The organism is Marinobacter sp. CH_CUG1437-1 (assembly GCF_037029655.1).
Classification (GTDB): Bacteria; Pseudomonadota; Gammaproteobacteria; order Pseudomonadales; family Oleiphilaceae; genus Marinobacter; species Marinobacter salsuginis.
Genome location: NZ_JAYMEW010000005.1, coordinates 225760 through 321480, shown reverse-complemented (window position 1 = coordinate 321480; position 95721 = coordinate 225760). Strand labels below are relative to the sequence as shown.

The 95721-nt window shown below is 56.8% G+C and carries 86 protein-coding genes, 3 tRNA genes and 2 pseudogenes (1 of these 91 only partly in view); 59 read left to right on the top strand and 32 right to left on the bottom strand.

Annotation, left to right across the window (positions count from 1 at the left end; all coding sequences use genetic code 11):
* Window positions 1–181: 181 nt before the first annotated feature.
* The 10 genes and pseudogenes from WA411_RS15160 (at window position 182) to WA411_RS15115 (ending at window position 11269) form a co-directional block, all read left to right on the top strand.
* Window positions 182–748, top strand: a complete 567-nt coding sequence (locus tag WA411_RS15160) for a TRAP transporter small permease (RefSeq protein WP_291909801.1) — start codon at window positions 182–184, stop codon at window positions 746–748.
* Window positions 749–764: 16 nt separating this feature from the next.
* Window positions 765–2045: a TRAP transporter large permease gene (locus WA411_RS15155; RefSeq protein WP_291909803.1), complete on the top strand. Its 1281-nt coding sequence runs from the start codon at window positions 765–767 to the stop codon at window positions 2043–2045.
* A gap of 15 nt (window positions 2046–2060) precedes the next feature.
* Window positions 2061–3071 (top strand): 3-methyl-2-oxobutanoate hydroxymethyltransferase, encoded by a 1011-nt coding sequence (panB, locus tag WA411_RS15150; protein WP_291909805.1) that lies wholly within the window; start codon window positions 2061–2063, stop codon window positions 3069–3071.
* Between the two features lie 69 nt (window positions 3072–3140).
* Window positions 3141–4010 carry a 3-methyl-2-oxobutanoate hydroxymethyltransferase gene (panB, locus tag WA411_RS15145; protein ID WP_291909807.1) on the top strand — a complete coding sequence of 290 codons (870 nt, stop codon included), beginning with the start codon at window positions 3141–3143 and terminating at the stop codon, window positions 4008–4010.
* 290 nt (window positions 4011–4300) lie between these two features.
* The gene (locus WA411_RS15140; protein ID WP_291909809.1) at window positions 4301–5878 is read left to right on the top strand and encodes a methylenetetrahydrofolate reductase C-terminal domain-containing protein; all 1578 of its coding nucleotides are present in this window, start codon (window positions 4301–4303) and stop codon (window positions 5876–5878) included.
* Between the two features lie 60 nt (window positions 5879–5938).
* Window positions 5939–6805, top strand: a complete 867-nt coding sequence (gene purU, locus WA411_RS15135; RefSeq protein WP_291909811.1) for a formyltetrahydrofolate deformylase — start codon at window positions 5939–5941, stop codon at window positions 6803–6805.
* A gap of 145 nt (window positions 6806–6950) precedes the next feature.
* Entirely contained in the window at window positions 6951–8642 is a 1692-nt protein-coding gene (locus tag WA411_RS15130; RefSeq protein WP_291909813.1) for a SulP family inorganic anion transporter, read from the top strand.
* A gap of 126 nt (window positions 8643–8768) precedes the next feature.
* A pseudogene (locus tag WA411_RS15125) lies at window positions 8769–9910 on the top strand (IS3 family transposase).
* A gap of 541 nt (window positions 9911–10451) precedes the next feature.
* Window positions 10452–10736 (top strand): annotated as a pseudogene (thyA, locus tag WA411_RS15120) (thymidylate synthase); the annotation flags it as partial.
* A gap of 23 nt (window positions 10737–10759) precedes the next feature.
* Window positions 10760–11269: a dihydrofolate reductase gene (locus WA411_RS15115; RefSeq protein WP_069183978.1), complete on the top strand. Its 510-nt coding sequence runs from the start codon at window positions 10760–10762 to the stop codon at window positions 11267–11269.
* On the opposite strand, the gene WA411_RS15110 is transcribed toward WA411_RS15115, so the two are convergent.
* On the bottom strand, window positions 11266–12780 hold the full coding sequence (locus WA411_RS15110; RefSeq protein WP_069183977.1) for a DEAD/DEAH box helicase: 1515 nt from the start codon (window positions 12778–12780) through the stop codon (window positions 11266–11268). The genes WA411_RS15115 and WA411_RS15110 overlap by 4 nt on opposite strands.
* A 197-nt stretch (window positions 12781–12977) precedes the next feature.
* On the opposite strand from WA411_RS15110, the gene WA411_RS15105 reads away from it, so the two are divergent.
* Window positions 12978–13766, top strand: coding sequence for an acyl-CoA thioesterase (locus WA411_RS15105; protein WP_209398869.1), 789 nt, complete (start codon window positions 12978–12980; stop codon window positions 13764–13766).
* A gap of 13 nt (window positions 13767–13779) precedes the next feature.
* Here the strand turns inward: WA411_RS15105 and WA411_RS15100 are convergent, their stop codons facing one another.
* The 3 genes from WA411_RS15100 to WA411_RS15090 form a co-directional block, all read right to left on the bottom strand.
* Window positions 13780–14679, bottom strand: a complete 900-nt coding sequence (locus WA411_RS15100) for a haloalkane dehalogenase (RefSeq protein WP_291909817.1) — start codon at window positions 14677–14679, stop codon at window positions 13780–13782.
* A 147-nt stretch (window positions 14680–14826) separates the two neighbouring features.
* Entirely contained in the window at window positions 14827–15075 is a 249-nt protein-coding gene (locus WA411_RS15095) for a hypothetical protein (protein ID WP_069183974.1), read from the bottom strand.
* A 75-nt stretch (window positions 15076–15150) separates the two neighbouring features.
* The gene (locus tag WA411_RS15090; RefSeq protein WP_069183973.1) at window positions 15151–15501 is read right to left on the bottom strand and encodes a hypothetical protein; all 351 of its coding nucleotides are present in this window, start codon (window positions 15499–15501) and stop codon (window positions 15151–15153) included.
* 127 nt (window positions 15502–15628) lie between these two features.
* Here WA411_RS15090 and WA411_RS15085 point away from each other — a divergent pair, with 127 nt between their 5' ends.
* Entirely contained in the window at window positions 15629–16744 is a 1116-nt protein-coding gene (locus tag WA411_RS15085; protein WP_136629756.1) for an AI-2E family transporter, read from the top strand.
* Between the two features lie 122 nt (window positions 16745–16866).
* On the top strand, window positions 16867–17289 hold the full coding sequence (locus WA411_RS15080; RefSeq protein ID WP_153634590.1) for a peptidoglycan-binding domain-containing protein: 423 nt from the start codon (window positions 16867–16869) through the stop codon (window positions 17287–17289).
* Window positions 17290–17363: 74 nt separating this feature from the next.
* On the opposite strand, the gene ilvD is transcribed toward WA411_RS15080, so the two are convergent.
* A complete protein-coding gene (gene ilvD / locus WA411_RS15075; RefSeq protein ID WP_291909821.1) occupies window positions 17364–19199 on the bottom strand; it encodes a dihydroxy-acid dehydratase in 1836 nt (611 codons plus the stop codon).
* A 160-nt stretch (window positions 19200–19359) separates the two neighbouring features.
* Between ilvD and WA411_RS15070 the strand changes: the two genes are divergently transcribed.
* On the top strand, window positions 19360–20616 hold the full coding sequence (locus tag WA411_RS15070; RefSeq protein ID WP_153634588.1) for an HDOD domain-containing protein: 1257 nt from the start codon (window positions 19360–19362) through the stop codon (window positions 20614–20616).
* Window positions 20617–20665: 49 nt separating this feature from the next.
* A complete protein-coding gene (locus tag WA411_RS15065; protein WP_136629760.1) occupies window positions 20666–21244 on the top strand; it encodes an LON peptidase substrate-binding domain-containing protein in 579 nt (192 codons plus the stop codon).
* Between the two features lie 3 nt (window positions 21245–21247).
* Here the strand turns inward: WA411_RS15065 and WA411_RS15060 are convergent, their stop codons facing one another.
* Genes WA411_RS15060 through WA411_RS15050 form a run of 3 tightly spaced genes read right to left on the bottom strand, consistent with a single transcriptional unit; the run spans window position 21248 to window position 24707 of the window.
* A complete protein-coding gene (locus tag WA411_RS15060) occupies window positions 21248–22699 on the bottom strand; it encodes a bifunctional DedA family/phosphatase PAP2 family protein (protein ID WP_291909824.1) in 1452 nt (483 codons plus the stop codon).
* Entirely contained in the window at window positions 22696–23694 is a 999-nt protein-coding gene (locus WA411_RS15055; protein WP_069183967.1) for a GGDEF domain-containing protein, read from the bottom strand. Before WA411_RS15055 ends, WA411_RS15060 begins: the two co-directional genes overlap by 4 nt.
* Entirely contained in the window at window positions 23691–24707 is a 1017-nt protein-coding gene (locus WA411_RS15050; protein ID WP_069183966.1) for a GGDEF domain-containing protein, read from the bottom strand. Before WA411_RS15050 ends, WA411_RS15055 begins: the two co-directional genes overlap by 4 nt.
* Before the next feature lie 186 nt (window positions 24708–24893).
* Here WA411_RS15050 and WA411_RS15045 point away from each other — a divergent pair, with 186 nt between their 5' ends.
* From WA411_RS15045 to lipB, 10 genes are all read left to right on the top strand, one after another.
* Window positions 24894–26150, top strand: coding sequence for a glutamate-5-semialdehyde dehydrogenase (locus WA411_RS15045; protein ID WP_291909827.1), 1257 nt, complete (start codon window positions 24894–24896; stop codon window positions 26148–26150).
* 5 nt (window positions 26151–26155) lie between these two features.
* Window positions 26156–26806: a nicotinate-nucleotide adenylyltransferase gene (nadD, locus tag WA411_RS15040; protein ID WP_291909829.1), complete on the top strand. Its 651-nt coding sequence runs from the start codon at window positions 26156–26158 to the stop codon at window positions 26804–26806.
* Between the two features lie 70 nt (window positions 26807–26876).
* Window positions 26877–27227, top strand: a complete 351-nt coding sequence (gene rsfS / locus WA411_RS15035) for a ribosome silencing factor (protein WP_064227041.1) — start codon at window positions 26877–26879, stop codon at window positions 27225–27227.
* Window positions 27228–27229: 2 nt separating this feature from the next.
* The gene (gene rlmH / locus WA411_RS15030; protein WP_069183963.1) at window positions 27230–27700 is read left to right on the top strand and encodes a 23S rRNA (pseudouridine(1915)-N(3))-methyltransferase RlmH; all 471 of its coding nucleotides are present in this window, start codon (window positions 27230–27232) and stop codon (window positions 27698–27700) included.
* Window positions 27701–27709: 9 nt separating this feature from the next.
* Window positions 27710–29599, top strand: a complete 1890-nt coding sequence (gene mrdA / locus WA411_RS15025) for a penicillin-binding protein 2 (protein ID WP_291909833.1) — start codon at window positions 27710–27712, stop codon at window positions 29597–29599.
* Entirely contained in the window at window positions 29599–30741 is a 1143-nt protein-coding gene (rodA, locus tag WA411_RS15020; protein WP_291909835.1) for a rod shape-determining protein RodA, read from the top strand. The genes mrdA and rodA overlap by 1 nt, the downstream gene beginning before the upstream one ends.
* 157 nt (window positions 30742–30898) lie before the next feature.
* Window positions 30899–31759: a septal ring lytic transglycosylase RlpA family protein gene (locus WA411_RS15015; RefSeq protein WP_418766812.1), complete on the top strand. Its 861-nt coding sequence runs from the start codon at window positions 30899–30901 to the stop codon at window positions 31757–31759.
* A 57-nt stretch (window positions 31760–31816) separates the two neighbouring features.
* The gene (locus WA411_RS15010; protein WP_291909839.1) at window positions 31817–32983 is read left to right on the top strand and encodes a D-alanyl-D-alanine carboxypeptidase family protein; all 1167 of its coding nucleotides are present in this window, start codon (window positions 31817–31819) and stop codon (window positions 32981–32983) included.
* Window positions 32984–33013: 30 nt separating this feature from the next.
* Window positions 33014–33283: an HP0495 family protein gene (locus tag WA411_RS15005; protein WP_069183958.1), complete on the top strand. Its 270-nt coding sequence runs from the start codon at window positions 33014–33016 to the stop codon at window positions 33281–33283.
* Between the two features lie 5 nt (window positions 33284–33288).
* Complete coding sequence (lipB, locus tag WA411_RS15000; RefSeq protein ID WP_291909842.1) at window positions 33289–33927, top strand: lipoyl(octanoyl) transferase LipB; 639 nt, start codon at window positions 33289–33291, stop codon at window positions 33925–33927.
* A gap of 1 nt (window position 33928) precedes the next feature.
* Here the strand turns inward: lipB and WA411_RS14995 are convergent, their stop codons facing one another.
* On the bottom strand, window positions 33929–35020 hold the full coding sequence (locus tag WA411_RS14995; RefSeq protein ID WP_291909844.1) for a GGDEF domain-containing protein: 1092 nt from the start codon (window positions 35018–35020) through the stop codon (window positions 33929–33931).
* Between the two features lie 252 nt (window positions 35021–35272).
* Here WA411_RS14995 and WA411_RS14990 point away from each other — a divergent pair, with 252 nt between their 5' ends.
* Window positions 35273–36718, top strand: a complete 1446-nt coding sequence (locus WA411_RS14990; protein WP_291909846.1) for an ABC1 kinase family protein — start codon at window positions 35273–35275, stop codon at window positions 36716–36718.
* On the opposite strand, the gene WA411_RS14985 is transcribed toward WA411_RS14990, so the two are convergent.
* Window positions 36658–37101 carry a YqaA family protein gene (locus WA411_RS14985; protein ID WP_064227051.1) on the bottom strand — a complete coding sequence of 148 codons (444 nt, stop codon included), beginning with the start codon at window positions 37099–37101 and terminating at the stop codon, window positions 36658–36660. The genes WA411_RS14990 and WA411_RS14985 overlap by 61 nt on opposite strands.
* A gap of 60 nt (window positions 37102–37161) precedes the next feature.
* Between WA411_RS14985 and WA411_RS14980 the strand changes: the two genes are divergently transcribed.
* A complete protein-coding gene (locus WA411_RS14980) occupies window positions 37162–39288 on the top strand; it encodes a methyl-accepting chemotaxis protein (RefSeq protein ID WP_291909850.1) in 2127 nt (708 codons plus the stop codon).
* A 118-nt stretch (window positions 39289–39406) separates the two neighbouring features.
* Window positions 39407–39661, top strand: a complete 255-nt coding sequence (locus WA411_RS14975; protein WP_064227053.1) for a GrxA family glutaredoxin — start codon at window positions 39407–39409, stop codon at window positions 39659–39661.
* A gap of 85 nt (window positions 39662–39746) precedes the next feature.
* On the opposite strand, the gene WA411_RS14970 is transcribed toward WA411_RS14975, so the two are convergent.
* Complete coding sequence (locus tag WA411_RS14970) at window positions 39747–41009, bottom strand: 6-phosphofructokinase (protein ID WP_069183953.1); 1263 nt, start codon at window positions 41007–41009, stop codon at window positions 39747–39749.
* A 155-nt stretch (window positions 41010–41164) separates the two neighbouring features.
* Here WA411_RS14970 and mpl point away from each other — a divergent pair, with 155 nt between their 5' ends.
* The 5 genes from mpl to WA411_RS14945 all read left to right on the top strand — a co-directional run bounded on the left by mpl (window position 41165) and on the right by WA411_RS14945 (window position 48339).
* A complete protein-coding gene (gene mpl / locus WA411_RS14965; protein ID WP_291909852.1) occupies window positions 41165–42559 on the top strand; it encodes a UDP-N-acetylmuramate:L-alanyl-gamma-D-glutamyl-meso-diaminopimelate ligase in 1395 nt (464 codons plus the stop codon).
* 46 nt (window positions 42560–42605) lie between these two features.
* On the top strand, window positions 42606–43253 hold the full coding sequence (locus tag WA411_RS14960) for a flavin prenyltransferase UbiX (protein WP_291909854.1): 648 nt from the start codon (window positions 42606–42608) through the stop codon (window positions 43251–43253).
* Window positions 43254–43375: 122 nt separating this feature from the next.
* The gene (locus WA411_RS14955) at window positions 43376–44515 is read left to right on the top strand and encodes an acyl-CoA dehydrogenase family protein (RefSeq protein WP_069183950.1); all 1140 of its coding nucleotides are present in this window, start codon (window positions 43376–43378) and stop codon (window positions 44513–44515) included.
* Window positions 44516–44597: 82 nt separating this feature from the next.
* Entirely contained in the window at window positions 44598–46340 is a 1743-nt protein-coding gene (locus WA411_RS14950; RefSeq protein WP_291909857.1) for a protein adenylyltransferase SelO, read from the top strand.
* Between the two features lie 115 nt (window positions 46341–46455).
* Window positions 46456–48339 carry a hypothetical protein gene (locus WA411_RS14945; RefSeq protein WP_291909858.1) on the top strand — a complete coding sequence of 628 codons (1884 nt, stop codon included), beginning with the start codon at window positions 46456–46458 and terminating at the stop codon, window positions 48337–48339.
* A 113-nt stretch (window positions 48340–48452) separates the two neighbouring features.
* Here the strand turns inward: WA411_RS14945 and WA411_RS14940 are convergent.
* Window positions 48453–48539: transfer RNA gene (locus tag WA411_RS14940), tRNA-Leu, on the bottom strand.
* A gap of 252 nt (window positions 48540–48791) precedes the next feature.
* Here WA411_RS14940 and rnr point away from each other — a divergent pair.
* From rnr to alr, 8 genes are all read left to right on the top strand, one after another.
* Window positions 48792–51368 carry a ribonuclease R gene (rnr, locus tag WA411_RS14935; RefSeq protein WP_069184035.1) on the top strand — a complete coding sequence of 859 codons (2577 nt, stop codon included), beginning with the start codon at window positions 48792–48794 and terminating at the stop codon, window positions 51366–51368.
* A gap of 15 nt (window positions 51369–51383) precedes the next feature.
* Entirely contained in the window at window positions 51384–52121 is a 738-nt protein-coding gene (gene rlmB / locus WA411_RS14930) for a 23S rRNA (guanosine(2251)-2'-O)-methyltransferase RlmB (RefSeq protein ID WP_069184036.1), read from the top strand.
* A 246-nt stretch (window positions 52122–52367) separates the two neighbouring features.
* Window positions 52368–52784, top strand: a complete 417-nt coding sequence (gene rpsF, locus WA411_RS14925) for a 30S ribosomal protein S6 (RefSeq protein ID WP_291909861.1) — start codon at window positions 52368–52370, stop codon at window positions 52782–52784.
* A gap of 25 nt (window positions 52785–52809) precedes the next feature.
* Complete coding sequence (gene rpsR, locus WA411_RS14920) at window positions 52810–53040, top strand: 30S ribosomal protein S18 (RefSeq protein WP_007154918.1); 231 nt, start codon at window positions 52810–52812, stop codon at window positions 53038–53040.
* 26 nt (window positions 53041–53066) lie between these two features.
* Window positions 53067–53933, top strand: coding sequence for a hypothetical protein (locus tag WA411_RS14915; RefSeq protein WP_209398848.1), 867 nt, complete (start codon window positions 53067–53069; stop codon window positions 53931–53933).
* Window positions 53934–53953: 20 nt separating this feature from the next.
* Window positions 53954–54400, top strand: a complete 447-nt coding sequence (gene rplI, locus WA411_RS14910) for a 50S ribosomal protein L9 (RefSeq protein ID WP_064227062.1) — start codon at window positions 53954–53956, stop codon at window positions 54398–54400.
* Window positions 54401–54633: 233 nt separating this feature from the next.
* Window positions 54634–56040: a replicative DNA helicase gene (gene dnaB, locus WA411_RS14905; RefSeq protein ID WP_041644976.1), complete on the top strand. Its 1407-nt coding sequence runs from the start codon at window positions 54634–54636 to the stop codon at window positions 56038–56040.
* On the top strand, window positions 56040–57116 hold the full coding sequence (alr, locus tag WA411_RS14900) for an alanine racemase (protein WP_222466228.1): 1077 nt from the start codon (window positions 56040–56042) through the stop codon (window positions 57114–57116). Before dnaB ends, alr begins: the two co-directional genes overlap by 1 nt.
* Window positions 57117–57133: 17 nt before the next feature.
* Here alr and WA411_RS14895 read toward each other — a convergent pair whose 3' ends face one another.
* Complete coding sequence (locus WA411_RS14895; protein ID WP_136629773.1) at window positions 57134–57490, bottom strand: hypothetical protein; 357 nt, start codon at window positions 57488–57490, stop codon at window positions 57134–57136.
* A gap of 149 nt (window positions 57491–57639) precedes the next feature.
* Here WA411_RS14895 and WA411_RS14890 point away from each other — a divergent pair, with 149 nt between their 5' ends.
* Window positions 57640–58521 (top strand): SDR family oxidoreductase, encoded by an 882-nt coding sequence (locus WA411_RS14890; RefSeq protein ID WP_069184040.1) that lies wholly within the window; start codon window positions 57640–57642, stop codon window positions 58519–58521.
* A gap of 24 nt (window positions 58522–58545) precedes the next feature.
* Here the strand turns inward: WA411_RS14890 and fnr are convergent, their stop codons facing one another.
* From fnr to ylqF, 3 genes are all read right to left on the bottom strand, one after another.
* Window positions 58546–59295, bottom strand: coding sequence for a fumarate/nitrate reduction transcriptional regulator Fnr (gene fnr, locus WA411_RS14885; protein WP_153634566.1), 750 nt, complete (start codon window positions 59293–59295; stop codon window positions 58546–58548).
* Window positions 59296–59434: 139 nt separating this feature from the next.
* Window positions 59435–60643 carry a beta-ketoacyl-ACP synthase I gene (gene fabB / locus WA411_RS14880; protein WP_209398845.1) on the bottom strand — a complete coding sequence of 403 codons (1209 nt, stop codon included), beginning with the start codon at window positions 60641–60643 and terminating at the stop codon, window positions 59435–59437.
* A gap of 136 nt (window positions 60644–60779) precedes the next feature.
* A complete protein-coding gene (gene ylqF, locus WA411_RS14875) occupies window positions 60780–61718 on the bottom strand; it encodes a ribosome biogenesis GTPase YlqF (RefSeq protein ID WP_209398844.1) in 939 nt (312 codons plus the stop codon).
* A gap of 242 nt (window positions 61719–61960) precedes the next feature.
* Here ylqF and WA411_RS14870 point away from each other — a divergent pair, with 242 nt between their 5' ends.
* Window positions 61961–62425, top strand: coding sequence for a Spy/CpxP family protein refolding chaperone (locus WA411_RS14870; RefSeq protein ID WP_227514549.1), 465 nt, complete (start codon window positions 61961–61963; stop codon window positions 62423–62425).
* A gap of 416 nt (window positions 62426–62841) precedes the next feature.
* On the opposite strand, the gene WA411_RS14865 is transcribed toward WA411_RS14870, so the two are convergent.
* The 6 genes from WA411_RS14865 to WA411_RS14840 all read right to left on the bottom strand — a co-directional run bounded on the left by WA411_RS14865 (window position 62842) and on the right by WA411_RS14840 (window position 69611).
* A complete protein-coding gene (locus WA411_RS14865; RefSeq protein ID WP_291909872.1) occupies window positions 62842–65346 on the bottom strand; it encodes an efflux RND transporter permease subunit in 2505 nt (834 codons plus the stop codon).
* A 48-nt stretch (window positions 65347–65394) separates the two neighbouring features.
* Window positions 65395–66615 carry a methyl-accepting chemotaxis protein gene (locus WA411_RS14860; protein ID WP_291909873.1) on the bottom strand — a complete coding sequence of 407 codons (1221 nt, stop codon included), beginning with the start codon at window positions 66613–66615 and terminating at the stop codon, window positions 65395–65397.
* Between the two features lie 8 nt (window positions 66616–66623).
* A complete protein-coding gene (gene lipA, locus WA411_RS14855) occupies window positions 66624–67676 on the bottom strand; it encodes a lipoyl synthase (protein WP_291909876.1) in 1053 nt (350 codons plus the stop codon).
* A 129-nt stretch (window positions 67677–67805) separates the two neighbouring features.
* Window positions 67806–69083, bottom strand: coding sequence for an O-acetylhomoserine aminocarboxypropyltransferase/cysteine synthase family protein (locus WA411_RS14850; RefSeq protein ID WP_291909877.1), 1278 nt, complete (start codon window positions 69081–69083; stop codon window positions 67806–67808).
* Window positions 69084–69213: 130 nt separating this feature from the next.
* On the bottom strand, window positions 69214–69402 hold the full coding sequence (locus WA411_RS14845; RefSeq protein ID WP_227514550.1) for a hypothetical protein: 189 nt from the start codon (window positions 69400–69402) through the stop codon (window positions 69214–69216).
* A gap of 80 nt (window positions 69403–69482) precedes the next feature.
* Window positions 69483–69611 (bottom strand): chlorhexidine efflux transporter, encoded by a 129-nt coding sequence (locus tag WA411_RS14840; RefSeq protein ID WP_227549549.1) that lies wholly within the window; start codon window positions 69609–69611, stop codon window positions 69483–69485.
* A gap of 189 nt (window positions 69612–69800) precedes the next feature.
* Between WA411_RS14840 and WA411_RS14835 the strand changes: the two genes are divergently transcribed.
* Together WA411_RS14835 and WA411_RS14830 are read left to right on the top strand one after the other, a co-directional pair.
* Window positions 69801–70544, top strand: a complete 744-nt coding sequence (locus WA411_RS14835) for a substrate-binding periplasmic protein (protein ID WP_291909881.1) — start codon at window positions 69801–69803, stop codon at window positions 70542–70544.
* 149 nt (window positions 70545–70693) lie between these two features.
* Window positions 70694–71437, top strand: a complete 744-nt coding sequence (locus tag WA411_RS14830; protein ID WP_291909883.1) for a substrate-binding periplasmic protein — start codon at window positions 70694–70696, stop codon at window positions 71435–71437.
* Window positions 71438–71515: 78 nt separating this feature from the next.
* On the opposite strand, the gene WA411_RS14825 is transcribed toward WA411_RS14830, so the two are convergent.
* The 9 genes from WA411_RS14825 to WA411_RS14785 form a co-directional block, all read right to left on the bottom strand.
* Window positions 71516–71592 (bottom strand) — tRNA-Met (locus WA411_RS14825).
* 91 nt (window positions 71593–71683) lie between these two features.
* A complete protein-coding gene (gene ychF / locus WA411_RS14820) occupies window positions 71684–72775 on the bottom strand; it encodes a redox-regulated ATPase YchF (RefSeq protein WP_069184051.1) in 1092 nt (363 codons plus the stop codon).
* Window positions 72776–72811: 36 nt separating this feature from the next.
* Window positions 72812–73399, bottom strand: a complete 588-nt coding sequence (gene pth / locus WA411_RS14815; protein ID WP_291909887.1) for an aminoacyl-tRNA hydrolase — start codon at window positions 73397–73399, stop codon at window positions 72812–72814.
* 30 nt (window positions 73400–73429) lie between these two features.
* Entirely contained in the window at window positions 73430–74080 is a 651-nt protein-coding gene (locus tag WA411_RS14810) for a 50S ribosomal protein L25/general stress protein Ctc (protein ID WP_069184053.1), read from the bottom strand.
* Between the two features lie 166 nt (window positions 74081–74246).
* A complete protein-coding gene (locus tag WA411_RS14805) occupies window positions 74247–75197 on the bottom strand; it encodes a ribose-phosphate diphosphokinase (RefSeq protein WP_008176348.1) in 951 nt (316 codons plus the stop codon).
* Window positions 75198–75249: 52 nt separating this feature from the next.
* Window positions 75250–75324, bottom strand: a tRNA-Gln gene (locus tag WA411_RS14800).
* Window positions 75325–75343: 19 nt separating this feature from the next.
* Entirely contained in the window at window positions 75344–76207 is an 864-nt protein-coding gene (gene ispE / locus WA411_RS14795) for a 4-(cytidine 5'-diphospho)-2-C-methyl-D-erythritol kinase (protein ID WP_069184054.1), read from the bottom strand.
* Entirely contained in the window at window positions 76204–76836 is a 633-nt protein-coding gene (lolB, locus tag WA411_RS14790) for a lipoprotein insertase outer membrane protein LolB (protein WP_291909892.1), read from the bottom strand. The genes ispE and lolB overlap by 4 nt, the downstream gene beginning before the upstream one ends.
* Window positions 76833–78581 (bottom strand): tetratricopeptide repeat protein, encoded by a 1749-nt coding sequence (locus WA411_RS14785; RefSeq protein WP_291909894.1) that lies wholly within the window; start codon window positions 78579–78581, stop codon window positions 76833–76835. Before WA411_RS14785 ends, lolB begins: the two co-directional genes overlap by 4 nt.
* A 247-nt stretch (window positions 78582–78828) precedes the next feature.
* Between WA411_RS14785 and hemA the strand changes: the two genes are divergently transcribed.
* From hemA to WA411_RS14765, 4 genes are read left to right on the top strand one after another with little or no spacing between them, the layout of a single operon-like run.
* Window positions 78829–80118 carry a glutamyl-tRNA reductase gene (gene hemA, locus WA411_RS14780; protein ID WP_291909895.1) on the top strand — a complete coding sequence of 430 codons (1290 nt, stop codon included), beginning with the start codon at window positions 78829–78831 and terminating at the stop codon, window positions 80116–80118.
* Window positions 80115–81203, top strand: a complete 1089-nt coding sequence (gene prfA / locus WA411_RS14775) for a peptide chain release factor 1 (protein WP_069184058.1) — start codon at window positions 80115–80117, stop codon at window positions 81201–81203. Before hemA ends, prfA begins: the two co-directional genes overlap by 4 nt.
* On the top strand, window positions 81193–82089 hold the full coding sequence (gene prmC / locus WA411_RS14770; RefSeq protein ID WP_291909898.1) for a peptide chain release factor N(5)-glutamine methyltransferase: 897 nt from the start codon (window positions 81193–81195) through the stop codon (window positions 82087–82089). The genes prfA and prmC overlap by 11 nt, the downstream gene beginning before the upstream one ends.
* Window positions 82079–82825, top strand: a complete 747-nt coding sequence (locus WA411_RS14765) for a molybdopterin-synthase adenylyltransferase MoeB (RefSeq protein WP_291909900.1) — start codon at window positions 82079–82081, stop codon at window positions 82823–82825. The genes prmC and WA411_RS14765 overlap by 11 nt, the downstream gene beginning before the upstream one ends.
* 184 nt (window positions 82826–83009) lie before the next feature.
* Here the strand turns inward: WA411_RS14765 and phrB are convergent, their stop codons facing one another.
* A complete protein-coding gene (phrB, locus tag WA411_RS14760; protein WP_291909902.1) occupies window positions 83010–84413 on the bottom strand; it encodes a deoxyribodipyrimidine photo-lyase in 1404 nt (467 codons plus the stop codon).
* Between the two features lie 165 nt (window positions 84414–84578).
* On the opposite strand from phrB, the gene WA411_RS14755 reads away from it, so the two are divergent.
* The 10 genes from WA411_RS14755 to WA411_RS14710 form a co-directional block, all read left to right on the top strand.
* Entirely contained in the window at window positions 84579–85388 is an 810-nt protein-coding gene (locus tag WA411_RS14755) for a hypothetical protein (protein WP_291909903.1), read from the top strand.
* A gap of 51 nt (window positions 85389–85439) precedes the next feature.
* Window positions 85440–86300 (top strand): mechanosensitive ion channel family protein, encoded by an 861-nt coding sequence (locus WA411_RS14750; protein WP_136630237.1) that lies wholly within the window; start codon window positions 85440–85442, stop codon window positions 86298–86300.
* Window positions 86281–86778, top strand: coding sequence for an ATP-dependent zinc protease family protein (locus WA411_RS14745; RefSeq protein ID WP_069184063.1), 498 nt, complete (start codon window positions 86281–86283; stop codon window positions 86776–86778). The genes WA411_RS14750 and WA411_RS14745 overlap by 20 nt, the downstream gene beginning before the upstream one ends.
* The gene (gene rimK / locus WA411_RS14740; RefSeq protein WP_069184064.1) at window positions 86775–87683 is read left to right on the top strand and encodes a 30S ribosomal protein S6--L-glutamate ligase; all 909 of its coding nucleotides are present in this window, start codon (window positions 86775–86777) and stop codon (window positions 87681–87683) included. The genes WA411_RS14745 and rimK overlap by 4 nt, the downstream gene beginning before the upstream one ends.
* A gap of 3 nt (window positions 87684–87686) precedes the next feature.
* Window positions 87687–88751: a succinylglutamate desuccinylase/aspartoacylase family protein gene (locus tag WA411_RS14735; protein ID WP_069184065.1), complete on the top strand. Its 1065-nt coding sequence runs from the start codon at window positions 87687–87689 to the stop codon at window positions 88749–88751.
* Window positions 88752–88765: 14 nt separating this feature from the next.
* Window positions 88766–89191 (top strand): secondary thiamine-phosphate synthase enzyme YjbQ, encoded by a 426-nt coding sequence (locus WA411_RS14730; protein ID WP_222466242.1) that lies wholly within the window; start codon window positions 88766–88768, stop codon window positions 89189–89191.
* Between the two features lie 234 nt (window positions 89192–89425).
* A complete protein-coding gene (locus WA411_RS14725) occupies window positions 89426–90403 on the top strand; it encodes a TAXI family TRAP transporter solute-binding subunit (protein ID WP_069184067.1) in 978 nt (325 codons plus the stop codon).
* Between the two features lie 90 nt (window positions 90404–90493).
* Complete coding sequence (locus WA411_RS14720) at window positions 90494–92683, top strand: TRAP transporter permease (protein WP_069184068.1); 2190 nt, start codon at window positions 90494–90496, stop codon at window positions 92681–92683.
* 123 nt (window positions 92684–92806) lie between these two features.
* Entirely contained in the window at window positions 92807–94618 is a 1812-nt protein-coding gene (locus tag WA411_RS14715; RefSeq protein ID WP_153634551.1) for a sensor histidine kinase, read from the top strand.
* Window positions 94615–95721, top strand: partial view of a sigma-54-dependent transcriptional regulator gene (locus WA411_RS14710; protein ID WP_209398760.1) — the 5' portion only. The gene runs 246 nt beyond the window's last position; only the first 1107 of its 1353 coding nucleotides appear in the window; the start codon lies at window positions 94615–94617; its stop codon lies beyond the right edge, outside the window. Before WA411_RS14715 ends, WA411_RS14710 begins: the two co-directional genes overlap by 4 nt.

Here is a 95721-nt window from a genome sequence, read left to right as displayed (position 1 = left end):
AGAGATTTATGACTTGGCTCGAGAGATCCCTAAAGACTTGGCGGCAATTGATGTTGTTCCACAACGATGGTGGAAATGATTTTTAAGTACCGTCTGAACCTCGCATGGAGACTCATCATTAAGATTTTAAATAAAAAAAACAACAAGGGCGCACGTATCAGTCCTTGTTAAAGGAGGATTTATGTATTCATTTTTAGAGCGCCGAGTTTCAGAGAGTAAAAAAAAGAAAGCCTGGACTTTAGCTTTGTGGATCAATGAAAACGTTGAACGTTATATCGTCATTTTTCTATATGCAATGCTTGCAATCGTAGTCGTGGGCGATGTGGCTTCTCGGGTGATTACCGGTAACCAGAGTCAGTGGGGTTCTAGTATAAGTATCTACCTATTCATTTGGCTTTCCTGGGTTGGCTGCTCCTACCATGTAAAAAAACGATCTCATCTACGTTTTGGATCATTTCGAAAAAATCTACCTCGTCGGTTTCAAGCGGCGCTTTATATCTTTGATGATTTTCTTTGGATTGGATTGAGTTTTGTTGTTATTTGGGGTGTGAATAGCCTCATATCTATGCAGCTAATGCTCCAAAACTTAATTCAAGGGACTTCATTGCCGCTGGCTCTAGCAACTATATCGATTCCTATTGGGTGGTCTCTGGTAATTATCCGTGCACTATTCGACGTACTACACGTGGTCATGGACTATCACAATGGAACTGAATTTGAAACTGAGATTTCCTTAAACAGCGACTAAAATCGAGGGGGACAAAATGGATACAGGTTCATTGGTGTTATTAATTACCTTACTTATGGCGGTTTTTTTTGCAATAGGTGTTCCAGTCGTATTGTGTATGGGAGTGTGGGCTACTTCGGTTCTGTACTTTACTGAGGCTATGCCGATTATGAATATAGGGCAAGGTGCATTTTTTGGACTAAGTTCTTTTGCCTTACTTGCTATGCCTTTGTTTATTTTGACGGGTGATCTAGTCAGGGAGGGTGGGATTGCAAGACGATTCATTACGCTATCCAAAGCCATGTTGGCGCGTTTACCCGCGCGGTTACCGGTTTCCACCCTTGGTGCTTCCGCTATGTTTTCTGCAATCAGCGGATCTAACGCAGCAACAACGGCTACATTGGGCCGGATGATGATCCCGTCGATGGTTGAAGAACGCGCGCCCACAGCCTTTGCGGCAGCGGTAACCGCTGCGGGAGGAACATTGGGAATTATGATTCCGCCTAGTCTCATAATGATTGTGTATGGCGTACTAATGAATGTTTCTCCATCCGATCTGTTCATTGCGGGCTTGCTCCCAGGCTTATTAATGGTTGTCGGCATGGTTTTAATCACTGTTTTTATCGGTTGGAAGAAGGGCTGGACCGCGCCTGTTGAAAAAGAAGCCCCCGTGTCCGTCTGGAAAGCTGCCTGGGATGCGAAGAGTGGAGCTGGCGCGATGGTAATTGGGCTGGGCGGTATATATGCGGGAATTTTCTCACCCACTGAGGCTGCTGGTATTGCAGCGGCGTATTGCTTAATTATCGGAGTTTTTCTCACCAAAGAGCTAAAAGTAGGAAAAATTGGAAATGTATTATTCTCCAGCGGTGCTGTAGCGGGAATTATTGCCCCGATTGTTGCATTTGCAATGGTTATACAAGAGGTCGTCACAGTACTTAGCCTTCAGGATGCAATATGGGAATTTGTATTGGGATTTGCGTCTTCTCCTTTAGCTATCCTCGGAATAGCAATGATTGCCGTATTAATTTTCGGGTGCGTACTGGAATCAATTCCGAATATTATCATCCTTGCACCTATCTTTGCGCCACTTGCAATCGATGCAGGGGTTGATCCAATTCACTTCGCTATCGTGTTTGTGATGGGGAGTACAATCGGATTTATAACACCCCCTTATGGATTAAATCTGTTTGTCGCAAGCAGTGTGTCTGGGGCGTCTATTTTTTCCATATCTCGAGCAGTGTTGCCTTATCTGGTCATGCTGATCATAGTTTGGATAATTGTTGCATTGGTTCCTTCTATAAGTTTGTTCTTACTTTAAAAAATTGGGAGAAAAATGATGGCTTCTGAAACAAAACTGAAGCGAAAAAAGGTAACCCCACAGGAGATCCGATCTCGAAAGTGTGGAGGTGAAAAAATAACCCTAGTGACTGCGTATGATTACCCATTTTCCAAATGGGCAGACGAATCGGGGATTGACTTTATATTTGTAAGTGATGCTTTGAGTACGGTTGGTTTAGGCCGAGATAATGTTTATACCGTTTCAATTGAGGAAATGGTTTATCACACGAAGGCCGTTAAAAGAGGCATAAACGATAGCCTTCTTCTTGTGGCTATGCCTTTTCTTTCTTACAGTTCAAAAGAAAGCGCTTTAGCTTCTGCAAAAGTCCTAATAAAGGAGGGAGGCGCGGCTGCCTTGGAGATTGAAGGAGGAAAAGAAACGTCTGTAATTATCAAGGCATTAGTGAATGAAGGAATTCCTGTAGTCGGGCATGTAGGTCTGACGAAGAAAACGGCATTCTCTGCGGGAGAGTATCGAATCCAGGGAAAAAATGCGGAGGATATAGAGCGAATAATTAACGATGCGATCGCAGTGGCTGCCGCTGGTGCTTTTGCCATTATTTTAGAGTGTATTCCAGACCGAGTTGCGGGAATTATCTCTGAGGCGATCGATATACCAACTATCAGTTTCGGGGCTGGACCATACTGTGATGGCCAAGCTCTAGTGACACAGGATATGTTGGGAATGTTTGACGAGTTTTGTCCTAAGTTCGTCCGCAGATACGCTGAAGTAGGCTCTTTGGTTAGAGAAAGCTTTACTTTGTATCGTGAGGAAGTCACTGGGTTAGCTTTCCCTGCACAGAAGCATTCAATAAATATCTCGGACAGTGAACTTTCGATCGTAGCAGAAGCTATGGGCGAAAGCATAAAACCCGCAACGAAGGGGAAAAAAGGTGGAAACGGAACCAAACAAAAAGATTGTGATGAAGACGCCTATGTCAAGGTAATCGCGAATGCCATTCGTAGAAGATTAGAGACAGAAAAGGGGGAACATTTATCGATATAGACTTACTAGTGATGATGTAATTTATACACGTATTTAAAGTTTTTATTTAATAATGTCGAGGTGACTAAAATGTCTGAACAAAAGAGAAAAAAAGTAACCGTAAAGTCCCTGCTTGAAAAAAAACAACGAGGAGAAAAAATCGTTGCTCTTGGTGTATATGATGCGCCGATGGCGAAGATTGCGGACGATATTGGATTTGATATGTTAATTAACGGCAATGCTGGGCCAATGTCCCTTCTTGCGCACCCTACCCCAATGACCGTGCGTTTCGAAGAACAGCTAATACTTACTCAAGCTGTGTCAAGGGTCGCGAAATATGGAATGGTTGTAGGTCATATGCCATATATGACCTATCACTTTTCGAAAGAAGACGCTATTCGCAACGCGGCACGTCTTATCGCAGAAGGTGGAGCGGATGCCGTTAAATGTGAGGGAAACAGATATACTGCAAAAATTGTAGCGGAGATCGTGAGGGCTGGAATTCCTGTAATTGGACACATTGGAATGCAAGCTTCTCGGAAGCTGGAACAAAGCGGATATGGATTTAAAGGTAAACATGCCGAGGAGGCCGCGAAAATTGTAGATGATGCGCGAGCGTTTGTTGAGGCGGGCGTTTTTGCATTTATTCTCGAATATGTTCCTGTTGAAATCACAAACTACTTGGCAGAAACACTGCCGGTGCCTGTGATTAGTGTAGGGGCGGGGCCCTCACCGGATGGCACTTATCTAATTAGTGGTGATGCTGTAGGTTATAGTGCATTTCCAAAACCAAAAAATGAAGCAAGTTTTGTTGATGTGAGACCAATAATTCAAAAGGGATTGGAGGAGTATAAAGACCAAGTCCTTTCTGGAGCCTATCCTGGAGAAAAGTACACACACCGAATGGAGCCAGCGGAGGCAAGAAAATTTGAGAGCTTGGTAAATAAGCAAAGTTCTTAAAACTTTAAGTTAGGCTGTTTCTGATGCGAAAAAAAGAGCCATCTGAAAACGGTTAGAGCGCTTTAGGGCATGCGCGTCCTTTTGAACGAGGATCGGGTTATTATTTGTTACCTGATCAACATTCAAGCGGCGCCTATGGTTAGCCATTGGACACGTTCATGCCCCTAAGTTACTGCTTGGATATCGCCTCATTAATAGTGCTGAATGATTTTCATTCGTCAGAGCCCGAATATGGTGACCAAGCCTCTATGTAATTAAGATTACCAAACCAATGTAAGGAAGGCAACAAAATGCAAAGCAATTATAGAAATTTAATTAAGGATGGCCTGGCGAGGAAAGAGTTCATCTACACCCTTGAGCATGTTCCTGAGCTTCTTGCAAATATTGATCAAGGCCTTTCGATTCTGGAATCTGAAGCAGAACTGGTTGCCACTGATGATCGGGTTAGAGGTGTGAATATTGGAGACCGTGTAAAGTCCATGCACTCTGTTAGTACGGTCGAATGTGGGAGCGTAGCAGCAAAGGCAAGTGGCAAAATGCCGTTACTTCATCTTGCGGGTAAGAATCGTGAAGTTGGTGAGGCAAGAGCGGTATTTAAAGAAGCTTCAGAGCTGGGTTTAAAAAACTATCTCATTATTTCAGGAGACAGGGTTACCGAGGAAACTCATGAAGGTCGAACCCGCTACCTTGACTCTGTTATTGGAATTGTTGAAGCGAAAAAGATCGTGCCAGATTCGTTTATTGCCGCAGGCGTAACACCCTTTAAATATAAAGAAGAGGAGCTGCTTAATCAATATCTAAAGATGGCAAAGAAAATTAATGCCGGAGTTGATTATTTTATTACGAACTGCGGTTGGGACATGGATAAATTTCAGGAGCTTATTTGGTACCGAGACGCACGCGGGTTCGATACTCCTATTGTGGCTAATCTACTGATGCCTATGCCTCAGTGGGCGAAAGGAATTCATGCTAAACGGTTGCCGGGAGTTTTTATGTCGGACGACCTATACGCGAAGATTCAAGAGGAAATATCTAAGGACGATGCAAAACGCAGTGGTTTTCAGCGTCTGGTGTTGCAGATAGTTGGGGTGAAGCTTATGGGCTATGCAGGAGTTCAGCTTAGTGGCGTAGATACCTATAGCGAACTGCGGGAAGTCATGGAAGCTGCGGAAGATTTGGAGAAAGAACTCACGAGTATGGATCTTTGGAGAGAAGCCTGGGATCGATTTAATACGCTAGGTAATGGCGAAGTCGTCGAATTCGCCCCAGAACATGCCCTTTATCTTTTTCCAGATGGCGAGCCTCGGAAAAATAGCCTAAGCGGGCCACCTGTTTTGCCGGGCAATAGGCCTAACTCCGCGCAAATGCGGAAATACCATTTTATGCATTACGTACATGAGCACATGTTTAAGAGCGGTTCTTTTGGGGCGGCAATTCTCGCGCCGGTTTTTCGTTTTATGGATAAGACGACTGTTGGCAGATCAATTCTATTGAAGGCTGAGCATAGCTTTAAGGAACCCATGCTAGGGTGTGAGTCTTGTGGATTCTGTCGCATTCAGTACTTGTCCTATGCCTGCCCTGAGACATGTCCAAAAGGACTCGCTAACGGACCTTGTGCTGGAACCGATGAGAATACATGTGAATTCAAGGATAGAGAGTGCATTCATAATCTTAAGTATCGAATTGCTAAGGAAGTAAATAAGCTGGGTGATCTTGAAAAGATTTATATACCTGCAGTAGAGGGAACGCGAAATACACCTTCATGGGCAAATGAATTCAAAGAAGACGCCCCTGTTGCGCAGGTATTAGGGCGTCGTAATGATTGTGATGGGGTAAAGCTCATTGATGTTGTGGAGGTTCATAGATAGGTCTTAATTTTGATTAACGGGAAACGCTTTTCGGTTATGGTTAATTAGAGGTGTGGTGTAATGTGTGATAATAGAAAAAATTTTATCATTGCGGTTGCCTGCCCTGCTAGATCCGGTATCGTTGTGTCGGTCGTTTCGTTTTTGACGGGAAGTAACTGTTATATAAGTGAACTCTCTCAATTTGACGATGAGCAAAGTGGTCGTTTCTTCCTGCGCGCGAGGTTTTATTTTAATGATTGGTTAGATGAAGATATCGATGCGTTGAGATCAGGATTTAATGTGGTTGCGGAACAATTTCTGATGGAATGGGGGATACACGATAGCGCCACTTCAATGCGTGTATTGGTTATGGTAAGTAAAGAAGATCACTGCCTGGAGGACTTGCTTTATCGACGACGTAAAAGTGAGCTTCAAATAGATATACCCGCAATAATTTCCAATCATCTAGATTTGAAATCGATTGCCGATCGTGAGGCCATTCCTTTTATATTTCTTCCAGTTACAAACGATAATAAAAGTGAACAAGAAGGAAAGTTGCTTGATATTGTAATGGAAACTAAATCTGAGTTGATAGTTCTTGCGAGATATATGCAGGTTTTTTCAGACAGTCTCTGCCAGGAACTCTTTGGTCGAGTGATTAATATTCATCACTCCTTCTTGCCGGGGTTTAAGGGCGGAAGGGCCTATCATCAAGCCTTTGAAAGGGGTGTGAAGCTCATTGGAGCTACCTCTCATTATGTTACCCCTGACTTAGACGAAGGCCCAATCATTGATCAGGAGGTTCGTCCTGTTGATCACACCTACCTTACGGAAGATCTGGTCGCTGCTGGTAGACAAACGGAGACGGTAGCATTATCCCGATCGGTTAAATACCACATAGAGCATCGCGTTTTTATTAACGGTAACAAGACAGTCGTAATAAAGTGATTTTTCTGGTTTGGGTCTTATTTATGAAATTATGCGAATGAAGGTGGCGTATTCGTGGTTGTTGTGTGTAGGCGCCAAGGATTTCGGAAAAGTCGGATTTTGGTGAAGTTTACGATAATCGTTGGCTTTCATAAAGGATTTGGTTATGCGGGCTAGAAAAGTATTATTAAAGCTATTGCCGTTCCTAAGATGGAAAAGGGCCTCATTGCATGACATCCGTTCAGATTCTATTGCTGGCATATCAGTGGGCCTTGTATTGATACCTCAGGCCCTTGCCTATGCCCAGCTTGCCGGAATGCCTCCTGTTACGGGATTATATGCTGCGCTTTTGCCTGGAATAGTTGGAGCTCTTTTTGGGTCTTCGTCTTTACTCGCTGTGGGTCCCGTTGCGTTGACAAGTCTTTTGACGTTTTCTGCACTTCAGCCGCTAGCTGAGCCAGGAACGCCAGAATGGATTAACCTAGCTATCTGGCTGTCCTTGTACTCTGGAGTCATGCAGTTTGCGATGGGTGTATTTCGCATGGGAATTGTTGCAAACCTCGTTTCTAACTCGGTCGTTCAGGGCTTTATTAATGCGGCTGCTATAATAATTATTCTATCACAGTTGCCGGCCCTCTTTGGCCTTGGAAGGATTTCTGAAGGTGATTGGTTTTCTAAAGTTGAGTTCATATGGAGCTATGCGCCTTTAGATATGTTGGTTACGGCTGGTTTTGGTCTTTTCGGAATTATTTTCTTGGTTTTGATTAAAAGGATTTTGCCAAGATTCCCCGGTGTTATGATTCTTACCCTGCTTGGTATAGCACTTAGCCAATGGGTAGGGTTTGAGCAGTTAGGTGGGGACGTTGTTGGGCACGTTGGAGGAGGGCTTCCGCATTTTTCAATAAATCTTGATCTTTCCCTCGCTAAGCACATAGACCTGTTAGTTCCCGCCGCAATCATCGCCTTAATCAGCTTTACAGAAGCAATGTCTAGTTGCCGAACTATGTCAAGGTTAACTGGCGAGCCGTGGGACCGAAATCAGGAACTTATTGGCCAGGGTATGGCAAAGATCTCGAGTGGTCTCAGCGGTGCCTTTCCGGTAAGCGGATCCTTTTCCAGAACCGCGCTGAATGCCTTTAGTGGTGCGAAGACAGGTCGTGCGACTCTGGTTACGTCGTTTGTAGTGTTAATCTCCCTTTTCGGATTTACAGGTTTACTCTACCACCTTCCAACCGCAATACTGGCTGCGATTATTATAGTTCCAGTTGTGCGGTTGATCGACATTCCAGGCCTCATCAAGTTGTGCCGAGGAAGTCCAAAGGATGGCGGCGTTGCACTGATTACTTTAGCCGTCACTCTCTTTACTGTGCCTGAGTTATATTGGGGGGTGTTAGCCGGTATAGCAGCATCCCTTATTGCGTTTCTTCACAACCATACTATGCCTCGTATAATCGAGCTCGGTATACACGAGACCGGAGCCTTAAGAGACCGGAAGCTATACCATTTAGCACCTATTTCTGATGGGGTTCTCACGGTTCGCATGGACGCCGCATTGACTTACCTGACTGCACCTGTCCTCGAACGTTACTTGCGAGGAAAAGTTGATTCAGATCCGAATATTCGATTTGTTTTAATCTCTGCATCCTCATTGAATCAAGTAGATTCGACCGGAATCGATACTCTAAAGGAGATCTGGTCGTTGTTAGAATCAAGAAGGATTAAACTCTATTTATCCGGACCGAAACTGCCGCTGAGGGAAGCACTTGAAAAGGCAGGGTTGATTGATGTTATTTCTGCTAGTTGCATCTTCCCAACTGATGAAAAAGCAATAGAGTCGCTGCGTAAGGTGCGAGAATGATGATTTTTCGCCTTGGCATAGTGAAAATCTGACGTGAACCGTGCTCTTTCGCTTCGCGCAATTCAGGGGTCTACCCAGTTACTGCGGACATTCCTAGAAGAGGCGAACTGTGCCAAAGGAGTGTTCATGTCCTATAGGCCAGAATTCAAAACGCGAAGGCATTGCTTTAGCCCGGCAACCCGCTGTGAGTTGTCGCCAGATACCCCTAAAGGTTGGAGGTAATCCCAACCTGTTGTCCCGGTGGCGCAGAGAAGCGGATGAGGAGAGAGGTAAGGCCTTCAATGGCTCTAACTTCCCAAGAGAACAGGAGGTTGCCCATCTCAAGCTAGAGCTCGCCCGTGTGAAGAAGGAAAGTGATTTTTTGCTCGAAGCGGCGGTGTTCTTCGCAAAGGAGTCGTCCTGAGGTATCAGGCGATTCAACATTGTCGCAATCAGTTTCCAATACGTCTTATGTGCCGATGCCTGAAGGTGTCGGCCAGCGGTTATTATGCTTGAGTATCTCGCGCTCCGTCCGCCACGGCAAAAGCTAATCAGTACTTGTTGTCGCGCATCAGAGAGATTCACGATGACGGCGGTGCCGTTATTGGTTCACCCCGTATGCATGAGGATCTGGTTGCCTAGCTTGCTTCAACAAGCCTGAACCGTGTTGCGCGATTGATGGCCATGCGTGGTATTCAGGGGTGCCACGCGAGAAGCGCGGACGCTTGGGACGTCGATCTTATCGGCCACCGGGTGTATGGAATCATCTGGAGCGGATTTTCTCTGATTTGGAGCCAGACACCAAGTGGGTGACGGGTATTGCAAAGATATCCACGCAGGAAGGAAAGCTCTTTCTGTGCGTGGTTCTGGACCTGTTCAGCAAGCTGATCGTTGGCTGGCCCATGAATCACAGACAGGATCGCCAGATGGTGATCAGAGCCGTTGAAATGGCCGTTTAGCAACGCCAAGGGGAAGTCCCGGTGATTTTACGCTCTGATCGAGGCAGTTAATTGACCAGTGGCGACTACCAGCGATGTCTCGTCAATAACCGTCTGGTGAGCGGCATGAGTGTGGTCGGCCTCTATGGCGATAACGCTGCCTGAGCGGGGTTCTTCGGAATGCTCAAGCGTGAGCGAGCGCACCATCGGCGTTATCGTACTCAGAATGAAGCGAGAGCTGATGTATTCGACTACGTTGAGCGGTTCCCTAATCCCAGGATGCGACTCAGAGTTGCCGCTCAAGACAGGAAGTTGTCCGCCGTTTTAAAGCCGTCCGTGGAGACAGGGTAGAACCCTCGCGCCGGTATCGTGACTGGAATCTCACCAACTCAAATTTCTTCATTTATAGAGTCCGCGCCTGCCGAAACGCACGATAAGCAAATAGGAACTGTAAAAAACAGTTTGACCATCGGGAATCTCAGACTTGGAGGTTAATGGTTTGAGACGGTAAGCTACCTTAGGAAGTTGGCAGGTGTTGATAATAGCCACAAGCTTTGGAGCTTATCGAGCGGATGAATGAGTAATTTGGGCAAGGTTTTTGGTATGGCCTTGTAGAGAAGGGGCGGCATGGATGAAAATTTAAATCGAATGGCCGATAGATAAAGTGCGATAGGTGACTAGACACTGCACACGTTGGATTCTGGTATTAAAGGCGGCATAATAGAGGGCTGTTGCTCCTAACTAATTGAAAGCAAAGGGTGTTAATCGTTGTTTGGTGAGGCGAAGGCCGGAATGTTGGTTGTGCATAATTAAAAATGCACAGTGGTTATGTGTACTTGCAATCCACCCACCCTGGCGTGTTGTGCAAAAATATGGTCGTATGAAGATCTAGGGGGTGCCGTTCAATATTGCCTCCTACGCTCTGCTCACGCACATGATTGCCCAGCAGTGCGACCTGGAGGTTGGTGAGTTCGTGCATACCTTTGGCGACTGTCACCTGTACCAGAACCATCTGACCGATGACATCGTCTTCGAGCAGCTGAAGCGGGAGCCCCGCGCGCTGCCGACGCTGGTGATCAAACGCAAGCCCGCGAGCATCTTCGAGTACGAGCTGGAGGACTTCGAGTTTGAGGGTTATGACCCGTATCCGGGCATCAAGGCACCGATTGCCATCTGATTCCATTCCAAACAGGCGAGTCCATGAGAAAAGCACTGATTGTCGCCATGTCCCGCAACCGGGTCATCGGCCGGAACAACAAATTGCCCTGGTATCTGCCCGGAGACCTGCGTTATTTCAAACAGGCTACGATGGGAAAGCCCATTATCATGGGTCGAAAAACCTGGGACTCCATCGGTCGACCGCTGCCGGGACGGATGAATGTCGTGATTTCCAGGAATGAAACCTGGGAAGCGCCGACCGGAACGGTCGCCGCCAAGTCATTGCCCGAGGCGCTGGTGAAAGCCGAAGCCCAGGCCGAGCTTGAGGGTGGTGACGAGGTGATGATCATCGGTGGCGGGCAGATCTACGCCGAGGCTTTGCCGATGGTTGATCGGATGTACATCACCCAGGTGCACGCTGAGGTTGACGGCGATGCGTTTTTTCCGGAAGTGAACTGGGATGAGTGGGAAGAAATCGGACGGGAGGATTTCTCCGCGTCCGATAACAACCCTTACGACTACAGCTTCGTGGTCTATCAGCGCCAGGCTTAAGCCTGGCGAGGTGGGCGCTTGCCAGCGGGCTTGCCGCCCTTACCGGGAGACTTGCCTTTGGGCCCCGGGCCGCCGCGTCCCTTCGGTCCTTTCTTGAATCCGCCTTTCGGGCCTTTGCGGTTATCGCCCGGGCGGCCACCCTTGCGGTCGCGACGCGGCGGAGGCGTGGCGGAGACCACCGGCAGTGCCTCGGGCTGCTCCAGAGGCAGGGAACCGGGTTGGGCCGCTTCCATCCAGCAGGCCAGGGCACCCGCCACCATGGCCATATCCATCTCGTTGCGCTCGGCGATCTCGTCCAGCAGGGCCATGGTCTTGGCCAGCTTCTTGTCTTCAGCGAACGCCAGTAGCTGGGTTTCAAACTGCTGCTCGCGCATTTTCTTCAGTTCAACCGGTGACGGCAGCTCATAGGCCTGCATAGGGGAGTTGGTGGCACGTTCCAGCGTGCGCAGCCAGCTCCGCTCCCGGGGCGTGACCAGCAGAATGGCCTTGCCTTCCCGACCGGCGCGGCCGGTACGGCCAACACGGTGGATGTAGGCTTCGGTGTCGTAGGGCACATCGTAGTTGATCACGTGGGTAATGCGCGGCACGTCCAGACCGCGGGCCGCTACGTCGGTCGCCACGATAATGTCTTTCTTGCTGCGCTTGAGGTCTTCAACGGTCTGCTCGCGCTGGCGCTGGTTCAAATCGCCGTTCAGTGGTGCCACCGCGTGCCCGCGTGCCGACAGTTTCTCGGCCAGCAGTGTGGTTTCCGCCTTGGTGCGCACGAAGATGATGGAGGCGTCAAACGGCTCCACTTCGAGAATCCGTGTCAGGGCGTCGAGTTTACGCTCGGCGTAGACCGGCAAAACAAACTGGGAGATGCGCTCGACCGTGCGGGTTTCGCTTTCAATGCGAACTTCCGTGGCGTTGCGCAGGTAAGTCTGGGCCACTTTCTTGATTTGCGGCGGCATGGTGGCTGAAAACAGGGCGCGTTGGCAGTTCTCCGGTGTTTTCGCCAGGATCGCTTCCACGTCGTCGATAAAGCCCATGCGCAGCATTTCATCGGCTTCATCCAGAACCAGCGCCTTCAGGCCGTCCAGTTTCAGGGTGCCTTTGCGCAGGTGGTCAAGCATGCGGCCCGGGGTACCCACGACGACCTGGGCTCCGCGGCGGAGGCCCTTGATCTGGGGGTAAAAATCCTGGCCGCCGTAGATGGGCAGCACATGGAAATTCCGGAACTTGCTGGCATAGGTGGTAAAGGCTTCAGCCACCTGGATGGCCAGTTCCCGTGTTGGTGCCAGCACCAGAATCTGGGGTTCGGTAACAGAGGCGTCAATCCGGCTCAGCAGGGGCAGTGCAAATGCCGCGGTTTTACCGGTACCTGTCTGGGCAACACCCAACAGATGGTTGCCGGCAAGCAGCGCGGGAATAGACTGGGCCTGGATGGGAGACGGGGTTTCGTAGCCAACGGCGGACACAGCTTCAAGTACGGCTGGATCAAGCCCCAGTTCGGCAAAGGACAATTCAGACATTGATTCACTCGGAATTCGGGAGGTAGAGCATTGCCGGGCAATGCATGATGTGCGGGCATTATAGCGGTTTTGTTGATGTTTTAATACGCAAAACCCCGGAGGCGCTGTAGGTACTTGCCGGGGACCGGTTATTGCGTTGCCGTCCGATCTTGGGCAGGCTTCGTATTATCCCGATAGGTTGCTAACAGGAACTTGAGATGACCTTTGACGAATTATTGCGGGCGGCCCGTGGCAGCGAGGAACTGATCATGCCCGGCAGCTGGTCCCAGGGAAGAGCTACATTCGGTGGTCTTACGGCTGCATTGATGTTCGAGAGAATGGAGATGCTTGTTGCCGAGGGCCGCGCCATGCGGTCATTGCAGGTCTCGTTCGTGGGACCGGTGGAGCCCGAAGTGCCGGCCAGATTCGAGGCCGAGATTCTGCGTGAGGGAAAAGCGGTCAGTCAGGTGCAAGGGCGCATTGTCCAGAAAGGAGAAACCCGGCTGGTCTGTCTGGCCAGCTTTGGCGGCGACCGGGAGTCGGAGGTACAGGTGGACGCGCTTCCTGCGCCCGAGGCGCCCCCGATCGATCAATGTCACGGGCTGGACTATATCGAGGGTGTGACACCGGAATTCATCCAGCAGATTGAGATGCGATGGGCGTTCGGAAACCTGCCGTTCAGTGGCAAAGGCGGTCGGGAACTGGGCGGCTGGATGCAGTTCCGGAAAACTCCGGAGTCGTTCTCTGACGCCCATATCGTTGCCCTCGTTGATGCCTGGCCCCCGGCAGTACTGCCGTATGTGAAACAGCGGGTACGAACCAGTTCCCTGAGCTGGGCTCTGGACATCGTGCATCCCAGGCCGGCCATGGAACCGGGAGACTGGCTGTTGTACAAGGTCTCTATCGATCAGGCGGGTGCCGGTTACGGTCATACCCAGGCCGGTATATGGACTGCCAAAGGCGAGCTTGTGGCTTTGAGCCGCCAGACGGTGACCGTGTTTGGGTGATGGAAATGGCGGCTCAGGCCGCCATTTCCGATTTCAGGGCATCGATGATAATGCGGGCGAAGTCTTCCGGTGAATCTTCCTGCAGGAAGTGCCCGCCCCGGAGCGTTATGTGGGGTTGGCCATGGGCACCGGGAATCCGACGCTGCATATGCCTGTCGCCGCCCCGGGTAATAGGGTCGCCACTGCTGAAACAGGTGATAAACGGCTTTTTCCAACTTTCAAGCACCTGCCAGGCGGCCTTGTTTGCATCGCTGTCCGGTGTGCCAGGCTCAGTTGGCACCAGCTTCGGAAACGCCCGGGCTCCGGCCTTGAACTCTGCTGATGGAAACGGAGCTTCGTAGGCGGCCAGTTCAGCCTTGCTCAGCGTGCGATCGGTGCCCAGCTGCACAATGCGCCCAACCGGAAACCAGGGGCTGTGTGTGGCAAAGGCTTTCCAGACTGAGAATACCGCAGGCACAGGCGCCTCCCCGGTTGGCAGCATGCCATTGCTCACGATGATGCGACTGAAGCGCTGTCGGTGTTCTGCTGCCAGACGCAGGCCCAGCAGCGATCCCCAGTTCTGGCACACCAGGGTGATGTTGGTGAGGTCCAGCTGTTCCAGCCAACTAGTCAGCCATGCCAGGTGGCGGCCATAACTGTAGTCGGTCACCGAGGCCGGCTTGTCGGATTTGCCAAAGCCGATCAGATCCGGAGCCAGTACCCGATGTCCGGCGCTTGCCACGAGGGGAATCATGTGCCGGTAAAGGTAGGACCAGGATGGTTCGCCGTGGAGCATGATTACCGGCGACGCGCCTCGCGGGCCCTCGTCAACGTAGTGCATCCGGAGCCCGGGTTCTACGTCGAGATGGTTTGGAGTAAAAGGGTAATCCGGAAGACCTGCGAAGCGGGCTTCATCGGTTCTCAGAATACGCATGCCATCGACTGTCCTGACTGATTGGTTGCGTGATTGCCGGGCGGCATCCGGTGATCAGAATGCCCTACTACAATCGTCGAATATCAGGATAAAGCAGATGGAAAATTTGTGTGTTTGAGTTGCGTAACAGAGCGTTGCCGCTTTGAATCAGGACGCGATGCCGAACAGGCGTTCGGGGTTGTCAACGCGGGCCAGAGCCTCGTCGCAGCAATTGACTGCACCGCAATCGTCAGCTGAACAAAGGCCAATGGTGCGGCATTCCATGTCCTGCTGGTGGTCACCCTGATTGTTGAAAATCCGGGCCCTGGAGAGAATCGAATGGCAGTGGCCGCACAGCAGGGTAGGAACCGCGCTGCCCTCAGCCAGAAGTGCCGTGTAATGCTGTGTTTGAGTCATAAATATCCTCCTGATACTGCCCAACATATGGGCCAAGTATGACATTTCAAAGTCGGGTTGCCGGATTTATACGGCTTAACTGTCTGGATCGACCAGTGGCCGACGGTTGGATCGCTTGTCATCCCAGTCCAGCTCCTTCGGGTCATACCAGCCAATCGCCTCCAGAACTCTTTCCCGTGTCTGTGGCGACAGTGTGGGCCAGAGCTCCTGGAAGTCCTCCAGGCCAAGGTCCCGCTGCTTCTGTTGCTTGCTCTGAAGTCGGTTGATGATACGTGGCAACTGCAGGGCTTCGCCGAGCTGACCGGGCACCACGACTTCCTGGCCCATCACCTTGCGCCGGTGCGTTCTGGCGGCCAGTACCTTGCGCAGCTCGGTGGCCGCGTCCAGGGCTGTTTCGACAGTGAAGGTTTCCAGTTCCAACAACATGACCTGTCTGTTAGTTGAACAACAACCGTCCACTATAACCCGAAGAGAGCTACAGTGGCCACGCCAGCGTGGTAGGGTAGAATGCATTCGTTAACATGCAGAACCACATCAGGGAACCGCAAAAATTATGTACGCAAAACTTGAAACACGGACTTTTCTGGCGTTGCTGGTCGGCGTTTCCCTTGCCTTTGTATTTCTGATGAAGCCCTTCTTCGGGCCCATATTCTGGGCGGTCGCCATCGCCCTGATTTTTCACCCGGTGCAGCAACTGCTCGTACGTAAACTGGGTGACCGGCCAAACATCAACGCGCTGATTACCCTGTGCATCTGCATGTTTATTGTGGTTATCCCGGTTCTGGTTCTGGTGACATCTCTGGTTGCCGAGGGCGTCGCGCTCTACCAGCAGATCCAGAGTGGCGCCATTCGCCCCGGGGAATACATTGATCGGGTCAATCAGTCTTTTCCGGCTATTCAGGCGTTCCTGGCACAGTTTGACATCAGCTTTGCCGAGTTGAGGGACCGGGCGGTGAGTATTTTTGTCGGCGGCAGTCAGTTCCTTGGCAAGCAGGCCCTGGGCGTTGGCCAGAACACCTTCCAGTTTTTCCTCGGCCTGGCCTTGATGGTGTATCTGGCGTTCTTCCTGCTGCGGGATGGCAGTGCACTGGTGGAGTTGATCATCCGGGCGCTGCCACTGGGCGACGAACGGGAGCGGTTGCTGTTCGCCAAGTTTGCAGAGGTAACCCGGGCGACCGTCAAGGGAAACCTGCTGATTGCAATCATCCAGGGGGCCCTGGGCGGGCTGATTTTCTGGGTCCTCGGGATCTCAGGGGCCTTGCTCTGGGGTGTGGTCATGGCGATCGTATCGCTGTTGCCGGCGGTGGGTGCCGCTTTGGTCTGGGTGCCCGCTGCCATCTACCTCGCGGCGGTTGGAGACGTGATCGAAGCGGTGGTTCTGACGGCCTTCGGAGTAGTGGTCATAGGGCTGGCGGACAACCTGTTGCGCCCGGTACTGGTTGGTCGCGATACCAAACTGCCGGATTACATTGTCCTGCTGTCGACTCTTGGCGGCATCGTCATGTTCGGCATCAACGGGTTCGTGATGGGGCCGTTGGTGGCAGCCCTGTTCATGGCGTTCTGGGGGATTTTCATCCGCGAGTTCAGCGAAGAGGCCCACCGCCAACCGGCCACTGTGGAAGATGAAGCGCATGAGTCTGACAGGTCAACGGGACATGATGTCCGGTAAGGCGACATACGACAAAAGTATGGTAGGCTTTTAACCGTTTGCCCCAGCCTGTGGAGATAGGCACCACATAACAAGAAAGAAACGGATATCGAAGAGATATCAGGAGTTAGCAGGTGAGTACCATGAAAAAAGCAACTTCCCGACTGGGACGCCTGACCGCCGCGGCCGGACTGGCGGTCACACTGGGCTTTGCCCCTGCAGCCTTCGCTGATGAGATCGTTGCACTCAAGAATGCACTTTACGGAGCCGGGTACGATATTACCAATGTCAGCCCGCAGATGGACGACTCTACCCGGTCTGCGTTGACCCGGTTCCAGCAGGATAACGGTCTCCAGGCCACCGGTATTTTGGACGATCCGACCAAGGAAGCCCTGGGCATGATTTCGGTTCAGGTGGCCGCGTCGGCGCCAGCACAGTCTACCGGAACCAGTAGCGCTCCGGCTCAGGAATCAGCGTCTTCCGCAGCGGCGGAGACTTCGGCCCCGGAGCCTGAGCAGGACGACGCCATCGAAGAAGATGACGACGGCGGCTGGTCGCTCTGGTAACCGGAATCTTCTGAACAGAAAAAGCCCGCCGGGTTTCCCCGCCGGGCTTTTTTGCTGGCCAGCGTTCAGGATTTTCAGTCGAGCTTTTCCAGATCCCGAACGGCACCCTTGTCGGCACTTGTGGCCAGTAGCGCGTAGGCTTTCAGGGCTGCAGATACCTTGCGGTCCCGCGGCAGTTCCGGTTTCCAGCCCTTGGCATCCCGGGCTTCCCGACGACGATCGAGCTCGCGCTGGTCGACTTCAACGTTGATGCTACGGCTCGGAATGTCGATGCGGATCGTATCGCCATTCTCGATCAGGCCAATGGCTCCACCGGCGGCTGCCTCCGGCGACGCGTGGCCGATGGACAGGCCCGAGGTGCCGCCTGAGAAACGTCCGTCTGTCAGCAGTGCGCAATCCTTCCCGAGGCCCTTGGATTTCAGATAGCTGGTCGGATAGAGCATTTCCTGCATGCCCGGGCCACCACGGGGGCCTTCATAGCGGATGATCACAACCTCACCCGGCTTGACCTCGTCTGCGAGAATGCCGGCAACGGCAGAATCCTGGCTCTCGAATACCCGGGCCTTGCCTTCGAATACAAAGATGCTTTCGTCCACCCCCGCGGTTTTGACCACGCAGCCGTCAAGGGCAATATTGCCGTAAAGCACTGCCAGGCCGCCCTCGGAGCTGTAGGCGTGCTCAACCGAGCGTATGCAGCCGGTTTCCCGGTCGCCATCGAGTGTTGGCCAACGGGTGCTCTGGGAGAAGGCCGTCTGGGTGGGAATGCCGGCCGGCCCGGCTTTGTAGAACTCGACCACTTCGGTGGTCGGCGACCTCATGATGTCCCAGGTCTCCAACGCTTCTTTCATGGTTTTGCTGTGCACCGTCGGAAGATCGGTGTTGATCAATCCGCCTCGTTCCAATTCGCCGAGAATACCCATGATGCCACCTGCACGGTGCACGTCTTCCATATGGTATTTGGGCGAGTTGGGCGCGACTTTGCACAGCTGCGGAACTTTACGCGACAGCTGGTCGATTTCGTTCAGGGTGAACGGAACGCCGCCTTCCTGGGCGGCCGCCAGCAAGTGAAGGATGGTGTTTGTCGAGCCGCCCATGGCGATGTCCATAACCATGGCATTCTCAAAGGCTGCCATTGAGGCAATGCTCAGAGGCAGTACGCTGGCGTCGTCTTCCTCGTAATAGCGCCGTGCATTCTCCACAATCTGTCGACCGGCCTTCAGGAACAGTTGCTCCCGATCGGCGTGCGTTGCCAGGAGTGAACCGTTGCCGGGCAGTGCCAGACCGATGGCTTCGGTGAGGCAGTTCATGGAGTTGGCGGTGAACATGCCGGAACAGGAGCCGCAGGTGGGACAGGCGCTGCGCTCATACTCTTCCACCTGTTCGTCGGAGGCGTTGGGGTCTGCAGCAATGACCATGGCGTCCACCAGATCGAGCTTGTGCTCGGACAGTTTGGTCTTGCCTGCTTCCATGGGGCCGCCGGAGACGAAGATCGTGGGGATGTTCAGGCGCATGGCGGCCATCAGCATGCCCGGGGTGATCTTGTCGCAGTTGGAAATACAGACGAGAGCGTCGGCGCAGTGGGCGTTCACCATGTACTCTACCGAATCCGCAATGATTTCCCGGGAGGGAAGGGAGTACAGCATGCCGTCGTGGCCCATGGCGATGCCGTCGTCGACCGCGATGGTGTTGAATTCCTTGGCAACACCCCCGGCTGCCTCGATTTCGCGGCACACCAGCTGACCGAGGTCTTTGAGGTGCACATGGCCCGGCACGAACTGAGTGAAAGAGTTGGCAACCGCGATAATGGGTTTGCCGAAATCTCCGTCTTTCATACCGGTAGCGCGCCAAAGGGCGCGGGCGCCGGCCATGTTGCGACCTGCGGTGGATGTCCGCGAACGATACTGAGGCATGGTGTTCTGTTCTCTCTGTTGTTACCTGATGACGGTGATCAAAAAAACAGAGGATACCAGATTAGACTCGAGGCGCATGGTTGTTTTCAGAGTCGCTGTTTACAATAGTTAACACAATTGCCAACTTATTTTCCGGTTTGAACCGACAAGGAGTATGCCTATGGCCGGCCAGGAAAGCCTGCCGCTTCGTCGCCTGAAAGAGTTTCAGCCGTTGAACCGGCTGACCGATGATCAACTGGTCCTGCTTGCCAGCCGCGCCGAGCGACGGACTCATGGGCCCGGACAAAGGGTTCTGGAACGGGGTGTCCGGGATGGTCTGGACTTTTTCCTGGTAGCGGGAAAGATCGAACTTGAATCTGTGGATGGCCGGAAAACAATCATCGAAGCCGAAACCGAGAAGGCCCAGAACCCCATTGCCCGGCTCCAACCCAGGATGTATGACGTTACGGCTGTCAAACCCTCTGAATTCCTGGTTGTCGAGCAGGACATCCTTAACCAGTTGCTGCGTTCGGCGCCTGTCGAACAGGTTGAGATGGATTCAGGTGAAGGTAATGGAGGGCTGGAGAGCGAGGAGCATCACCTGCTGATGGAGTTCCTGTCGGAGTTGCGGTCGAACCAGGTCAAGCTGCCCAGTGTGCCGGATGTGGCGTGGAAAGTGCGGCGAGCGGTCGATCGAGAGGAATCAACGGCGGATCAGGTAGCGCTGGCGGTGTCAGCGGACCCGGCTATGGCGGCCAAACTGGTCCGCGCCTGCAACAGCCCTCTGTACAGAGGGTTCAGTGACGTCCGGAACGTCCGGGAAGCCGTGGTTCGCCTTGGCATGCGTACCACCCGGCAACTGGTGACGGTGTTTTCCATGCGGGAGGTATTCAAGACCCGCCAGGCGTCACTTCAGAAAGAGATGGAAAAGCTCTGGCGGCATTCCCGGGAGGTGGCAGCCCTGTGCTGGGTGCTGGCGGATCACGCCACGAAACTGAACCCGGAGGAGGCGTTGCTGGCGGGCTTGCTCCACGATATTGGCGTGGTGCCGATACTCGTCCAGGCTGAACACCATGTGAACCTCTTTGCCGATGAGGCCAACCTGAGTCATGCGATCAGGGAACTCAGGGCAGACGTCGGAACGGCGGTACTCGAGAATTGGTCCTTCCCGCCGGCCTTTGTGGAAGCGGTCCGCCATGCCGAAGACTGGGGTTATGAATGCCGCGAGACGACGCCCCAGCTCGTGGATGTCGTTATCGTGGCGCAATTGCATTCGATGATAGGTTCCAGCCAGAATGCCGAGCTGCCCCCGTTCGATCAGGTGCCGGCGTATCGGCGTCTGGGTGAACTTGAACTCAATGCCTCCCGCAGTTTGCAGCTTCTGACGGAGGCCAGGGCCCGGGTCGACGAAGTACAGCAATTGTTAGCCATCCGATGATCCGGGCCGTGTAAACTGTGGAGTCTGCTTTCCGGTGACTGTTGCGCTTATGAATGTACCTTTGTTCCCCCTGAATTCCATCGTCCTGCCCAGGGGGAGGATTCCATTGCAGCTGTTCGAGCCGCGCTACATCGACATGCTGACGCGTTGTCTCAAGGAGGATCGCGGGTTCGTTGTGGTGCTGTTGCAGGAAGGCGGAGAGACCGGGCGCACCGCAGCCTTTTACGACATTGGCACCTATGTGCGAATTATCGATTTCCAACAGCTTGATAACGGCCTTCTGGGGATTACTGTTGAGGGCGAATCCAAGGTGTCGGTGGTCCGGAGCTGGCAACAGGAAGACGGGCTGAATGTTGGCGACGTGGAGTGCCTGCTGGAAGAGGCAGAGAGTGAGGTGCCGGCGCGCTATAGCGAACTGCCCTCCGTGCTCAAGGCGCTGTTCCGGCATCCGGTCATCCGCGATCTGAACATGGACATTGATTATGGCGATGCTCGGGATGTTGGCTGGCGGCTTACGGAGCTATTGCCTCTGGACAAACAGGAAAAGCAGAAACTGGTAGAGTTGCAGGACCCGCTGGAACGGCTCAGCCGACTTCAGGAGCTTCTGGAAGCGCTCGAGGAGGGCTAGGTTCTAGCCGATCGGACGGAAATTCAGTACGGCTTCGTCCCATGACAGCACGATATACCCGCAAGCAAATACCGCCCATACAACTGCTGCAGCCACGATGGTTATATCCGGTGCCAAAGGGACCTTGTCGTACCGGCTGTAGCTCGCCCGTACGGCTCCGGTGACAGCCAGCGCCAGTAGCAACCCGCCAATCACGTCAGTGAACCAGTGAACCCCCAGGTAAAGCCGGCTTAGAGCCACAGGAACCAATGGGAGAGACAGCAGGACATAGTAGTGCCAGCGCTTTCGGTGCCGGCTTTCACCGGCAACGAAGCTTGCCAGCAGGGTAACCAGCAAGGTAATACCTGCCGTATGGCCGCTCGGGAAGGCGCCGGAATTCGGTGGCCCCATGACTTCTTCCGGCCGGGGAACGCCGAGCAGAGATTTCAGGGCCCAGACCAGAACCACCGTTAAAACGACGGCCACCACAATATGGACAGCAGCGGCGTAGTAGCCTCGGAACATCAGTGCTGCGCATGCCAGGGCACCGGCAGCCACAAGTACCGGGGCGTCACCAAGCAGCGTGATGGCAATGAAGGGACCGTCCAGCAGCGGCTGGCGGAGTTGCTCGAACCAGAGAAGAGTCGCCCGGTCGAACCCATCAAGCAGGTGAGTCGCTGTGGCCAGTTGTCCCCAGAGTAACAGCAGGGCGGAAGCGCCCAGTGCGAGCATGAATGAGGCCAGCGGAAATTCACCTTCCCGGGCCGGGCGCTGATTGGTATACAGGCGCCAGAATCGGTGAGTGGCGTCGTACTGTGCCATCCACTGTTTTAGCCATTGGTAGAAGCGGCTGCTTTCGCCAAGCCCCAGCTGGAACCGCAATAGCACGAAATAGACCACGGTCAGGGCCGCGAGGCTGATGCCGATCACCGCATAGAAGTGCGCAGGCGGCCTGATCTCGCTAGCCAGGGCACTGCCCACGAGAAATCCCGGGAAGATATAAACCGGTGCCCAGGCGATCGCCGAGCCGATGTTGAAGGCCAGAAAGCGACGCCAGGACATCATCAGGGCCCCGGCCACGAGTGGAATAACCGGTCGTACCGGCCCGACAAAGCGACCTATGATCACGCTTTTGCCACCGTGACGGTTAAAGAAGCGCTCTCCAGTGCTTATGATTTTGGGGTAACGGCTCAGCGGCCAGGACGTTGTGAGGCGACCCTGCAGCAACCGCCCGAGACCGAAGCTTGCCGTATCGCCTGCAATGGCGCCCAGTCCCGCCCAGAGCAGTGCTTCTGGCAAGGGCATCCCGGTTTCACCGGCCAGCACAGCGACGGCAAACAGGATGGCAACACCCGGGACAATAATGCCGGCGATGGCAAGGGATTCGATAAAGGCGGTTGTAAACAGCGCCGTAGCAAGCCAGCCGGGATGCAGGCTCAGCCATGCCGACAGGTCATTCAGCCAGGCACTGCTCATGTTTCGATGGTTTCTCCCGGGCTGAACCAGACCGAATCCGTGCCGCGTCTGCGAGCTTCCTCCATGGCCTGGTGGGCCCGATTGCGGAGTGTGTCGGTTCGGGTGTCGCCGCTGCCCCGGGTGGTGCAGCCCAGGCTGACAGTAGCTTTGCCTACCACAGGCCAATGGTGTTCAGCGATGGTCCGGCGAATCCGCTCGGCTATCACCCTCACCCCTTCCTCCGGCGTAAATGGCAGGATCAGGAAAAACTCGAAGTCTTTCAGGGTATACAGGGTGTCACCGGCACGAATCACGCCAAAGAGGTGTTCGGTCATATCCCGGAACAGGCCCTGGACCTGATCTCTGCCGTGGAGGTCGGCTACCTCATCCGCGTAATCGATGCTCAGGTCGATCACTGAGAGGCAATGGCCGGTGGCTATGGCGCGGCTGATTTCTTTCTGCAGGGTTTCATCGAGGAAGCGCGCGTTGTGGGCGCCGGTGACCGGATCGGTGATGGCCAGATCCTCGGCCGACTGTGCCATATGATCGTAGTGCCAGATGTACAGGGCGGCGACCGCCAGAAGAATAAACAGCCCCCCGGTAATGGCAATGGCGTCAGCCGGCGCCTGTTCCAGGAACAGGAGGATCGTCATGGGCACCAACAGCAAAAGGGAGAGCCCCACACCCTGTCGCAACGGCAGGATCAGCAGGTTCAGTACGAGCAGGGGCATTGCCCAGTGGCTGATGCCGGGTGCATCCATGGTCAGCAGTGCTGCCAGCATGCCGCTGTTCAGGCCGGAGAGAATGATAAGGTGCCCTGGCGCTGACAGTTGGTGCCGGCGACAGATAATGGTGTAAATGGCGCCAGCCAGGGTCAGGACCGCCATCCCGGAGGCCAGATAGAAAAGCTCGTAGAAGCCGTAACGCAGGTTCTGCATGGCCAGGGTGAAAATGAACAGGCAGGCGATGCCATAGCCGAAGGCGTGGGTCCAGGTTCGGAGTCGGGTCTCTGTCATGATGCCGGTCCCTGTGCCTGAGGTTGGCCCGGTTGCGCCGGCTGCGACCATGAACTGTAGGCCTGGCTCCGGTTGCCACCCTGCTGCTGGGCCCGGCGCAGGGCATTCGCTGCGCTTTGCTGAAGGCTGTTGGCATCGTCACCGATATTCAGGCCGGCGATCCCGGTGCTGACAGTGAGGTTCATGCCGTGGGACTCGAGAAGTGTTGCCAGGCCCTTGCGGATCGTCTCGGCACGGGTGATGGCGTCGCTGGTGGAGATGCCTGGCAGGATCACCAGAAACTGAAGATCGGCCACCCGGTAATAGGTATCGAAGTCACGGATCTGGGAGTGCAGGTAGCGACCAATGCGAGGAAGTATCGAGCGTATGTCTTCGTCGGGATCATTGTCGCTGAGGTGGGTGTCCAGTCCGATCATGATAACGGACATGTCCGTACCTTCCCGCTCGCTGCGCTGGATTTCCTTGTGCAGATCAGCGGAAAGATATTCCCGGCTGGCAGCCTGGGTAAGTTCATCGGTCCGACGCAACGGGGCCAGTTGCCGGGCTTTGTAGTCGCGAAGGAAGACCAGCAGCGCAGAGAGCAGCATGGTGAGCAGAAAAGCGCTGATCATTTGGTGGCGGTCGGCAAGGCCAACGGCCCATTGTGTCGCGATCATCGCCAGAACAGCGATCAGCAGCGTCACCAGTACAGCGGCCGCGGGCGGAACCAGTGCGAAAGCGGCCAGTGGAAGTGCGTAGAGCCAGTGGCTAAGCACCCAGGGGCCGGTCCAGAAGCCGGCCAGAAGAATCAGCAGAAGAATGGCAAAAAAGACCTGCTGGACTCGGGGCCAGGGCTGATTCACCCGGCTGGGGTGGAAGGTTTTGCCAGAGATTACAATGCCTGAGGCCGCAGCTGCGGCTGCTGCAACCATGGGCTCTCCCAGCAAGGCACAAAGCGTCGCAATGGCGATCAGGGCCGCGAAACCTGCCCGTGACAATTTGCTTAACAGGAATTTTTCGGCCATCTGGGCCATGGTGTCCTTCCTTTTCCTGAGCTCCCTGAAAAAAAACGTCCCCGGGGAGTTGATCAAAAGCTCCTTCAGGTTCCGAGTATGGCATATCGCAGCGGTATAATATCTGTTTGGGATGCGTACTTGAAACGGGAAAGGTAAAGTTAGGCACTTATTCCTGATTCCGCTTGAAAACAGAAAGGTATTTGAATGGATATTGCAGCGTACATGGCTGAGGTTGGGCAGCAAGCCCGAGCAGCGGCAACCGGAGTGGCTCGTTCGACCACGGCAGTGCGTAATCAGGCGCTCCTGGCGACGGCCGAGGCTCTGGATGCAGCCCGGGAAGAACTGGGCCTGGCCAATGGCAAAGACCTGCAGAGGGGTCGTGAAAATGGCCTGGATGCGGCGATGCTCGATCGTCTGGAGCTCACGCCCCAGCGAATCGATACGATGATCGAGGGCCTTCGTCAGGTCGCGTCGTTGCAGGACCCGATCGGTGCCATTACCGACATGGCCTACCGTCCCTCCGGTATCCAGGTGGGCAAGATGCGTGTTCCGCTTGGCGTCATCGGTATTATTTACGAGTCACGCCCCAATGTGACGGTCGAGGCTGCGAGTCTGTGCCTGAAATCCGGCAATGCAACCATTCTCCGGGGCGGCTCCGAGTCCATTCATTCCAACCAGGCGATCGCCCGTTGTCTTTCTGAGGGGCTGGCGAAAGCCGGGCTGCCCGAGAACGCGGTACAGGTAATCAAAACAACGGATCGCGCGGCCGTGGGTGAGTTGATCACCATGCCGGAGTATGTCGATGTGATTGTGCCCAGAGGTGGCAAAGGCCTGATCGAGCGCATCAGCCGAGATGCCCGGGTGCCGGTCATCAAGCACCTGGATGGTGTCTGTCATGTCTACATCGACAGCCATGCGGATCCGGAAAAGGCGATGAAAGTGGCGATCAATGCCAAAACCCATCGGTACGGTACCTGCAACACCATGGAAACCCTGCTGGTCGACGCCGAGATCGCTGAGGATATCCTGCCTCTGCTGGCTCAGGCCTTCGTTGAGAAAGGTGTGGAACTGCGGGGCTGTGAACGGACCCGGGTCATCGTAGACGGCGTGGCAGAAGCCACCGAGGCAGACTGGGAGGCCGAATACCTGGCTCCGGTGCTGGCGGTGCGCGTGGTTGACGGGCTGGATGGCGCCATTGAGCATATCAACCGTTACAGTTCCCAGCATACCGACAGTATCATCACCGAGAACTACACGCGGGCGCGTCGGTTCATCACGGAGGTGGATTCCAGTTCGGTGATGGTTAATGCGTCCACGCGCTTCGCGGACGGCTTTGAATATGGTCTGGGGGCTGAAATCGGTATCTCCACTGACAAGATCCACGCCCGGGGTCCGGTGGGGCTCGAGGGGCTCACGTCCCAGAAGTACGTGGTCTTCGGTGACGGGCATATCCGGACCTGATGCCCATGCATGTCATTTATGGTGGAACCTTCGATCCGGTGCATCATGGCCACCTGAGGCTAGCCCTTGAAATCAGTGACCGTCTTGGCGTGGAGTACGTCAGCCTGGTGCCCTGTCATATTCCGCCGCATCGGGGCCAGACCGGGGCTTCCTCTGGCCAGCGCCTGGCGCTGCTGAGGCTGGCGGTGGCCAACGAGCCCCAGTTACGGATTGACGACCGGGAACTGGCGCGGGAGGGGGCCTCCTACACGGCCGATACCCTGCGTCAGCTGCGGGCCGAGCTGGGACCCCGTGAGCCCCTGGTGATGGTGGTTGGCACCGATGCCTTTGCCGGGTTCGATCACTGGCGGGAATGGCAGCAGATTCCGGAACTGGCCCACGTGGTGGTAGTCCGCCGGCCCGGTCCGGCACTGGACGCCGCGGGCGAACCTGCCCGGATGCTCGCTGAACGGGGCGTGAGCGGTCCCGAGGCTCTGCACGAGAGGGCCTTTGGCCATTTCCTCGAGCTGGATCCACCACTCATGGATATTTCCGCCACCGGCATCCGGGAACGGATTGGTGACGGGCGGTCGCCACGCTACCTGATGCCGGATCCCGTATGGGCAGAAATTCGTCGCCTGGGGCTCTATGGTGCATGCCCCGACGGGAACTTTTAGTGCTACAATCGCGTCTGAATATGACATTTCGGGCGGCCATACCGGCAAACGCCCGTCCAACAGGGTGATTATGCAGGCAGAGCAACTGAAAGATCTGGTAATTAATGCGCTTGAAGATGTGAAAGCACAGGACATCAGCGTGATTGATGTCCGTGACCGCACCAGTGTCACCGACTTCATGGTTCTGGCATCCGGAACGTCCAATCGACATGTAAAATCTCTCGCCGACTCCGTGGTTATTGAAGCCAAAGAGCAGGGTGTGCGAGCAAGCAATGTTGAAGGCGCTGGCGTCAGCGACTGGATCCTCGTGGACCTGGGCGATGTGGTTGTTCACGTAATGATGCCTGCCACACGGGAGTTTTACGATCTGGAGCGCTTCTGGCGCGATGCTCCCGATCTTGGTGTTGCGGGCAGCGAATAATCATGCGGTTACGTCTGATCTGCGTGGGGCAGAAAATGCCCGACTGGGTCAGTACCGGATTCGGAGATTACGCTCGCCGCATGCCGCCGGAGCTACCCGTGGAACTGGTTGAAATTCCCGTCGCCCACCGGGGCAAGAATCCCGACATTCCCAGACTGATGCAGCGTGAAAGTGACGCCATCCTCGCGGCGACTGGTCCGAAAGACCGGGTGATCGCACTGGAGGTTGGCGGTCGCCCCTGGTCGACGGAAAAACTGGCGACCCAACTGGAAAACTGGCAGCAGGATGGCCGAGATGTGAGCTTTCTGGTTGGCGGACCAGACGGCCTTGCCGAAGATTGCCGGAAGCGGGCCGACCAGCAGTGGTCGCTGTCCGCGCTCACCTTGCCCCACCCGCTGGTACGCATTGTTCTGGCAGAACAGCTGTACCGGGCCTGGTCGATCACCCGCAATCACCCGTATCACCGGGCCTAGGGGCTAGTTATGCCATGGGGTGAATTCAAGGATACAGCGGCAGAACGCCGGCTCTTCCAGCGCCGGACCCTGGTAATGCTGGCTTTTGTAATGCTGGCGATTGGCGGCCTTATTGCGCGGATGTACCAGCTTCAGGTCGTCGAACACGAGGTATACACCACCCTTTCGGACAAAAACCGCGTCCAGGTTCAGTCAGTGCCACCCCCGCGGGGGCTGGTGTACGATCGTAATGACACCCTGCTAGCCGAGAACCGGCCCGTTTTCAGCGTAACGCTCGTTCCTGAGCGGGTGCAGGGCATGGATGATACCCTGGCTCAGCTTGGCAAAATCCTGGATATTTCCGACGAAGACCGCGAACGTTTCCAGCGCCGGCTTCAGGAACCCCGTCGACCCTTCCAGGAAATTCCCCTCCGCTACGACCTGAATGAACAGGAGATGGCCCGTCTCGCTGTGCATCGTCATGAGCTTCCTGGGGTAGAGGTCAAGGCTGAGCTTGTTCGTTTCTACCCGCACAGTGAATTGACGGCCCATGCCCTTGGCTTTGTCGGGCGTATAAATCGCGACGAGTTGCAGCGGATCGATCCGGTCAACTATGCCGGCACCAACTACATCGGCAAGTCGGGCATCGAACGTTTCTATGAAGAGATCCTTCACGGTCAGGTCGGCTACCAGCATGTTGAAACCAACGCACGGGGTCGAACGCTGCGAGTGCTGGAGCGGGAAAACCCTGTGCCTGGAGAAGATCTGCAGCTGCACCTGGATCTCAGGTTGCAGCAGCGCGCCCACGAGCTATTGGACGGTCGCAGGGGTGCCATTATTGCGATTGAACCTGATACCGGTGGCATTCTTGCCCTGGCCAGTGTGCCGGGTTTCGACGCCAATAAATTCGTTACCGGGATCAGCGTCAACGACTATCGGGAGCTGAGCGACAGTAAGGATAAGCCCTTGTTCAATCGGGCCTTGCGGGGGCAGTACCCTCCGGGTTCGACGGTGAAACCGATGCTAGCGGTAGCCGCCCTGGATAGCGGCGCCACCACCCGGGATTACACCATCTGGGATCCCGGGCATTTCCGTCTGCGTGAAGGCGGCCGGCTATGGCGGGACTGGAAGCGTACCGGACATGGCTGGGTGGATCTCAAGGATGCCGTCGCCGAATCCTGCGACGTTTATTTCTACGAGGTAGCCGTGGAGATGGGGGTGGATACCATGCACAGTTACCTGTCCCATTTCGGTTTCGGAGAAGACGCTACTCTCGATGTCTCGGGTGCCCTGAGCGGTTTGCTGCCTTCCCGGGACTGGAAACGCGCGGTCCGGAATGAGCCCTGGTATCCGGGGGATTCCGTCAATATGGGCATTGGTCAGGGTTTCATGTTGGCTACACCCCTGCAGTTGGCCACGGCAACCGCCTTGATTGCCAACCGTGGCCGATGGGTAGAGCCAAGGCTGCTGAAAGACATTAAAGGGGACCGGCCGGTCGAGGAATTCCTGCCTGCCGAGACTCACGAACCGCTGAATCTCAAGAACCCCGACGACTGGGAATACGTCGTCGACACCATGGTTGAGGTCATGCATGGGCCGAAAGGAACGGCACGCTCTGTCGGCCGGGGTGCGTCTTACAAGATGGCGGGAAAGACTGGTACTGCGCAGGTTTTCAGTCTTGCAGAAGATGAAGAATACGATGAAGAGGAAATCCGCGAGCGGCTCCGGGATCACGCGCTTTTTGTCGGTTTTGCGCCGGCGGATAAGCCGGAAATCGCGGTTGCTGTCATTGTCGAAAATGGGGGTAGCGGTAGCGGTACCGCCGCGCCGGTGGCCCGGGCCCTGTTTGATTCCTGGCTGCTAGAGTACGGCCATGCCGATGGCGCACTGGTCAGTGGAGTTGGCGAGGTGGCCAACTGATGGCGTTCAAGGCGTTACTGGATTCAACCGCAAGCAACCCTCTTGGCCGGCACCGGAGCATCTGGACCGCGCTGCATCTGGATCCAATCCTGTTGTTGCTGTTACTCCTGCTGGTGTCCGGCGGACTGTTCGTACTCTACAGCGGTGCCGACCGGAACCTGGAGGTCGTCAAGGCCCAGGGCATACGCCTGGGTGTGGCGTTTGTGGTGATGCTGGTGTTTGCCCAGCTGGATCCTTCGGTGTTCCGCCGATGGGCGCCCTGGCTATACGCAGCCGGCATTGTTGCTTTGATTGCCGTCATGTTGGTAGGTGTCGGTGCCAAGGGCGCTCAGCGTTGGCTGGCGATACCGGGGCTGCCTCGTTTCCAGCCCTCGGAGCTTATGAAGCTGGTGGTTCCCATGATGGCGGCCTGGTACCTGTCCAGGCATTTCCTGCCACCGAGGTTCCGGCATGTGGCTGTGGGGCTCGCGATCGTTCTTGTGCCCATGATCATGATCATGCAGCAGCCGGATCTGGGGACGTCCCTGCTGGTGGGCATGGCGGGCATTTTCGTGGTGTTTTTCGCAGGCATCAGCTGGAAACTGATCACCGCTTTTGTGGCCCTGGTGTCCGTATCGGCTCCGCTGATGTGGTTCTTCGTCATGAGGGAATACCAGAAACAACGGGTACTGACACTCCTGGATCCGCAAAGTGACCCCCTGGGTGCTGGCTGGAACATCATCCAGTCCAAGACGGCGATTGGTTCCGGGGGCGTAGAGGGGAAAGGCTGGCTGCAAGGGACCCAGTCACACCTAGAATTTCTTCCCGAGAGTCATACTGACTTTATCGTTGCGGTGCTGGCGGAAGAGTTCGGGTTTGTGGGAATGCTGATCCTGATGACGGTGTATTTCCTGATTATCCTTCGTTGCCTGTACATTGCCGCCACCGCTCAGGACTCGTTCAGTCGGCTGCTGGCCGGTGCGCTCACCATGACGTTCTTTATCTACATCTTCGTGAATGTCGGGATGGTAAGCGGACTTTTGCCCGTGGTTGGTGTGCCATTGCCCCTGATCAGCTATGGTGGCACTTCGGGTGTGACCCTGATGGCAGCGTTTGGCGTTCTGATGTCGATCCATACGCATCGACGAATGATTGGTGCCTGACCGGTGGTAAATCGAACCATGGCGGTCGGGTAATGGTGATTGCGGCGCAGAACCCGTTACAATGTTAGCCAGACCGTCGCACACCTGATGGCGGTGCCAGTGAAGTCAAGAGGAACTCCGGACAGTGAACTTCAAGCCCTCATTCTTTCTGCTGCTGATGGTTGTGGTGTCCGCGATACTCGGCGGCTGCGCGTCAGCTCCGGAAACCGACCACTCCTCTCGCTACACCCTGGCGACCGACCGGGCGCCCTCGGGCAATTTTGATGTCTCCGGGCTTGATGATGCGGTCCCGGTCTATGAGGCGCCCCGCAGGGCCGGTAATAAATCGCCCTACAAGGTCTGGGGAAAGCAGTATCACGTCCTCGACAGCAACGATGGTTATGTTGCCCGGGGCACGGCCAGCTGGTACGGGGAGAAATTCCATGGCCACAAGACGTCCAATGGCGAAACCTTTGACATGTATGCCATGTCCGCCGCGCACAAATCCCTGCGGATTCCTGGTTTTGCCCGGGTAACGAATCTGGATAATGGCCGCTCGGTGATCGTCCGTGTCAACGATCGTGGGCCTTTTCACAGCGACAGAATCATCGATCTGTCCTACGCTGCCGCTAAAAAGCTGGGCTACCAGGCCCGGGGCACGGCGAGGGTGGAAGTCGCCGCCATTACGGTCAGGCCGGATGGAGCCATGTTCATCGCCGGTCAGCCCTTTTCTCCGGGAGACGCGACCTCATACGCAGAAAGCCGGGTGAAGGCGAGCGGCGACATGGCGATGAGCAACCGGTCATTGTTTGTACAGCTGGGCTCCTTCAGCAGCCGGGACCCGGCCGAGAAGCTGCTTAGCCAGGTAAGGTCGGTGCTGGAAAACCCGATGCGTGTTCGGGCTGTTGATACCTCCTCGGGGCGATTTCACCGGGTTCAGGTGGGCCCGTTCAGTGATGAAGACAGCGCCAGGCGCACACAGAGCCTCCTGGAAGCTCGGGGGTTCGATCAGTCCATCGTGCTGACCGATACGCACTGAGCATGGCAAACAAGACACCTTCATAAGAAACACACTTAACGACGAATGAATGGACCCATGGCCTTAAACTCTGTTTTTCGAACCCTATCTATTGTCTTTGTGTTGATGCTTGCTCTGACAGGCAAGGCGATGTCCCAGGCGGTACTGATTCCGTCGCCGCCGCAGATTGCTGGCAGCTCTTATGTGCTGATGGATCCCAAGAGCGGACGGATCATCATGGAGGAGAACAGCCACGAGCGTTTGCCGCCCGCCAGTCTGACCAAAATGATGACCGCGTATATCGTTGAGCGGGAGCTTGATGAGGGCCGGATTGCCATGTCCGACATGGTGCCGATCAGCGTGAATGCCTGGAAAACCGAGGGGTCCCGAACCTTCGTCCGGGAAGGCACTCAGGTGTCGGTTGAGGATCTGCTCAGGGGTGTGATCATTCAGTCGGGCAACGATGCCTCAGTCGCCCTTGCGGAATTTGTTGCCGGTAGCGAAGACGCCTTCGTTGATATCATGAACCAGCAGGCCCAGTTGCTGGGCATGAAAGACACCAACTTCGAAAACGCTACCGGTCTGCCGTCGCCGGATCATTTTTCAACAGCCTATGACCTGGCCATGCTGGCGCAGGCAATCATCAATGATTACCCGGAAAACTATCCGCTGTACGCTGAAAAGCACTTCACCTATAACAATATCCGCCAACCGAACCGGAACAGCCTGCTCTGGCGTGATGACAGCGTCGATGGTTTGAAGACCGGTCACACCGAGGAAGCCGGCTACTGTCTGGTTGCTTCGGCCAAGCGCAACGACACACGCCTTATTGCAGTCGTCATGGGTACCAGCAGCTCAGAAGCTCGGGCTCAGGAAATCCAGAAGATGCTGAATTACGGCTTCCGCTACTACGAGAGCGAACGCCTGTTCCAGTCCGGCCAGGAGCTGATTGAAGCCCGTGTCTGGGGTGGCCAGACTGACCAACTGTCAGTCGGCATGACCGAAGACGTCTATGTCACCATCCCTCGGGGTTCAAGAAACGATCTGGAGTCCACGGTTGACCTTGATTCTGTAATCAAAGCACCCATCAAGGTCGGGGATGAGCTGGGCCGGGTCAAGGTGTCCTATAACGGTGAGGTACTGGTTGATCAGCCGGTGCTGGCCCTGACCGAAATTCCGGAGGGCGGATTCTTCAAACGCATCTGGGATGCCATCAAGCTCTTTTTCGTTCAGTTATTTCAGTAGGGTGATGTTGATCCCGGGGAGTAAAGCGGCATGAGTCAGCCGAAAGCACCAAAAATTGAGTTTCCTTGCGACTACGTGATCAAGGTGATCGGCAATGCAGCGCCGGATTTCACCGAGTTCGTAGTTGAGGTTGTGGAGCAGCATGCGCCCGGGATCAGCGAAACCGACATCACGGTTAACGACAGCAGCAAGGGCCGGTTTTCCTCGGTCCAGCTCAAGATTGTGGCAACGGGTGAAGCACAGCTCAAAGCCCTGTTCGAAGATCTCAAGGCCAGCGGCCGCGTGCACATGGTGCTCTGAGCCCGATGCCTGACCTGATTGTTCGATCCCTCGGGGAGCAGCCCTACCTGGAAACCTGGGAGGCCATGAAAGCGTTCACCGCCGACCGCGATGACAGCGTGGCGGACGAGTTATGGTGCCTTGAGCACCCCCGGGTCTATACCCAGGGCCAGGCGGGTAAGGCGGAGCATATCCTCGCTCCGGGCGATATTCCGGTGATCCCGGTTGATCGGGGCGGGCAGGTGACCTATCACGGGCCCGGTCAGTTGGTGATTTACCTGATGATCAACCTGACTCGAAAAAAAATGGGTGTGCGTTCCCTGGTGGATGAGATTGAACAGTCCATAGTCCGGACCCTGGCCGATTTGGGTGTTGAGGCCGCCCCCAGGCCGGATGCGCCCGGTGTTTACGTGGGAGATGCCAAGATCGCTTCCCTCGGCCTCAGGGTTCGCCGTGGTTGTTCTTTCCACGGACTGGCATTGAACGTGGATATGGACATGGAACCCTTCCAGCGGATTAATCCCTGTGGCTATGCCGGCATGGCCATGTGCCAGGTGCGGGACTTTGTTCCGGGTATAACCCTGGCCGACGTGCAGCAACGACTGTCAGAGCAACTCGTCAACGGCCTGGCCCGCGGGGATGTCGAGTTCTGCCAGGGTTGGTAGTTCAGGCCGCCGCTTCATCCTCATAACCGCAGGCGCGGTTTCGGCCCTCGGATTTGGCCCGGTACAGGGCTTCATCTGCACGCTGAAGGAGGCGGTCGATGGACTCGGATCCCCGGATTGATGCCACGCCCACACTGATTGTGGCCTGCACCTGACCCTGCTCGGTGCTGACGGATCTTTCGGAAAATGCTTCCCGGATCCGGTTGGCAGAGGACATGGCCTCCTCGGTGGTTGTCTCCGGCAGCAGTACCAGGTATTCCTCACCGCCCCACCGGGCCAGGGTGTCAACCTTGCGACATTGCTCCCGCAGGGTTCTGGCCACCAGGGTGATCAATTCGTCCCCGACGTGATGTCCGTAGTTATCGTTGACGCTCTTGAACAGGTCGATGTCCATCAGCAGTACAGAAAACGACCGGGCGTTGCGAAGGTAGCGCTGGTATTCGATGTCCAGCTGCTCGAGGGCTTCCCGTCGATTGGCAAGGCCGGTGAGTGCATCATGCTTGGCCGCATACTCGAATTCCGCGGCCAGCTTCAGCAGGCCCAGTTTGCTGCGCCGGCGGCTCTGGTCAAGGATGTAGCAGGTGACCATCTCAAAGCCCAGTACCGCCACCATGGTAATCCGGAAGCTGGCGCTGTGAGGAGGCTCGAACAGCAGGTCTCCCAGCGGGCTGAACAGTAGAATGACGGCGGCGAAGCCGCCACTGCAGGCGAGCACGCCAACCCGGGATTCGCTGATGTAGAAAATAATGGGGGGGTAGGCGAACAGCCAGATAATGGCGGACCCGTCCTCAACCGCATGGATCGCCAGGTAGGTGAACAGCACCGTGATAAGGGTAATAAAAGCCCGGCGTTGCAACGTTCTGTTGCCGGACAGTAAATAGGTCAGAGAGTTGGCCGTCAGAAGCACGGCAAAGCCAATCAGCAATGGCGGTGTAATCGGGTCATTCTGCAGACTTGAGCGCCAGGCGAAGAAGAACAGCAGGGGAACGGCAACGGCAGTCAGCCAGTTGATCAGAATCGGGACAGGAATCTCGCCCTTGACCCGGAACTGGGACAGTTCCGTATCCGGCGTTTTTCTGGCGGATTGCGGCATGTTCGGATCTTGTTCTTGTGATAATCGTTGCTGGACCTTACGTATGTAGAAATACTAGACCGGTTTCCTGCCAGAAACTGTGTCGAAACGTAAACGATCCGGTTGCCCAGATGTAAACCGGGGGCGGTGTTGGCACATTGGCCCCGTGGCCGCAGATAGCCGGTCGACTCGGTTAGGTCAGCTCCCCTGACTATCCGTATAATGGTGTTAGACGCCAAACGTGGTGAAATTCTCTGATCCGAACAGGTCATTATGTCTTCCAGACGTTCAGGAAATTCGGTTTCCCGCATCAAGACAGGCAGTTTCGAGCGCAGGTTGAGCCTGACCCGTGCCGGGTTGTTTGCGGGTACCCGTATGGCTTCGCATATGGCAACCAACTGGTTCAGCAGCCGGGAAAACCGGGAGAAGCGGCACCGCGCCATGCTCTCTAACCAGGCGCGGTTCCTGGTGGATGAGCTGGGACAGCTGAAGGGTAGCGTGGTCAAGATCGGACAGGTCATGGCCCTGTATGGCGAGCATTTCCTGCCCGAGGAAGTCACGGAAGCCCTTCACACCCTGGAGGACCAGACCACGTCACTGGAATGGCCGGCCATAGAGCGCGTTCTGAAAGACGAGCTGGGAGCCGATCGCCTGGCTCAATTGGATGTGGAACCCGAACCCATTGGGGCGGCCTCGCTGGGGCAGGTGCACCGGGCCTGGCGTAAAAGTGACGGCCTGGAATTGGTGCTCAAGGTTCAGTACCCCGGCGTTGCCGATGCGGTTGATAGCGATTTGAATGCGGTTGCCCAGTTGTTGCGGGTGGCAAGGCTGGTCAGTTTTGGCCCGGAGTTTAATGACTGGCTGGAAGAAGTCCGGCAGATGATGCACCGGGAAGTGGATTATCGTCTGGAGGCGAAAACCACCGAGAAATTCCGCACCATGCTGGCGTCGGATCCCAGGTTCATCGTACCCAGGGTCCTGCCGGAATTCTCAACGGCGCACGTGATTTGTTCGACCTACGAACATGGCCATTCGGTCAGTTCCCAGGCGGTAAAAGACCTTCCTCTGGAGCGTCGGAGCGCCCTGGGCAAGGCTGCCCTGGAGCTGTTCTTCCGCGAGCTGTTCGTCTGGGGTGAGATACAGACCGATCCGAACTTCGGCAACTACCGCATCCGGATTGCTGGCGAAGAAGGTGATGACCCGGGTTACGACCGCATAGTCCTGCTTGATTTCGGGGCTGTTCAGGCCTACTCGGATGACTTCCTCAAACCGGTTATCCAGATGATCAGGGCGTCCTATGAGAACGATCTGCAGGCGGTGATTGATGGTGGTGTCAAGTTGCGCTTCATGAGCACCGAGTGGCCCGACGAAGTGCTGGAGAAATTCGGCCAGGTGTGTATGTCGGTGCTCGAGCCGCTATCCAGTGACAAGAACGCCTGGCCGGATTATGCGGTGAACAGCCACGGCGAATACCGCTGGAAGCAGAGTGAGTTGCCGTCCCGAGTGGCAAGACAGGCCGCCCGATCGGCTATCAGTCGCTATTTCCGTGTGCCTCCGAAGGAATTTGTTTTCCTTAACCGGAAACTGATCGGGGTCTACACCTTTGTTGCGGTGCTGAATTCCGAGTTCAACGGCGAGCCACTGCTCAGGAAATACCTCTACGGTGAGGGTGATGACGCGCCGGATGCCTCGGCAACAAGCCAGAGCACGAAGGCGTAGCGGGCGCCCTTGCCAATCCCCACCAGAATGACAAAGTTGAGCCAGGGCACGCGCATGATCCCGCCAACGAGGGTCAGCGCGTCACCCCCCAGGGGCAGCCAGCCCATCAACAGTGACCACTGGCCATAACGGTTAAATCGGTTCCGCGCCTTGTGCAGCTGCATTTCGCTGACCGGAAACCAGCGTTTATGCTTAAAGCGATCCACCTGCCGGCCGATAACTCCATTAACGACCGAGCCCAGCGTGTTGCCCAGCGTTGCCCAGAACCAGAGCCACCACCAGGAGTAGCCCTGGGTTATCAGGGTGCCAAGCAGGACTTCCGAGTAGGCAGGCAGCAGCGTGGCGGCAGCGAACGCGGTCAGAAATAGCGTCAGGTAGGCCACCGTGCCCTCCGTGCTTTAAGATGAAACGAACCTCCAACACTCCGCAGGTCCGGCCTTACCATGAAACAGTTATCGCTGCGCTTCAAGCTCTATGCCCTCGTTGTGTCACTGCTCCTGATCATGGGCATCAGCATTGTGGTCACCGCCCAGTTATCCCTCGGCGACATGGAAGAAAGACTGACGGCAGAAACCCGGGATACAGTGCAGGGTATTGTGATGGATCAGCTCGGCGCAACCGCCGGCAAATATGGTGAGCTGGTCAGTGGCCAGTTTGCGACCGCTTTTCGCACGCCGGAAGTCGTTCGCAACGTCATCATCCGCAATATTCAGACCGACAGCTCCGGGCGTATCAGCCGGTCAGCCCTTCAGGAGACCGTTGGCGCGGTTCTGGAGGAGCAGAAAAGCCTGAGCTCGATTTACGCCCAGTTCGAACCGGATGGCTACGATGGCCAGGATCGCTATTTCACCGGTGGTGTTGAAGAGCACAGCAGCGACGAGGGCACCCTGGAGATTTACTACTACCGGGAGCCGGACGGGCAGGTCCAGTTCAGCCGCACAGAGGACCCCTCCACCAAGTATCTGGATAACCTCAACGAATTCGGGATCAGGGAGGCCGAGTGGTATCTCTGTTCGCGGGACACCAAAGCGCCCTGCATTATGGAGCCCTACGAATATGAAATCAGTGAGGGCTATTCCGAGCTGATGACCAGTCTGGTGGTTCCGATTCTGGATGACGGAACATTCGCCGGTGTGGTGGGTGTCGATATCAATCTTTCGACCCTGCAGAAAACCATTGCCGGTGTCAGCCAGGAGCTGTTTGGAGGCCAGTCCAGGGTCACGCTGATCAGTGAGCAGGGTCTTATCGCGGCCTCCAGCCATTATGAGTCGCACCTTGGCCGGCCTCTGCAGGAAGCCGTGCCCGATCACGGCAGCACCTTCGCAGGGCTGCACCAGGGTGAGGGCACCTTTGATGACGGTCAGACCCTGGCCGTGGCCTATCCCGTTGAGATCCGGTTGCCGGATGCCGAGTGGTCGCTGCTGATTGAGTTGCCCCGGGATGCCGCGCTGGCAAGCGTTTCGGAAATTACTGGCCTGTTGTCGGACGAAGTTGCCGCCACCGCCACTCGCCAGAGCCTTGTGGGTATCGGTGTGGTTGTCCTGGCCATTGTGGCCCTGGTGCTGCTGGTGCGCTCGGTGACCCGCCCGCTGGATGAAATTCGGGATCGGATGAAGAACCTGGCCAGCGCCGAAGGAGACCTGACCCGTGAACTGGAAATCGACACCCACGCCGAACTGATCGAGCTGGCCGGCGGGTTCAATGCCTTCCTGGCGCGTCTGAGAGAGATGATCAATGATCTGAAGGACGTGAATGTAAAGGTCCGCGAACAGGCCAGGGATGTAGGCAGCATTGCGGTCGAGACCGATGAACAGACAGGTCGACAGCACCAGGACATCGACAGCGTGGTCACCGCCATGAACGAAATGTCCGCCGCTGCAGGAGAGGTGGCAGGGTTTGCCGGCGAAGCGGCCGATAACGCCCGGATGGCCCAGGACGGCATCCGGTTTACCCAGGATACGCTGTCATCGGCGGTGAATGGAGTAAGCGCGGTGGCCAACGATATGGGCGAGGCCAGTACGGCAATCGGGCAGGTGGCCAATCGCAGCGAGGATATCAATCGCATCCTGGATGTCATCCGAGGCATCGCCGAGCAAACCAACCTTCTTGCCCTCAACGCTGCCATCGAGGCCGCCAGGGCTGGCGAACAGGGACGCGGATTCGCCGTGGTTGCCGATGAGGTCCGCACGCTGGCCTCCCGCACTCGGGAATCCACCGATGAAATCAGTACCATGATCGACGGCCTCAAGCAGGATGTGAACGGTGCCGTTTCGGTGATACAGAGCGGCGTTGATCGCGCCACCTCGGCGGTTGATGGCACCCAGGAAGCGGCCCATTCGCTGGCCACGGTAGTCGACCGGATCGGGACCATCGTGGAGCATGTAACCCAGGTGGCCACTGCGGCGGAAGAACAGAGCTCGGTGAGCGAGGAAATCAACCGCAACCTCACTCATATCGGCGATGCGGCCAACGATCTCCGGGAGCTTGCCAGCAGGGTCAAGGGCAGTGGTCAGGCCCTGGACCACGAGGTGCAGGTTCTGGAGCGTGAGCTCAGCCGGCTCAGAACATGATGGCTCGCTACTATGGCGGCGATTCAAAGCATCAATTTTCAATTACCGGGTGCCGTGTCATGATTCGCTCATACGATTTTAATCCCGGAATTTACCGCCAGAGATCTTGGAGGTGTTTATGGAGCAGGTCACGATTTACGGCCGCTCAAGTTGTGGGTTCTGTGTGCAGGCCAGGCACCTGTGTGAGGCCAGAAACATTCCCTATGTGTGGGTCGATATGATCGAGAAGGGTATGAGTAAGCAGGATATTGCCGACAGGATCGGCCGGCCAGTTTACACAGTGCCGCAGATTCTTGTGGGGAGCCAGTATGTTGGAGGTTTTGATCAGTTCTACGCCTATGTTCGAGACCATCAGGCGGAATTGGCTCGCTAGCACACAGCGATGACTCTTCAAGCAACCAAAAAAGCCTGACAGCGTAAACTGTCAGGCTTTTTTATTCGCTGAGTCCTGCAGTGGACTAGAGTTCAAAATCCGTTTTCAGCTTCTTCTCGGTCAGCGTGTTCTGGAGCCTGGCAACCCGAGGCAGGCCATTATCGAACGGCGGGAAGCTCTCTCCGGCAATGAGGGGCTCCAGGTAGTCCCGGCAATCCTGGGTGATGCCAAAGCCATCATCGGTGATGAAGTGGATCGGCATCTTCTTTTCCTGGTTTGCCACCTCACTGAGGGGCGCTTCGCCAATCTTCCAGCGGTACGGCTTTGCCTGCTCGCGCACGATGGTGGGCATCAGCGCCTGTTTGCCTTCCAGGGCCATTTCCACCGCTGCCTTGCCAACCGCATACGCCTGTTCAACGTCGGTAGCGGCGGCAATGTGGCGAGCGCTGCGTTGCAGGTAGTCGGCAACGGCCCAGTGGTATTTGTGGCCCAGGGCCTGCTTGACCATGTTGGCCAGGGCGGGGGCAACACCACCGAGCTGGGTGTGGCCGAACGCGTCCTTGGCTCCGGCATCTGCCAGGAAGCGGCCATCTTCATACTGGGCACCTTCGGAGGCGACGACAACACAGTAGCCGTATTCCTTCACACAGTGGTCTACGCGCGCCAGGAAAGCGTCGCGATTGAAAGGAATTTCAGGGAACAGAATGATGTGGGGCGGCTCGCCCTCGCCCTGTCCCGCCAGGCCGCCGGATGCGGCAATCCAGCCGGCATGGCGCCCCATCACTTCCAGGATGAACACCTTGGTGGACGTCTCGCACATGGATTTGATGTCGAGGCTGGCTTCCAAAGTGGACGTGGCAATGTACTTGGCAACCGAGCCGAAGCCCGGGCAGCAGTCGGTGAACGGCAGATCGTTGTCCACGGTCTTGGGCACGCCGATACAGGTAATGGGATAACCCATCTTGTCTGCGATCTGGGAGACCTTGTAGGCGGTATCCTGTGAATCCCCGCCGCCGTTATAGAAGAAATAGCCAATGTCGTGAGCCCGGAATACCTCAATCAGACGCTCATACTCGCGGCGGTTTTCGGAAATGTTCTTGAGCTTGTGGCGACAGGAGCCGAAAGCGCCGCCCGGGGTATGAATCAGTGCCTGGATGTCATCGTCGCTCTCGAGGCTGGTATCAATCAGTTCTTCCTTCAGCGCCCCGATAATGCCGTTGCGTCCGGCAAACACTTTGCCGATTTTGTCCGGATGCTTGCGGGCAGTCTGGATGACGCCACAGGCACTGGCATTGATGACGGCGGTGACACCGCCGGACTGAGCGTAGAATGCGTTCTTGATGGCCATCGCGGGCTGGAGCCTCCTGCTGGTTCGACAATGGCGCAGATGATACGCCAATCGCCGGCAATTTTCATGAGCAGGATTGCGGATAGCGTGGCTCTTGACGGGGTGGGGCGGATACGGGAGGCTTGTCGGGTTTCAACTCAGAGGACAGTTGCCGAATGCACATTCATATACTCGGAATCTGTGGCACCTTTATGGGCAGCCTGGCCGTTCTTGCCCGGGAGCTTGGCCACACCGTGACTGGCTCTGATCAAGGTGTCTATCCGCCCATGAGCACACAGCTGGAGGCTCAGGGTATCAGCCTGATGGAAGGTTACAGCGCGGATCACCTTGAGCCCAAACCGGATCTGGTTCTGATCGGTAACGCCATGTCCCGGGGCAATCCGGAAGTCGAAGCGGTGCTTAACCGCAATATCGACTACATGGCCGGGCCCGAGTGGCTGAGCCGCGAGGTGCTTCGGCATCGTTGGGTGATGGCGGTGGCCGGTACCCATGGCAAGACCACAACCACGTCCATGCTGCTCTGGATCCTGGACCAGGCCGGATTCGAACCGGGTTACCTGGTGGGCGGTGTTCCCCGGGACTTCCCCGTCTCGGCACGGCTGGGCAACAGCGACTTTTTTGTGATCGAGGCGGATGAATACGACAGCGCCTTCTTCGACAAGCGCTCCAAGTTCGTCCATTACCGTCCCCACACCCTGATCCTGAATAATCTGGAGTTTGATCACGCGGATATTTTCGACAACGTCGAGGCGATTGAGCGACAGTTCCATCATCTGGTTCGGACGGTCCCCTCCCAGGGCCTGATCATTCGTCCCGCAGTAGATCGCCACCTGGATAATGCCCTGGAATTGGGCTGCTGGAGCCCGGTCCAGGACACCGCGATTGGCAGCGAGACTCCTCGCATGTCAGATTGGCGCGCCGAGCTGCTCTCGGAGGATGGCAGCCGGTTTCTGGTTATTCACCACGAGCAGCCGGTGGCAACGCTGAAGTGGGATCAGACCGGTCTTCACAATGTCAGAAACGCCCTGTCTGCCATTGCCGCTGCCCGCCATGTGGGTGTCACTCCCGATCATGCCGTGGCGGCGCTTTGCCGGTTCTCTGGCGTCAAGCGGCGCATGGAGTTGCTGGCAGACATCGACGGCGTGCGGGTCTACGATGACTTCGCCCACCACCCGACCGCTATTGCCACCACCCTTGAGGGCTTGCGTAATCAGGTGGGTGAGGAGCCTATCCTGGCGTTGATTGAACCGCGCTCGAACACTATGAAGCAGGGCGTTCACCAGCAGACGTTGCTGCCAAGTGCAGAAACCGCCGATCGGGTTCTGTGGGCCAACCTGAACAATATGGACTGGCTGCCGGAACTGATTGCCGGATGGCAGGCGCTCAACGCTGGCTCCGAGAGGCACAGGGTAGAGGCCTCGGTGGAAGACTTGCTGGCACGTACCCTGGAAGATCTGCCCAGCCCCTGCCACATTGTGATCATGAGCAACGGTGGCTTTGGCGGTATCCACAGTAAACTCATTGCCGAGCTTGAGCGTATTCGTGGCTGATCCGGCGTGGCCGGTGACTTTTCCTGACTGACAAGTGGCGACATCCATGAGCAACGACCAGAACCGGCCTTCAACAGTTAACCTGGCCATGACCGGCGCCTCGGGCGCCCAGTATGGTCTGCGCCTGCTGCAGTGCCTGGTATCGGCCGGCTGCCGGGTGAATGTGATGGTCAGCCGGGCCGCGCAGGTAGTGATCGCCACGGAAACCGACCTCAAGCTGCCGGGAACCCCGCCGGCCATGCAGGAAACCCTGTCTGCCTATTCAGGCGCGGAGCCGGGCCAGGTTCTGGTGTTTGGCCGGGAAGACTGGTTTGCACCGCCGGCCTCCGGTTCCGGGGAGAAAGCGCCGCTGGTGGTATGTCCCTGCAGTACGGGAACGCTCTCGGCCCTGGCGACCGGCGCCAGCAATAACCTGATCGAGCGGGCCGGCGATGTGGCCCTGAAGGAACGTCGCCCGCTGATTCTTGTGCCCAGAGAAGCGCCTTTCTCCGAGGTGCATCTGGAGAACATGCTGAAACTGACCCGGATGGGGTCCGTCATCATGCCGGCGAGCCCTGGCTTCTACCACAAACCCCAGGCAGTCGAGGACCTGGTGGACTTTATTGTTGCCCGCATCCTTGATCATCTGAATCTGCCCCAGGATCTCATGCCCCGCTGGGGCGAAGCCCGCGCCGAGGATAAGCGCAAGGCCTGAGTCTGCCCGAGACGATGGTTTTGGCCAGCCCGATTGATGCTTTTCATCATTGAGCAAACCGGGCTCCGGGCCGAGACTTGGTGAACGACAATCACAACACAGGTCATTCACTGAGGTTCACCATGATTCCACGTACTCTCTTCGACGCCGACCTTGAAGGCTTCCGCGATTCTGTCCGCAAGTTTCTGGAGCAGGAGGCTGCGCCTTACCATGATCAGTGGGAGAAGGACGGCCAGGTCAGCCGCGAACTCTGGCAGAAGGCTGGCGAGTTGGGTTTTCTGTGTCCCTGCCTGCCAGAGGAGTTTGGCGGTGTAGGCGCGGACTTCCGGTACAGCGCGGTGTTGATCGAAGAGGTCGCCAGGGCCGGCTTGACGGGGATAGGCTGGGGCCTGCACTCTGACATCGTGGCGCCTTACGTGCTCAACTACGGCTCGGACGAGCTGAAAAATCATTATCTGCCCAAACTGGCCAGCGGTGAAATGATTGGCGCCATCGCCATGACCGAGCCGGGGGCCGGCTCGGATCTGCAGGGTGTGAAAACCACGGCGGTCAAGAACGGCGATCATTACGTTCTGAACGGTTCGAAAACCTTTATTACCAACGGTCAGCTTGCCGATGTGGTTATCGTGGTCGCCAAGACCGACCCGAAGGAAGGTGCCAAGGGTATCAGCCTGTTCATGGTGGAGACCGCCTGGGAAGGATTCGAGAAAGGCCAGAACCTGAACAAGGTGGGTATGAAGGCCCAGGACACCTCCGAGCTGTTCTTCCAGGACGTAAAGGTACCTGAAAAGAATCTGATCGGTCCGGGCGAAGGTCAGGGCTTTTTCCAGCTGATGCAGGAGCTGGCGGCCGAGCGCCTGCAGGTGGCTCTGGGCGCTGTTGCCGCTGCCGAAGCTGCCTGGCAGTGGACGCTGGATTACGTCAAGGAGCGCAACGCCTTTGGCAAGCCGGTGATTGCGTTCCAGAATACACGCTTCAAGATGGCGGAGATGAAGGCGGAAATCACCGCTGCCCGGGTGTTCACCGATCGGTGCCTGGAGCTGCATCTGGACAAAAAGCTCGACATCCCCACCGCGGCGATGCTCAAGCAGCTCACCACAGACCTGCAGTGCAAGGTAATGGATGAATGCGTGCAGCTTCACGGGGGCTACGGGTACATGTGGGAATATCCGATCGCACGGGCCTGGGCAGACTCACGAGTGCAGCGGATCTACGCCGGCACTAATGAAATCATGAAGGAAATCGTTGCCCGTTCATTCTGAACCCTCGCCACATGGGCTGGTCATAAGGGCAATTGAGGGCAGTGCTGGCACTGCCCGTTTCCTTTGATCACGAGAGGTACAGATGAACAAGCCGTTGTCGCGAGAAACCTGTTTCGAAGTGACCAACCTCGAAGAACTTGCACCGATGGCTGACTATTCGCTGATGGATTGCCTGAACGGTGATCCGGATGCCACGCCCGATGGCGTTGACCATCGACCAAGACAGGTCTATTCGGGGCATTATGTTCCCGTCCGGCCAACGCCCATCGCGAATCCTGACTACGTGGCGCACAGCCCCGGCTTGTTCCGCGAATTGGGTTTTGCAGACAGCCTGGCTCAATCCGATGACTTTGTCCGAATGTTCTCCGGAGACCTCTCACAGGTGCCGGCGCCCATGAGCAAAGTCGGCTGGGCCTGTGGCTATGCACTTTCCATCTACGGCACCGAATACACCCAACAGTGCCCGTTCCAGACCGGCAACGGCTATGGCGACGGTCGCGCCATTTCGGTTTTGGAAGCTGTTCTGAACGGTCAGCGCTGGGAAATGCAGCTCAAGGGTGGCGGACAGACGCCGTATTGCCGTGGTGGTGATGGCCGTGCGGTCCTGCGTTCCAGCGTTCGTGAATTCCTGGCCCAGGAGCACATGCACGCACTGGGTGTGCCGACCTCCCGGTCGCTGAGCCTCTATGTTTCGAAAACAGAGAGAGTACGGCGCCCCTGGTACTCTCCGGGCTCCCATTCCCTGGATCCCGACCAGCTCATTTCGGAGCCGGTTGCCATCTCCACACGTGTCGCCCCGTCCTTCATTCGGGTGGGCCAGCTGGAACTTTTCGGGCGCAGGGCTCGAAAGCAGGAGCACCCCCGCGCCCATGAAGAACTCGAACAGCTGGTGCTGCACCTGATTGATCGGGAGTACCACGGTGTTATTGACCAGTCCCTCGATACGCCCACAAAAATCGTGATGCTCGCGCGGGAGTTCCGCAGCCGCCTTGCCTCGCTGGTGGCGAACTGGATTCGGGTTGGTTACTGCCAGGGCAATTTCAACAGCGACAATTGCGCCGCTGGCGGCTTCACGCTGGATTACGGGCCTTTTGGCTTCTGCGAAGTATTCGAGCCGTTCTACCAGCCCTGGACCGGTGGTGGACAGCACTTCTCTTTCCTTAACCAACCTGCAGCGGCGGAACGGAACTTCAAGAGTTTCTGTTCGGCCCTTCAGCCGCTGCTGTCAGATCACGAGAACGAGCAGGCGCAACTTCAGGAGATTCACGGTGGATTTGCCGAGGTAATGCAGGCGGAGCTGGAAAAGATGTGGGCAGCGAAGCTGGGCCTTGGCACTTTTGACGCCGAACTCTTCAGGGAACTGATTACGCTGATGGCCCGGACCCCTGTGGATTATACGATGTTTTTCCGGGAGCTTTCCTCCGTACCCGAAGACATCGAGCCCTTCAAAAACAGCTTCTACAGATCATTGGATGAGTCAGCAGGGGGCGATCCGGAAGGGCTGCTCAACCGCTGGTCAGAATGGTTGGCCAGATGGAAATCGCAGATTGGGATCGATGGCTCTACTGGCGGCTCCCAATTCCGTGAGGAGCTATGTCGGAACATGAAACTGGTGAACCCTAAATACACCATGCGTGAGTGGTTCGTGGTTCCTGCTTATCAGCGAGCAGCAGAGGGCGATTACCAGCCCCTGCGTGCTTTGCAGGGTGTTTTTACGCAACCCTACGCCGAGCAGTCGAATGCCGTTGAGGCACAATACTACCGGCTGAAGCCGTCAGAGTTGTTCAATCTTGGCGGGGTTTCACACTACAGCTGCTCGTCGTGACTGGCACCCCGTCTGGTTACCAAACTTTACAAATTGCCAAACCTATCAAGGTCTACAGTCACCACATCCCCTAAAGTAGCGGCACAACCTCTAACAAGGATAAACGGTTGCCGCGATGAAACGCCTGATTGGTCTGCCTGTTACTGCTGTCTCCCTCATCCTCGCCGGTTGCGGTGAAGAATCCGAACAGTTGCCTGTGGACGGGCGGGATTTCGATGGCGTGGAATACAGCGAGCCTGCGCCTTACACGGGTAAGGTCATCGACGGCTACCTGAAGAACGCCCGGGTCTGGCTCGACATGGATGGGGACAGTCAGTTCACCCCGGGGCCTCTGGTTGTCGAGCTGGAGAACGGCAGGGAAGTTACCCTTGCCTCGGGGGAGCCCACCGCCATGAGTGGTGCCGGCGGTCGTTTCGCAATGGATATTTCGGAACTGGTCCTGGACCCTTCAGTGGGGCCGGATCTTGATCCACGGGATTATGCGCTGCACGCCGTAGCCCTTCCGGGTAAAACCCTTGAGGAAACGCGTAACGGGGAGGTTCCGGTGATCAGAGCCTACCTGATGTCGGCGCCTCCGGGTGTCCGCAATATCACGCCATTGACCACGCTGGCCCGTTACCGGGGCATCGTCGGCCTTGGTACCTTTCTGCAAACACCTTCCGGCGCGGCAGCGAGCCTGGCGGACCTGAATCTGGTGCGGGACTATATCCTCGCCCAGGACGAGCGCTCACATGCCTATGCCCGGGCACTGGCAAGGTTCATGGCCAGCCAGATTCCCTCTGCCTACAACGACTTGTTGGCGGCCGGGGACAGTGACGGTACGGAGCGATTCTTGAGCAGGGAAGCGGCGTTTCTATTGGGCGTATCGCTGGTGCAGAATGCTGCAGATGTGATCGCGGTGGTTGATGATGTCGCCCAGGGTGATTTTGCCAATGTCGATGTGGACGCCCTGGTGCTCCCCGAAGTGGATGTGGAATTGAGCGACCCGGTGCTGCTGACCAGCCAGAAGGTATACGCCGAGCCCTCCAATCAGGACAGCCTGCCTGCCAACCGATCCGGCCTGCAGATCTCCGCCGAGCTGGCGTTCGCTTACAGTGAGAGCGGGCGCCTGCTATCCGTCTCCGCGAACGGCTGCCTGTCACCCTCCATGCCGGAGCTGGCACGACTGATCGATGTTAACGGCTACATGGCGGACCTGGAAACCCAGTGGTTGCCCTCCGCCGCGCTTTCGGAGCAGAGCCGTCTGAATTTCGACGAAGAGGGCACGGATGAGCGGCTGGTTTTCGATTGGGGGAATCGCCGCATTCACTTCGAGACCAGCACCACCTGCCATGAACACAGGGGAATTGCAGCGGATTCAACGGAATTGGGCGGCCCTCCAGAGGTCTCCTACAGCTGGACGAAGGACAGCGGCGATCTGGTGGAACTGGTTGCTGAGACCAGCAGTGGTGCAAGGCGCACGCTGGTTCCGGAAACCGACAATTCCTCGTCCGTTTTTCCCGGATACCGGATTTCAGAGCAGGGCGTTGAGGTGGAGGCCGTAACCTTTTCGGCGGGTATAGACAGCTGCGCTCCACAGCAAGAGGCTGTCGACGCGAGTCAGGTTGTGACAGGCGTTCAGGCATACCAGTTTTCCGGCTATGATCCCCAGCCTGCGGGTTTCACCGATCCGGTGCTTGAATTTGATCGACGGGAGTTTTCCGGGCCCGAACAACCGAATCTCCGCCTGTTGCGCTATGGATTCCTGGATCCGGATCTTATCCAGCTGCCCCGTGTGACTGGCGATGGCAGTTTCGAGTGGGCGATAAACTATCCGGCAGCAGACGGGCCAGGCTTTGTTGCAGAACAACCGAACCTTATCCGCGATGCCTATCTGAAAAATTACAATTCGTCCGGAGAATGCGGCCGCGAGTTTGAGGGTGTGCCCAACTCTGCTTATGCGAAGGTAGAGTTTGGTTACCAGAGGTTGTCTGAGTACCTGGTGGGACTGCTGGAATAGAGGCGATCAGTGGCAACCTGGCTTCTGGCAAGAAGGCTTCGTAGATCGGATGCTATTTGAGGAAATTAACGACGTCGCCGGTTGGCTGTCTTGCCATTTCCTGAGGAAGGAAATGGTGCCGAGGAGAGGACTTGAACCTCCACGGGGTTGCCCCCACTAGCACCTGAAGCTAGCGTGTCTACCAATTTCACCACCTCGGCAGGTGATTTGCAGAAGCTTAGCTTGTTGAAAACTAAACGTTTCTGCCAGCGTTGAGGTGTGTCCCTCAACCGATGGCGCGTACTTTAATAATTCCCGCCGAGGCTGTCAAACATTTTTTCGCAAAAAGAATGGCAGGTATTTGTGCCTATTCCTTGCAGGTTGATAGGCAGGAGCTCCGTCCCAACGTTATACTCCATTGCAAACGAATCTGAACTGTGCCGCGTTGGTACAGCCTCTTAACAAGGATCCGAATGGTTTCCAGGAAGAAAAACGACCGGGATCCTCACGCCAGCCGTGAGGCCCAGAAATACGAAAATCCTATTCAAAGCCGGGAATTTATCCTCGCGCATCTCAAAGAGCGTGGCGCTCCCGCAACCCACGAAACACTGTGTTCAGAACTTGGTCAGTCGTCAGAGGAGGGCATTGAAGCCCTTCGTCGGCGATTGATTGCCATGTGTCGGGACGGGCAGTTGATTTGTAACCGGCGTGGCGCCTACCTTCCCATTGAGGAAGCCGACCTGGTGACGGGGCGGGTGATTGGGCACAAAGATGGCTTCGGCTTTCTGGTGCCGGATGACGGGGGCTCCGATCTGTTTCTCACTGCCCGACAGATGCGTCAGGTGTTTCATGGGGATCGGGTGGCCGCTCGGGTTGATCGGGTTGATGATCGAGGCCGGCGCGAAGGTGTGATTGTTGAAGTTCTGGAATACCGGACCAGCCAGACGGTGGGACGCTTTTTCCAGGAAAGTGGTATCAACTTCGTTGTTCCTGAAAACGCGCGGATCAATCACGAAGTACTGATTCCCCAGGAGAATTGCGGCAATGCCCGCCACGGCCAGTATGTTGTGGTGGACATAGTTCGCCAGCCCACCGTGCGCACTCAGCCACTGGGCAAGGTTGTTGAAGTGCTTGGCGAACACATGGCGCCAGGGATGGAAATTGACGTTGCCATCCGTTCCTACGACATTCCCCACAGCTGGCCGCCCGCTGTCGGTGAGCAGACGGCACAGATTCCGGAAGAGGTCACTGAGAAAGACAAGGCCAACCGGAAGGACATCCGAAATCTCAGGCTGGTAACCATCGATGACGAAACGGCCCGGGATTTCGACGATGCTGTCTATTGCGAGCCAAGGCCTCGTGGTGGCTATCGTCTGATCGTTGCGATTGCCGACGTGTCCCATTACGTCCGGCCCGGCTCCCCACTGGATGAAGAGGCGTTAAACCGCAGTACCTCGGTCTATTTTCCGGACCACGTTGTGCCAATGCTGCCAGAAAAGCTGTCCAATGGCCTTTGCTCGTTGAATCCGGGCGTCGATCGCCTCTGCATGGTGGCCGATATGACCATTAGCGCCGCCGGTAACATCAGCAGCTACAACTTTTATCAGGCGGTCATGTTCAGTCATGCGCGGCTTACCTACAACAAGGTAAGTACCATGCTGGAGCACCCGGACACCGAGCAGGGCTATAAGCTGTGCGAGCAATACGCCAACGTGCTCCCGCAGTTGCACAATCTTTATGGTCTTTACCAGTTGTTGCGCAAGGCGCGTACCGAGCGTGGTGCAATTGATTTCGAAACCACCGAAACCAAGATCGTGTTTGACGCCGACCGGAAGATAGAAGAGATCGTGCCGGTACAGCGCAACGATGCCCACAAGATCATCGAGGAGTGCATGCTGTGTGCGAACGTTGCCACAGCGCGATTCCTGAAAAAACACAAACTCCCGGCGCTTTATCGCGTGCATGATGGCCCGTCAGAAGAGCGGCTCAATGCGGTTCGGCTGTTCCTGGGTGAGCTGGGTCTGCAACTGGGCGGCGGTGATAACCCCACGTCTGCGGACTACCAAGAGCTTCTGAACAGTATCAAGGACCGCTCGGATGCCAATGTTATCCAGACGGTGATGCTGCGTTCACTCAGCCAGGCCGTTTACAGCCCTGAAGAGGGCGGCCATTTTGGCCTTGGTTATGCGGGTTATGCTCACTTCACGTCGCCAATCCGACGTTATCCGGACCTGATCAATCACCGGGCCATCAAGTCGGTTATTCACGGAGGGAAGCCTTCCAAGGATGTGGTTCCGCCTCCCAAACCGGATCCCGAGCTCGCCGAGTACCCCTATGATATGGCCCGGATGGAGCAACTGGGTGAGCATACTTCAATGGCGGAACGCCGTGCCGATGATGCCACCCGGGATGTCATGGCCTGGCTGAAGTGTGAGTACCTCAGTGATCATGTCGGTGAGGAGTACGATGGCGTCATTGCCTCCGTCGTGCCCTTCGGTTTCTTTGTGGAGCTTTCTGGCGTCTACATAGAAGGTCTGGTGCACGTGTCGACGCTAAGCGGTGACTTCTTCCATCACGATTCAGCCAAGCATCGCCTCATCGGTGAGCGCACAGCAATGAGTTTCCGGCTCGGGGATGAGGTCCGTGTGAAGGTCGTTCGGGTTGGAATGGAGGACCGCAAGATCGACCTGGAGCTGATCAGCGAACCGGTCCACCGACAGGCTGATCGCGACGCGCTTGCGGTTCCTGATAAAGGCGAGCGTGGAAAGGCCAGGCGTAACGCCGGCAAAGGCGGCAAGCCGCCGGGCAAAGCCAAGCCTGCACGAAAGAGTGCATCACCCGGCGAACCTGGCCTGAAGCGCCCGAGGAAACGCCCGGCGTCGACGTCATCAAAGAAAAAGGGGCCTGAGGCCTTCGATGATAATGAAACGCCTTCTGCCAGGGATGAGCTGGTTGCGAAGGCCGCGAAACTCGCCCTGAAAAAAGGCAAGAAGGGCAGTGGCGCTGGCAAAGGCGACAAGAAAGGCAAGCCGCGCAAATCAGGCAAGTAACAGGAAGCAGAATCAGTGTCCGGAGAATTTGTGTTTGGCTGGCACGCGGTTGAGGCTGTCCTCAAGCGCGAGCCTGAGCGTCTGCAGCAGGTCTGGATCCAGACCGGCCGGCAGGATAAGCGGGTCAAGAGTATTACCGATACCCTCGATAGCCTCGGCGTGCGCTGGAAAGTTGTGCACCGTAAAGAACTGGACGAGCGGGTGTCCGGTGTTCATCAGGGGATTGTCGCTGCTGTCAGCGAAAGTCGCGAGTGGACCGAAGACGATTTGCTGGCGCAGCTGGCAGGCAGTGACAAGCCGCCGTTTTTACTTGTCCTTGATGGCGTGACCGATCCCCATAATCTTGGCGCCTGTATGCGCACGGCCGATGCCGTGGGTGTTCAGGCGGTCATTGTTCCCAAGGACAAGTCCGCTTCGCTGACTCCGGTTGCCCGCAAGGTTGCCTGTGGTGCTGCCGAGACGGTGCCCTTTGTACGGGTCACCAATCTCGCACGTTTTCTGCGCAGTTTGCAGGATCAGGGTGTTTGGCTGATCGGTACTGCCGGTGAGGCAAAGGCAACGCTATACCAGGCCGATTTCAAGGGCCCGGTGGCGTTGGTGATGGGGGCCGAAGGCAAAGGGATGCGCCGACTGACACGGGAGCACTGCGACCAGCTGATCAATATCCCTATGCTTGGTCATGTCGACAGTCTCAACGTGTCCGTGGCTACGGGTGTTTGCCTATACGAAGCCCTGCGTCAACGGCTTGGTTAACCCTTGCACACAAGGGCTTCCCCGCCTAGAATACGTGACCCCTTTTTTAAGGGGTGGTTTTGTATTGTCTGAATACCGGCAATCCGAAGCCAAGCTTTTGATCAAGCCTTTCTTGTAAAGCCTTATTGATAAAGCAAAAAGAAACCGGCAGCAGAATGCTGTCAACTCCTTGCTTTCATGTTTGTCGGTCGCGGGTTCAGATCCGTGCCGGGAAAAAGGAAGCTGTTTAAACCGTAGGGAGAACTCATGCGTCACTACGAAATCGTTTTTATGGTACATCCGGATCAGAGCGAGCAGGTGCCCGCGATGATCGAGCGTTATACCGGCGTCATCACTGAAGATGGCGGCAAGGTACATCGCCTGGAAGATTGGGGCCGTCGTCACCTGGCATACCCGATCAACAAGATTCACAAGGCTCACTACGTACTGATGAACGTTGAATGTTCACAGGCCGCAATGGACGAGCTGACTCACAACTTCCGTTTCAACGATGCAATCATCCGCGACATGATCCTGCGCCGCGATGGTGCGGATACAGAACTGTCCCCGATGAAAGCTTCCGAGTCCCGTGAAGACCGTCGTGGCGGCGATGATCGCCCGCGTCGTTCAGCCGAATCTGACGAGCCACGTCAGCGTGCTGAATCCCAGGACGAAGAAGAGTAATTAACCGGAGTTGAGGAGTTAAGTTATGGCTCGTTTTTTCAGACGTCGTAAGTTCTGCCGCTTCACGGCAGAGGGTGTCAAGGAGATCGATTACAAAGATCTGGACACTCTGAAAGGCTACATCACTGAAACCGGCAAAATCGTGCCCAGCCGCATTACCGGCACCAAAGCACGTTATCAGCGTCAGCTGGCTACCGCTATCAAGCGTGCCCGCTACCTGGCACTGCTGCCGTACTCGGACAGCCACGATAACTAAGTAACAGAAACACAGGACTTGGGACCATGCGTGCACTTGCACAGTATGTAATGCGCGGTCCCCTCCAGGCCGGTGGGGTAGCAGCAGTAACAACTGCCGTACCCTTGTTGTTCTGGATTGGCGCAGCCGTTGTTGGCCTGGTCATTCTCAGGCTTGGCATCAGTCAGGGGCTCAATATCGGGCTCTGGGCATTACTTCCGGCGCTTGGCTGGAGCATTTTCGGGCAGGACCCGACCGCTCTGGCCGTGTTGCTCCAGGTGATGCTTATGGCGTCATTGATCAGGACAACGCTGTCCTGGGAAAAAGCTCTGCTTGCGGGAAGTTTTCTCGCAATCGTCACGGGCCTGATGTTGCCTGTGGTGTACCCGGGGCTGCTGGATGATCTGGTCCAGGCCGGGGTGAGTTTTTACCAACAGTACAATGCCGAAATTGCGCAGAGTCTCGGCGATGACCTCGATAAGGTTATCCGGGACACGATGAACGCGAGCATGGCGGGCACTTACCTGGCAACGGGTGTAGGCATGACCATGCTGGCGCGGGCCTGGCAGGCGGGGCTTTATAACCCCGGTGGATTCCGCAAGGAATTCCATGGCCTGAGGCTATCACCGCCTATTGCGGTGTTGTGCGCGGTGACCATGGTAGTCGGTCCGTTCCTCGGGCTGAATTCCATGCTGCTGGCCTGGGCCGCGGGAACGCCGCTGTTTCTGGCCAGCCTGGCGCTGGTGCACGGCGTTGTTGGTTTGAAACAGCTCAGTGGGAACTGGTTGGCGATGTTCTACGTAGCGCTGATCCTTCTGGGCCCAAGTCTGATGATTCTGTTAGTGGTTCTGGCTTTTGTGGATAGCTGGCTGGATATCCGGAGGCGTATAAGCCCTGCCGGGCCGGCTGAATAAAGCACGAAGAGGTTAACGAGATGGAAGTTATTCTGCTCGAGAAAGTTGCAAACCTTGGCTCACTGGGTGACAAGGTGAAGGTTAAGGCCGGTTACGGTCGTAATTTCCTGCTTCCTTATGGCAAGGCTGTACCTGCCACCGAAGCAAATCTGAAAGCGTTCGAAGAGCGTCGTGCCGAGCTTGAGAAAGCGGCTGCTGAGAAGCTGTCTGCTGCCCAGGCCCGCGCCGAGGCCCTCGAGGGTGCTGCTTTCACCATCAGCTCCAAGGCCGGTGAAGAAGGCAAGCTGTTCGGCTCTATCGGTGTCCGCGACATTGCTGACGCGATCACTGCCGGTGGTACCGAAGTCGAGAAGAGCGAAGTTCGTCTGCCGGAAGGCCCGATCCGGGTGACTGGCGAGTACGAGATCGAGCTTCAGCTGCACTCCGACGTTGAAGTTACGGTCAAGCTGGCGGTCGTTGCCGAGTAAGCCGTTTTCCCTGAAAACGGCGTCGGGGTTGCCCGGCTCTGGTAATACGCTGGTGGCCCTCGCTTCCTCTTTATGAGGTCCAGCGCTGGCCAACCTGACAGGCCCGAACCGCATCTCGCGGCTTTCGGGCCTGTTGCTTTCTGGTATGCTGTTAAGTCCCTGTAACCCTCTCCCATTGCTGCGACAGGTCGCTTAAACTGTCGTGGTTGTGATGTGCAACTGAAGATGTGTTCATGGCCAAGCCCAATCTGAAGCCCGCGAGTACTGATCTCGAAACCAGCCGTATCAAGGTGCCTCCCCACTCTGTGGAAGCAGAGCAGGCGGTATTGGGCGGCCTGATGCTGGATAACCGCCGGTTCGACGAGATCTCGGAAGTGATTTCGGCCGCCGATTTCTATCGGCAGGACCACCGCCTGATTTTTGGCGCCGTGGAGCGTCTTGCCAGTGAGAGCGAGCCACTGGATGTTGTTACCCTGGCGGAATTCCTGGAGCGCGCCGGCGATATTGAGGATGCCGGTGGCTTGTCCTATCTGGCGGAATTGGCTGAGAAAACTCCGGGCGCAGCAAACATCCGTGCCTACGCGGATATTGTCCGTGAGCGGTCCATTCTGCGACAGCTGGTAGAGGTGTCCGGCAAGATTTCCGATTCGGCCTTCAACCCGCTCGGCAGGAACAGTAATGAAATTCTCGACGAGGCCGAGCGGAGCGTATTCCAGATTGCTGAAGCGAGGGTCAAGGAAGGTTCCGGTCCACAGGCCATAAACCCGATTCTGGCCAAGACCCTGAGCCGGATAGAGGAATTGTTTGAGTCTGGCGAGCAGACCACCGGTCTGACGACGGGCTTCAAGGATCTGGACGAACAGACCTCGGGCATGCAGCCCTCGGATCTGATCATTGTGGCGGGTCGTCCCTCCATGGGTAAGACGACGTTTGCCATGAATATCGTGGAAAATGCCCTGATCAGCACCGGCACGCCGGTGCTGGTGTTCAGTATGGAAATGCCGGCGGATGCCCTTGCCATGCGGATGCTCTCGTCGCTCGGGCGCATTGATCAGACCAAGGTCCGTGGCGGTAAGTTGGAAGAGGACGACTGGCCCCGGCTGACGTCGGCGGTGAGTCTGCTCAAGGACAAACCTCTTTATATCGATGATACGCCGGGTCTGAGTCCCACGGAAATGCGCTCCCGGGCCCGACGCATTGCCCGGGAGAATGACGGCAAGATAGGCCTGATCATGGTCGACTACCTGCAGTTGATGCGGGTCCCCGGCAACACCGAAGGCCGGACGGCCGAGATTTCGGAAATCTCGCGGTCCCTGAAGGGTATTGCCAAAGAGCTTAGCTGCCCGGTGGTGGCGCTGTCCCAGCTTAACCGGAGCCTTGAGCAGCGGCCCAACAAGCGCCCGGTTAACTCGGATCTTCGGGAATCGGGCGCCATCGAGCAGGACGCCGACGTCATCATGTTTGTGTACCGGGATGAGGTCTATAACGAAGACACGCCGGACAAGGGCATTGCCGAGATCATCATTGGCAAGCAGCGGAACGGCCCCATCGGCACTATCCGCCTGGCTTTTATCGGCAAGTACACAAAATTCGAGGACCTGGCCCACGGCGATTACAGCGACTATGGCGGGGAGTATTGATGCCCCGCAGCACTGTTGCCCGGATTGATCTCGACGCCCTTCGCAGGAACTATCAGACAGCCCTGAATCGGGCCGGCGGGGCGCAGGTGATGGCCGTGGTCAAGGCCGACGGCTATGGCCACGGCATAGGGCCGGTGGCCTCGGCCCTGGACAGCCTGGCCCCGAAATTTGCGGTGGCGTGCATCGAAGAGGCGGCGGCCATCCGGGAAGCGGGCCTGGCACAGCCGGTAGCCCTGCTGCAGGGTGTCCACGCCGAAGCGGATATTGATGAGTGCGCCCGGAACAGGTTTGAGCCGGTTTTCCACAGTTTCCAGCAACTGTCGTGGCTGGAGCGCCTTGAAACACGACCGGCGTTCTGGCTGAAAGTGAACAGCGGCATGAACCGTCTGGGCTTTCATCCGGACGAACTGGCCGGAGTTATGAGCCGACTGCAGGCCATGAGTGCGGAGAAGGGACTGCTGGGCTTTGTGACCCACTTCGCCTGTGCCGACGATCCGGATAGTGCCATGACGGCGCAGCAGACATCGGTGTTTGAGAAGGCTACCTCTGCGTTTCCCGGGCTGATGAAGAGTGTGGCCAATTCGGCCGCCCACTTTCATCCGGGCCAGCCGATGTTTGACTGGAGCCGACCGGGCATCATGCTGTATGGCGGTTCGCCAATGGTTGGCAAAACCGGCCCGGAGCTTGGTCTGGAACCGGTGATGTCGCTGGAGGCACCGTTGATCAGCACCCGAATGGTGCCAGCGGGAGAGTCTGTTGGGTACGGAGCCGGCTGGGTCGCCGATCGGGACACCCGGATGGGTATGGTGGCCATTGGTTATGGCGATGGTTATCCCCGGCATGCGGGCACCAACACACCGGCGGCGATCAATGGACAGCGGATCCGGCTCATCGGTCGGGTATCCATGGATATGCTGGCGGTTGATCTCACCAATGCTCCGGATTCGAAGGAGGGCGACACTGTCGAACTCTGGGGGCGCACAGTTGGTGTTGATGAGGTGGCGACCTGTGCCGGCACCATCTCCTACGAGTTGATGACCGGCATCACCGGGCGGGTACCGCGGCAATACCGGTAGCATTCAAGAGCGCCTCGTCAGCCCGCTTCCGGTTCGTGAATGATTTCCTCGATAAAGTCGAGGATGGCAGCGAGGCTGCGGTCGTCCAGCTTTTTGAGCACCTTGTGTACGACCATCTTGCTGCCCTTGAGCATGCTGCTGATGCCCATTTTGGCCATGCCCATCATCATGTTGCTGGCATGGAGGCGGCGAAGCGGCTCCAGGAAAAAGAAGTCCAGACCTTCTTCGGTCATGTCCACAATCAGGTTGAAGAGCTTGTCGATGGCCTCCTTGTCGGCCTTGCCCCGCTCGCGCAGTTCGCCGACGGTGTATAGGGCCCGGGTTCGCAACTCGTCGGGGATCGGCGCCACAATGTGGCTCTGTTGTTTCAGCATGACAGTTCCTGTTGTTGTATGCTCTTGAAAGAAATAGCAAAGCATTAAGTTCAGACTGCATCAGTGTAGGCGCCGGAATCCAGAAGCCATTGGCCAGACCGGTTCCGAAATACCGTCACATAAGTGATACCAGGAGGCATTGAATCCTCGTGCATGTACTTGTTGTCCACGATTACGGCCCTTTGGGGAAGGTTCTGCTGGAGCGTTTGCGGGCTACGCACCTGCACGTCAGCCCATTGCTTGTCAGTGACCCCTCCAATGCCGACCTTGATGCACTGGAGAACTGGATTCCCGAGGATACCGATCTGATTGTTAACGCACTCTGGATGGCCGATCCCGAGGTCGCCGAGAAAGACCCAGAGGGCGTCCACATGGCTGCGTTTTCGCTACCCCTGGCCATGGCGGAGTTTGCCCGTGATCGCGGTATGGCGCTGCTACAGCTTTCCTCCTGTTACGTATTCGATGGCCGTAAGCAGAGTGGATATATCACCTCTAACCCCGGGCAGCCGGTGAACGAATTGGGGAACTGGCAATGGGAGTGCGAGCAGGCTTTGCGCACCCTGCTGCCGAGACACATTATCCTGCGAACCGGCTGGAGCCTGGCGCGATTTATACGAAAGGTTCAGGCCAGCACTGCTGCCGGTGAGGTGCTGTCATTACCTGGGCGGTGCCGTGGCCAGCCTGTGGCGGTTCGGGATTTGGCCCGGGTGATCGAGGCGGTGGTTCTTCAGCTTGATTGTGGGGCCGAAGTGTGGGGCACCTATCAGTACGCCGGCGCCGAGGAAATCAATCTCTACGAGCTCGGCCTGGCAATCGCCGGCCTTCCAGGGATCCCGGAAGGTATTCGGGTCGTGGATGAGGTGCCGGAGTGGGGGCATCTTGAACCGGTGAATACCACGCTGATCTGCACCAAGATCCGAAACACATTCGGGATCAAACAGATGCCATGGCGTTCGGGCCTGGTGGATGAGCTGGCCATGTTGAAAAAGAATAACGGGAGGGAAGTGGAGAGCGAGCCCGCCGGTTCATGAAACCGACGGACACAAAGCAGCTTCTCAGTTATTGCACTGGCGAGAAAATTCCCGGCTGACCATCTGCAGGCCTTCGATATCCAAGAGTTCGACTTCCCGGCCCCTGGCCTTGATGAGCCCCTGATTCTGGAAACGCGTGAAGACCCGGCTCACGGTTTCGACAGCCAGTCCTAGGAAGTTGGCGATGTCGTTACGTGCCATGGGCAGACTGAAGTTGGTCGGAGACATGCGTCGGCGCTGGAAGCGGCTGGACAGCGATAACAGCAGTGCGGCAATGCGCTCTTCGGCGGTATTCTTGCTTAGCAGCATGGCCAACTGGTGACTGTTCTGGATCTCCTGGCTCATCAGGTGATACATGTGATGCTGCAGTTCCGGCAGCTTGCCAGTGAGCTCCTCCAGTTTGTCGATCGGAAACTCGCAGATGCTGGTCCGCTCCAGAGCCTTGGCGGTGCACGCATAGTTCTCACTGCCAATGCTGTCCAGACCCACCAGTTCACCGGGCATGAAAAAGCCGGTTACCTGTTCTTCGCCACTCTCGGTGATAATCGACGTCTTGATGGAACCACTTTTCACCGCAAAGCACGCGCGGTAGGGCGTGCTCTGGTCAAAGATATGTTCGCCGCGGTTGAAGATTCGCCCCTGCTGGACAATGTCTTCCAGCCGATCAAGGTCGTTCTCTTCAACTGCCAGGGGAAGGCAAAGATTGCTCAGGCTGCACTGGTGGCAAGAGGCCTTGAGGGGAGAAGCCTGACGAAACGGAATTGCTTGAGCCATACGTGATGATCCGTCCGATTTGATCCATATCAACTATGTACCTTAATACGGATAGCGGTCTTTGCCAATAATCAAGCTTAATGATCTGAGAATATAATTGTTAAAAATAAGGGCCCGAAGGCCTTTGTGCCACTCATGCTTACAGTTTTTCAAATACCAGAGACGCGTTCGTCCCACCAAAGCCGAAACTGTTGGACATCACGGTGTTCAGTGCGCCTTCGCGACTTTTCGGGCCGACTAACGGCATGTCGCTGATTTTCTCGTCCGGATCGCTGAGGTTTCTGGTGCCTGCAATGAAGCCATTCTGCAGCATCAGGAGCGAGTAGATCGCCTCCTGCACGCCTGCAGCACCAAGGGAGTGGCCGGTCAGTGATTTGGTAGATGAAATGGCGGGGATGTCGGAACCAAAAGTTGAACGCACCGCGCCCATCTCGGCAACATCGCCAACCGGGGTGCTGGTGCCGTGCGCGTTGATGTAGTCGATCTTGCCACGGATCGTGGCCATCGCCTGTTTCATGCAGCGCTGGGCGCCTTCGCCCGAGGGAGCGACCATGTCGTAGCCGTCTGAGGTGGCGCCATAGCCGGTAAGTTCGGCAATGATGTTGGCACCGCGTTTCTTCGCATGCTCCAGCTCTTCCAGTACCATCATGCCGCCACCGCCGGCGATCACGAAACCGTCTCGGCCGGCGTCGAAGGGGCGCGAGGCTGTCTCGGGAGCGTCGTTGTACTTGGTGGAAAGGGCGCCCATGGCGTCGAACATCATTGTCAGGCTCCAGTCCTCTTCTTCTCCGCCGCCGGCGAACACGATGTCCTGCTTGCCCGCCTGGATCTGCTCCATGGCATGGCCGATGCAGTGGGCACTCGTGGCGCAGGCCGAAGACATGGAGTAGTTCACGCCGCGGATTTTGTATGCTGTGGCCAGACAGGCGGAAACCGTGCTGGTCATGATGCGGGGCACCATATACGGCCCGATGCGCTTCACGCCTCTCTCACGCATGATGTCGGTGGCTTCAACCTGGCTGGAACAGGACGCGCCGCCTGAGCCCGCGATCAGACCGGTGCGGTCATTGGAGATCAGCTCCTCGGTCAGCCCTGCCTGGGCAATGGCCTGCTCCATGGACAGGAAACTGTACATGGCCGACGGGCCCATGAACCGGCGGATCTTGCGGTCGATAACGGATGTGTCGACATCCACCGAGCCTGCAATCTGGCTGCGAAAGCCCATTTCCTTATAGGTTTCGTTGAAACGGATGCCGGACTTTCCATTTTTAAGGCTGTCCCTGACTTCATCCAGTGAATTGCCAATGCAGGACACAATGCCCATACCGGTGACGACGACGCGTCTCATAAGTTCCTCCTTACCGACCGGCCGATGCGGCCGACCTTGCGATCAATAACGTTATTTAACAGTCTAGGCGCTTTGGCCCGGATACGATATTTGACCTTGGTAAGGGGAGAAGGCCGGATAAAGCCCCACAGAGTGTTCAGCGCTTGCCGCTTCGACCCTTTCTGGCGCCCTTCTTTGCGCCGCTGGCCTCCTCGCGAGCGGCTTTCTCAGCCGCGGCTGCCTCGGCTTCCCGGGCTTCGCGTTCGACCATCTCAGGGGTTTCCAGCGAGATGCGTCCCAGAGTTCCGGCCCGGAATTCGTTGAGCAACACCTCCGATACTTTGTGCAGATCCGGGATGCCACCGCGACCGAAGAATCTCCGCTTCTCGGCAATTCCGTCCATCAGCGCCAGGGCATCTTTCGGTAGTTCCTCGAAGCCGTAGCGGGCTTTGACCAGCTCTGGATAGGCTTCCAGAAGGTACTCGGCCTCGAACATGGCCACATCCTCAAAGTCCAGCACCGCGCTGCGAATCGCCCCAGTTACCGCCAGACGATAACCACAGGCTTCGGGAGACAGTTTCGGCCAGAGGAAGCCGGGCGTGTCGTAGAGCAGAATGTTGTTGGGCAGTTTGATGGCCTGTTGCGCCCTGGTTACGGCTGGCTCGTTCCCGGTCTTGGCCGCAGGGCGCCCTGCCAGGGTATTGATCAGGGTGGATTTACCGACATTGGGAATGCCCAGAATCATCACCCGCAGTGCACTCTTCTGGCGATCATGATCGGGCGTCATTTCCTCCGCCAGTTTGAGGATAGCCAGCGCTTCATTGCGTTGGTTGTGGGTAAGCGTAATGGCGCGGACGCCGCGCTCTTTCTCGAGCCAGGCTAACCACTGCTCAGTGATTTCTGGATCTGCCAGATCGCGTTTGTTCAATACCTTGATCAGCGGGGTATCACCGCGCAGGGCAGGTACCAGCGGGTTTTCGCTGCTGAAAGGAATGCGCGCATCAACCACTTCGATGATGAGGTCCATCTGTGGCATGACTTTTTTGATCTCCTTGCGGGCCTTGTGCATGTGCCCTGGAAACCAGTTGATGGCCATCGTATCTGCTCCGGATTGGTTTGAACGGCGCCATTATGAAGGGGAATGACCAAACTTTCACATTTGTTTGAATCCCCGTGTGTGGCGGCTTTTGGCGTGGAAGACTGAGAAGTATGTACAAAAAGAGGGCTGATCGGGGTGAAAAACCGTATCCGTATGTTTTAGGGTGTAGTCCCTGAACGATGAAACCAATGTATTTCGGTGGTATTTCAATTGTGGCCACCTTGTTTATGGAGAGAGTTATGAAGCTTGCAAAATTGTTTGGTACTGCCCTGGTTGCCCTGAGCCTTTCGGTCCCGGCCGTGGCCCAGCAGTCCGGCGGCCAGCCTGATCAGGTTGACCAGCTGGCCCAGATGGTAGGGCTGACCGAAGAGCAGCAGACCGAAATCCGCGCCATCATCGACGAGATGCAGGGCGAAATCGGCGAGCTCCGCCAGGAAGCCCGCGCGCTACAGCAGCAGATGCAGGGTGAGATCAAATCAGACTTTGATGAAGCTGCGATTCGCGAGCAGGCCAAAGAGCTTGGGGAAGTGACCGGCGAGATTGCAGCTCTGTCCACTTTGATGCAGGCGAAGGTAGACAGCGTGTTTACCCAGGAGCAGCGCGACGAGCTGGATAAGCGTATGCAGCAGATGCAACAGCAAATGCAGCAGCGTCGTCAGATGCAACAGCAGATGCAGCAGGGGCAAGGTCAGGGCATGCAATGATCCTGCTTTCCCTCTGACTTTGTTGGAGAAGGGCCGCATCCTTGGGTGTGGCCCTTTTTTTTGGTCTGTAGCCTGCTGGTTTTGGGGGAGGAACAGGGGCGTGGCGCCCTCCCAAAAACCGCTACGAGCACATCCATGTGCGCTTGGCTGTGGCCATCCTTGGCCACAGACATTTTTGGGAGGGCACCACACCCCTGTTCTTCGAACGGTTCAGTAATCGCTTACTGATCATAAGGTTGGCTGAAAGATTTGGCGCGGAGTGTCTTCCGATAACTCCTATTTCTGAAGCTTGGCGGGTGTGGGCCTTTGACAGAATGTCGGCGGCCAAGGATGGCCGACGTCAAGCGCACATGGATGTGCTCGTAGCGGTTCTGGCAAAGGCCTACACCCGCCGAGCCACCCCCAAAACCAGAAGGCTAGGAGCCCAAGCCCGAAGCCCCGCTAGAGCCAAAGGGTTTAACCAGAACAATAAGCCGGGGAAGCAGGGTAAGCGCCCCCACCAGAGCCATGAACATGGCAAACCCGGTGAACAACCCGAAGTAGATGGTCGGGATGAAGTTGGACAGCACCAGTATCGAGAAGCCGGAGATGATGGTCAGCGAGGTGAAGAACATGGCCTGGCCGATGCTTCGGTGGCAGCGGTGCATGGTGGCGATGTAGTCGCCGTCTTTCTGGAACTCGGTTTTGAACCGATGAATATAGTGGATGGTGTCATCCACTGCGATGCCCACGGTGATGGCGGCCACGGTGATGGTCATCATATCCAGGGGGATGCCCATCCAGCCCATCAGGCCGAGTACGGAGCCTGCTGCGATCAGGTTGGGGGCGATGCCGATCAGGGCCAGCTTCAGCGAGCGGAACAGGATCAGGAACATTGCCATGATGGCGGCGAAGACCACGCCGATGGTTTTGATCTGGGAATCAAACAGGCTTTGCAGCATGTTGTTGTACATCACGGTCATGCCGGCAAAGAGCACCTGGTCTTTCGAGTAGCCCAATTCCGTGGTCAGGTGTTCGTGGATGCGGTTCAACAGCTCCTGTCGACGCAGTTCCGGCATGGTCTCCAGGATCCGGATGCTGAATCTCGCCTGGTCGTGCTCCTCGGAGATGTAGGGCGTCAGCAGGGTGTCCTGCAGGTCGTCCGGCACGGCCGCCGGTACAAACGCCAGCTCCAGGGCGTCCAGAGGCTCGCCCTGGTTGATTCTGGCGAGGATCTCCAGGGTGGTGTTGATGGACAGTACCTTGCCGGTTTCGGGTAATCCGTCCAGATACTCGTGAACGGCTTCCAGTTCCTCCATTTTCTGGTAGGTGTACCAGGTATCCCGGTATTCCTCGCCGGCGCCGCAATCCTCCACAAACGGATCACAGTCGCTGGCAAACGGGTCGCCGCCGTTAGCGCCTTCTGGTGGCGGGTCGTCGGTAATCACTACGTCCAGGGGGGTAGTACCGCCCAGGCGGTTGTCGATGGTGATCATGCCCTGGTGGATTTCGGTGGAGGATTTGAAATAATCGATGAAGCTGTTTTCCACCGTCAGCTTGCTCAGGCCGACCACGCAGAGCACCGCAATCACGCCGGAGCCGACCAGTACCGTTTTGCCGAAGTGCTCCGTGAAGCGGGCAAAGGCATCGGTGAAGGGAATCTGATCGGAGGTAACCCGGCTGTCCAGTGGTGGCGGCAGCAGGGTCAACAGGGCCGGGAATATGACGAAGGTAATGAGGAAGGCCACCGTCAGCCCCAGGGTCATCATCCAGCCAAAGTCGATAACCGGGCGAATGCCGCTGAAGGTGAGGGAACCAAAGGCGACAATGGTGGTGATGGCCATGTAGAAGCAGGGCTTGATCATCGCCATCACGGTGTTGCGCAAGGTGTCTTTTGCGCTGGCCTCTGGCTCGTCATGCTGGAACTCCCGGTAGCGCACGATCAGGTGAATGGTGAGCGACAGGGTCATGATCAGCAGCAGGGAAATGAAGTTGGAGGAGATAACCGTCACCGGCCACTGGGCCCACCCCAGAAAGCCAATCATCAGCCAGACCGTAAAGCCGCAGCACAGCAGTGGGACCAGCACCCAGCGCCATTGCCGGAAGATAATGGCCAGGGTGAGTAGCAGAAATGCGAGCACGCCTAGCCCGAAGGTCGAGAGGTCGTTTTCGATAAACCGGATCATGTCCGCCACAATCATGGGCACGCCGCCCAGGTGGATCTCTGCGCCATCCCGGTACTTGTCCAGTATGGAGCGAACGGTGCGGATGGTGGCATCGCGTTCCACACCGAGGGTTTCGGTAAAGTCGATGAACTCCTGCTTTACATGCTCCAGTTCTGCCAGCTCGGCTTCGGAGGCTTCGCCAGCGTCGGCCTTGTCTCTCAGGTCGTTGCGTTTTCTCAGCAACTCGAAATATCGATCCGGCGTGGGCAGGTTGACCTGTATCGCCGTGGTGCGGCCATCTTCACTGATCAGCAGGTTGGGGTAGAGCGGGTTGTTCAGCAGCGCCTCGCGGGCCGTCTCTGGGGCCACACCGTGTTCGTCGAGGGTCTTGATCTCGCTGTCCACGGTGTCCAGCGTCAGATTCGGGCTATGCAGGAGCGGCACATTCAGGATGCTGTTGGTGGAGCCTACTGCGTCCAAACTCTGCAGCTCATCTCGCAACGCGCCCAGCCGGGCGAGGCCCTCTTCCGAGAACAGTTCACCCTCGGGGGTATAGGTGACGATCAGGAAATCATCCGAGGTGGTGAAGCGGCGGTTTACCTGACGGTATTGCTCCAGGGAGCGGTCGTTTTCGAGTACCAGGGATTCGGCAGAGGCATCCAGCCGGAACTCGCCGAATTTGATAGCGGCGAGCGCCAGCAAAACAGCAAAGGCCGAGAGGATGATAAACGGGTGTGGAAAAACCAGGCGATCATACAGGGCGCGAAGACGATTCATGAACAACTACTCTGCCAGTTCAAACGAGTGCAGAGTGTGCCACAAACCTCAGTGAACCGTGACCTTTGACGAGGCTTCTTCCAGGGAATCGATCAGCATTTTCAGGCGTCGGCTCATTTCCGCGCTCTCGGCGAGCTGGGTCACCATGCTCTGGGTGGTTTCGCGAATGCCCTGAACGTTAGCCAGTACATCGTCGGTGCCAGCGGTCTGGTCCGCGGAAACATTGGCGATTTCCTGGTTGGTATGATCGATCCGGCTGACTACCTCGTTGATGGCTTCCAGGGCACGGCGGCCTTCTTCGGATTCCTCGACGCAGCGGGTGGCGTCCTCGGAGCTGCCCGTCATCTGGTGTACAGCCGTGTTAATGGCATTGAGAAGTCGGTCGATGGTGCCCTGAATCTGATCAGTGGAGTCCTGAACCCGTTGAGCCAGTTTGCGTACTTCATCAGCCACCACAGCAAACCCTCGGCCCTGTTCGCCGGCCCGGGCGGCCTCGATGGCTGCGTTCAGGGCCAGCAAATTGGTCTGTTCGGCAATACCCCGGATCTCGGTGATGGCGTGGCTGATTTCATGGCTGTTCTCGGCGAGCGCTTCGACGCTGCTGGCGGAATTGCGCACCACATCCGCAAGCTTGCGGATACTGTCGGCGCTCTGTCCGACACGGGTGCTGCCGTCGCGAGCAGCATCGCTGGCTTCGTGGGAGAGAGTCTTGGCAATGCCGGCCTGTTCGGCGATGCCGGTGAAGCTCTGGAGCATGGTTTCGATGACTTCCGCGGACCGGTCGGCGCCCTGTTGTTGGCGACCGAGGTCATCCCGGCGCGCTTCGGCGGCAGCGGTCAGTTCCTCGACCTCCCGGTGCAGCCGTTCGATGGCTTCCTTCATGCTTCGAACCACGCCCACGGTGCGGTCCTGCATGGCGTTAAAGGCGCTGGCCATTTCGCCGATTTCGTCGGTGGAATCCACCACCGCCCGCTGACTCAGGTTGCCCGAGGCCTGGACGTCGACCATGGTGTTTTTCAGGCGATTCACGTGGCGCTCGATAAACGAAATCAGCAACTGGGAGCCGGCCATCTCCAGCACCATGAGTACGGCTACGACCAGCGCAAAACCGGGCGCTGTTTCGGCGAACACCTGATCGAACGTCTTGCCGGTCTGCCCGGCAATGGTGTTCATGGCGTAGAGAACGAGCAAGCAGAGAACTGCAAAAACGACAATGTTCAGCAACCAGAATTTGTACTTCAGCCGGGCATTTCGCAGCAGTGTCAGCATGTATGTTCTCAGTCGATGGCCTTCACCGGAATCTGCATGGCATTGGAAGTCTGGGGGACCTCGGGCACGGCAAGACCAAGATTGTTTTTGTCGAATACCTTATCGGCCCGGTAACTTGAGCGGACCATGGGGCCGGATGGCACTTCCATGAAGCCCTTCTCCAGGCCGATTTCCCGGTAACGGTTGAATTCTTCCGGGGTGACATAACGTTCCACCGGAAGGTGATTCGGGGTAGGGCGCAGGTACTGGCCCAGGGTCAGGATATCCACACCGATGGCCCGCAGGTCGTCCATGGTCTCCAGGATTTCCTCTTCGGTTTCACCCAGGCCCAGCATCAGGCTGGTCTTGGTGAGCACATCCGGGCGATGCTTCTTGGCATGTTCCAGAACCCGCAGTGTTTTTTCATAACCGGCGCGCGGGTCACGGACCCGGCTGGTCAGGCGTTTGACGGTTTCGACGTTCTGGGCGAAGACATCCAGCCCCGAATCCACCACCTTCTCAACGTCCGACATGACCGCGTCAAAATCCGGTGTCAGTGCTTCAACGGCGACTTCCGGCGTGCGCTGTTTGATGGCCGAGACACAGGCGGCGTAGTGGGCAGCGCCACCATCGTCGAGGTCGTCGCGGTCTACGGAGGTAAGCACAATGTAGCGAAGACCCATGAGCTCTACGGACTTGGCCGTGTTCTCTGGTTCCTCAGGATCCAGCCAGCCCTTCGGGTTGCCGGTATCCACCGCGCAGAACTTGCAGGCCCGGGTACAGACTGAGCCCATCACCATGATGGTGGCGGTACCGGCGGTCCAGCATTCCCCGATGTTCGGGCAGTGGGATTCCTGGCAAACAGTGCTCAGCCTGTGCTCACTGACGTTCTTGCGTACTGCTTCAAAGCGCTCGCCGCCGGGCATGCGTGCCCGGAGCCATTTCGGCTTCGGCTCAGGCTTCACCGCGGCTGTGGCTTCCTGCTTTGATGACCGCTTGACGCCATCCTTGATGGCCGAGAAGCCATGCTCGTTGCGGAATTTGGAACCACTGGTAATGCGGGTTTTTGCGCTTTCGCTCATTGAAACCGGACTCTCGATTCGGGCATAGGGAACATTTAAGAGTAATGGGCCGGCGGGGGAGTTACAAGACAGATAGGGGCAATCACGGGGGTACCGGGCACGACATTGGTCGTACCCGGTCGACCTTTATCAAGCCTGGGCTTTGTCCAGGGCCTGGGAAATGTCGGCAATGATGTCGTCGACATGCTCGATGCCGATGGACAGCCGCACCAGATCCTCACTCACCCCGGCACTCTTCAGTTCCTCCGGGTTCAACTGGCGATGGGTGGTGGTTGCCGGATGGCAGGCCAGGGACTTGGCGTCACCAATGTTTACCAGGCGCAGGATCAGCTCCAGAGCATCAATGAACTTTGCTCCGGCTTCCCGGCCACCCTTGATGCCGAAGCTCAGGATGCCGGAGGCCTTACCGCCGCAGATCTTGTCGCATGTCGCCTTGTACGGGCTGTTGGCAAGGGTTGCGTAATTCACCCACTCAACAGACGGGTGGTCCTGCAGGAAGTTGGCGACTTTCTCTGCGTTCTCACAATGACGTTCCATGCGCAGCGCCAGGGTTTCCAGGCCCTGCATGATCAGGAAGGCATTGAAAGGCGACAGCGCCGCACCCGTGTTGCGCAGTGGTACCACGCGGCAGCGGCCGATAAAGGCGGCGGGGCCGAGCGCATCGGTGTAGACCACGCCGTGATAGGACGGATCCGGCTCGTTCAGCATCGGGAACTTGTCGGCGCTGGCCTTCCAGTCAAATTTGCCGGAATCCACGACAACACCGGCTACCGTGGTGCCGTGGCCGCCGATGTACTTGGTAAGCGAGTGGATAACGATATCGGCACCGTGTTCGATCGGGCGGCACAGGAAAGGCGTGGCAACGGTGTTGTCCACCATCAGCGGAATGCCATGCTTGTGAGCGATCTCGGCCCAGCGCTGGATGTCGACCACGTTGCCCGCCGGGTTGCCAATGGATTCGCAGAACAGGGCGCGGGTGTTGTCATCAATGGCCTTTTCCACGGCATCGAAATCGTCGTGGGCGACCATCCTGCACTCAATGCCCTGGTTCGGCAGGGAGTGGGCAAACAGGTTGTAGGTGCCGCCGTACAGCTGGCTGGTGCTGACAATGTTGTTGCCCACCTTGCAGATGGTCTGCAGGGCGTAGGTGATGGCCGCCATGCCAGAAGCTACCGCCAGTGCGCCAACACCACCTTCCAGTTCCGTCATCCGTTCTTCGAGAACTGCGTTGGTGGGGTTCATGATGCGGGTGTAGATATTGCCCTGAACCTTCAGGTCGAACAGATCGGCACCGTGCTGGGTGTCGTCGAAGGTGTAGGACGTGGTCTGGTAAATCGGCGTGGTCGCCGCCCGGGTAGTGGGATCGCTTTTGAAGCCTGCGTGCAGCGCGAGGGTTTCCGGTTTCATGTCAACGGTCCTTGCTGGTGTGTTGTTCTTTATGGGTTTCAGCCCGTGAGTATGCCACAGAGTTTCTTGTGAGAGGATCGTTGGAGCTTGGAAGGAAAAGAATCGGGGTGAGGGGTGGTCCCGAAGCACACTAGTCGTCGCGCTGCCTGCTTTTAGCCTTCAGAAAGTCGCTGATGGATGGATAGAAAAAGATCCCCAGGCAAGCCCAGAAAACGCTGATCGACACGATGGCCGCCTTCACGCTCGCGCCGGCGAAGCCAAGGGCAATGGGAACCAGTATAACGGCCAGAAACACCGTGAGTGCATGGCGAGACTTCATGATGCGATACAGCCTTGAAACGCATTGGGGCGAAGTCTCTATCTTATCCGACTCTCGGCCCCGGGATTGTCAAAGTTTGTTTAAGTGGCGTTGGGTTTCTTGGCGTCCGTGTCAGGAAATATGGTGTCGTAACACCAGGTGAATACGAACGCATGCACCAGATAGAACACCACGAATGCAACATCCAGTGTCCGCGCACAAAAGACCATGAATTTCGACGGTCAAAGCCCGTTTAATGACGCAGAACATGAAAGAATGGCCAGAAAATGGGCAATTTGTCTGTTTGATCACTATCCTTGTGCGTAGTGGTGATCTGTCTACCATTGAATGGCAGCGTTTTAGCGACTTGATGCAGTCAAAAAGCACGTACCGGAACCGCGTGCTTCGGAGGTGGAAACATGGATCGGCTTCTTTCACCCAAACTTATCCAGTTTGTTTGGTTGTCCTTATTTTCCCTATCCCTGTTTGCTGACTCGAAAAGCCCCCATGTCATTGGGCTTTTCGAAGGTATCGATAGGGAAATAGCTGTTGAAGATGGCGAGCTCGTGGGACGGTTTGCGCCTTATTATCAGTGTGTTTTTAGCCGAGTGCAGGGCGATTTCCAATTCGTTGAAATGCCATTGGCCCAGATGCTTTACCGCTTGGAGAAAGGTGGTATTTCTGCTGGTTTGCCGATGGTTCAGACGGCCGAGCGGGATGAATACGCTGATTTTGGTGGGCTACTGTTCCAGACGGAGTATGTCTATCTGTTGCTTCAGGATTTACCTCCCCTCGATAGTCTGAGTGGCCTCAGATTCGCGTTTGTCCGGCAGTTCGTTGGAGACAAGCTCTTGAGAGGCGCTGATCCCCAGGTGATTCATGTCTCTGACTGGGGACAGGCTGTCGAGATGCTCAAGCGTGGTCGTGTGGATGTTGTTGTTCTCCCCTGGGTTCTCATCGACACCTATATGAAAGGGTATGACAAGCCTTACTTCGATAGGACCGCCGCCTGGGTGGATCTCTCTATGTATATTTCACATCGCTTGGACGATAGCGATTTAACGGAAGATCTCCGAAAGGCAATCAGAAAATGCCGGTTTATTGCGGAGCAGAACCAGGGAGGCTGGGATATTCCTGTCAGACGTCAGGATCTGAAAAATTGACCATGATGCAGTCAAATAGATGAGCGCAGTGCCGACACGGCAGCTACCATGAAGAGAGTGTTTTAAGCTAAGGATTAGTTAACTTTCACCGTTGTTCGCTTGAATGCTTTGGATAGTGCGCACTGTATTCGCACGATTGGGAGGGAGGCATGCGAAGGCTGGTATTGCCCAAGCTTCTGAATTTCTTTTTATTTCTGTTTTTTTCTCTATCCCTGTCCGCCGATTCAAAACGCCACCATATTGTGGGAGTCTTTGCCGATATAGAGCGCGAAATTTCGGTAGAAAATGGAAGGCTCGTGGGTCGTTTTGCGCCTTACTACCGGTGTGTTTTTAGCCGCGTAGATGGGGAATTCAAATTCGTTAACATGCCACTGGCCCAGATACTTCGACAGCTGGAAAAGGGTGGTATTTCGATTGGATTGCCGTTAATTCAAACGGTAGAAAGGGACCAGTATGCGGACTTTGGTGGTCCGTTGTTCCAACTGGAATATGTGTATCTCATGGTTCAGGATTTGCCGCCTTTGGAGAGCATGACGGACCTCAGGTTTGGATTTGTCCGAAAATTTGCTGGTCTGGATCTTTTAAAAGGCGATAGCCCTAACGTGATACATGTCTCTGATTGGGCGCAGGCGGTCGAAATGCTAAGGCTCGGTCGTGTGGATGTCGTGGTTCTACCTTGGATTATGCTGGATCTCTATCTCGAAGGTTATGGCGGGCCACATTATGAACGGACCGCCGCCTGGATAGATTTATCCATGTATATTTCCCACAAAGTGAAGGATAGCCGGCTCAAGGACGACTTCAGGGATGCAATACGAGCCTGTCGCTTGATTGGCGAGAAGAGTCATGATGCCTGGGATATCCCCGGGAGACAGCGAGATCCGGAAGGCTGACTTGGCGTCGATGGGTTGTCTGCCGACCTTTCAGGCATTAAAAAAGCCCGACTCTCGCGAACCGGGCTTTCTAAATACTGGTAGCAAGGGGCGGAGTCGAACCGCCGACCCCAGCATTATGAGTGCTGTGCTCTAACCAACTGAGCTACCTTGCCATTTCGCTTTGGGCATCGCCCCAAACGAGGCGCGTATTTTCAGTAAATGGGCCCTTCCTGTCAAGGCTTGGGGGCAGTTTTTCCTGAAAAATTACACGTTGAAGCGGAAGTGGATAACGTCGCCGTCTTTGACGATGTAGTCCTTGCCTTCCAGACGCCATTTGCCGGCATCCTTGGCCCCGGCTTCACCGTTGTACTGAACGAAATCGTCGTAGCTCACTACTTCTGCCCGGATGAACCCGCGTTCGAAGTCGGTGTGGATCACACCGGCTGCCTGGGGCGCTGTGGCGCCGATTTTCACGGTCCAGGCGCGGACTTCCTTTACCCCGGCGGTAAAGTAGGTCTGCAGGCCCAGTAGGCCGTAGCCGCCGCGAATTACGCGATCCAGGCCAGGCTCTTCCATGCCCATCTCCTCCAGGAACATGGATTTTTCATCGTCTTCCAGTTCGGAGATTTCGGCTTCGATCTTGTTGCAGATGGGCACAACCACGGCATTTTCCGACTCGGCGATCTTGCGCACCGTGTCCAGATGCGGGTTGTTCTCAAACCCGTCTTCGCTGACGTTGGCAATGTACATGGTGGGCTTCACGGTCAGCAGGCAGAGCTCCCGGATCAGCGCCATCTGGTCCTTGTCGAGGTTCATGCTGCGCACCGGCTTACCCTCGTTGAGCACGGGCAGCAGTTTCTCGAACATCTCCAGCTGGGCCTTGGCTTCTTTATCACCGCTCTTGGCGACGCGCTGAACCCGCTTGATGGCCTTTTCGACGGTTTCCAGGTCGGCCAGGGCCAGTTCGGTGTTGATCACCTCGATGTCGGAGGCCGGGTCTACCTTGTTGGCCACATGAATGACGTTGCCGTCTTCAAAGCAGCGTACCACGTGAGCGATGGCATCGGTCTGGCGGATATTGGCCAGGAACTGGTTGCCCAGGCCCTCGCCCTTGGACGCGCCTGCTACCAGGCCGGCGATGTCGACGAATTCCATGGTGGTAGGCACGACCCGCTCCGGCTTTACGATCTCCGCCAGCTTGTTGAGGCGCGGATCCGGCATGGCGACAACGCCAGCGTTGGGCTCGATGGTGCAGAACGGGAAGTTCTCCGCGCCAATACCCGATTTGGTCAGTGCGTTGAACAGGGTGGATTTGCCGACATTGGGAAGGCCGACGATGCCGCAGTTAAATCCCATGGAGTGCCTCTGCTGGTACTGGAAAATTTGGGCGGATTATACCGGTTTGAAACTGTGCAGGCGATTCATGGCGGCTGGTAGTTTGCCGCTGGCTGCATCCGGTAATACCCGCATGATTTCGTCGATTACGGCGTTCAGTTCCTCGGTTTCCTGTTTGCCCAGGCGGCCGAGTACGTAGCCTGTAACCCTGCGGCTGTCGCCGGGGTGGCCAATGCCGATGCGCAGTCTCTGAAAATCGTTGGTGCCCAGGTGGGCGATGGTGTCACGCAATCCATTATGTCCGCCGTGGCCACCACCTTTTTTCAATTTGGCGGTACCCGGTGGCAGGTCGAGCTCGTCGTGGGCAATCAGGATCTGGTGGGGCTGAATCTTGAAGAAGTCTGCCAGCGCCTTGATGGCCAGGCCGCTGCGATTCATAAAGGTCGTAGGATTCAGGAGGTGCAGGTCCAGGCCCTGCCATTGAATGCGGGCGTAGAGCCCGTGGTATTTCTTTTCGGGGCGGAGCGTCTGGCCCGCACTGCGGGCCAGAGCTTCGACGAAAAGGGCGCCGGCGTTGTGGCGGGTATTCTCGTAGTCAGCGCCGGGATTTCCCAGTCCAACCACCATGACAATATCCTGCGCCATTCGCCATTGCCCTCCTCAAGCCAGGAGTGATTACTCCTTGTCTTCGCCGCTTTCTTCGCCTTCTTCGCCTTCTTCGCCTTCGTCATCAACCTTGGCGCCACGCGGCTTGTGGATAGCCACAACCGGCAGGTCGTGATCTTCACCCTGGAGCAGGGCGGCGATCTTGACGTCTTTCGGCAGCTTCAGGTCGCTCAGGTGAACAACCTGGTCCATCTCGACAGTGGTCATGTCCACTTCGATGAACTCGGGCAGGTTCTGCGGCAGACAGATCACTTCAACTTCGTTGATCTGGTGGTTCGCTACGCCGCCGTGGAGCTTGATAGCCGGTGCGGTATCTTCGTTGATGAAGTGCAGCGGTACGTTGACGTGGATCTCGTGGTCCTTGTCAACGCGCAGGAAGTCAGCGTGGGTCAGGATCGGCTTGTACGGGTGACGCTGCAGATCCTTCAGGATTACGCTTTCTTTCTTGCCACCGAGCTCGATGGTCAGGATGTGAGAGAAGAAGGCTTCGTTTTCCAGGGCCTTTTTCAGCTCGTTGTGCCAGATGGCAACCGGAGTAGCGTCTTTTCCGCCACCATAGATGATGGCCGGAATTTTACGCTCCTCACGACGCAGGCGGCGGCTCGCACCTCTCCCCTGATCGTCGCGAGGAAATGCTTCGATAACAAATTCCTGAGACATGGTAATAACCTCATTCGTCACCTGAACTGCCCGCGACCAGGCGTTGGATCAGGTGATGTTTCTGAAAAGCCGGATTTTTCCGGCTGACTAAAAGAGTCGGGAGCCTGTGTAGGCTCCCGACCCGGTAACTGCTTGTAATGCCATGATATTACGACCGTTAGGTCACTCAGGCATTCTCGAACATGGCGCTGATGGACTCTTCGTTGCTTACGCGGCGAATAGACTCCGCGAGCAGCCCGGCCATTCCGAGGACGCGGATTCTATCACAATTATGTGCTTTGTCACCCAGCGGGATGGTGTCACAAACCACAAGTTCGTCCAGTTGAGAGGCATTGATGTTATCAATGGCCGGGCCGGAGAGAACCGGGTGGGTGATGTAGGCAACCACGCGGGCCGCGCCGTGCTCTTTCAGGGCGTTGGCGGCTTTGCACAGAGTGCCGGCGGTGTCAATGATGTCGTCTACCAGAATACAGGTCTTGTCTTTGACATCACCGATGATGTGCATGACCTGGGAAACGTTCGCTTTCGGGCGGCGCTTGTCGATGATCGCGAGATCGGCGTCGTCCAGGCGCTTGGCCACGGCACGGGCACGGACCACGCCGCCAACGTCAGGAGATACCACGACAAAGTTCTCGAAGCGCTGCTTGAAGATGTCTTCGAGCATGACCGGTGTGGCGTAAATGTTGTCCACCGGAATATCGAAGAAGCCCTGGATCTGATCAGCGTGCAGGTCGACGGTCAGAACCCGGTCTACGCCGATGCTGGAAATCATGTCGGCTACTACCTTGGCGCTGATGGCAACACGGGTAGAGCGTACCCGACGATCTTGGCGCGCATATCCGTAGTAGGGGATAACGGCGGTGACTCGTGTAGCGGAAGCACGGCGAAGTGCGTCGGCCATCACGATCAGTTCCATCAGGTTATCGTTGGTGGGATAGCAGGTCGGCTGGATGATGAACACATCATGGCCGCGGACATTCTCATTGATCTCGACGGTGGTTTCTCCGTCGCTGAAACGGCCTACAGTAGCCTGACCCATGGGAATGTGGAGTTTGCGGGCAATCGCCTGAGCCAGTTCAGGGTTGGCGTTACCAGCGAAGATCATCAGTTTGGACACGACGGCATCCTTCTCAGTATCGGCGTTTGATTCAGAAGAAGCGGGAGAAAGGTGGCTGGGGTGGCAGGATTCGAACCTGCGCATGACGGGATCAAAACCCGTTGCCTTACCACTTGGCGACACCCCAGTATCGTGCTTTTTTGGCATCATTTCAGCTCTGTTAGCTTTTTGTGTAGAGGTGATATGTTCACCCCTTTAGCTACGAACCCCGTGACGCCGGAGGGTTTGCTTTCCCAGATGATCCGGGCTGCGGATTCTGTCGGGAAACGTCCAAATATGCAAGCCCCGGTTCCGGTTAATCTTGCAGGTCCGAATTGTGAAAGCCATTCCAGGCTCTGGTTAACCTCAGGATACAGTTTGCGAACTACATCCTCACAGTCGTTTCGGTACCTCGAGGCGTCTCCCTCAAAAGCGGGCGCTATTTTGATTCTCGGGGTGTTCCTTGTCAACCCTTGCTCGGAAAAAATCTTGCCAGTGTTTATGTTGCAGCCAGGCTTGAGAACAACAAACCAGTCTTCCGGCGGATTGGCATTGGTCAGTGTTTCACCAACACCTTCACCGAAGGCGGCATGGCCACGGACAAATACGGGAACATCGGCGCCCAGCCTCAGGCCGATCTCTGCGAGTTCATCGGTGCTCAGCTCGAGTCGCCAGAGATGGTTGAGTCCCAGCAGGGTGGTTGCGGCGTTGGAGCTCCCGCCGCCAAGACCGCCGCCCATGGGTAGCCGTTTGTTAATGCCGATGGTGACTCCGGGCAGCTCGCATCGGGACCGTTCAAGAAGGGCTCGGGCCGCGCGGATGATGAGATTGTCCTCGTCGTTAACACCAGGGACAGGCTCCGCGAGCCTTGCGCCGGGCTCTCCGGGCGTGAGGGTGAAGCTCAGATCGTCACCGTAGTCTAGAAACTGGAACAGGGTCTGGAGCTCGTGATAGCCGTCGTCCCGGCGCCCGACAATGTGCAGGAACAGATTCAGCTTGGCCGGAGAGGGCAGTATCAGGTCGGGTGTCATTCAGGCTGCTCCTGCCAGTCGCTCACCACCAGGCGGACCCGTTTTTCTTCTTTCAGGGCTGTGATACGGGCGGGGAGTGCAGGATAGCTCGGCAGGAAGGTCTGCCAACGGTCGTAGCGGATCTCCCAGCCGTTCTGGCGGATGATGGCGAGGGTGCCCTGATCGTCAAACAGCAGACGGTAGTCGCTGGCCGGTGATGGCAGGCCGCGAATCCACCAGGTCAGGTTCTCCAGGGGCAGTTGCCAGCCCGTGGCAGCTTCAACCAGTGCTTCCGGCTCGCCCGATCGGTAGGTTTCGCCGTTTGGCAGGGTCAGCTCAATAAAGCCGGGCACGCCTTTGAGGGTTGTGCTGCCCATGCCGAGAAAGGACGAGGAAAGAGCCAGGTCGTAGGCCTCGCCGTCCTGAATCCAGTGATTGATGATGGCGGTGCCGCTGTCGGAAGGTTGTCGGACGGCCAGCTTGCCCGTCAGCTTCCAGTGATTGAGCTCACCGAGACTGGCGGCGCGAGTGGTCCAGCCCGCGGGAGGCTGGTCGGTCATGCCCTCCGGCAATGGCTCGACCTGGATCGTGGTGCAGGCGCCGAGGGTGGCAAGCACTGTCAGTGTTGCCATAATTCGGGCCAGCCTCATTCCGACTCACCGCCGTTGGTCAACCGGTCAATGGTTTCTCTGAGTACTTCGTGGTCGCTGTCCTGCTCCAGACCTTCCTGCCAGATGATCCGGGCCTGTTCTTCGGCGCCGTTCATCCAGAGTGCCTCACCGTAGTGGGCGGCAACTTCGGGGTCCGGGAAGGCGGCCCAGGCGCGGGACAGGTAGTCGAGCGAAGGTTCAATCTGGCCCTCCAGGAAGAGGACCCAGCCCATGCTGTCGAGGATGGCCGGGTTATCCGGGTCCAGTTGCAGCGCTTTCTCGATATAGCCGCGGGCTTCCCTGAGCCTGTCGGTCCGGGTGGTCAGGATGTAGCCCAGGGCATTCAGGGCCACGGCGTTTTCCGGCTCCTGCTCAATAATCTGCCTGAGGTCGGCTTCGGCGTCGGCAGTCTGGCCAATGCCGTCGTAAAGCATGGCCCGAGCGTACCGTATCTCAATATTGTCCGGATGCTCTTCCAGGGCCTCCGTGGCGGTACTCAGGGCCTCCTGTTGCTGTTCCTGATCCAGAAGCAGGTTGACCTCCAGCAGCCAGAAGTTTTCTGCCTGCCGGGGATTGGCTTCGCGGAGCCTGCGGATGCGGTCAATGGCGTCTTCGAGCCGGCCGTTCTCGGCCAGCAGGGAGCTGGCGCGGGCCAGGGCCGGGAAATAGTAGTTGCCCTGTTCCACGCTCTGGTAGTAGCCAATGGCCTGCTCGGTGTTGCCCGCCTGGTCCTCAATGCGACCCAGATAGTAATTGGCTTCGCTGGTGTGGTGGCCCTGTTCGGCCAGTTTTGTCAGTTCTTCCCGAGCAAGGTCGGTCTGGCTATTCTCGAGGGCAACCAGGGCGTGGGAAAGCCGCAGGCCCGGCGTTTCAGGGTATCGCTTGACCAGTCTTGCAAATTCATCCTGGGCAGCCTGTAATTCGCCTTCGTTTATGAGCATGCGGCCGTAAAGTGTGCCCATCTGTCGGTTGGCAGGAAATCGGCGGGTGTTGGTCAGCAGGTAATCCAGGGCGCTGCTTTTCTGGCCGGTCTGATAGAGCAGGTCACCCTTGAGAATGATGGCTGGCTGGAAATTCGCATTCTCCTCCAGCAGCGGTTCAAGCCTGTCGAGCGCTTCCTGCGGCTGCCCGGTGACTTTTAATAGCAGTGCGATGCTGTATTCGAGTTCCGGCGTGTCGGGATGGCGGCCTGACATTTCTTTGTAAAGTGCAAGCAGCTCCTGCTGTTGTTCCGGTGGCAGGTTTGCGGCCATGGCCGCCAGGCTGTCAAAGTCAGCATCGCCCCCCTGATCCATGATCCGTTCCATGTGATGGATGGCGGTCTGGAGGTCGTTTCCTTTTACAGCCTGGATGGCAGAGATTCGATGTGCCTGGAGGTTGTCCGGATCGATTTCCAGCCAGAGTTCGGCCAGCTGCTTCTGGGCGTTATCGCCGTTCAGAGACTGGGCAATTCTCATGGCCCGTTCGATAACCGCCTGGTCGCGGGACTGCTTGGCAGCTTTCAGGTAATTGACGAGGGTAATGTCGTAGCGGCCGCGCTGGGCCGCAATTTCGGCAGACAGTAACAGATAAAGGGTTTCGGGCTCGAAATCGGCGTATTCAACCGGCAGCTGTGGCTCCGTTTTCGTCTCGGTGGCGGCTTTTTCGCCAGGAGCAGGCGCTTCCTCAGTGCCGGTAAGGCTGGCACACCCTGCCAGTGTGAGGCCAAGCAGGCAGGTAACCAGAAACGGTACGGACTTGTGCATGCAACTTCCCATGGTCTGTCGAAAACGCATCAATAATAACCACGCTCCAGCCCCTTTCTTGAGGTAGATCGGGTCCCGGCCTCGGCCGAATCCCTATAATGGCATAAGCGTCTGATCTTGCCCAACCTGTCCGCACTTGCCGAAGCGATGGCGGTTTCGGGTGGCAGCTCAGGCCGCTGACCGTTAAAATGTCCAGTAATTGCGCGTATCTGCACCGCTCATCGGCAAAGGGTTGTAAAACCACGAAATGGCACTGGTAACGCTGGGAATCAATCATCGCACGGCCCCCGTTGAATTACGGGAGCGAGTTGCGTTTACGCCTGAGCGTATGGCGGAGGCCTTTGCCGAGCTAAGGGCAACCTCTGGCGCCTCCGAGGCAGCGATCCTGTCCACCTGTAACCGGACCGAGCTATATCTGGCGGGCGATGACGACTGCGCACCCATGGTGTTGCGCTGGATGGCAGGGTTCCACGGCCTGGATGCCGCAGAGCTGGAAGATGCGTTGTATGTGTACCGGGATGGTGATGCCGTCAGGCACATGATGCGCGTGGCCGCTGGCCTGGACTCCATGGTGCTGGGCGAGCCGCAGATTCTCGGGCAGTTGAAGGATGCCTACACCCTGGCCCGGGAGCACGGCGCCAGTGGCTCGTTCCTGTCCCGGCTGTTTGAACACACGTTCTCGGTCGCCAAGCGCGTGCGGACCCAGACTGCTATTGGCGAGAATCCGGTCTCCGTTGCTTATGCAGCGGTGAGCATGGCGCACCATATTTTTGCCGATATGTCCCGTAACAAGGCTCTTCTGATTGGTGCCGGCAAAACCATTGAACTGGTAGCCCGGCATCTTGCAGATGCAGGCGTGAAAGATTTCCTGGTGGCCAATCGTACTCTTGAGCGGGCGCAGGCACTGGCCGAATCCCGTGGCGGCAAGGGGATCGTGTTGTCCGAGATCCCCGAGCACCTGGCGGATGTTGATATCATTATTTCCTCCACCGCCAGTCCACTGCCGATTCTGGGTAAAGGCGCCGTTGAACGGGCACTGAAGAAGCGCAAGCATCGTCCCTATTTTATGGTGGATATTGCCGTGCCCCGGGATATCGAGCCGGAAGTCGCCTCACTGGACGACGTCTATTTATACACGGTTGACGACCTGCGCCAGGTTATTGAAGAAAATATACGATCTCGCGAGGGCGCGGCCCGGGAAGCGGAGAACCTGGTGGCGTCCGGGGTGCAGGATTTCCTGAACCAGTTGCGGGCGCTGGATGCGGTGTCCACCCTCAAACAGTTCCGTCAGCGGGCCGAATTGCTGCGCGATGCCGAGACCGAAAAAGCCCTGCGCGCCCTGCGTAACGGCACAGATCCCGAAACCGTGCTGCGCAGTATGGCGCGCGGCCTCACCAACAAGCTCCTGCATGAACCCTCTGTGCAGGTTCGAAAGGCCACTACAGAAGGTCGCACCGAGGTGACAGAGTGGCTGCGTGAGTTGCACCAGCTGGATGCACTGGACGCGGACACGACGACTACCCCGGAAAAACTATGAAGCCATCGATCCAATCCCGCCTCGAGCAGCTCACCGACCGCTTCGAGGAAGTCAGCGCATTGCTCAGTGACTCTTCCATTATTTCCCAGCAGGACAAGTTCCGGGACCTTTCCCGGGAGTTCGCCGAGATTGAACCCATCGTTCAGTGCTTTCAGGCCTGGCAGCAATCGCTCGATGACATCGAGGCCGCCCGTGAGCTGGCGAAAGATGGCGACGCCGATATGCGGGAAATGGCCGAGGAAGAGCTGCAACTGGCCGAGCAGAAAAGCGAGGAGCTGGATGAAGAGCTCCAGCGCCTGATGCTGCCCAAAGACCCGAATGACGGCAAGAACGTTTTCCTGGAGATCCGTGCAGGCACCGGCGGTGATGAAGCCGCTATCTTTGCCGGCGATCTGTTCAGGATGTACCTGCGCTATGCCGAGCGGCGGCGCTGGCAGGTCGAAGTGCTGAGCGAGAGCGAAGGTGAGCACGGGGGCTACAAGGAGCTGATTGCCCGTGTGGCTGGCGATGGGGTGTACGGTGCCCTGAAGTTCGAGTCCGGGGCCCACCGGGTGCAACGTGTACCGGAAACCGAATCACAGGGGCGTATTCACACCTCCGCCTGTACCGTGGCGGTGATGCCGGAGGCCGATGAAGCCGAAGCCATTGAACTGAACAAGGCAGACCTGCGGGTGGACACCTTCCGCGCGTCCGGTGCCGGCGGTCAGCACGTCAACAAGACTGACTCTGCAATCCGGATAACTCACCTGCCAACGGGCATTGTGGTGGAGTGCCAGGAAGAGCGGTCGCAGCACAAGAACCGGGCGAAAGCTCTGAGCCTGCTGGCCTCGCGTCTGCAGAACGCTGAGACTGAGCGGCAGCAGAAGTCCATGGCCGAAACTCGCAAGAGCCTGGTGGGCAGTGGCGACCGGTCTGAGCGCATTCGCACCTACAATTTTCCCCAGGGGCGGGTCACGGATCACCGTATTAATCTGACCCTATACAAACTCGACGAAGTTATTGCCGGCGATCTGGACGCTGTGGTGGTGCCCTTGCAGCAGGAGCACCAGGCCGAGTTGCTTGCCTCCCTTGCCGATGACCAGTAAATCCTCACTGACCTGTGAAGCCCTTCTGCGAGATGCCTTGGCAAGAATTAAGAGTGATTCGCCGAGGCTGGATGCCGAGCTTCTTCTCAGCCACGTAACCGGGCTGAGTCGGACCAATTTCCGGGCCTGGCCAGAACGGGAGATTACCAATGCTCACGCCGAGGTCTTTGAGGAGCTTTTGCAGGAGCGGGTGGCCGGCCGACCCGTGGCACACCTCTTGGGGCAGCAGGAATTCTGGTCGCTGCCGCTGAAAGTCAGTGCCTCAACCCTGATCCCGAGGCCGGATACCGAATGCCTGGTGGAAGTTGCTCTGGGTTTGCCGTTGCCCCGGCGGGCCCGAGTACTGGATCTGGGAACAGGAACCGGTGCCATCGCCCTGGCGCTTGCCAGTGAGCACCCGGAGTGGGCGATCACTGCCTGCGATGCGGTGGCTGAGGCCGTTGAGCTTGCCCGTGAAAACACCGAAGCACTGGGTCTGGCAGTTTCCGTGGTTCAGAGCTCCTGGTTTTCCGAGCTTGAGGCTGGCCGGTTTGATCTGATTGTTTCCAATCCGCCCTATATTCCGGATAGCGATCATCACCTGACGGAAGGTGATGTCAGATTCGAGCCTGCCGCGGCCCTGGTTTCCGGCAGCGATGGCCTGGATGACCTCAGGCTCATTGTTGATCAGGCGCCAGACTGGCTGATTGAAGACGGATGGCTTCTGGTGGAGCATGGTTTTGACCAGGCGGAGGCCGTCGCAGGGTTGTTCCATGCCCGGGGCTTTAAAGACGTTGAGACCCGCCAGGATTATGGCAACCGGGACCGGATGACGCTTGGGCGATGGAGCTCCGGTGCTGCGGTCCCTGATCCGGCATTAAACAGGGGAGATGCAGATGCTCAGTGACGACGAATTATTGCGCTACAGCCGGCAGATCCTGATGCCACGGTTCGACATTTCCGGCCAGGAAAAGCTGCAGTCTGCCCGGGTTCTGGTGCTGGGTGCGGGTGGCCTGGGATGCCCCGTCGCTCTCTATCTCGGTGCCGCCGGCGTCGGGACGCTGACCCTGGTGGATGATGACAGTATTGAACTGGCCAACCTCCAGCGCCAGATCGGTTTCGAAACCGCGCAGTTGGGGGAGTCAAAGGCGGAAAGCCTCGCCGACCGGATTCGGCGGATCAATCCTCTGGTATCCGTGAATGCCCTGAATCAGCGCCTTGAGGGTGAGGTTCTGGCGCGCATGGTTGCAGAGGCGACCCTGGTGGTCGACTGCACGGATAACTTCAACACCCGCTTCGCTTTGAATCGGGCCTGCGTGGCTGCAAAAGTGCCGCTGGTGTCCGGTGCGGCCATCCGTGGTGAAGGCCAGGTTTCTGTTTACGACAGCCGGCGTGAGGACAGCCCCTGTTATCACTGTCTGTATCCGGAGCAGGGCAATGAGGATCTGACCTGTTCAGAGGCGGGGGTGATTGCGCCGCTGGTGGGAATGATCGGGGCGACCCAGGCCATGGAGGCGATCAAGGTGATTTCCGGGGTGGGGACGCCGTTGATCGGGCGGTTGCTGATTCTGGATGCGTGGGAGATGCAGTGGCGGGAGATGAAGTTGGCTCGGGATCCTTCCTGTCCGGTTTGTTCTGGCTGACTTTGGTGCTGGCGGGCTTGGGAGCTTTCGGGCTGCAGCGCCGGGGATGACCTTCCCAAAACACGCTCCTTGCGGCACATCCCTGTGGCGCTTGGGCTACGCCATCCATGGCTCCGCACAGTTTTGGGAAGGCCATCCCCGGCGCTGCGTCAGAGCCTTGGAGTAGCCCGCCCCGTTGTGTTCCTCAGTTTTTCAATTCCTGAAACTTCGCTATAGCTTCTTTCCTGCTTTCTTTCAGATCAACGATCTGGCGCGGATATCCCTTCGGAATTACGCCCTCTTTCGCCCCCGGATCGTGAATCCGTTTGCGATCCAGTCTCGCTAGCTCTGGTACCCACTCCCGGATGAAATCCCCATCGGGGTCGAATCGCTCGCTCTGGGTAACCGGGTTGAAAACCCGGAAGTAGGGCGCTGCGTCGGTGCCGGTGGAGGCGCTCCATTGCCAGCCGCCGTTATTGGAGGCCAGGAAGCCGTCGATCAGTTTTGACATGAAGTAGGCTTCGCCCAGGCGCCAGTCGATGAAGAGGTTCTTGGTCAGGTACATGGCAGTGACCATGCGCAGGCGGTTGTGCATCCAGCCGGTCTGGTTGAGCTGGCGCATGGCGGCGTCGACGATGGGGACGCCGGTGTTGCCGGTTTTCCAGGCTTCGAACTTGGCGCCCGGGGTGTTCCATTGCAGAGCTTCGGTTTCCGGTTTGAAGGCGCGGTGCATGCTGACCCGGGGGTAGTGATACAGGATGTTGATGTAGAAATCCCGCCAGGCGATTTCGGTGATCCAGGTTCCCAGGCCTTCCTGGTTGCCGCCCGCGCCCTGTGCCTGTCTGCCGGCTATCAGGCACTGCCGGCCTGAGAGAACGCCGTTGGCGAGGTAAGGGGATATCAGGCTGGTGCCGTCGATTGCCGGGAAGTCCCGTTTTTCCTTGTACGCGCCTCCGCGTTCGTCCAGGAAGCGTTCGAGCCGGTCGTGGGCAGCACTTTCACCGGTTGCCACCAGGGGTTCCGGGGCGTCTTGAAAGGCATCCGGTATGGTGTCTATCTGTTCCGGGCTTACTGCGTTGCCCCTGGCTTTGGGGACCGGGAACAGGCCCGGATGGGTCTCGTCTATCCAGCTGCGCCAGCGTCTGGAGAAGGGCGTAAATACTGAATAGGGTTCGTCCTGTTGGGTGAGGATTTCGCCTACCGGCGCAACCGTCTGGTCCCGGTATTTGCGAACGGCTATTCTGAGCTCGTCAAATCGGTATTTGACGGCTTTGTCGCGTTTGCGTTCGTTGACACCATACTCCTCGTTGAAGTGCAGTGTTGTCACCTTGTGTTCTTCACAATGGCTCTGCAGTTTCTCGATACTGTCGTCGAAGCGGTTGGCGTAGATAAAGGACAGGGGAATGCCGAGCCGGGCCAGTTCTTCGGCCAGGGCATTGGCGTGGGCGATGACAAATTGTACCCGGGCGGGCGACCAGTCGTGTTCCTGCCATTGGTCCGGGGTGAGAATAAAACAGGCTCGCGCTGCTTCGCTGCTCTCGCAGGCGGCGGTGAGGGCCGGGTTGTCGGCAACCCGGAGATCGTTTCGGAACCAGACCAGTTGTGTCATCCGTAATCCATAGTCGTCTGAGGGATTGATATAAGTGTAAATACAGCCCGGTGTTTCAATAAAATCACCAACTTGGATATTCGCCCGAGCTGCCTGATTGGATTATAGTTAAGGCACTTTTACAGCAAATCAGTCGGCCGATCTCGAGGGAGTTCTGTGGCAGGAATGGAGAACAATACCGAAGGTCGTCGTGATGGCGTGTGGGCCCAGCCGTACGTTCTGGCTTCCGGCCAGACCCAATTTCATGAGTTGGGGCATATTCGTTTATGGGTCACCCTGCTGGATCAGGAATGGCAGATTCGTTCCGAAATGCTGGACCTGGATACGGACCCAGCCAGCTGGACAGAAACCATCGGCCATACTTTGCCATCTGCGTCTGTTCCGCTGCAGCGGTTCATTCGGGAAAACCAGTCATCAACCGTCATGTTCCTGCCGGCTCTCGCTAACCGGCCTACCGTCATTCGGCCATTCCAGCCACTGACTATTCCCGCTGGCGGGCGATGCACAATCTATGTGGGAACCCTGCTCTGGATGAAAGTTTGCGTCGGCGACAAGCAAACCGTTCTGACGGAGATCCCTCTGGCGTCGCCGTCCATGACCTGGGTGGGTCGGACTACCATGGAGGGCGAGCTTTGCTATGCCTCGCCCAGTTTTGCCAGATTGGTCCTCGAGGCCGTGCCCAAACGTCCCTGGCGAGCAGTTACCCCGGTCACTCTCATCAACCGTCGGGAAGAGCCCCTGTTACTGGAGCGGTTCAGTCTGCCAACACCGTTGCTCTCATTGCACCAGAATGAGCGAGGGCAGCTTTGGACGCCCGGTGTAACGGTTGAAGTAGAGACCGATATGAATTCCGCCAGTCTGCATGTGGAGCCGTCATTGTTGGCTGCAGCCGGTGTTTGCAAGCATGTGGCGGATGCCCGTGAGAAGGTTGCCCGTGGCCGGTTGGTGCGCGCTTTTGACCGGATGTTTGGCTGAAATGGACCAGAGGGAGTCAGCGCTTTGCTCGAAACAATAGAGACCGGTGTGATGAAGGTGTTTACCGACATCGCCTGGGGGCAGTGGATCAGTTCCGCTTTTCTTGTCGTGCTCGGGCTGTTTCTCGGTTCCCTGGCCGCCCGCAGCGTTGGCCGTTTCATGGCCCAGCGCACGTCCCGCCACCATACTGTCATGGTCCGGCGGCTGGTGTTCTATGTCATCGTTCTATTGTTTTTCGTGGCGGCCCTGCGGGAGGCGGGGTTCTCCCTGGATGTGGTGCTTGGGGCCGCCGGTATCCTGACCGTTGCCATCGGCTTTGCCTCCCAGACCTCCGCCTCGAACATGATCAGCGGTTTGTTTCTGCTGGTGGAAAAACCCTTCGAAATCGGTGACTTCATTGAGGTAGATGCCACCATCGGCGAGGTAGTCGCAATCGATATGCTCAGCGTGAAATTGCGCACTCCAGACAACCTGTACGTTCGGATTCCCAACGAAACGCTGATCAAAACCCGGGTTGTCAATCGTTCCCGGTTTCCAATCCGCCGGCTCGACCTGACCGTGGGAATTGCCTACGCTGAAGATGTAGAACGTGTAGAAAGCCTGCTGCTGGACCTCGCGGAAAAGAACCCGGTCTGTCTCGAAGAGCCCAAGCCGTTCACGCTGGTAACAGCGTTTGGCCCCTCCTCTGTGGATTTGCAGTTCTCGTATTGGGTGCCCAAGGAAAAGGTGCTTGAGGGGCGAAGCGGTATGATGGTTGCGATCAAGAAAACCCTGGATCGGGAAGGCATTGAAATTCCGTTCCCGCATACCAGCGTGTATGCGGGTAGCCATTCAGAGCCGTTCCGTGTTCAGCTGTTGGGGCCGGAAAAAATCACTGAAAAGGATCTCCCGGATGTCGACAAAGACAGCTGAAGTTATCAAAACCATCCCGCCGACCCCAGCCGAGAACAAGATGAGTCTTGGCTGGCGTGAATGGGTGGCGTTGCCGGATCTGGATATCAGCCGTATCAAGGCGAAAATCGACACGGGAGCTCGAACTTCCTGCCTCCACACATTCCGGACCGAGCCCTACACAGAAAATGGTGAACGTCGCGTACGCTTCTGGGTGCATCCGGTGCAAAACGATCTGCATCAGGTTGTCGAGTGCGATGCCAAGGTGCTGGACGAGCGGAACGTCTCCGACTCCGGTGGCCACAAGGAAATGCGCCTGGTTATCGAAACCACTCTGCTTATTGGCGGCCAGCAATGGCCCATTGAAATGACGTTGACCAACCGGGATTCCATGCGGTTCCGGATGTTGTTGGGCCGCACTGCCATGTCAGGGCGCTCAGTGATCTATCCCGAAGCTTCCTATCTTGCCGGCGAACCGGCCCTAAGGACTGAAAAATGAAAATTGCGGTACTGTCGCGAAATCGTCACCTCTACTCGACCCGTCGTCTGGTGGAGGAGGGCATCAATCGTGGCCATGAGGTGAAGGTTATCGACTGCCTTCACTGTTCGATGAATATCACCTCAGCCAACCCCCAGATCCACTATCACGAGGAGGTTCTGGAGGATTTTGACGTGGTGATCCCCCGTATCGGTGCATCGGTGACCTTCTACGGCACGGCGGTATTGCGCCAGTTCGAGATGATGGGCGTGTTCCCGGTGAATGAATCTGTGGCCATCAGCCGGTCCCGGGACAAGCTGCGCTCGCTGCAACTGCTGGCCCGGAAGGGTGTGGGTATGCCGATTACCGGTTTCGCGAACAAGCCGGACAACGTTCCAGAGTTGCTACAGATGGTGGGCGGGGCGCCGGTGGTGATCAAGCTGTTGCAAGGCACCCAGGGCATCGGTGTGGTGCTTGCAGAAACCCGCAAGGCTGCAGAAAGTGTGATTGAGGCTTTCATGGGCCTGAAGGCGGATATCCTGGTGCAGGAGTTCATCAAGGAAGCCGGTGGCGCTGATATCCGGTGCTTCGTAATTGGCGACAAAGTGATTGCCGCCATGAAACGTCAGGGGGCTGAGGGCGAGTTCAGGTCGAATCTTCACCGGGGCGGCACCGCTTCACTGATTCGAATTACCCCGCAGGAACGCAGTACTGCGATCAAAGCCGCCAAAGCCATGGGGCTGAACGTTGCCGGTGTGGACCTTCTGCGCTCCAGCAGGGGGCCGCTGGTAATGGAGGTGAACTCATCGCCGGGACTGGAAGGTATCGAGAATGCTACCGGCAAGAATGTGGCGGGCATGATCATCAACTGGACCGAGAAAAATCAGAAGCCCTGGAAAACGGGCACCAAGGGCGGGAGAGGCTGACCGATGGCCCGAGCGCCCTTTGAAATTGCCGGCACCGAGATTAAGGCAGGCACCCGTCAAACCGTGGAAGTGCCGGTGGCTAAGCTCTATACCCACACTCCCCTACATATTCCGGTGGAAGTGGTGCACGGGCGCCGGAACGGTCCGGTACTGATGGTGTGCGGCGCAATTCATGGCGATGAGATCAATGGCGTCGAAATCGTCCGCCGGGTGCTCACCAATTCGGCACTGAGGCATCTTCGCGGTACCCTGGTGGCGGTGCCAATCGTCAATATTTTTGGCTTTGTGCAACGCACCCGTTACCTGCCAGACCGGAGGGATCTGAACCGCTGTTTCCCTGGCAGCGAGACAGGGTCTCTGGGCGGGCGCATTGCCTATCTGCTGCGCACCCAGATCATGGAGCGGGTAACCCACATCATCGACTTGCACACCGGAGCGATCCACCGGTTCAACCTGCCACAAATTCGTGCCGAGCTGAAGAACTCGGAAACTGTGCGGATGGCCGAGGCTTTTGGTGCACCGATCATTATCAATTCTGGACTGCGCGAGGGCAGTCTTCGTGCGTACGCCGATTCACAGGATATTCCGGTGATCACCTTTGAGGGGGGCGAGGCGCTGCGCTTTGATGATGTCGTGATTGGCAGCGGTGTGAAAGGCGTGATCCGGGTTATGCGTGAGCTGGAAATGATTCCGGCGAAAAAAGGGCCCAGGGCACCGAGAAAACGGTCTGAAACCGCTGCCAACTCCCAATGGGTGCGGGCAGATATCGACGGCATCATGCGGCCGGTAGCCCGGTTGGGTCAGAAGGTGCGCAAAGGCCAGAGGCTGGCGATGGTGGCGGACCCCTTCGGCGAATCAGAAACTGCAGTGGTGTCGCCCTGCTCGGGTATCGTAATCTGCGTTAACAACCTGCCACTGGTGAACGAGGGCGAGGCCATTTATCACGTTGCCCGGTTTGACGAGCTGAGCGAGGCGGAAAAGGCCATGGATTATTTCCGTAGCAGCTATGAAGGCGATGTCGGCGACGACGTTGTTCCGGTTCACCCCTGGGATGATCGGCAGAAATAGACGGGAGGGTCACCATGATCTGGGATCAGTCGTTGATCGAATTGGCGCCTCTGCCCAGGGGCTTCCATCTGGTAACCAATGAAATCGTGGCCCAGGCGCCGGATATGACCAACTGCGAGGTTGGGCTACTGCACCTTTTCATCCAGCACACGTCGGCCTCCCTGGCGGTGAATGAAAATGCGGACCCGGATGTACGAGGCGACCTGGAACGCCATTTCAATGTCATGGTTCCGGAGAATGCGCCGCATTATGAGCATGTGATGGAAGGGCCGGACGATATGCCGGCCCATATCAAAAGCATACTGATCGGTCCCTCCCTGACCCTGCCGGTCAGTCATGGTCATCTGGCCCTGGGAACCTGGCAGGGGCTTTACCTCTGCGAGCACCGGGACCGGTCCGGAAGCCGGCGTATTGTGGCAACCTTGCAGGGACGCTGGTAACCCTGCGCTTGTGCTGCCCCGATGCCGTGGAACGTGTTGGTCTTCACCCATTGGCTCTTGCTGATGGGTGGATATCCACCCATTTTCAGCCCAGAATCCTTTCCTGACTTCACTAATGCTCTGTTTTAAATAATTAATTCGGAACTGGTCTGCTCCTTGCTCTTGGGATTACCCACCGAGGCAACATAGCTTCGTTGAGCACCCAACAAACAAAATGAAACGGGAGCATTCTCTATGAAAACCCAAGCCGTAATGGCGGTAGCATTCGCCTCCACCTTCGCCGTCGCAACCCCCGCAGCAGCCCAGGACCGTTCAGACTGGCCCACCAACTTCACCGTTGGTACTGCCAGCCAGGGTGGGACCTACTTTGCCTATGGTTCCGGTTGGGCCAACTTTGTGGCTGAAAACCTGGGCGTCTCCGGTGGCGCAGAAATCACCGGCGGTCCGGTGCAGAACATGGCGCTCGTGCATACCGGCGACCTCAAATTCGGCCTGACCACCATGGGTCCCGCCCGTGAGTCCATGGAGGGTAATAGCCCGCTGGCTCCGGGTATGATGATGGACAATGTCTGCGCCATGTTCCCGATGTACGAGACGCCGTTCTCGGTAACCGCGCTCTCCAGCTCCGGCATCACCTCCATTGCTGATATACCGGATGGCGCGACCATAGGCTTCGGACCGGCGGGTTCCACCTCCGATACCTACTTCCCGCGCATGATGGAAACCCTGGGTGTGAACTTTGAGCGCCGTAACGGCAGCTGGTCCGATCTGGGTGGTCAGCTCCAGGATGGCCTGATTGACGTGGTGGCTTTCGCGGCAGGTATCCCTATTCCGGCGGTCAGCCAGCTGGAAGTCCAGACTGATGTGAATATCATCGGTATGACCGATGCCGAGGCAGAAACCATCATCAATAACTTCCCGGTCTCCGAATTCATCATCCCTGCGTCCACCTACCAGTCCCTGGATGCACCTTCCCGCGTGGTGTCCATGTGGAACTTCGCGATGGTTAACTGTGATGTGTCCGAAAGCTTCGTGTATGAGATCACCAAGCTGACCATGGAGAACAATGACAAGATGGTTTCCATCCACAAGGCGGCCCGCAATTCGGTTCCCGAGAACTACACAAAGAACAACGTTCTGCCCTGGCACCCGGGCGCGGCACGTTGGTTTAACGAGAACGGTTACCCGATCGAAGACAGCAAGATCAAGTAACAGTGCTCAGGCGGGGGGCGGCCTGGCGGCCCCCCGCAAATTAAGACCAGCAGGGTTCTGGTCCCGATTTGCCTGCAAGCAGGGTGTGTCATGACTACCGAACAAAACTCGAAAGATCTTCCGGACATCGAAGTGGGCGAGGACCATGTGCTCGCACACAACGTGGATGATGAGCCGGTCGAAGCCAACCGTCGCCTGTTTGAAGGCGGCTTGCTGAAATTTGTCGCCATGCTGGCGATCGCCTATTCAGCCTTTCACCTGTATTCCCTGAACATAGCGCCCCTTGAGACCTGGTCGTTCCGGATCGTTCACATCGCCGGCGCCCTGGTACTGGGTTTCGTGCTGTTTGCCGGCGCCCGGTTCGTATCATCCGAAGAGGGTGGTGCCCGCCATCGGTGGACGACCTGGATCAGTGCTGGCGCCATGCTGCCGGCTCTCTATGTGTTGTATCAGACGTTCTCGTTCTGGCAGATGGTCCAGAATGGCGCCATGCGAATCCCTGCTGAACTTGAGGTGTGGCACTTTGGCTGGCCTTTGCTGGCGGCAACCGGTGCCGGCATTGTCATGAGCTGGTTTCACCAACGCGAGCGATCGGTGTTCAGCGTTCCCGATCTGGTGCTGATCGCCTGCTCGCTGGCCGTTGCCGCTTACTTTCTGGTGGTCTACAACACGTCTATGCGTATGTCGACCGGTACGTCCTTCGCGCCGGTAGGTATTTCCTTTGCCGCTATTGCGGGTACCGCCTTGATCATGGAGCTGACCCGGCGTGTTGCTGGCATGGCGCTGGTGATCATTGGCCTGGTTTTCCTGGCTTATGTGTTCGCCGGCCCTTACCTGCCGGGTTTTCTTGGCTACCCCGGTCTTTCCGTACAGCGGTTCTTCAGCCAGGTCTACACGGACGCCGGGATTCTCGGGCCAACCACCGCAGTGTCCTCGACCTACATCATTCTCTTCATTATTTTTGCCGCCTTCCTGCAGTCCTCGAAGGTGGGCGACTACTTCGTGAATTTTGCATTTGCTGCGGCTGGCCGTTCCCGGGGTGGCCCGGCCAAGGTCTCGATCTTCGCGTCCGGTTTGATGGGTATGATCAACGGCACCAGTGCCGGCAACGTGGTCTCTACGGGTTCACTGACGATTCCGTTGATGAAAAAGGTGGGCTATAGCAAACAGTCTGCCGGCGCTGTCGAGGCGGCTGCGTCTACTGGCGGGCAGATCATGCCACCGATCATGGGCGCCGGTGCCTTTATCATGGCTGAGATTACCGGCATTCCCTACACCGAGATTGCTATTGCGGCGATTATCCCGGCGATCCTGTATTTCGCCTCGGTCTACTTCATGGTGGATTTTGAGGCCGCCAAGACAGGTATGCGCGGCATGCGTGAAGATGAGCTGCCGAAGCTCAAAACCATGATGAAGCAGTGCTACCTGTTCGTGCCGATCATCATATTGATCGTGGCGCTGTTCATGGGTTACTCGGTGATCCGGGCAGGTACCCTGGCGACCGTTTCTGCCGCTGTGGTGAGCTGGTTGTCTCCCAACAAGATGGGCCTGCGGCAAATCCTTCAGGCGTTGGAAATCGCATCCTACATGGCAATCCAGATTATCGTGGTGTGCGCCGCGGCCGGGGTTATCGTGGGCGTAATCTCCCTGACCGGAGTTGGTGCACGCTTCTCTGTGTTGTTGTTGGATGTTGCTGCCACCAGCCAGCTGCTGGCGCTGATTTTCGCCATGTTCATCTCCATTCTTTTGGGTATGGGAATGCCCACCACGGCGGCTTATGCGGTTGCCGCTTCTGTGGTAGCTCCAGGCCTGGTGCAGTTGGGGATTGAGCCGCTGACCGCTCACTTCTTTGTGTTCTACTTCGCTGTGGTGTCGGCGATCACGCCACCGGTTGCGCTTGCGTCCTATGCTGCGGCAGGGATTTCCGGCGCCAACGCCATGGAAACCTCGGTGGCCTCGTTCCGGATTGGCATTGCAGCCTTCATCGTGCCCTTCATGTTCTTCTACAACAGTGCTCTGTTGATGGAAGCGGGGTGGTTCGAGATCGCAAGGGCGCTGGTAACCGCAACGTTTGGTGTCTACATGCTGTCTGGCGGTGTGCTTGGCTGGTTTGCGAGGGTTTCTGCTTCCTGGGTAACCCGAGTCCTCCTGATTGCCGCCGCGCTACTGATGATCGAGGGCGGGCTCTGGACAGACCTTACCGGTATTGCCCTGGCGGTTCTGGCCTTCGTCATCCAGAAACAGCGGAAAGCTCGCCTTGCCACGGCAGGTGTCGTGTAAAGAGGCATGGCTGCGAGGATCTGCAACAGAACAACCGTACCCTGTTAGCCAGGGTACGGTTGTTCTGGCTTCAGCCTGCCTATACTCTAGCGGCTTTCCGCGGTTGTTCAGGAACCGGATGCTATGTCCTACCGGATCGGTGCTGTTCTTGTTTTCGTTGCCACACTGGTTGTGTCCTGGCTGCTTGGAGGCTGGGTCGGATACCGGCAGGTGGAGCAGGAGAGCCTGGAAGAGTCGTTCCGTTACCGGCAGCTGGTTGCCAATGAGTTGAACCGGTATCTGCCGGTCCCCGAGTTGATGGCAGAGCATCCGCTGCTTGAACGGGCACTGACTGACCCGGGTAATCCGGACGTTATTCTCGAGGCCAACGAGCAGATGCAGCGTATGGCCACCATTGTGGGTAGCTCCGACGTTTACCTGATGGATGTAAACGGCCTGACCATCGCCGCCAACAACTATCAGCAAGCCGACAGCTTTGTCGGCAGCAACTACGCTTTCCGGCCCTATTTTTCAGAAGCAGTGTCTAATCGGGATTCGGCCATCTATTTTGCTTTGGGGCTTATGTCGGGAGTCCGCGGCCTGTACTTTTCACATCCTGTCATCGACGACTCGGGCCGTCTTCTCGGAGTGGTGGCCGTAAAGGTTCTTGTTCATGAGCTGGAATCCCAGTGGGATCGGCCTGCTTCTCTCAGGGAAGCAGAAATGGTCGTGCTGGATGACGCTGGTATCAGTTTTCTGGCAAGCAAACCCAATTGGTTGTATCGGAACTTTTCAAATGCGGGGGTGGCCCCGGACGCGGCTTCCCGTCAGCGTTATCCGGACCGCGACCTGAACCCGATCGAATTCGATAACCTGGGTAAGCCCTGGGGCTTGTCGGAGAATTCCACTGCCATCAATATTCTTGAAAACGGCGAGGTCAGAGAGTATCTAAGCGTTCGAACGCCGCTGCCGAAACTGGACTGGAATCTTCAGGTAATGGTGAGCACGCGCTCTGTGGTCTGGACCCGGCTTGGATTTCTGGTTGGTGGTACCGCGCTGTTTTTTGGTGGTCTTCTGACCTGGCTTTATCTGCGCGAACGCTACCGGCGCGAAGCTGAACTTGCCTTGCGAGGCGAGCAACTGGAGCGCAGCGTGGCCGAGAGGACCGCAGACCTGGAGAACTCCAACCGCAAGCTGGTGGAAGAAATTCGGGAACGTGAACGCACCCAGAACGAACTTCGGGAAACCCAGCAGGAGTTGATTCAGGCGGCAAAACTGGCGGTGCTAGGACAGATGTCTGCAGGGCTCAACCACGAAATGAACCAGCCTCTGACGGCCATTCAGACCTACGCACGAAACAGCCGGCGCTTCCTTGAGAAAGGCGCAAGCGAGATGGTCGATGCTAACCTGTCAGAGATCATCGTCCTGTGTGACAAGATGGCGGAGCTGACCCGGCAGTTCAAGGTGTTCGCCCGCAAATCCGAGGGCCCGCCTGCAGTGGTCGATCTCCGGCAACCGATTGATGCTTCGTTGAAAATCATCGTAGCCCAGCAATCGAGCTCAGAGATCGACATCCAGTGGCGCCGCCCGGAGGCGCCGGTGATGTGCCACGGCGACTTGATCCGGATAGAGCAGGTCATGGTCAACCTGATGGCCAATGCGGTTCAGGCGGTTGAGGGTGGCGAGCGACCGGAAATCCGGATCGATATAGAAGAGACCGAGCATTGTTGGAAATGTCTGGTCCGTGACAATGGGCCCGGGTTGCAGGGCGACACCGAACAGATCTTCGAGCCCTTTTTTACCACCAAGTCGGTTAAACAGGGCCTGGGCCTGGGGCTTTCCATATCGCGCCAGATCGTGGATGCGCTGGGTGGCAGCCTGATCGGCCGCAATCGCAAGGACGGCCCCGGCGCCGAATTCGTTGTAACCCTCAAGAAGCGGGAGGCCACGGAATGACAGAATCTTCGGTAATCTTTGTGGACGATGATCCACACATCCGCCAGGCCATTGCCCAGACGCTGACCCTGGAGGACCTGCCGGTCAGCTGTTTCGAGGGGGCGCCGTCGGCACTCAAGCACATCAATGCCGAGTATGACGGTGTGGTTCTGTGTGATTACAACATGCCGGATATGAACGGCCTGGAGATGCTGGACCGGATCCGATCGATTGATGACACCATTCCGGTGATCATCCTTACCGGCCAGGGGGACATAAGCACCGCCGTTACGGCAATGCAGCAAGGGGCGTACGATTTCATTGAAAAGCCCTTTGATCATGACGAGCTGATTGAGCTGCTTCGCCACGCCCTTGAGAAACGACACCTTGCCCTCGAAAACCGCCGTCTCAAGGCCCAGTTGCGTCACCTGGCCAGGCCCGGCCCCCGGATGCTTGGCGATTCGCCGTCCATGCGGAAAGTCATGGCCACTATTGATCCGATTCTTGATATTTCCGCCAATATTCTGCTGCATGGAGAGACCGGGTCGGGTAAGGACGCGCTGGCCCGGTATATCCACGAGAACAGTGGCCGCAGCGCCCATAATTTTGTTGCAATCAACTGTGGGGCGGTCCCCGAGAACCTGATCGAGAGCGAACTGTTTGGCCACGAGGCCGGTGCCTTCACCGGAGCGGAGAAACGCCGTATCGGCAAGATCGAGCATGCCCACAAGGGCACCCTGTTCCTGGACGAAGTGGAAAGCATGCCCATGCCGTTACAGGTTAAGCTGTTGCGGGTGCTGGAGGAACAACGGGTAGAGCGCCTGGGTAGCAATCAGGTTCAGGAAGTGGACGTGCGCATCATTGCTGCCACCAAGGCCGACCTGAAAAAACTCAGTGACGAGGGCGAGTTCCGGTCTGATCTCTACTACCGCCTAAACGTTGTGAAAGTGGATATTCCGCCTTTGCGAGAGCGCAAGGAAGACGTGCCGATGCTTTTCCACCACTTCGTACTCATTGCGGCCGCTCGCTACGATCGCGAAAGCATTCCCCTGGATGCCGGCCAGGCGGCCCGGCTGATGCAGCATTCCTGGCCCGGCAATGTTCGTGAACTCAGGAACCTGGCG

Coding starts and splice junctions, on each gene's coding strand:
- WA411_RS14745 (WP_069184063.1), top strand. CDS start 86,281: ATGTCGACAAAGACAGCTGAAGTTATCAAAACCATCCCGCCGACCCCA.
- pth (WP_291909887.1), bottom strand. CDS start 73,399: ATGGCGCAGGATATTGTCATGGTGGTTGGACTGGGAAATCCCGGCGCT.
- WA411_RS15090 (WP_069183973.1), bottom strand. CDS start 15,501: ATGTTGTTGGAACTGGAAACCTTCACTGTCGAAACAGCCCTGGACGCG.
- phrB (WP_291909902.1), bottom strand. CDS start 84,413: ATGACACAACTGGTCTGGTTCCGAAACGATCTCCGGGTTGCCGACAAC.
- WA411_RS15140 (WP_291909809.1), top strand. CDS start 4,301: ATGCAAAGCAATTATAGAAATTTAATTAAGGATGGCCTGGCGAGGAAA.
- rplI (WP_064227062.1), top strand. CDS start 53,954: ATGGAAGTTATTCTGCTCGAGAAAGTTGCAAACCTTGGCTCACTGGGT.
- WA411_RS14730 (WP_222466242.1), top strand. CDS start 88,766: ATGATCTGGGATCAGTCGTTGATCGAATTGGCGCCTCTGCCCAGGGGC.
- WA411_RS14785 (WP_291909894.1), bottom strand. CDS start 78,581: ATGCACAAGTCCGTACCGTTTCTGGTTACCTGCCTGCTTGGCCTCACA.
- WA411_RS14755 (WP_291909903.1), top strand. CDS start 84,579: ATGGAGAACAATACCGAAGGTCGTCGTGATGGCGTGTGGGCCCAGCCG.
- WA411_RS15115 (WP_069183978.1), top strand. CDS start 10,760: ATGAGAAAAGCACTGATTGTCGCCATGTCCCGCAACCGGGTCATCGGC.
- WA411_RS15070 (WP_153634588.1), top strand. CDS start 19,360: ATGGCCGGCCAGGAAAGCCTGCCGCTTCGTCGCCTGAAAGAGTTTCAG.
- WA411_RS14835 (WP_291909881.1), top strand. CDS start 69,801: ATGGATCGGCTTCTTTCACCCAAACTTATCCAGTTTGTTTGGTTGTCC.
- ylqF (WP_209398844.1), bottom strand. CDS start 61,718: ATGGCCATCAACTGGTTTCCAGGGCACATGCACAAGGCCCGCAAGGAG.
- WA411_RS14850 (WP_291909877.1), bottom strand. CDS start 69,083: ATGAAACCGGAAACCCTCGCGCTGCACGCAGGCTTCAAAAGCGATCCC.
- WA411_RS14870 (WP_227514549.1), top strand. CDS start 61,961: ATGAAGCTTGCAAAATTGTTTGGTACTGCCCTGGTTGCCCTGAGCCTT.
- WA411_RS15065 (WP_136629760.1), top strand. CDS start 20,666: ATGAATGTACCTTTGTTCCCCCTGAATTCCATCGTCCTGCCCAGGGGG.
- WA411_RS14840 (WP_227549549.1), bottom strand. CDS start 69,611: ATGGTCTTTTGTGCGCGGACACTGGATGTTGCATTCGTGGTGTTCTAT.
- WA411_RS15015 (WP_418766812.1), top strand. CDS start 30,899: ATGGTTGTGGTGTCCGCGATACTCGGCGGCTGCGCGTCAGCTCCGGAA.
- WA411_RS14990 (WP_291909846.1), top strand. CDS start 35,273: ATGTCTTCCAGACGTTCAGGAAATTCGGTTTCCCGCATCAAGACAGGC.
- WA411_RS14945 (WP_291909858.1), top strand. CDS start 46,456: ATGAAACGCCTGATTGGTCTGCCTGTTACTGCTGTCTCCCTCATCCTC.
- lolB (WP_291909892.1), bottom strand. CDS start 76,836: ATGAGGCTGGCCCGAATTATGGCAACACTGACAGTGCTTGCCACCCTC.
- WA411_RS14725 (WP_069184067.1), top strand. CDS start 89,426: ATGAAAACCCAAGCCGTAATGGCGGTAGCATTCGCCTCCACCTTCGCC.
- WA411_RS14980 (WP_291909850.1), top strand. CDS start 37,162: ATGAAACAGTTATCGCTGCGCTTCAAGCTCTATGCCCTCGTTGTGTCA.
- panB (WP_291909807.1), top strand. CDS start 3,141: ATGTCTGAACAAAAGAGAAAAAAAGTAACCGTAAAGTCCCTGCTTGAA.
- WA411_RS15160 (WP_291909801.1), top strand. CDS start 182: ATGTATTCATTTTTAGAGCGCCGAGTTTCAGAGAGTAAAAAAAAGAAA.
- WA411_RS15010 (WP_291909839.1), top strand. CDS start 31,817: ATGGCCTTAAACTCTGTTTTTCGAACCCTATCTATTGTCTTTGTGTTG.
- WA411_RS15045 (WP_291909827.1), top strand. CDS start 24,894: ATGGATATTGCAGCGTACATGGCTGAGGTTGGGCAGCAAGCCCGAGCA.
- WA411_RS15055 (WP_069183967.1), bottom strand. CDS start 23,694: ATGACAGAGACCCGACTCCGAACCTGGACCCACGCCTTCGGCTATGGC.
- WA411_RS14960 (WP_291909854.1), top strand. CDS start 42,606: ATGAGCAACGACCAGAACCGGCCTTCAACAGTTAACCTGGCCATGACC.
- WA411_RS14765 (WP_291909900.1), top strand. CDS start 82,079: ATGCTCAGTGACGACGAATTATTGCGCTACAGCCGGCAGATCCTGATG.
- WA411_RS15095 (WP_069183974.1), bottom strand. CDS start 15,075: ATGACTCAAACACAGCATTACACGGCACTTCTGGCTGAGGGCAGCGCG.
- lipB (WP_291909842.1), top strand. CDS start 33,289: ATGCCTGACCTGATTGTTCGATCCCTCGGGGAGCAGCCCTACCTGGAA.
- WA411_RS14955 (WP_069183950.1), top strand. CDS start 43,376: ATGATTCCACGTACTCTCTTCGACGCCGACCTTGAAGGCTTCCGCGAT.
- WA411_RS14830 (WP_291909883.1), top strand. CDS start 70,694: ATGCGAAGGCTGGTATTGCCCAAGCTTCTGAATTTCTTTTTATTTCTG.
- WA411_RS14915 (WP_209398848.1), top strand. CDS start 53,067: ATGCGTGCACTTGCACAGTATGTAATGCGCGGTCCCCTCCAGGCCGGT.
- WA411_RS14895 (WP_136629773.1), bottom strand. CDS start 57,490: ATGCTGAAACAACAGAGCCACATTGTGGCGCCGATCCCCGACGAGTTG.
- dnaB (WP_041644976.1), top strand. CDS start 54,634: ATGGCCAAGCCCAATCTGAAGCCCGCGAGTACTGATCTCGAAACCAGC.
- purU (WP_291909811.1), top strand. CDS start 5,939: ATGTGTGATAATAGAAAAAATTTTATCATTGCGGTTGCCTGCCCTGCT.
- ychF (WP_069184051.1), bottom strand. CDS start 72,775: ATGGGATTTAACTGCGGCATCGTCGGCCTTCCCAATGTCGGCAAATCC.
- panB (WP_291909805.1), top strand. CDS start 2,061: ATGATGGCTTCTGAAACAAAACTGAAGCGAAAAAAGGTAACCCCACAG.
- WA411_RS14810 (WP_069184053.1), bottom strand. CDS start 74,080: ATGTCTCAGGAATTTGTTATCGAAGCATTTCCTCGCGACGATCAGGGG.
- WA411_RS14950 (WP_291909857.1), top strand. CDS start 44,598: ATGAACAAGCCGTTGTCGCGAGAAACCTGTTTCGAAGTGACCAACCTC.
- rnr (WP_069184035.1), top strand. CDS start 48,792: ATGGTTTCCAGGAAGAAAAACGACCGGGATCCTCACGCCAGCCGTGAG.
- WA411_RS15155 (WP_291909803.1), top strand. CDS start 765: ATGGATACAGGTTCATTGGTGTTATTAATTACCTTACTTATGGCGGTT.
- rsfS (WP_064227041.1), top strand. CDS start 26,877: ATGCAGGCAGAGCAACTGAAAGATCTGGTAATTAATGCGCTTGAAGAT.
- WA411_RS14970 (WP_069183953.1), bottom strand. CDS start 41,009: ATGGCCATCAAGAACGCATTCTACGCTCAGTCCGGCGGTGTCACCGCC.
- WA411_RS14995 (WP_291909844.1), bottom strand. CDS start 35,020: ATGCCGCAATCCGCCAGAAAAACGCCGGATACGGAACTGTCCCAGTTC.
- WA411_RS15130 (WP_291909813.1), top strand. CDS start 6,951: ATGCGGGCTAGAAAAGTATTATTAAAGCTATTGCCGTTCCTAAGATGG.
- hemA (WP_291909895.1), top strand. CDS start 78,829: ATGGCACTGGTAACGCTGGGAATCAATCATCGCACGGCCCCCGTTGAA.
- prmC (WP_291909898.1), top strand. CDS start 81,193: ATGACCAGTAAATCCTCACTGACCTGTGAAGCCCTTCTGCGAGATGCC.
- fabB (WP_209398845.1), bottom strand. CDS start 60,643: ATGAGACGCGTCGTCGTCACCGGTATGGGCATTGTGTCCTGCATTGGC.
- mrdA (WP_291909833.1), top strand. CDS start 27,710: ATGCCATGGGGTGAATTCAAGGATACAGCGGCAGAACGCCGGCTCTTC.
- WA411_RS14865 (WP_291909872.1), bottom strand. CDS start 65,346: ATGAATCGTCTTCGCGCCCTGTATGATCGCCTGGTTTTTCCACACCCG.
- rodA (WP_291909835.1), top strand. CDS start 29,599: ATGGCGTTCAAGGCGTTACTGGATTCAACCGCAAGCAACCCTCTTGGC.
- WA411_RS15005 (WP_069183958.1), top strand. CDS start 33,014: ATGAGTCAGCCGAAAGCACCAAAAATTGAGTTTCCTTGCGACTACGTG.
- WA411_RS14735 (WP_069184065.1), top strand. CDS start 87,687: ATGGCCCGAGCGCCCTTTGAAATTGCCGGCACCGAGATTAAGGCAGGC.
- alr (WP_222466228.1), top strand. CDS start 56,040: ATGCCCCGCAGCACTGTTGCCCGGATTGATCTCGACGCCCTTCGCAGG.
- WA411_RS15085 (WP_136629756.1), top strand. CDS start 15,629: ATGTACGCAAAACTTGAAACACGGACTTTTCTGGCGTTGCTGGTCGGC.
- WA411_RS15060 (WP_291909824.1), bottom strand. CDS start 22,699: ATGAGCAGTGCCTGGCTGAATGACCTGTCGGCATGGCTGAGCCTGCAT.
- mpl (WP_291909852.1), top strand. CDS start 41,165: ATGCACATTCATATACTCGGAATCTGTGGCACCTTTATGGGCAGCCTG.
- WA411_RS14975 (WP_064227053.1), top strand. CDS start 39,407: ATGGAGCAGGTCACGATTTACGGCCGCTCAAGTTGTGGGTTCTGTGTG.
- WA411_RS15050 (WP_069183966.1), bottom strand. CDS start 24,707: ATGGCCCAGATGGCCGAAAAATTCCTGTTAAGCAAATTGTCACGGGCA.
- rpsR (WP_007154918.1), top strand. CDS start 52,810: ATGGCTCGTTTTTTCAGACGTCGTAAGTTCTGCCGCTTCACGGCAGAG.
- ilvD (WP_291909821.1), bottom strand. CDS start 19,199: ATGCCTCAGTATCGTTCGCGGACATCCACCGCAGGTCGCAACATGGCC.
- WA411_RS14715 (WP_153634551.1), top strand. CDS start 92,807: ATGTCCTACCGGATCGGTGCTGTTCTTGTTTTCGTTGCCACACTGGTT.
- fnr (WP_153634566.1), bottom strand. CDS start 59,295: ATGGCTCAAGCAATTCCGTTTCGTCAGGCTTCTCCCCTCAAGGCCTCT.
- ispE (WP_069184054.1), bottom strand. CDS start 76,207: ATGACACCCGACCTGATACTGCCCTCTCCGGCCAAGCTGAATCTGTTC.
- rlmH (WP_069183963.1), top strand. CDS start 27,230: ATGCGGTTACGTCTGATCTGCGTGGGGCAGAAAATGCCCGACTGGGTC.
- WA411_RS14720 (WP_069184068.1), top strand. CDS start 90,494: ATGACTACCGAACAAAACTCGAAAGATCTTCCGGACATCGAAGTGGGC.
- rpsF (WP_291909861.1), top strand. CDS start 52,368: ATGCGTCACTACGAAATCGTTTTTATGGTACATCCGGATCAGAGCGAG.
- rimK (WP_069184064.1), top strand. CDS start 86,775: ATGAAAATTGCGGTACTGTCGCGAAATCGTCACCTCTACTCGACCCGT.
- lipA (WP_291909876.1), bottom strand. CDS start 67,676: ATGAGCGAAAGCGCAAAAACCCGCATTACCAGTGGTTCCAAATTCCGC.
- WA411_RS15105 (WP_209398869.1), top strand. CDS start 12,978: ATGACCTTTGACGAATTATTGCGGGCGGCCCGTGGCAGCGAGGAACTG.
- WA411_RS15080 (WP_153634590.1), top strand. CDS start 16,867: ATGAAAAAAGCAACTTCCCGACTGGGACGCCTGACCGCCGCGGCCGGA.
- WA411_RS14860 (WP_291909873.1), bottom strand. CDS start 66,615: ATGCTGACACTGCTGCGAAATGCCCGGCTGAAGTACAAATTCTGGTTG.
- WA411_RS14845 (WP_227514550.1), bottom strand. CDS start 69,402: ATGAAGTCTCGCCATGCACTCACGGTGTTTCTGGCCGTTATACTGGTT.
- nadD (WP_291909829.1), top strand. CDS start 26,156: ATGCATGTCATTTATGGTGGAACCTTCGATCCGGTGCATCATGGCCAC.
- WA411_RS14750 (WP_136630237.1), top strand. CDS start 85,440: ATGAAGGTGTTTACCGACATCGCCTGGGGGCAGTGGATCAGTTCCGCT.
- WA411_RS15110 (WP_069183977.1), bottom strand. CDS start 12,780: ATGTCTGAATTGTCCTTTGCCGAACTGGGGCTTGATCCAGCCGTACTT.
- WA411_RS15100 (WP_291909817.1), bottom strand. CDS start 14,679: ATGCGTATTCTGAGAACCGATGAAGCCCGCTTCGCAGGTCTTCCGGAT.
- prfA (WP_069184058.1), top strand. CDS start 80,115: ATGAAGCCATCGATCCAATCCCGCCTCGAGCAGCTCACCGACCGCTTC.